Here is an 82,500-nt window from a genome sequence, read left to right as displayed (position 1 = left end):
AGCTGGGAGGACCATCTTCCAAGGCTAAGTACGGCTTGGTGACCGATAGTGAACAAGTACCGTGAGGGAAAGGTGAAAAGAACCCCTGCGAGGGGAGTGAAAAGAATCTGAAACCGTGTGTTTACAAGCAGTAGAAGCACTATGGCGAAAGCAACGTGCGACTGCGTACCTTTTGTATCATGAGCCAACGAGTTGTGGTCCGTGGCAAGGTTAACCCGGAAGGGGCAGCCGAAGCGAAAGCGAGTCTGATAAGGGCGTCAAGTCACGGGTTACAGACCCGAAACCTTAGCGATCTATCCATGAGCAGGCTGAAGCGCGGGTAAGACTGCGTGGAGGGCCGAACTCACCACAGTTGAAAATGTGGGGGATGACTTGTGGATAGGAGTGAAAGGCTAATCAAGCTGGGAGATAGCTGGTTCTCGCCGAAACATATTGAGGTATGGGGTCGATCGATTTGCGCGGGGGGTAGAGCACTGAATGGGCTAGGGGGACCACAATCTTACCGAACCCAATCAAACTCCGAATACCCGCGACAACAGGTCGGCACTCAGGCGCTGAGAGCTAAGTTTCAGCGCCGAGAGGGTAAGAACCCAGACCGGCAGCTAAGGTCCCCAATTCATCACTAAGTGGTAAAGGATGTGGGAGCACTTAAACAGCCAGGAGGTTGGCTTAGAAGCAGCCATCCTTTAAAGAAAGCGTAACAGCTCACTGGTCGAGTGAACCTGCGCCGAAAATTAAACGGGTCTAAGTGATGAACCGAAGCTCCGGGTCAGCGAAAGCTGGCGGTAGGCGAGTATTGTCTATGCGGTGAAGGCATACGGAAACGAGTGTTGGAGCGTAGACAAGAGCTGATGTTGGCATGAGTAGCGATAAACCGGGTGAAAAACCCGGTCGCCGTAAACCCAAGGGTTCCTGGGTAAAGATAATCTTCTCAGGGTTAGTCGGTCCCTAAGGCGAGGCAGAAATGCGTAGTCGATGGGAAGCAGGCGAATATTCCTGCACCAGCACGGTAGGTTTCACGAGGAGGGACGGAGGAGGATAGTCAAGCGACCTGATGGATGGTCGTTCAAGCCGGTAGGGAGGATGCGTAGGAGGCTTAGGCCGCAAACGCGCGTTCAATCCCGAGAGGTGATGAGGGTCGCCGCAAGGCGGACAACTTGATGATTCCAGGCTTCCAAGAAAAGCTTCGCGTGAGTGTACCGCTGTGCTGTCCGTACCGTAAACCGACACAGGTGGGTGGGGAGAACATCCCAAGGCGCTTGAGAGAACTCGGGTTAAGGAACTCGGCAAATTGACACCGTAACTTCGGGAGAAGGTGTGCCCTTGAGGGTGAGGAGCTTCGCGCTCGGAGCCTTTGGGGGTTGCAGAGAATCGGGGGTAGCGACTGTTTATCAAAAACACAGGACTCTGCGAAGTCGCAAGACGACGTATAGGGTCTGACGCCTGCCCGGTGCCGGAAGGTTAACAGGAGATGTCAGCGCAAGCAAAGCATCGAATCGAAGCCCCGGTAAACGGCGGCCGTAACTATAACGGTCCTAAGGTAGCGAAATTCCTTGGCGGGTAAGTTCCGTCCTGCACGAATGGCGTAACGACTTCCCCACTGTCTCGACCCGGGACTCAGCGAAATTGAATTCGGGGTGAAGATGCCCCGTACCCGCGGAAAGACGGAAAGACCCCGTGAACCTTTACTGCAGCTTGGCACTGGTTTTCGGATTTGTCTGTGTAGGATAGGTGGGAGGCTGTGAAGTGGGGCCGCTAGGTTTCACAGAGCCAACGTTGAAATACCACCCTGACAAATCTGAAAGCCTAACCGTGACCCGTAAGCCGGGTCCGGAACACTGCCTGGTGGGTAGTTTGACTGGGGCGGTCACCTCCGAAAGAGTAACGGAGGCGCGCAAAGGTTCCCTCAGGCTGATTGGAAACCAGCCGTAGAGTGTAAAAGCACAAGGGAGCTTGACTGCAACTCATACAAGAGGAGCAGGTACGAAAGTAGGCTTTAGTGATCCGGTGGTTCTGAATGGAAGGGCCATCGCTCAACGGATAAAAGGTACTCCGGGGATAACAGGCTTATCACGCCCAAGAGTTCACATCGACGGCGTGGTTTGGCACCTCGATGTCGGCTCATCGCATCCTGGGGCTGTAGTAGGTCCCAAGGGTTTGGCTGTTCGCCAATTAAAGCGGTACGCGAGCTGGGTTCAAAACGTCGTGAGACAGTTTGGTCCCTATCTTCCGTGGGCGCAGGAGTCTTGAAGTGGATCTGTCCCTAGTACGAGAGGACCGGGATGGACGAACCCCTGGTGTTCCGGTTGTTTTGCCAGAGGCATTGCCGGGTAGCTATGTTCGGAGAGGATAACCGCTGAAAGCATCTAAGCGGGAAACCAACCACAAGATGAGGACTCCCTGAAGGTCCGTCGTAGACCACGACGTTGATAGGTCGGGTGTGGAAGTGCGGCAACGCATGGAGCTAACCGATACTAATAGACCGCTTGGCTTGACCTTGGTGCCGATTTCCATGGGGAACGGTTTGAACCCGAGGTTCCGAGCGACAAACGCAGATTGTTCGCAGACACAGCATTCTTTGCTCGTCGAAGTCCTCCGGCCGCGCTGGCTGGAGGCACTTCTGGCCCACGGGTAACGTGGGCCATGAGACGGTTTTTCTGGTGGCTATGGCGGAAGGGTCACACCCGATCCCATCCCGAACTCGGTCGTTAAGCCTTCCAGCGCCGATGGTACTGCAGGGGAGACCCTGTGGGAGAGTAGGACGCCGCCAGATCTATGGCCCCCTCGGTGACGAGGGGGCCTTTTTTATTGGTTTGTGCAGGTGCCTCGTCGGCGGCGGCGCGGCGATCGAGATGCTGCACTCGCAGTGCATTCGCAACGAACAGGCGAGGCGACGCTACGCGGCCAACAAGGTCGGCATCGCAACCCCGTGGAGGCCTCAGGGCGCTTTTTGTTGCTTTGGGCGGCGGGCCCGTTGATGTCCACCCTGGAAGCGAGAAGCCCCGCGTCCAGGTATGGGCACGGGGCTGGCGATCGCCTGGAATGCCCGGCAGTGGGCTGTCGTGACGAGGTCAGTCGCGCCGGCGGGTGGCGAGGCCGGCGCCGAGGACCAGCAGGAAGAGGGCGCCATTCCAGGTCGAGCTGTCGCTGTCGATGGAGCAGCCCTTCTTTGCCTTGGGCTCCACAGGCGGAGGGGCCTCCTTGGGCTTCTCGTCGCCAGTGTCAGGCTCGTCGCCGGCGAGCGAGTCGTGGGCGTCCTGGTCGGGATCGACCTCTTCCTCCTCGTTGGGGTCCTTCGCGGGCTTCTTGCCGCTCTTGATCAGCTTGATCTTGCCAGTCGCGAGGGTGATGTCCTTGCCCTTGGCGCTGACCTGGACGGCCCTCACGTCGTAGGTGCGGTCCTTGTTGAAGCCCTTGCCGCCCAGCAGCTCCATGTCGGCGCTGAAGTACTTACCGCCCGGGTAGTCCGCCTCGTCGTAGCGCCACACGTCGGAGGTGGTGCCGTTGAGGTCCTGGGAGAATTGGAAGTACAGCGGGCCCGCGGCGGCGTTGTCGAGCTTGGCCCAGAGGTGGATCTCCCAGCGGTCCTCGGCGGGAACTTCGTCGACGGTGTCGACGGTGGCCTTGCGACCTGCGGGGGTCAGGTTGCCCTTGTCGTCCACCTCGAGCTTGGTGGTGCCGAACTTGATCTCCCCGGCCCATACGACCGAGGCGGTACACAGGGTCGCCATCGCCACGGCCGTGGGAAGGAACCAGCGGTGAGGTTGCATGCGCGGTGCTTTGGTCATGACTGTCATCTCGAGTCTTCGCGGTTCGAAGCGGTCGGAGAGTAACACAGGCGGTCCCGGGCACTCCCTACTCTCGCAGCGCCTCAGTGTACGTCCGACCCCCGTGTTCGTTGCAAGGTCACCGCCTGCGGTGCGCTGCGCGAACTGGAACCAAGCGAAGGCGCGCCCAGCGTTGCGTGTACACCTGTCCGCGTTCCGCGGCGAACTGCGGCGCTCAGCCAGCGAGCAGCGCGGCCAGCTTGCCGGCGCGCTCGAGTGCGGCGAGCTCGGTGTAGCCGCCGATGCTGTTGCCCTTGATGAAGATCTGCGGGACCGTGCGCTGCCCGCTGCGCTCCACCAGCCAGCTGCGTGCTTCGTCCGAGTTGGTGACATCGACGGCCTCGAAGGGGATGCCCTTGCGGCGCAACAGACCCTCGGCCATGCGACAGAAGCCGCAATACTCGGTGACGTAGAGGACGACGGCCGCGGCGAGCTCGTCGGGCCGCTTGAAGACGGTGTGCGCGCCCTGGCTGCCCATGGCTACTGCTCCTCGGCCAGCAACGCGAGGATCTCGTCGTCGAGCTGGTACTGGTGTTCGCTCGCGAATTTGCCGACGATGATGTCGCGTCGCTGGGCGATCGGTGTGCCCTCGGTGACGCCCTGGCCGCCGATGCCGCCGAGCATGCGTCGACCGACGCGGGCCGGGCCGCGGCTCGGTCGCGCGGGGCCCTTGCCAGCAGCGGCAGCGGCAGCCTGGGCCTGGGCTTCGGGCGAGGCGAACACGGGGTGGGTGAGGCCAGGGTCGATCGTCGGGCCCGGGATGCCGGCTTGCAGCGGTGGGCCCTGCGGCTCGACCTCTCGCGGGTCGGGCGGTGGGCGGCGGTCCGGGCGGGGCTTGCTGCGGTCAGGAGCTGCGGCAGCGGGCGCCTCGGGCTTGTTGGTGCCCTCCGGGTGCGCGCCGATGAAGCGGGCGATCTTCTCGTCGTAGGACCCGCTGCGTAGCTGGCGGATCATCGACTTGTGCGACTCCTGCATCAAGCCGATGATCACGGCGTCGAGGTTCTCGCTCTCGAGCTTGGGTTTGTAGTCGACGCGGTTCGAGGCGACGATCGTGCCGTCGTAGAAAACGTGCGTGAAGATGTGCGCGCGGGCTACCCCCGAATCCTCGGTCTGTACGTGATAGAGCCGCCCCCGGTGCGGGATGTTGTGGTTGTATCCGAGCTGCGGGGACTGATGGGAGGCCATGGGGGTGGGGGCAAGGCTAACACGGGAAGCTCGCTCGCCGAGAGCCCTCGTCGAACGATGGAGCGCAAAACCCTGGGCGCCGCGCGGGGCACACGCCCCATGAGCCCTGGTATGCTGCGCGACCCGACCGATCGCGGCCGGTGAAGTCACTGTGTCTGCTGCCCCCGTCTCCAACCTCCTCGAGCCTGGTGAATTGCTGGCTCCGCTGCTTCGTGCTGGCCAGTTTGGGGAGATCCCCGAGCCCGCGCTTACTGCGCAGATCGCCATACAGGCTGAGCGTGTGGCCCTGCTGTCGCCTCACGAGGTCTATGTGCAGCTGACCCCGGCGTTGTGTGGACACCATCCGGAGGTGGCGATGCAGTGGCTGCGCGACGCCGGCTTGCTGGTGCACTTGATGCCGGAGCTTGACGCGACGGTGGCTTTCTCGCAGGAGGGTGGTCGGCGGCACAAGGATGTCTGGGAGCACACGAAGGCGGTGGTACGGCAGGCGGTGCCGCGGCCAGCGGTGCGCTGGGCGGCGGTGTTGCACGACATCGGCAAGGTGCCGACGCGGCGCTTCGTGGGGCCGGGGAAGGTGACCTTTCACGGGCATGCGGAGGAGGGGGTGCGGATGTTTCGCCGCGGGCCGGCGAAGCGGATCGGCTTCCCGGAGGAGCTGCGGGAGCGCATCGAGCTGTTGATCCTGTATCACCTGCGTGGTGGGCAGTACGACGGTGGCTGGACCGACTCGGCGGTGCGGCGCTTCGCCCACGAGATGGGGCCGGTGCTCACCGATCTGCTCGACCTCTCGCGGGCCGACGTGACGAGCAAGCGGCCGGGCAAGCGGCAGCGTTGCCTGACCCTCATCAGCGAGTTGGCGCGGCGGATCCGTGAGATCGAGGAGCAGGACGCTCGTGTCCCGCCGTTGCCGCCCGGGCTCGGAAACCTGCTGATGACGGCGCTCGGGTTGCCGCCGGGCAAGCACATCGGCGCGTTGCGGGAGCAGCTCGAGCTGATGTGCAGCGCCGGGGAGATCGAGGCGCGCCAGGAGCCGGCGTACTACGTCGAGGTCGTGCGCTCGCGCCGGCTCGCCGAGGGCCTGCAGGTGGTCGCGCCTCGGGGGCTCGCGGGGGCGTCGGCGGCCGAGTGAGGCTGGCAGGTCGCGGCGTGCGGGGAGCTGTCGGCGGCCGAGTGAGGCTGGGGGGCGTGGGCCGCTGGGTTGCCGGGGCGCGCTGGGATACTGTCGCTGGATGCGGCGGATCTGCTTGTTGTTTGGGGTGCTAACGGGGTGTTCGAGCGCAGACACTGGGGCGCTGATCACCCTGTCTGAAGGGACAGGTTCGAGCGGGACGGTGCCGGCGCTGGACACGGGGGGGGTGTCGACGGCGGAGCCCACGGGTGGTGCGACCGAGGTGCTCACGACCGATGGCGGGGTGACGGGCGATGTGACGGCGGCCATGAGCGGAGCCGACGAGTCGGGTGGGGGCACGGACGCGACCACCGGGGCGATGAGCGGTGGCTGCGGGCAGGCGGCGCCGTTCGCCGGAGCGATGGCGCAGACGATCATGGTGGAGGGGGTGGAGCGCAGCTACATCCTCGCGCTCCCTGACGGCTACGATCCATCGCACGCGTACCCGCTGGTGTTCGCGTGGCACGGACGGGGTAGCAACGCTGACCAGGCGCGGCTCTACTTCAATGTGGAGCAGGCGTCGCAGGGGGCGGCGATTTTCGTGTATCCGAACGGGTTGCCGCTGGCGGACATGAACGATCAGACCGGGTGGGACCTGGACCCGAGCAACGAGGACTTCGCGTTGTTCGACGCGCTGATGGACGAGATGAGCGCGACGCTGTGCGTCGACACCGGCCGGGTGTTTAGCACCGGGCACAGCTTCGGCGGGTACATGTCGAACCAGCTGGGCTGCTTTCGCGGCGGCGTCGTGCGGGCGATCGGGCTGGTCGCCGGTGGTGGGCCCTACGGTGGTGGCTGCGTCGGGCAGGTGGCGGCGTGGCTGGCCCACGGGAGCGTCGACATGGTGGTGCCGTTCAGCGAGGGGGAGAACAGCCGCGACCACTGGGCGGCGGCGAATGGTTGCGACGCAGTGACAGAGCCGGTCGCCCCGCCGCCGTGCACGGCGTTCACGGGCTGCGACGACGGCTTCCCGGTGACCTGGTGCGCGCACGACATCCCGGACTTCCTCGGGCACACCTGGCCGAGCTGGGCCGGGCCGGCGATCTGGGGCTTCTTCAGCCAGTTCTGAGGGCCGGTGGTCACCTGTCCCCAGGGACAGGTGACCGCGGTGGCCGGCTAGATATTGAAGTACTTGGCGTCCGGGTGGTGGACGACGATCGCGCTGGTGGACTGCTCCGGGACCAGCTGGAAGCCCTCTTCCGTGAGGGTGACGCCAATGCGTTCGGTGCGGAGCAGCTTGACGAGGGGGACCTGGTCCTCGAGGCGGGGGCAGGCGGGGTAGCCGAAGCTGTAGCGCGAGCCCTGGTAGTGCTGCTTGAACAGGTCGCGGATGTCGGTGGCGTCGTCCTGGGCGATGTTGAGTTCGCGGCGGATACGTTTGTGCCACAGCTCGGCGAGGCCCTCGGCGGCCTCGACCCCGAGGCCGTAGAAGTGGAGGTAGTCGTCGTAGCGGTTGTCGGCGAACATCTCGCCGCAGAGGCGGGTGGCGATGTCCCCCATGGTGACGCAGGTGAGGCCGATGACGTCGCGCTCGCCGGAGCGGACGCTGCGGAAGAAGTCGGCGATGCAGTGGTGGCCCTTGTCGAGCTGACGGGGGAAGGCGATGCGCAGGGGGGGCGAGCGGTCTTCGGGGTCGTGGATGATGAGCGTGTTGTGGTCGCTCTGGCACGGGAAGTAGCCGTAGACGACGCGGGGGGCGAGCATCTTGTCGACGATGGCGCGCTCGCACCACATGCGAAACTTGGGCTCGACGGTGTCGTGGAGGATCTTGTTGTACTCGTCCTCGCTGAAGCGGCCGCGGCGGTACTGCCACTGGCCGACGAACAGCGCCTTCTTGTTGATGTAGCGGAAGATCTCGCCGAGCTGGAGCTCCTCGGGGCCGACCACGCGGGCGCCCCAGAAGGGCGGGGTGGGGATGCGGGTGGCGGGCTTCACCTCGCTCTTGACGAAGGTCTCGGTGGCCTTCTTGAGGTGCAGCTCCCACTCCTCTTGCGTGGTGTGGCGGTAGGTCTTGCGCGGGCGCGGGCCGGTGAGGGTGATCTTGTCGGGTGGGACGTGGCCGCAGAGCTCGTCCATGAGGGCCAGGCCCTCGAAGGCGTCCTTGGCGTAGAAGACGCGGGCGCGCGGGCGGGCCTCTTGCAGTCGCTGCGGGGAGGCCTCGTGCTCGGGGCCTTGCTCAGCGGTTTGCTCGGGGCTGCTGCGGGCGTCGTCGCGGCCGCTGTAAGCGTTTTGCAGGTTGTGGTCGACGTAGCCGCGGTTGAGCGCCGCGCCGCCGCAGATCACCGGCATGGCGACGCCGAGCTCGCGCATCGCCTCGAGGTTCTCCTTCATGATGACGGTCGACTTCACGAGCAGGCCGCTCATGCCGATGACGTCCGGGGTGTGGATCTTGGCGGCGGCGAGGATGGCGTCGAGGGGCTGTTTGATGCCGAGGTTGACGACCTGGTAGCCGTTGTTGCTGAGGATGATGTCGACCAGGTTCTTGCCGATGTCGTGGACGTCGCCCTTGACCGTGGCGAGGACCATGCAGCCCTTGCGCGGGCCGGCGGCGCGCGACAGGTGCGGCTCCAGGTGGCGGACGGCGGTCTTCATCGCCTCGGCGGACTGGAGGACGAAGGGGAGCTGCATCTTGCCGGAGCCGAACAGCTCGCCGACGACGCGCATGCCGTCGAGGAGGATGTTGTTGATGATGTCGAGGGCGCTGTGGGTCTGGAGGGCGGCGTCGAGGAGGACGTCGAAACCGATCTTGTTGCCGTCGATGATGCGGCGCTTGATCTTCTCCTCGAGGGTGAGGGTGGCCTCCTCCGTCTCGTTGAGCTCGACCTTCTTGGCGCCGGTGAAGCGGTCGATGAAGGCGAAGAGGGGGTCGTAGTCGTCGCTGCGGCGGTCGTAGATCAGGTCGCGGGTGATGCTGAGGTCGTCGTCGCTGAGCTTGTGGGTGGGGATGATCTTCTTGGCGTTGAGGATCGCGGCGTCGAGGCCGTGGGCGCGGGCCTCGGCGAGGTAGATCGAGTTCAAGATCTGCCGCGGGTAGGGCTTGAGGCCGAAGGAGATGTTGGAGAGGCCGAGGATCGTGCGCGCGGCGGGGAGCTCGGCGTCGATCAGCTTGATGCCCTTGAGCGTCTCCAGGCCGAGCTTGCGGCTGTCCTCCTCGCCCTGGGCGATGGTGAAGGTGAGCGGGTCGAAGACGATGTCGGACTCGAGCATGCCGTGGCGATCGACCAGGAGGTCGCGCATGCGCTTGGCGACGGCGAGCTTGGCGGCGGCGTCCTTGGCCATGCCGACCTCGTCGATGGTGAGGGCGACGAGGGCCGCGCCGTACTCGCGGGCGAGGTAGGCGATCTTGTCGAACTTGCCCTCGCCGTCCTCGAGGTTGATCGAGTTGATGATCGGCCGGCCGCCGATCAGCTTGAGGGCGGCCTCCAGCACGTCGAGCTGGGTGGTGTCGATCATGATCGGCAGCGAGACGGCTGGGACGATCTTGCGCAGGGCCTCGCTCATGTCGCGGACCTCGTCGCGGCCGACGTAGGCGACGCAGACGTCGAGCACGTGGGCGCCCTCGGCCTGCTGCTCCTTGGCGAGCTCGGCGATGCCGTCCCAGTCCTCCGCGAGCAGGAGCTCGCGGAACTTGAGGCTGCCGTTGGCGTTGGTGCGCTCGCCCACCAACAGCGGGCCGGAGTCCTGGTCGAGCGGGACGGGGCCGTAGAGGCTGGCGAGCTGGGGCGTGAAGCCGGCTGGGCGCGGGCCGGGGACCAGGCCGCGGACGGCCTCGGCGAGGGCGGCGATGTGGGCCGGCGTGGTGCCGCAACAGCCGCCGACCAACGAGACGCCGAACTCGCTGGCGAAGCGGTGCTGGGCCTTGGCGAGCTCGCCGGGGGTGAGGTGATAGACGGCGCGGCCGTCGACGTTCTGCGGCAGGCCGGCGTTGGGCTGGACGCTGACGAGGCGGGTGGCGTGGCGGCCGAGGTGGCGGACGTGCTCGACCATGAGGTCGGGGCCGGTGGCGCAGTTGAGGCCGATGACGTCGATGGGGAGCGACTCGATGACGACGAGGGCGGCGGCGATGTCGGTGCCGACGAGCAGGGTGCCGGTGGTCTCGACGGTGACCTGGACGATGATGGGGACCTGGACGCCGCGCTTGTGGGCGGCCCGGTTGGCGGCGATCGTGGCGCACTTGACCTGGAGGATGTCCTGGCAGGTCTCGATGAGGATGCCGTCGGCGCCGCCGTCGATGAGGCCGCCGATCTGCTCCTCGTAGTTGGCGAGCAGGTCGTCGAAGGTGATGTGGCCGAGCGAGACCAGGCGGGTGGTCGGGCCGACCGAGCCGAGCACGAAGCGCGGGCGCTCGGGGGTGGAGAACTCGGCCGCGACCTCGCGGGCCAGCGCGGCGGCGCTGCGGTTGAGGGCGTAGGCCTCCTCGCCGAGGTCGAACTCGTTGAGGACCAGGCGGGTGCCGCCGAAGGTGTTGGTCTCGACGCAGTCGGCCCCGGCGGCGAAGTAGGCGGCGTGGATGCTGCGGATGACGTCCGGACGGGTGCGCACGAGCAGCTCGTTGCAACCATCGGCGCCCTCGAAGTCCTCGAGGGTGAGGTTGGCGTTCTGGATCATCGTGCCCATCGCGCCGTCGCACACGAGCACGCGCTCTTGCATGGCCCGGAGCAGCGGCAGGCTGCGCCGGCGCTCTAGCAGGTCAAATCGCGGGTAAGCTGGCGATGAGGTCGCGGACATACGTAACCGCGGTTGGTAGCAGTGCCACGCCGCGGATGCAAACCCTGCGGAGCCTCGCGTGTGTCGCAGGCGCGGGCCCGGCGAGTGCGTGCAGTGGAGACCGCGGCCGTGGGGGTGCCTACTGGCAGAGGTCGCCGGCGACCAGGCCGCCGCCGTCGAGGGGCATGCCGCCGATCGGGCGCCCGAGCAGGGCGGCGTTGTGCAGCTCGATGCGCGTGTTCTGGGCCCGGCCCTCGGGGCTGCTGGCGTCGGCGATCGGCTTGTTGGGGCCGAAGCCGACGGGGAGCAGGCGCGTGCACTCGCTGCCGTGCGCGACGAGCCAGCGACCGACGGCCAGGGCGCGCCGCTCCGAGAGGGCCTGGTCGTCGGCGTGGCCCTCGATGCGGAGGGTGCTGACGGCGGACTTGGCGACGAGATAGCCGCGCACGTGCTCGAGGGCGGGATCGCTCGCGGGGTCGAGGATGTCGCTGCCGGTCTGGAAGACGATCGGGCCGGGCAGCTCGAGGCGGTGACCCTCGAGGCGGTACTCGGTGGGGCCCGAGGCTGGGCCAGTGGTCGGAGTTGAGGCCGAGGTGGGCTCGGTGGGCTCGGGAGCGGGCTCGGGCGTGGCCTCGGGCGCGGGCGGCGGGAGGTCGCGGGGGATCACGCCGACGTTGCAGGCGGCGAGCAGGAGCGGGGCGAACAGGGCGAGGAGACGGGACATGACGGGCCTCTGTGGTGCGGCGAGGCGTTCACTGGACGCGGCGCAGGATGATCGCGCTGATGTTGTCGGGGCCGCCGTGGTGGTTGGCGGCTTGCACGAGCTTGCGGACGGCCTCCTGGGCGTCGTGCTGGATGACGATGCCGTGCATCTCCTCGTTGGGGACGACGTCGCTGAGGCCGTCGCTGCACAGGAGGATGTTGTCGCCGTGCTCGATGATGCCGGCGTTGATGTCGGGGACGCCCTTGGATCGGCCGTGGCCGAGGCAGCGTGAGATGCGGCCGCGGTAGGGGTGGACGGCGGCCTGGTCCTTGGTGATGACGCCCTTGGTGACGAGCTCCTGGACCATGGTGTGGTCGAGGGTGATCGGGGTGGCGGCCTTCTTGTCGACCAGGTAGGCCCGACTGTCGCCCGAGTGGGCGACCCACATCTTGTCGCGCACGCCCATGACCATCACGCAGGTGCAGCCCATACCCTCGGTGTCGGGGTTCTTGGCGCTGTACTCGGAGATGGTGGTGCTGGCGAGGAGGAAGCCGTGGTAGAGGAGCTCGCGCGGGCCCTGCTTGCGGAAGTTGGCGTCGAGGTAGCTGCGGATCTTCTCGACGGCCATGGCGGAGGCGACCTCGCCGGCGTTGTGTCCGCCCATGCCGTCGCAGACGATGGCCATGTAGTAGCCGCGGCCGTCGTCCTCCTGAATGATGATCGCGTCCTCGTTGTGCTCGCGCGAGAGCCCTGGATCGCACGCACCGGCGATCTGCACCTCGAAGTGACCCGGGTAGTAGGTGCGTTTAAAGAGCTTGTACATGAAGCAAGCGGGCGCTGTGGAGCCGCGATCCTGACACCTGGGCCAGATTACGGCAAGATGGAAACCCGCCGGCCGGGAGCGCGCTCCGCCCGAGCGGCGTGACCCGCGATGACGATGAGGTCCGAGCTCGAAGGTCTCAGGCCGCGAATAGCCAGAAGCCCGGACCCCGCGTTGGCGGGAGATCCGGGCTCCGTGCTTCGATACCTGATTGTGGAGCAGAGGGGGATCGAACCCCTGACCTGTGCATTGCGAACGCACCGCTCTCCCAGCTGAGCTACTGCCCCAGGAGGAGGCGGGGAAGCTAACCGAAGTGCCCGCGCGGCGCAAGGCCAGAATTGGGGCGTGCAGCGGCGAATTGGGGCGATCGGCGGCTGGAGGGTGCATCCGAGATATCTGGATCAGGGGCGCCGGGTGGCGCGGCCGAGACCGAAGGCGAGCAGGACCAACGCGAGCAGCACGAGGATCGGGGGGTCGCGCGGGGCGGAGAGCCATGCGAGCCACTCGCCCCATGGCGGCGACCCGAACACGTGGGCGAGGCGGGTGGGGATGCTCAAGCCGGACAACACCGGCTCGAGAGGTAGCACCGGTCGGGGTCGCGGTATAGGGGATCGACCGCGGAGCGCATGGCGAGGGCACCCAAGACGCGGCTCGACGAGCTGCTCGTCGCACGCGAGCTGTGCGAGACGCCAGCGCTGGCGCGGGCGCTGATCGTGGCGGGCAAGGTGGTGGTCGGCGATCACACCGAGACCAAGCCTGGCACGGCGGTGGCCGTCGACGCGACGCTGCGAGTGCGCGGGCAAGAGCTGCAATTCGTGTCGCGCGGGGGACTCAAGCTGCGCGGGGCGCTCGACCACTTCGCGGAGCTCGATCCGCGGGGGCGGGTGGCGATGGACATCGGCGCGTCGACGGGGGGCTTCACCGACTGCCTGCTGCAGGCGGGGGCGCAGCGGGTCTACGCGGTGGATGTGGGGTACGGGCAGCTGGCGTGGAAGCTGGTCCAGGACCCGCGGGTGGTGGTGCTCGACCGCTGCAACATCCGCACGCTGACGCCGGCGCAGGTCGGTGAGCCGGTGTCGCTGGTGGTCGCAGACTGCTCGTTCATCTCGTTGACGCGGGTGCTGCCGTGCGTGCCAGCCTTCCTGACGCCGCGGGCCGATGTGGTGCTGCTGGTGAAGCCGCAGTTCGAGCTGGCACGATCAGAGGTTGGCGCGGGCGGGGTGGTGCGCGAGGCGGAGGCGCGAGCAGGGGCGCTGGCGACGGTGCTGGCGGCGGCGGAGCGGCTGGGCTTCGCGGTGATGGGCCACTGCGACGCGGCGGTGGCGGGGCAGGACGGGAACCTCGAGCTGCTGGCGTGGCTGCGCTGGGAGCGTGGTTGAGTCTGGTCGATGGGACAGGTCCGTGCGTGAAGTCGCTGGCGTGGCTGCGCTGGGAGCGTGGTTGAGTCTGGTCGATGGGACAGGTCCGTGCGTGAAGTCGCTTGCGCGGGGTGAGAGGGCCGCGGCGCGCGTGCTAAAGGTCGCCGTCCGATGTCGCAGCTCAGCGCCCGTGTCCGTGCTTACTTGAAGTCGCTGGCCCACGGGCTCGCGCCGCTGGTCCAGGTCGGTGCGGAGGGGGTGACACCCGCGGTGGGGCGGGCGGCGAGCGTGGCCCTCGAGCAGCACGAGCTGATCAAGATCCGCCTCGGGCAAGCTTATGAGGGGGAGCGCGACGACGCGGCGAAAGAGCTGGCGGAGCTGACGGGCGCTTCGCTGGTCCAGGTGATCGGGCGGATCGTCGTGCTGTACCGGCGACGCAGCAAGGACGACCCGAAGCGGGCCCGCATCGTGCTGCCGACGCCGGGCGGCAAGTCGCCTTCGAGTCTGGCGTGAGACCGGCCCGAGATCGCGCCCGAATTGGCGGCCCGGGGCGGCGCTCGCAAGGGTATGATGGAGCCATGTCCGCGATGCGGGGGGCTTTCCTGGCAGTTTCGCTGATGGCCGCGCTCGCGGCCTGCAAGCCGCGCGGGACGACGCAGCCGCACAACCCGGCGGTGTGGGGCGAGCCCGGCACGGGCGCGGGCAGCCGCATCGAGATCCAGCGCAGCGAGGCGCCGGTCGGGCCGGCCTCGCCGGTGCTCGAGCTGCTGGCCGGCGAGGTCGCTCGCAACCTCGGTCAGCTGCAGAGCGAGGAGCGCGAGGTGCCGGCGTACTTCCTCGCCTACGACCTGGTGGCGCGCGACCACCTGTGGCTCGAGGTGCAGCAAGGCGAGGTCGTGCGCCGCAGCATGGACCGCGACCGCACGGTCGACATCGACGTGCGAGTCGGCAGCCCGCAGCTCGACAACAGCCACTCGCAGGGCGGCAACTACGGGCCGGGCAACGGGCTCGGGCTCGGCCGCGGGGTGAGCGTGCAGGACGACCCGCTGGCGCTGGCGCAGGCGTTGTGGCTGCTGACGGAGGAGCAGTACCGCGACGCTCTGGTGGCGCTCAGCTCGGCGGAGAGCGGGGAGCAGCTGCGCAGTCAGGACGAGGCGAAGCCGACGAGCCCGGACTTCAGCGAGGAGAAGGCGGTGGTGCACCTCGAGCCGCGGGTGCAGCTGGACCTCGAGGGGCTGCGGCAGGCGTGGGAGCCGCGGCTGCGCGAGGTGTCGCTGGCGCTGAGCGACGACGACCGGGTGCTCGAGAGCACGGTGGTGCTGCTGATCAACGTGGACAACCGCAGCTTCGTCGACAGCGGCGGGAGCAAGATCCAGGCGGGCCACGTGCGCCTGCGGATCATGCTGAGCGCGACGGCCCAGGCGGACGACGGGATGCGCCTGTCTCGCATGGAGAACTTCGAGGTGCACACGCCGGAGCAGCTGCCGGCGCAGGCGCTGTTGCTGGCGACGGCGAAGCGGCTGCGCGAGGAGCTGGTGGCCCTGCGCGCGGCGCCGCTGGCCGAGCCCTACGCGGGGCCGGCGGTGCTGGCAGGGCGCGCGGCGGGGGTGTTCTTCCACGAGATCTTCGGCCACCGCCTCGAGGGGCACCGGCAGAAGGACGACCTCGAGGGGCAGACCTTCGCGACGATGGTGGGCAAGCGGGTGCTGCCGGTGTTCCTCGACATGGTCGACGACCCGACGGCGCAGCGGCTCGGCGGGGTGCCGCTCAGCGGGCACTACTATGTCGACGATGAGGCGGTCCCGGCTCGGCGCACCTTGCTGGTGGAGCGCGGGAAGCTGCGCGGGTTCTTGCTGGGGCGCTCGCCGGTGCTGCCGTTCAAGCACAGCAACGGGCACGGTCGGCGCGAGCGCGGGAACCAGGTGGTGGCGCGGCAGGGCAACCTGATCGTGACGAGCCGCAAGACGATCCCCGACGCGGAGCTGCGCAAGGCGCTCATCGACGAGGTGCAGCGGCAGAGCAAGCCGTACGGGCTGTGGTTCAGCGACATCCAGGGCGGCTACACGATCACCGAGCGCAGCGGGCCGCAGGCGTTCAAGGTGATGCCGCTGCTGGTGTATCGCGTCTGGGCCGACGGTCGGCCGGACGAGCTGGTGCGCGGGGTGGACATCGTCGGCACGCCGATCGCGGCGTTCGAGACGATCATCGCCACGGGCGACTCGCCGGGGATCTTTAATGGGATGTGCGGGGCGGAGTCGGGCGACGTGCCGGTGTCGGCGGTGAGCCCGTCGCTGCTGCTGCGCAGCCTGGAGATCGAGCGCGCGAGCCACTCGCGCGACAAGCCGCCGTTGATGCCGCCGCCGGTGAGCTCGGGGCGCGCGCCGGAGGTGAAGCCGTGAAGTCGCTGCTGGTGCTGCTCGCGCTGTTGCAGGCGCCGCCGTCGGTCGAGCCGGTGAAGCCCGCGGCGGCGAAGCCGGAGATCCGTGCGCTCGGCAAGAGCCCGCTGGACCTCGAGGTCGCGGCGATCGAACAGGAGCTGGCGCGGGGGGTGGCCGGGCTGCGCCTGCCGGACGCGCCGGCGCCGTACCACGCGCAGGTGCAGCTGGTGCGCGCGACGGTGCTGAGCATCGACGGGTCGTACGGGGGGATCATCACGGATGTGGTCGAGGAGCAGGCGGTGGCGGCGGTCGAGGTGCGGGTCGGCAGCGCGGCGCGGGACCAGAGCGGGACCTTCGGCTCGGACGGGGCCCAGCTGCGCTTCGTGGTGTCGCTCGAGCCGGCGCCGGAGCTGAGCCGCAACAAGCTGTGGCTGGCGCTCGACCAGGCGTTTCGTACGGCGACGGCGACCTTCTCGCAGAAGCAGTCGATCCTCGCGCGGCTGGCCGGCGATCCGCCGCCGCCAGACCTCGGCCCGCGCCCCGAGCCGATGCCGCGTCAACCTGCGCCGGAGGCCGGGAATGCGCCGGCGCTCGACCGCGAAGGGCTGCGGGCGCTGGTGATCCAGCTCAGCCGACGCTTCGCCGATCACCCGGCGATCGACAACGGCGACGTGTTCGTGCAGGTGCTGCGCACGCAGGTCACGACGGTCAGCTCGGAGGGGCTGGTGCTGCACGAGTCGCACCAGCGGGCGGTGCTGGCGGTGGTCGCCGACACGCGCGCGGCCGACGGCATGCACCTCGACGCCGGCGCGGCGATCCACCTGCAGGAGCTGCCACGCGCGAGCGAGGCGCTGCGCAAGCGCGGCGAGCAGATGATCGACGAGGTGCTGCGCGAGCTCGAGGCGCAGGTGCAGGCGCCGATGATGGAGGAGGACTACGACGGTCCTGTGCTGTTCCAGGCGAGCGCGGCGGCGCAGCTGCTGGCGTCGACGGTGGCGACGCAGGTCGGCGGCAATCCAGCGCCGCTGGGCGACGCGGGGCGGGTGCGGGACTTCGAGCCGCTGTGGCAGGAGGCGATCGGCGAGTCGGTGATGCCGAGCTTCATCGACCTCGAGGACGACCCGCGCGAGGGCTTCGGGCGCTACGCGATCGACGGGCAGGGTTTCGTGGCGCAGCCGCTGACGCTGGTGAAGGGGGGGGTGCTCAAGGAGCTGTTGATGACGCGGACGCCGAATTCGGCGCGGGCGGGCAGCAACGGGCGGGCGCGGGTGAGCCCGTTCTTGCGGGTCGGTCCGACGATCTCCAACCTCAGTCTCAAGACGAAGAAGCGCGGGCAGTCGCGGGCGCAGCTCGAGCGCGAGCTGCTGCGACGGGCCCGCGAGGACGGCTACGACTTCGCGTATGTGGTGGAGTCGCTGCGTGACAACAACATCCTCGGACCGGTCGAGCGCGAGGGGGCGACCGGCTACGGCGGCGGGCGCAAGGTGAGCTTGCCGCTGCCGGCCCGCATCGTGCGGATCGACGGGTCGGGCAAGCGCACGCTGGTGCGCGGGGCGATGTTCAGCCCGACCTCGATGCGCGTGCTGCGGAGGATCCGCGCGGTGGGCAACGCGGCGGTCGCGGTGCCGATGCGCGTCCCTCCGGGCTACAACGGCGGCTTCACGGCGGAGACCGGGATGGTGGGGATCCTCGCCGAGACGGTGGATGTGCAGGTGAGCACGCCCGATCTGCTGCTCGACGGGCTCGAGCTGCTGGTCGAGCGCAGCGAGAACGAACGCCTGCCGGTGCTCGCCCACCCGTTGCGGCCCGCGCCGCCGGTGGCGCCCGCCGAGGGTGACGACGAGGACGCGGAGTAGACGGTTTGGTCCCGCGCCATCGAGGGCGACGGCGAGGACGAAAGCCGAGGGCGACGACGAGGACGCGGAGTAATACGGCGAGAGCCGGATGAGCGTGGCTCACCCGGCTCCGTCATCGCGACGCGGCCTGGCTCAGAGGTTCGTCTTGGCGAACTCGATGGCCTGGACGATCGTGTACTGGTCGTCCTTGCCGGCGAAGGTGGCGTCGCCGGCGGGAGCGGGCTGGATCGCCTCGGAGTGCCAGCGGACGATGCCACCCTCGTCGAGCAGGATGATCGCTGGCGAGGCGCGCAGGTACTGGATGTACGTGGTGGCGCCCTCGAGGCCGAGCTCGCGGGCGGCGTTGTACTCGGTGGCGTTGGGGAAGCGGTACATCGGCAGCTGCGGCTTGCCCTTGACGCCGTAGTTGGTCTGGTAGGCGCGCAGGGCGGTGTCGTTCATCGGCGCCTGACGGGGGGTGCCGTCGCCGTTGTCGTTACCGGGGAAGCGGATCTGTGTGAACATGATATCGACGCCGGCGGCGGTGAGGTCGCCCTGCGCGAGCTGCAGCACCTGCATCATGTTGGCGGCCTGGGCCTGCTCCTCGCGGGTGGCGTAGTCCCAGAACAGGATGAGGCGCTTCTTGCCGAGGAACTGGCGGCCGTCGGTGGTGCCGCCCTCGGCGCTGACGAGCATGGTCATGGGGCTGGCGTGGCCGAACAGGCTGCGACGGGCCCACTGCGGCGCCTTGTCGAGGTCGGCGGCGCCGACGGTCCAGAACGGCGGGGCCTCCTTGATCGGCGGCAGGGTGTCGTTGGGCTTGGCGACGATCTCGAGGTCGATCACCTGGCCCGACTTCTTGTGCACCTTGAGCTTGACCGGGTTGCCGGTGGCGATGCGGCTGACACGGAAGTCCTTGGAGGAGGTGACGGGCTGGCCGTCGAGCTCGAGCAGCAGGTCGCCGCGCTGGAGCTGGTCGCAGCCCTTCTCGCAGCCGACGACGTGGGCGATGAACACACCGCCGGGCTTGAGCTGCTCGGTCGTCACCTCGATGGTGGGTGGCTTGCTGCTCGCGCTGTCGCAGGCGGACGCGCCAGCGAAGGCCAGCAGGGAGAGGAGACCAAGTGCGGGGATGAGGCTCTTCATCGTCAACAACTCCTGCCGCACAGACGCGGCCGCGCGGACTGTAGGACGGCACTCTGGCACCGTCAAACATCTGCGGGCTGCGCGCTGTGCGCGGTTGGATCGCTGCGGACGGCAGCGGTTGCGGGGCCCTAAAAGCGGAAGCGGAGGTTGACCGAGAACTTGCCGAAGTGCGGCAGGCCCTTGGTCAGGCTGGCGCCGGCGTTGACCGTGCTGCTCTCGATGATCGAGATGGGGGCGACCGCGGAGAGGTCGGGGTGGTTGACGCCGCCGAGGACGTACATGGCGAGGCTGTAGGTGAACTCGCCGGTGACGGCGATGTTCGGGTGGACATACGCGCCGCCGCCGACCTTGAAGGGGGCCGAGATGCCGTGGAAGTCGAGGCGGAGGTCGCCGCCAGCGGTGGTGTAGCGGTTGCGCCACAGCTGGTAGTGGATGCCGGTGCCGATATAGGCGAGCCCGCGGCCCTTGCGGATGAAGTGGATCCGCAGCGAGGGGCCGACGTTGAGGGCGCGCGACTTGGCGGTGTCGACGATGAGGGTGGAGAAGTCGACCTCGAGGTTGGCGACGCCCTGTTGCTGGGCGATCTCCTGTTGCAGCAGCACGGGGTCGAGGCCGTAGAGGGTCACGGCGTTGCGGCCGGTCACGTCGCGCGGGCGCAGGGTGTTCCATCCGGCCTCGAGGCCGAGCTCGAGGATGCCGAGCACGTTGCCGCCGAAGAAGCCGCCGAGGTGCACGCCGGGGGCGGCGTGGTGGCCGGTGTCGCTGCGGCAGAACTGGCGGAAGCACATGGCGGTGCCGATCTGCAGGTCGAACACGAGGCCGCCGTGGCGCCACTTTTTCGGGTTCTTGCGCTCCTCGGCGGCCCGCTTCTCGGCCAGGGCCTCGATGTCTTCGATGGTGATCGGCTTGGCGGCGGCGCTGGCGGGGGCCAGGTCGTCGCCGCCGATCGAGGGGGCGCGCAGGGCCGAATCAGCGACCGGGGGCGAGCTGGCCGGAGGGACAGGTGAGCTGGTCGGAGGGACAGGTGAGCCGGGCGCTGGCGGTGGGGCTTCGACGACCACGGGCGGCGGCGCGACCGGCACGGCGGGCTCGGGGATCGGCGTGCTCGTCGGCGGTGGCGCGGTGGGGCGGATCGGCGGCGGGGCGCTCGGGCGGACCGTGGGCGGCGGGGCGGGGCGCTGCGGGCTCGGGCCCGTGCTCGGCGTGGGGGCGAGGTCCGGGGTCGGGCTGGGGTCGGTCGACGGGAGGCTGGGTGGCGGGCCCAGGTCCGGGAGGCTGGGTGGCGGGCCGACGTCGGCGGGCGGGGCGACAGGGCGTGGGGTGGGCGTGGGGCGGGCGGCGGGCGTGGTGGGGCGGGCGGCGGGCGGTGTGGGACGGACGGCGGGCGGTGTGGCGGGGCGGGCGGCGGGTGGTGTGGCGGGGCGGGCGGCGGGTGGTGTGGCGGGGCGGGCGGCGGGTGGTGTGGCTGGACGCGAGACGGGCGGGGTCGCAGCTGTGGGTCGCAACGTGGGGGTCTGCGCGGAGGCTGTCCCGGAGGACAGGCCGAGCAACGCGAGGGCGCCGACCGTGCGCACACGCCACGAGCAGAGCAAGGGGTGAGCGGGCGGTCGCCGGGTCATCGCTCGAGTTTTCGTACTATGCGGGAGTCGCAGGAGACGCGCCAGATGCAGCCAAGGGCAAAGATCGGGCGAGTCCTGGGTGGGCGCGACGAGGGGGGATCCTGGTCTCCGAGACAGGTGAGGCGGGTGTGATGAGGCGTCGGCGTAGATGTGCGCTAACGCTCAGCTCTTGTGGAGCGGGGCGGCGGGGCGGGGCGGCGAATTCGATCGTCGCGGGCGGGCTCGGGTATGCTTCCCGAGCCCACGTATGAGCGTTTCGTCCGACACGTATGAGCCCTCGCCCGGCGAGTCCTCCGGGGTGATCCGGGTGCCGAGCATGGCCCCCGGCGAGGATGACCCGGCGGCGCTGAGCGGGGTCGACTACCCGGTCGCCGGGGAGGCGCCGAGCCCCGCGCCGGCCAACACCGAGGACAGCGGCCTCATCGGCCGCGAGATCGGCACCTATCGCCTGCTCAGCTTGCTCGGCGGCACCGGCATGTCGCGCGTGTACCTGGCCGAGCAGGCGGCCGGCAACAAGCGCTTCGCCGTGAAGTTGCTGCGCAACGCGAACTTCAACCAGGCGGCGCTCGACGTGGTGGTGCGGCGCTTCGTGCAGGAGGCGCGCACGGCCTCGCGGTTGCACCACCCGCACATCGTCGACGTGGTCGACTTCGGGGTGGCCGAGGGCATGGCCTACCTGGTGATGGAGCACCTCGACGGCGAGAGCCTGCGTGAGACCTTGAAGCGGCACGGGCCGCTGCCGTGGACGCGGGTGTTGCCGATGTTCCTGCACATCTGCGACGCGCTCGAGGCGGCGCACGCGAAGGGCGTGATCCACCGCGACCTGAAGCCGAGCAATTGCTTCCGGATCCGCCACGCGACGGGCGATGACTACATCAAGGTCTGCGACTTCGGCCTCGCGCGGATCGTCGACGAGGATCTGCCCGACGGGCTGCTCGCGGGCGGGGTGCTGCTGGCGACGCCGGAGTACATGGCGCCCGAGCTGATCCGCGGGGCCAAGCCGGATCCGCGGGTCGACATCTACGGCGTCGGCGTGCTGCTCTACGAGCTGCTCACCGGCACCTGTCCGTTCCACAGCGGCAAGCAGACCACGGTGCTGGCGATGCAGCTGCTTGACACGGCGATCCCGCCGCGTCGGGTCGCGCCGGAGGCCAACATCCCGAGCTCGGTCGAGCGGGTGATCATGCGGGCGCTCAGCAAGCAGCCCGAGGAGCGCTTCCAGACGATCGCCGACATGCGCGGCGCGCTGCTCGACGACACCCGCGTGTACAAGACGATCGCCGCCGACCCGTCGGGACGGCGGCGGGTCACGGGCCTCACCGCGACGCGTAGCCTCAGCGCGGTGCCGGTCGTGCCGGCGACGCGCGGCGGGCTCGGCATGACGATCGTCCTGGCCCTGATCGCCACCGGGCTGATCGCTTGGGTGCTGGCCGGGACCCCGGGCATCGGCGTCGCCGAGAGCCCGCCCGAGCCGAAGGCTGTCGCGCCCGAGGTGGCCAAGACGACGCCGCCGCCGGTGCCCGCCCTGCCGCCGCCGCCGGTGCGGACGCCCGAGGTCGCACCCGAGGTCGTGCCGGCGCCCGAGGTCGTGCCTGAGGTCGTGCCTGAGGTCGTGCCGCCGAGTGTGCCCGCGGTGTCGCCGGAGGCGCCGACGAAGAAGGTCGATGGCAAGAAGAAGGCCGTGGACCCGGAGGCGAACGAGCCGGTGAACTACGACATCGTCGACGATCCCGACGCGCCGACCGAGGTGTCAGGCGCCGAGATCGACGCGGTGCTGCGGCCGTTCCGGCCGGCGGCGTCCGAGTGTGGCAAGGCCAACGGGGTGCCGCTCGGCACGGACATCGGGGTCAAGATGCTGCTCGCGTCGGACGGCAAGCTCACCAATGTGCAGCCGACTGACCGTCCTGCGAGCGACCCGGCGGTGCAGTGCATCCTCGGGCTGGTGAAGGGCGCGAAGCTCGATGCGGCCGGGCGCAGCAAGTTCACGAGCGCGTTCTTCCACTACAGCTTCAAGGTCTACTGATCGGCCGCGCCTGTCAGGCCGCGGCTGACAGGGGTGTCGCGGTGGCGCCGCGGCGAAGCTCGACGATCGGGGCGCTGCGGGCTGGCGGAGCCGCCTGGGAGGCGTTGGCACCTGGCATGCACAGGGAGCGGGCGAGGACCACCGCCATGCTCCGCACCACCATCGTCACCCTCCTCGCCTTGACCCTGCTCCCCGCCTGCGAGGAGGACCGCGATCACGACGACGACGGCGTGGCGGACAGCGAGGGCGAAGACAGCGACGGCGCCAGTGAGACCGGCGTGCCCGAGGATGAGGACGAGGAGAGCCCCGACCCGGGCGATCCGTCGGACTCGGGTGTGGGATCGTCGAGCGTCACGCCGCTGGTGCTGGCGTTCCGTGGCGAGGCGGTGCAGTTCAACACGGCGGTGGCGGCGAGCTTCGACCTGACGGGCACGATGTCGGTGGTCACGGACTGGCCGACCTCGACGACGCCGTGGCTGGCGCTCGACCGCAACGGCAACGGCAAGATCGACGACGGCGGCGAGCTGTTCGGCTCGGCGACGCTGCTGCCGTCGGGTGAGCCGGCCAGCAACGGCTTCGTCGCGCTGCGCGAGCTCGACTCCAACCAGGACGGCCGCGTCGATGGCAGCGACGCCGAGTGGGGTCGTCTGCTCGTCTGGAGCGACGTGAACAGCGATCGGGTCGCCACCGCGAATGAGCTCAGCGCCGCCGGGGCGCGCGAGCTGGTGGCGATCGAGCTCGGGTACACGGTGGACCGCCGCTGCGATACGCGCGGCAACTGCGAGGTCGAGCGCGCCGGCTTCCGCTACCGCGACGGCCGCGGCCATGAGCTGCACGGCGCGGTGGTCGACGTGCACCTGCGTCTGCGCTGAGAGCCCTGGAGGCCCGGTCGAGGAGGGCAGGTGACTTCGCCCGTGGTCCTCCCGTAGAGTGGCTGACATGTCGCCGGAGCAATTCCTCGAGGCCGTGCTCCGCCACCGGGCGATCGCCATCTTTCGCGGCCAGCACCAGGGGCGGGCGGCGGCGGCGATGGACGCGGCCGTCGGGGCGGGCTTTCGCATCATCGAGTTCACGGTCAGCACGCCTGGCGCGTACGAGCTGATCGCCGAGTTCGCCCGCCGCCCCGGGGTGGTGGTCGGCGCCGGCACGGTGCTCGACCTCGCGGCGGTCGAGGCGGCGGTCGGGGCGGGCGCGAAGTTCCTGGTCTCGCCGGTGTTGGACCCGCAGATCATGGCGGCGGCGCGTGACCTCGACGTGGCGATCTTGCCGGGTTGCTTCACGCCGACCGAGCTGTTGCAGGCGCATCGCGGCGGCGCGGCCTGTCAGAAGCTGTTCCCGGGCCCGGATGACATCGCCAGCTACGTCCGCGCGGTGCTCGGGCCGATGCCCTTCCTGCGCATCATCCCGACCAACGGCGTGCACCACGAGAACGCCGCCGATGTGCTCGCGGCGGGCGCAGTCGGGGTTGGTTTCACGACCTCGCTGTTCGACCTCGCCGAGGTCGAGCACCGCCACCTCGACAAGGTCTCCGAGCGCGCGCGGCTGCTGCTCGCGGCGGTCCGGCACTTCACGATGGCCGGTCGGCGTCAGGCCTGAGGCGCGCGCTCACTGGTAGCCCTTGGCCTGCAACGTGAACAGGTGGGCGTAGCGGCCGCCCTGCTGCATGAGCTCGGCGTGGCTGCCCTCCTCGACGACCTTGCCGCCGTGCAGCACGACGATGCGGTCGGCCATGCGCACGGTGGAGAAGCGGTGCGAGATGACGATCGTCATGCGCTCGCTGCCGAGGTTGCGGACGTGGTCGAAGACCTGCGCCTCGGCCTCGGCGTCCATCGCCGCGGTGGGCTCGTCGAGCACGAGGATGTCGGCGCGGGCGCGCATGAAGGCCCGCGCCAGCGCGACCTTCTGCCACTGCCCGCCGGACAGCTCGCGGCCGTCCTTGAACAGCTTGCCGAGCTGGGTGTCGTAGCCTTGCGGCATGGCGTCGATGAACACGTCGGCCATGCCCTGGCGGGCGGCGTCTTGCCAGCGGTCGCGGGCGTCGAAGGCGTCGACGTCGCCGGCGCCGATGTTCTCGCCGACGCGCAGCTGGTAGCGGGCGAAGTCCTGGAAGATGACGCCGACGCGGCGGCGCAGGGCCAGCTCGTCCCACTCCTGCAGGTCGCGGCCGTCGAGGTAGATGTGGCCGGCGGTGGGGGTGTAGAGCCGGGTGAGCAGCTTGATGAGGGTGGTCTTGCCGGAGCCGTTCTCGCCGACGAGCGCGAGGGTCTCGCCGTGGCGCAGGGTGAAGGAGACGGCCTCGAGGGCGGGGGTCGTCGCGCCGGGGTAGGTGAAGGAGACGGCGTCGAAGCGGAGGCCGGCGCCCGGGTCGGGGCCGATCGCGGCGCTGCCGGGGCGGACGGCGACGTCCTGGGCGAGGTACTCGTAGAGCGTCGAGAGGTAGAGGTTGTCCTCGTACATCCCGCCGACGGCGCCGAGGCTGGCGGCGACGGCGGCCTGGCCCTGGCGGAACAGCATCAGGTACATCGTCATCTCGCCGAGGGTGATCGCGCCGCGCACCGCGGTGGCGGCGATCCATGCGTAGGCGCCATAGAAGGCGGCGGTGCCGACCAGGCCGAGGCCGTAGCCCCACAGGCCGCGGCGCAGGGTGAGCTTGCGGTCCTCGCCATAAAGGTCGGTGAAGATCTTGCGGTAGCGGCCGAGCAGCATGGGGCCGAGCTGGTAGAGCTTGACCTCCTTGGCGTAGTCCTCGCGGGTGATCGCGGTCTCGAGGTACATCTGCATGCGCGTCTCGGGCGAGCGCCAGCGGAACAGGCGGAAGGCGTCGCCCGAGAACTTGGCCTCGGCGATGAACGAGGGCAGGCCGGCGAGCGCGAGGATCAGCGCGGCCCACGGTGAGAACGCGGCCAGCAGGGCGGCGAAGCTGACCAGCGAGATGCCGTTCTGGACGAGCGAGAAGGTGCGGCCGACCAGGCTGAGCGGGCGGCTCGAGGCCTCGCGGCGGGCGCGGGTGAGCTTGTCGTAGAACTCGGCGTCCTCGAAGTGGCCGAGGTCGAGGGTCAGCGCCTTCTCGAGGATCATGACGTTGACGCGGTGGCCGAGCTGGGCGCGCAGCAGCGACTGGGCGACGCTGATGCCGCGCTGGGTCGCGAGCAGGACGATGACGAGGGCGGCCTCGGCGAGGACCAGGCGCAGCACGGGGCCGGAGTCCGGGCCAAGGTCGGAGCCAGTCGATTGCGAGGCGTGGACGACCGCGTCGACGATCAGCTGGCCGAGGTAGGCGACCGCGGCCGGGAGCACGCCGGCGATCAGCGTGAGACAGGCGAAGGCCAGCGTGAGCGGGCGGCTGGTCGACCACACCAGCTCGAGCGCGCGGCGGCTGTAGCGAAAAACGCCGAGGAAGCGGCGCAGGCCGGGCTCGTCCGATGGGTCTGCCACGCGGGCGAGGGTGCCTCGAAACGCCGCGATTCTGACAATTTCAGCGCGAGATGATGTCGGCGGTCTGGAGGCGCCTCGGCGGTGTGGTCGCGCTGGCCTCGGCGGGATGGATGGCCGAGCGCGGGATGATCTCTGCTGACTGCAGGGGCTTGAAGGCCGGCATGTCGAAGATGATGGGGTCGTAGCGCGGGAGGTTGAAGTGGATGCGCTCGAGCTGGCGCAGGGGGTCATCGTCGTCGTAGCCCCCACCGTTGCTGGCCTCGAGCCAGACCAGCAGGGCGAAGGCCGCGATGCCGACGATCAGCAGGAGCAGGCCCTGGAGCGCCTGCTGCCAGCGGGGCGTTGGCCGCGGGGCGCTGCTCCGGTGGGGTTGGCGTGCGCCGGGCGGTGGTCCGTAGATCGACTCCATCGCAGGCGCCACTCTAGACAAGGCGGTGCGGGCTGGCCAGAGAGCGCGGGCGCGCGCCGCCTCGCGCGGCGACTCATGTCGCGGCGAGGCCGTGCTCGCGGCAGTAAGTGACCGCGCGCGTGATGCCCTCGGCCATGCGGACCCGCGGGTTGTAGCCGAGCTCGCGGGTGGCGCGGGCGTGGCTGAAGTAGTGATGGCTGCAGATGTAGCGGATCGCGAAGCGCGACAGGCCCTCCTCGGCGTTGAGCGTGCCGCCGCGGACGTAGGTGTCGAAGGCCTCGCGCACGGCGGCGGCGGCGTAGGCGACGGCGCGCGGGATGGCGAGGCGTGGCGGCTGGAAGCCGAGCGGGTGGGAGCACCTGGGCGACGAAATCCCAGAAGGACATCGGTTCGCCGTTGGTGATGAAGTAGGCCTGGCCGGCGACGGGTGAGCCGGGCACGAGGTGTTCGTCGGCGGCGAGCATGGCGTCGACGACGTTGGTCACGTAGGTGAAGTCGGAGAGCTTCTTCTCGCCGAGGCCGACGCGGAACTTGAGCTTGCCCTCGCGGGCGCGGCTGAGGATCGCCGGCAGGAGGCGGGTGTCGCCGGGGCCGAACACGACGTGCGGACGGATGGCGCAGCTGAGCAGGCCCTTCTCGCCGTTGGCGGTGAGCACCTCCTCTTCGGCGATGCGCTTGGTCTCGGCGTAGGGGGCGGGGAAGCTGGTGGCGTAGGGCAGCGACTCGTCGCCGTTCTCGATGTCGTGGCCGTCGTAGACCACGCTGGCCGAGCTGACGTAGACCAGGCGCGCCACGGCGGCCTGCTGGCAGGCGCGGAGCACGTTGCGGGTGCCGTCGATGTTGACGGCGCGGACGGTCTCGAGGCGGTTGTGCTTGGTGTGCACGAGCGAGGCGCTGTGGAAGACGACGTCCTGGCCGGCGATCGCGTCCTCGACCACGCGCGGGTCGCAGATGTCGCCGCGGACGAACTGCACGTCGGAGCGCCACGGGTCGATGCGGTGGTCGAGCACGGTGACGACGTCGCCGCGCGCGGCGAGGGCGTCGACGACGGCGCGGCCGAGGAAGCCGCAGCCGCCGGTGACGAGGGACGAGCGGGGCTCAGGAGCGGAGCTGGAGGCGGTCACGGGCGGCCGAGGATAGACCAGGGTCGCCGCGAGTAGAAGTCGGGCGAGGCTCGGGCGGAGGTCGGGGTCTTGCGAGTCGTGGGCTCAGAGGGATGACTTGCACACGCGCTTCTTGAGGCCGCCGTTCTCGAAGCGGTCGGCGCAGGCGTCCGCGGAGTAGAGGTCGCCGAGGCTGTTGTCGTAGGCGTAGCAGCAGGGGTCCTGGCCGGGGCTGGGGCAGTCGCTGCCGGCGGGTAGGCAGCAGCGAGCGTCGTCCTCGGCGACGAAGCCGTCGCAGGTGTCGAGGCACTCGACGGCGCAGACCGAGTTAGGGCAGCCGCGGACATCCTTGCAGTAGCTGCTGAGGTCCTCGAGCTGGACGTCCTGGCCGTCGCAGGACTCGCGTTTGGACAGCCTGTCGGGGTAGTTGATGTCGAGGAGCTGCGGGTCGTCGGCTTCGTTGTCGCCGCAGAATCCGCAGGGTCCGCGGTACCACAGGCACTTATCGGTGCAGGTCGTCATGCGCCCCGAGGTGTAGGGCTTCGTCGGGTAGGTGGTCAGCTCGGAGCAGTCCTTGGGCTGCATGAAGCTGCCGGCCTTGGGGTCGCACTCTTCACCGGCCTCGACGTCGACGCGTCCGTTGCCGCATTGATCGCAGGTGCTCTCGTCGAGCTTGCAGTCCGGGGTGCAGCTGAGGAAGCCCTTGCCGCTCGGGCAGTCCTTGTTGCCGAACTCGGTGAGGTCGCACTGTTCACCGGGGTCGATGGTGGCGTTGCCACACTTCTCGAGGGTGATCTTGGTGCAGCTCTCGGGGTCGCAGAGAGGCTCGCTCGCGGCGGCTGGGTCGCACTCCTCGCCGCTCTCGATGTCGACGTGGCCGTCGCCGCATACGGAAGGAAGTGTCAGCAGACAGCCCGCGCTCGGGAGCAACGCGGCCGCGAGCAGCCCGGCTGCGAGTGCCGCGCTGACCGCGAGTCTTCCTGCCAATCGCATCGTCGCGTACGATATCCGTCCGTGCGAGACGACCGCAAGCGGCCCGCGCCGTGGCGGCCGGCATCGCATAACTGACGAAGCTGCGACAGTTGCCGAAGATGAACGACAGACATGACAGGCGGACGTCGCCAGCAGCCGCGAGGAACCGCGGGTTCATCGAGCAGGTGCTGGCCGCGGAGGTGGTGAACTTGCTGGCGCCTGGTGGGCACGTGCTCGAAATCGCCAGCGGCAGCGGAGAGCATGTGGTCGGCTTTGCGGCGGCGTTTCCGGAGCTTGTCTGGCAGCCCACGGACCCCGACGAGGAGAGCTTGCGCAGCATTCGTGCATGGGCTGCGTTGGCCGAGGACGCGGCGGGGTCCTCGGGGCGGGCCAACCTGCGCGCGGCGCTGCGGCTCGACGTGAGGGAGTGGCCGTGGCCGGTCCTGCGGGCCGACGCGATCGTGTGCATCAACATGATCCACATCGCGCCGTGGGAGGCCTGCCTCGGGCTCATGCGCGGGGCGGGCGAGCTGCTGCGGCCGGGCGCGCCGCTCTACCTGTACGGGCCGATGAAGGTCGACGGCCGCTGCACGACGGAGAGCAACGAGGCCTTTGATGCGTCGCTGCGGGCGCGCGACCCGAGCTGGGGCATCCGCGACATCGAAGACGTCGCGGCGGCCGGGCGGGCGCGGGGGCTCGAGCTATCGCGGGTGCTGGCGATGCCGGCCAACAACTTCTCGCTGGTGCTGCGCCGGAGCGGCTAGCCCTGGCCCGCCGGGCGTTCAGAGGCCTTGTTTCGAGGTGTCAGCACTGCGGGCAGCCGCAGCTGATCTGGTTGCCACCGTCGAAGTTGCAGACGTTGAACTGGCCGGTGCACGCGAAGGTGCCCGCGCACTCGCAGTCGATCTTGCCGCCGCAGTTGTCGGGGATCGGCTCGCAGGTCGGCAGGGTCGGGGGCTTGCCGATCTTCTGCACGCACATGCTGTCTGGCGGGCAGGCGCCGCAGTCGGGGACGACGTTGCAGCTGAGCGCAGGCACGCACATGCCCGACCAGCAGTTGCCCTGCACGCCGGGTACCTGGCCCTTGGGACAGTCGGGCGGGAGCGAGTCGCACAGGACCTTGCTGTCGTCGCAGTCGATCCGCTCGGTGCCGCAGACGCCGAAGCGACACACCGCCTGGTCGATGCCGAGGGCGTCGCAGATGGGCTGATCGCACAGCTTCTTGCAGATCGGGTCTGGGTCGCCGGCCAGGATGCCGAAGCAGTCGCAGCAGTCGTTGTGGAGGGCGCAGTCCTTGTCGGTCTTGCAAGATCCGCCGGGCATCACGCCGGTGTCCGTGCCGCCGCTGCTGCTCGCGTCGGTGGTGGTGCCGGGCTCGCTGGTGGCGGGGCCGCTGGTGGTGTCCGGGGCGGTGGTGCTGGTGGTGCCGGAGCCGGTGGGACCGCTGGTGTCGCTGGTGCTGACTGGCTCGCCGGAGCTGCTGGCAGGGCCGCCTGTGGTGGGGCTGGTGGTGCCGGTGCTCGGGGTGTCGGTGCTGCTGTTGCTGTTGCTGTTGCTGCTGGTTTGGCTGGTGCTGCTCTCGCCGCCGTTGTCACCGCAGGCGGGGAGGAGGAGGACGAGCGTCATGGGGAAAGTCAAGCGCATGCGCAGAGCATGGCTCAACTCTCGCCCCGGGTGAACCGGGTCGCGGGGACCGGCTCGCCCGGGGGAATAGCCGCGGAGACGAGCGGGTTGCGGTCCTGTGGCCGCGGCGCTCGCATCAGTTTGGCGGTCAGTTCTCGACGAAGGCCTTGAGCCGCTTGCTGCGCGACGGGTGGCGCAGCTTGCGGAGGGCCTTGGCCTCGATCTGGCGGATGCGCTCGCGGGTGACGGAGAAGTCCTGGCCGACCTCTTCGAGGGTGTGGTCGCTGGACTCGCCGATGCCGAAGCGCATGCGCAGGACCTTCTCCTCGCGCGGGGTGAGCGTGGCGAGGACGCGGCGGGTCTGGTCGGCGAGGTTCATGTTGATGACCGCGTCCGTGGGCGAGATCATGTTCTTGTCCTCGATGAAGTCGCCGAGGTGCGAGTCCTCCTCCTCGCCGATCGGTGTCTCGAGCGAGATGGGCTCCTTGGCGATCTTCAGGACCTTGCGGACCTTGTCGAGCGGGAGCTCCATCTTCTCGGCGATCTCCTCCGGGGTCGGCTCGCGGCCGAGCTCCTGGACCAGGCTGCGGCTGGTGCGGATGAGCTTGTTGATCGTCTCGATCATGTGCACGGGGATGCGGATCGTGCGGGCCTGATCGGCGATGGCGCGGGTGATCGCCTGACGGATCCACCAGGTCGCGTAGGTCGAGAACTTGTAGCCGCGCTTGTACTCGAACTTGTCCACGGCCTTCATCAGGCCGATGTTGCCCTCCTGGATGAGATCGAGGAATTGCAGGCCGCGGTTGGTGTACTTCTTGGCGATGGAGACGACGAGGCGGAGGTTGGCCTCGACCAGCTCGGCCTTGGCGCGCTCGGCCTGGCGGCGGGCCGACATCAGGCCCTCGTGGAGCTCGCGCAGCTGCGGCGCGCGCATGTTGGTCTCCTGCTCGACCTGACGGATGCGCTTGATGGCCAGCTTCATGCGGGCCTCGATCTCGTGCAGCTCGGAGGGGTGGAGGCCGAGGCGGCGACAGAGCTTGAACTCCTCCTCCTCGGAGAGGCGGACGTCCTTGAACAGCTTGCGCAGCTCCTTGAGGTCCATGCCGGCGCGGCGCTCACACTGGATGAGGTCGCGTTCGGCCCGGGACACGCGCTCGACGAGCATGCTGAGCTCGCCGACGATGCCGTCGATCGGCTTGCGCCCGAGCTTCATGTCCTGGATGGCCTCGAGGATCGACTTGCGGTGCTCGTCGAGGCCCTTGAGGTGGACCTCGCGGGTGGCGTCGTCGAGCGGGGCGGGGGCGTTGGCGGCGGGGGCGGGCACGGGGACGCCGTCGCTGGGGCCGACCTTGCGGTCGGCGACCAGGATCCCCTTGAGCTTGTCGACCTCCTTCTGGTGGCGGCGGATCTTCTCGACCTGCTTGTGCAGGTTGTCCATCGCCGCCTCTTGGTTGATCGACGGGATCTCGACGCCGGGGGGCATGCCGGGGCCGTTCTCGGCCGGATTGCTGATGTTCAGCACGTCCTTGACCCGCATCTGCCCGCGGCGAATGCGGTCGTACATGTCGAGGATGAAGGGCACGGCGACCGGCGAGGCGAGGGCCACGTCGAGCACCCGCATCTCACCCTGCTCGATGCGCTTGGCGATCTCGACCTCGCCCTCGCGGGTGAGCAGCGAGACGGAGCCCATCTTGCGCAGGTACATGCGCACCGGGTCGTTGGTGCGCGAGGGCTCGTCCTCGCCCTCCTCGTCGCGCTTCGGCATCACCTTGCGGGTGGCGAGCTTCGGCTTGGCGGCGTCCTTGGCCTCCTCGCGCGAGAGCACCTGCACGCCCTCGTCGACCAGGGTCTTCTCCCACTCGCCGAGCTCCTCGGGGTCGATGAGGTCCGGCGGGAGCAGCTCGTGCAGCTCGTCGTAGGTGACGTGGCCCTTCTTCTTGCCGAAGGCAATGAGCTGCTTCTTGAGCTTCTCGCGGTCGACGGTGCGCGTCTGAGTCGTCTTAGGGGTCATAGGGGTTCTCGGGTCAGGGCCGGACACTGGCGCTTTGCGGAAGTTGGGAGGGGGGCTGGCGCTCGAGCTCGGAGAGCAGGCGATTGACGCTGCTGCGCTCGAGCGATAGTTCGCGCGCCTGCTGCTGCTCGCCGCGCTCGATGGCGCGGGTGATGCGGTCGGCGAGGTCGCTGCGGCGGCGCTTGAGCTCGTCGCGTTGACAGTCGAAGAGGTGGCTGTGGAGGGCCTGGGCGGGGTCTTCGATGTCGCGGTAGTCGCCGGCGAAGAGGGCGTCGTGGAGCTGACGGTGGGCGCGCGCGTCGACGAGCTCGAGCAGGTCGCCCTCGCCGGGGCTCTCGCCGGCGAACGCGGCGTCGATCACGGCGCGCACGATCGGCGCGAGTCGGGGGTCGGTCACGAGGTCCTGCACCTTGTTCTGCTCGGCGAGCGAGGCAAGGTGTGGGTTGTCCACCAGCAGGGCGGCGAGTGCAACTTGACTGCGTGGAAGCTCGGGCAGGGGCCGGACAGGGCCAGATCTTGACGCGGCTTCCGGAGCTGCTCCGCGGTCGCCGGGGGGCGGCGAGTGCGGGCGCTGGGCTTCGTGGTGGCTGCCTGATTGGGCCCCTGAATGGGGGGCTGAATGGGCGGCTCTCTGGGCCGATTGCAGGGCCGACGAGATGCGTCCTGGGGGCAGCCCGAGCAGCTTGGCGGCGCGGTCGATGTAGAGCTCTCGGGCGCCGTCGCGCTTGACCCTGGCCAGCAGTGGGGCCAATGCGCTGAGGGCGCGGTCCTGGGCGTCGATGCTGTCGCGGGCGCCGGCGGCGACCATCCAGCGCATCAGCCACTCGAGGGCGGAGCCTGGTTGTTCGAGCAGGGCGGTGAGGCGGGTGGGGTCGGCGGTGTCGGGGTCCTCGCCCCCCTCGAGCGGGACGACGCGGGCGTCGATGCCGGCCTCGAGCAGCAGGGGGATGGCGGCGCGGGTGGCCTTGCGACCGGCGCTGTCGCCATCGAAGCAGAGCACGGCCGACTCGGCGAAGCGGCCGAGGAGGGCGACTTGCTGGGCGGTGAGGGCCGTGCCGAGGGGGGCGACGGTCTCGCGGTGGCCGCGTTGGTGCATGGTGACGACGTCGACGTTGCCCTCGACGATGATGGCCCGGCCGGCGCGGCGCATTGGTTGGCCGGCGAGGTGGAGGCCGAACAGGGTCTTGCCTTTGGTGTAGAGCAGGGACTCGGAGGAGTTGGTGTACTTGGGCGCTTCGCGGCCGTCGGAGTCGTGGGCGTACTCCGGGAGGATGCGGCCGGAGAAGGCGATGACGGCGCCGCCGGGTTGTACGACTGGGAACATCAGGCGGCCGCGGAACTTGTCATAGAAGTTGTCGGTACGCTCGGAGCGGGCGACGAGGCCGAGCTTTTCGGCGAGGGGGAGGCTGAGGCCCTTGCGCTGGAGGTGGCGGGTGAGGCGGTCCCAGCCGGCCTCGGCGGGCGCGGGCGCGTAGCCGAGTTGGAAGGCCTCGGCGGTGTCGGCGGTGATGCCTCGCTTCTCCTGGTAGAGGCGGCCGAGCTGGCCTTCTTCGCCGGTGAGGAGGATCTCGCGGTAGAGCTCGGCGGCGGCGCGGGTGATCGCGTAGGCCTCGTCGCGTTCGGCCTGCTGGGCGGAGCTGGTGGTGTCCTTGAGGCCGGCGGGGAGCTGGACGCCGTAGCGCTGGGCGAGCTGGCGGGCGGCCTCGAGGAAGCTCTTGCCCTCGACGCGCATGACGAACTCGAGGCCGTCGCCCCAGACGCCGCACCCGAAGCACTTGTAGCTGCGCCGTTCGGGGTTGACATAGAAGCTGGGGGTGCGCTCGCTGTGGAATGGACAGCAGGCGGAGAAGTTCTTGCCCGAGCGTTTGAGGCCGACGTAGTGGCCGACCAGATCGACGATGTCGATCCGATCCCGGAGCTCTTGAAGTTTTTCATCCGGGATTCCAGCCATGGCAGCGGCGGAGCGGCAGAGAGTAGGACAAGTCCCCGGTGGCGGCGGTCGGCGCTCTCGTAAGGATCCCCACGCCCCATGCCTCTCGCCGCAGTGGATGCGGCCTGGGCGTTGGCCGAAAAGTTGCGGCCGATCGGGCACACGTGCATGGATGCCGCATGCGCGAGCCCCATGACGTCGAAGCTGTACCTGGACAGGTGTCCACCCCGGGGTCCGAGCGACGTGGCAGTGGTGGCCGCGCGAGGGCCCGCGACCGCCTGATGGACCGGGCGACGCGGTCATATCCGGAGAGCGAGCCGATCCGTCAGCTCGCCGGGGCGCGAGGGGTCGAGAACCTGATGCTGTTCATCGACGACGACCTGCGCGAGACGGCGATGGCGCTGGGCAACGTGGAGAATTATCTGGTGGGGGTCCTGCGCCTGCTCGAGGCGCCGCGCCTGGGTCGTGAGGAGGTCCACGCCGTCGCTGCGGACACGCAGGTGCTCGACCACGTGGACATGCTGGTCGAGACGCTCGAGACGCTGCGTCGTCGGCTGGCCAAGCTGTCGGCGAGTCTGCGCTAGAGTCCGCGCTCCGTGGCTGAGCCCGACATCGAGATCCGGCGGCGGCGCGCGCGTCAGGCCGTGTTCGCCACGGCGATCGTGTACGCGGGGTACGGCCTGCTCGGGCTGGTGCCGGCGATCGGGGAGTACCGCGGGGTCGCGCTGGTCGCGGCGTTTTACTTTCTACCATCCTGGCTCTTGAGACATGTCCCGGAGGTCCAGTCCCGCTATCAGGTGGGGCCCGACTCGCCGGTGCCGCCGTGGCGCTGGCGCGGGGCCTGGGTCGCGCTGGTGGCGGCGCTGGTGGTGTTTCCGCCGTTCGTGCTCGGGTTCTGGTGGTTTTACCAGCAGGTCTGCGGCGGCGACCTGCGGGTGCTGTGGCCGGTGTTGTGGATCGAGGGGATGACGCCGTGGGCGGGCGGACTGGAGCGCTTCCTCGCGGGTCTGTGTCGCGCGCACGCGGAGGGCTTTTGGCCCGCGGGGTTGCACCTGCCCGCGAGCTGGAGCGCGTGGGGCGGGCTCGGCTTCGTGCGGCAGGTGGTCGAGGGGTTGTTCGCGGTGGCGCTGGCGGAGGAGGTGTTTCATCGCGGCTATGTGATGAGCGCGCTCGAGGATCTGTGGCCGCCGCGGCGGACGATCTTCGGGGCGAAGTTCGGGCTGGCGGCGGTGCTCTCGAGCCTGTTGTTTGCGATCGGGCACCTGGTCGGGATGGCCCAGGCGGCGCGGCTGGCGACATTTTTTCCGGCGCTCGTGTTCGCGTGGTTGTGGCGTCGCAGCGGCAGCCTGTGGGCTCCCGCACTGTTTCACACGGCGGCGAACTTGTTGATGGACCTGCTGCTGGCCAGTACATTCCCCGCGTGAACGCGGCGCAGGGCCAGGAGGGGCGGATCGCGGCGTTCTTCGACGTCGACCACACCTTGCTCGACGTGAACTCGGGCGCGAGCTGGTTGCGGCACGCGTGGCGGACCGGCAGGGTCAGGCCGCTGCGGGCCCTGCGGGCGATCGGCTGGCTGCTGCGCTACCGCCTGGCGCTGCTCGACCTCGAGGCGGTGTCGGCGCTGGTGGCCCGCGACTACGAGGGCGTGGTGGTGACCGAGCTCGACGCCGAGGTGCGCACCTGGTTTTATCGCGACGTCGTGCAGCACGTGTGCGTCGAGGGGCGCGCCCGCGTGGCGGATCACCTGCGCTGCGGCCACGTGGTGACGCTGCTGACCTCGGGCACGCGCTTCTCGGCGGCGCCGCTGGCCGAGATGTTGGGGGTGCCGCACGTGCTGTGCACCGACATCGAGGCGATCGACGGGGTGATGACGGGGCGTCACCTGGCGCCGGCTTGCGCCGGGCCGGGCAAGGTCGTGCACGCCGAGCGCTTCGCCGCGGCGCACGGGGTCGACCTGGCGCGCAGTTACTTCTACACGGACAGCTTCAGTGACCTGCCGATGCTCGAGCGGGTCGGCTGTCCGCGTGTCATCAACCCGGACCCGCGGCTGCGACGGCGCGCGCGGGCGCGGGGCTGGGAGATCGAGACATGGAGAGCACCCTGACCTTTAGCGAGATCGGGCCGGTCGACGGCATCATCAATGCGGCGCTGGCCGAGGACCTGGCCAGCGGCGACGTCACTGGTCGCGTCACCGTTTCGGCGCACACCCGCTGGAGCGCGCGGCTGATCGCCAAGCAGCGGCTGGTGGTCGCGGGCGGGGCGGTCGCGCGGGCGGTGTTCCATCGGGTCGACCCGACGGTCGAGGCGTCGATGCTGCTGCGCGACGGCGAGGTGGCGGCGGCAGGGACGGTGTTGCTGCAGCTGCAAGGCAACGCCCGGGCCCTGCTGGCGGCCGAGCGCACCGCGTTGAACCTGCTGCAGCGGATGTGCGGGGTGGCGACCTTGACCCGCGCCTACGTCGACGCGGCGGCCGGGCGCTGTCGCATCGTCGACACCCGCAAGACGATGCCCGGGCTGCGCGCGCTCGACCGCTACGCGGTGCGCTGCGGCGGCGGGCACAACCATCGCAACGACCTCGGGGCTGGCGTGCTGATCAAGGAGAACCATGTGCGGGCGGCGGGCGGGGTCGCGGAGGCGGTCGCGCGGGCCCGCGTGCACGCGCCGCACACCCTGCGCATCGAGTGCGAGGTGACAGATCTCGACGAGCTGCGCGAGGCGCTGAGGGCCGGGGCGGACGCGGTGTTGCTCGACAACATGGACGACGAGCAGGTCCGCGCGGCGGTGGCGATCGTCGATCGCAAGGCGGTGGTCGAGGTCAGCGGCGGGGTGAGCCTCGAGCGCATCAGCCAGCTCGCACACCTCGGCATCGACGTGATCTCGGTCGGCAAGCTGACCCACAGCGCGCCGGCCAGCGACATCTCGCTGCTGTTCCAGCGCGGCGACGGGAGCTGGGGCTAGCGCGTGGACGGGCTGGTGCTGGCGACCGAGGTGCTCGGGCAGCTGCGCGAGCACCACGTCAGCCTGGCCTCGACCAACGACCGGGCGCTGGCGTGGGCCCGCGCCGGGGCGCCGCACGGGGCGATGGTCACGGCCGACGAGCAGACGGCGGGGCGCGGGCGGCTCGGTCGGCGGTGGGTGTCGTCGGCGGGCGAGGGCTTGTACGTGAGCGTGGTGCTGCGGCCGGAGCGGGGCTGGTCGTCGCAGTGGGCGGCGCTGGGGCTGGCGGTCGGGCTCGGGCTGCGCGAGGGGCTGGCGGGGTGGTTGCCGGGGCTGCGGCTCAAGTGGCCCAACGACCTGCTGGTCGGGCCCTGCAAGCTCGCGGGGGTGCTGTGTGAGACGCGCTGGCAGGGGGCCGCGCCGGACGTGGTGGTGGGCTTCGGGATCAACGTGTTGCAGCGCGAGCTGGCGGCGGAGTTGCACGCGACCAGCCTGGCGATCGAGCTGGCCCCGGGGACATGTCCTTCGCGCCAGGTGGTCTTGGCGACGGTGCTGCTGGCGCTCGAGCGGGTGCTGGGAGAGTTCTTCGTGGGCGGGTTTCCGGCGATCCGGGCCGGGTACGAGCGGCACAGCGCGGTGCTCGGGCGGGCGTTGACGGTCGGCGGGGTGGCGGTGGAGGGGCTCGGCTTCGACGACGACGGGGCGCTTCGCGTGCGGGCGGCGGGCGGCGGGCCGAGCTGGCGGGTCGAGGCCGAGGACGTGTGGCTGCGCGGGCCGGGGTGACGATTCAGGTCTGCACTTGATCGCCAGCCGCAGAGCGCGGGTCGGGAGACGATTCAGGTGCCGCTGCGCCTCGCCAGGAGTCAAAGCGTGACGAGTCAGGTGCCGCTGCGCAGCGAGCCGGTGGGGGCGCGCGACGAGGGGAAGACGCGGCTGGTGCGGTCGCTGTGGCGGCGTTGCGGGCGGAGGGCGACCAGGACGCGGATGTCGTCGCCGGTGACGCCGAGGCGGGCGAGGGCCTCGTCGCCGACGCGCACCTGGGTCGGGTGGCCGAAGCTGTCGTCGGGGCCGAGGATGGCCTGGACGGGGGTCCAGACGGCGCGGAAGTGGGGCGAGCGTTCGCTGGTGACGGCGACGATGCCGGGCTGGGCGGTGTCGTCGGGTTCACCGGGGACGGCCTGGTAGCTGCGGGTGTCGCGGACGAAGGTGACCTGGTCGGTGTCGGCCTCGTAGTGGGGGCCGCCGTCGAAGGGGTCGACGCGGCCGCTGTACTGGAAGCCGATGCTCTCGAGCAGGCGCTGGGCGCCGACCGTGTTGGGTCCGACCTGGCCGATGATCTCCTGGACGTCGTCGGGGAGGAGGCTCGCGTGGACGGGCATGGTCGGGAACAGGCGCCAGATGAATTCTTTGTTGAAGCGGCTCAGGCGGTCGGCCTCGTCGTAGCTGAGGCCGGTGAACTTGTGGCCGAGGGCGTCCCACAGGGGGGAGCGGGTGCCGCTCGGGCCCTTGTAGAGGGGGGGCAGCAGCTCGGCGAGCAGGCGGTCACGAAACCAGCCCCGGTAACTTGCGATGAAGACGAAGCGGGCGAGCGAGAGGAGGCGGCCGAGCTTCTCCGGGTGGCGGCGGAGGTCGGGGTGGAGGACGAGGCCGCCGAGCTCGGTGGGGCCGTCGTAGGTGTGCCCGAGGTAGAGCATCGTGTGGGTCATGTGGACGTCGTGGAACTCGGCGTCCTCGGTGACGCGGAGGTCGGCGTAGCGCTCCTCCTGCATGACGCGGAAGAACACGTGGGGCTCGTCGTAGTCGCCGTGCTGGGCGTGGATCATCGAGGTGCCGACGACGCGGCCGGTCTCGTCCTCGAGCACGAAGAGGAAGCGACGGCCGGGGTCGAAGTCGGGGGTGCCGCGGAACGAGGTGAGCGAGCGCGCCAGCAGGTCGCTGATGAACTTGCGCTCGGGCGGCAGGTTGAGGCTGTTGAGGTGGCAGGCGAGGTCGAAGATCGCGTCCTCGTCGCTCGTGGCGGCCTCGCGGAACAGAAACATGGGAGCATCCTCCGCCGCCGCGGCCACGCGCCGTCCGATCGAGAACGGCGCCCAGGCTGCAGCAGACCGGGCCAGCATGACATCCAGGCCAGGCCAGGCCTACCCTCCGCAGGCGTGCGAAACCTGGCGTGGCGACCTGTGCAGGATCACGGGTAGATCACCCGTGTACCCGCCACAGGCGGAACCTGGCCTGGACCCCAGGGATTGGTGCGGACGTGGGCGTGGTCCTCGGCGCGGAGGGTGGGGGCGATCAGAAGGGGATGTCGTCGTCGCCCGGGTTGCCGCCGAAGTCGTTGAAGTCGGGCTCGGGTCCGCCACCGCCGCCGCCCTCGTCGAAGCCGCCGCCAGCCGCGGGACGGCCGGCATTCGGGCGCCCACCCGCGGCGGGACGGGCCGCGGCACCGCCGGCCGGGCGATTACTGCCGCCGGAGTAGCCACCACCAGCGCCACCACCACCTTCAGCGCGGCCGCCGGAGTAGCCACCGCCGCCGCCACCGCCTCCGCCTCCGCCGCCGCCACCCTCGCCGCCGCCTTCACCGCGGCCGCCGATGAACTGGACGGTGTCGGCGACGATCTCGGTGGTGTAGTGCTTCTGGCCGTCCTTGTCGTAGCTGCTGGTGCGCAGGCGGCCCTCGACGTAGACCTGCCGGCCCTTGGTCAGGTAGTTGTTGCAGTGCTCGGCCTGCTTGCCCCACACCGACACGCGGTGCCATTCGGTCTCCTCGACGGCCTCGTTGTTCTTGTTGGTGTAGCGGCGCGAGGTCGCGATGTTGAGCTTGCAGACGGGCTGGCCGCTCTGCAGATAGCGCAGTTCGGGGTCGCGACCGAGGTGTCCGAGGATGATGGCTTTGTTGACGCCGGCCATGGGAGCTCGCTGATCGAAGGCGGTTTGGGTTGCGTCGGGGGTCCGGCGCGAGGGCGCCGGATGATAGCGAAATTGCCCGGCGGCGCGAGGCGGCAGGTCGGCGTCGCGCGGGTCGGCGTTGCGCCGGTGGTGTTAGCGAAACCGTGACGATTCGCACGGGCTGGTGAGGTGCCTCGGCTTCACTCGGCCCATGTTGGGGGTCCCCCGTGACGCGGTGTGAAAAGGCGTGAGCTGTCTCCATACGCCGTTTGCTTGACCGTCGAGGCCGACCGGGCTTACCACGAAAGAAGCTGCGGGTTCTCTCTCCGACCGGTCTCCCATGATCGTCCAGCTCAGCGTCATCCTCCTGTTACGCGACCGTGAGCCGGCTGTGGCGGGCATGGTTCGGGAGGCGGCGGCGCTGGGGAGGAGCGTGGTGAGCGATGGCGGGCGCTTTGAGGTGCTCGCGCTCGATGAGCACTCGGGGGACAACACCCTCAGCCTGCTGAGCGTGCTGCACGGCAAGGTGCCCGAGCTGAGGACGATCCAGGAGGTGCGCGAGGGCACTGCGGTGGCCCAGGCGGCTCGCACTGCACGGGGTGAGCGGTGGTTGTTCGTCGACCGCGAGGTCGAGCCGGAGCTGGCGCGCTGGGGCGTGCGCCAGCTCGCGGCTGGGCAGCGGGCCGCGCTGGTGCCGGGGGAGATCCTCGCGGTCGAGGCCCGGCTGGGGGCGCACGTGCTCGCCGATCTGTATGGGGGTCTGGTGTCGGCGCAGCAGGCGGTCACCCGCGAGCTCACTGCGCGGGGCAGCCGGCCAGCGACGCGGCCGGCGCCCGACCGCGGGTTGACGGAGCGGGCGCTGTTGTTTCTGCGTGGCCGGCTGGGGATGGTGGGGCTCGGGCAGCTCGATCGTCCGCGCGGCACCTGAGGGCGCGGCTGGGTAGCGCGGGTCGCTCGACCGACCTGAAGGCCAGGCTGGGCGGTCGCGGCTGCTATAGTCGGCGCCGTGTTTTCCACCCTTTTCACGGTGCTCCTGGCGTTCCTCGGGGTGTCGCTCCTGATCGTGTTCCACGAGTTTGGCCACTTCCTGTGCGCGCGGGCGTCGGGGATGCGGGTCGACCGCTTCAGCGTGCTTGGGATCGGTCCGGTGGTGCTGAGGCTGGGGTGGTGGAAGGGCACCGAGTTCGTGATCAGCGCGATCCCCTTCGGGGCCTATGTGCACATCGTCGGGATGGAGGCGGGGGAGGATCCGGCGCAGGCGTTGCCGCCGTTGCAGGAGAAGGACGAGGACGGCGTGCGCACGCCGGCGCCGGTGGTGTACGACCCGAACGACCCGTACCTCTACCGCAACCGTCCGGTGTGGGCGCGGATGCTGGCGATCCTCGGCGGGCCCCTGGCGAACTATGTCGCCGCGACGGCGCTGTATGTCGGGTTGTTCGTGGTGGTGGGGCCGGAGGAGCCGGTCACGGTGCGTGCTGACTCGCAGAAGATGTCCGACACCGCGGTGGCGGCGGGGGTGAAGCCGCGGGACGAGTTTCTCCGCGCGGCCGGGCAGGACCTCGAGGGGGTCGGTCCGGCGGGGCGGCTGGCCGCGGTGACGGAGGCGCACAAGGGCGAGACGATCGAGCTGGTGGTCAGGCGTGACGGGGCGGAGGTGCCGCTGCAGATCCCCGTGAACGAGGCCGGGCGCATCGGTGTTGGTCTGCGGCCGGCCAAGGTGGTGCGGGTCCCGGTGACGGCCGGCGAGGGGGCGCTGCTCGGCTTGAAGGAGCCGTGGATCGTCTCGTGGAAGAACTTGCAGGGGCTCGGTCAGCTGTTCACGGGCAAGGCCGGCATCAGCCAGATGACGGGCCCGGTCGGCATCGTGCAGGGGGTGGCCCAGGCGGCCGAGGAGGGGCCGGCGTCGTACATCAAGTGGCTGGCGATGATCAGCGCGTTGCTCGGGCTGTTCAACCTGCTGCCGCTGCCGGCTCTCGATGGTGGGCGGATGATCTTCATGTTGATCGAGGCGACGCTGCGGCGGCCGATCAACCGGCACGTCGAGGAGATGATCCACGGCTACGGGATGCTGGCCCTGCTCGGGCTGATCCTGTACGTGACGCTGGCCAACGACTTCAAGCTGGCGCGCCTGTTCAACTAGCTCTGTTCGTCGCGCATGAGTCCTCGCCGTCGCAACGCTCCGCCGTCGGAGCCCAACACTGGTTCGCCCGCCGAGGGCGCGAAAACGCTCTATGCCATTCCGCGGCACCGCAAGCCGGCGCCGGAGCGACCTGGCGAGGCGGAGGTCGAGGCGGCGGCGGAGAACCTCGAGCTGGCCGATATGCTGGCGAAGGACCTGGACGAGCCGGGTCGCTTCGGCGAGGCGCAGGCGGCGGCGCTGTTCGCCCCGGTGGTGGACGCGGCGTGGCAGCCGCGGGCGCGCTCGTCGGAGGAGCTGCTCGCGCTGGTCGAGCGGTTGCCGGAGCTGCCGGGCGTGTACGTGATGCGCGATCGCAAGGGGACGATCGTGTACGTCGGCAAGGCGCGGCGGCTGCGGGCGCGCGTGCGGCAGTACTTCAACGGCACGGACACGCGGATGTTCGTGCCCTTCCTGGCCAACCTGCTGGGTGACATCGAGACGGTGGTGACCTCCAACGACAAGGAGGCGCTGCTGCTCGAGAACAACCTGATCAAGAAGCACAAGCCGCGCTTCAACGTGAAGCTGCGCGACGACAAGCAGTTCCTGGTGCTGCGCCTCGACCCGAGGGCACAGTGGCCGCGGCTCGAGCTGGTGCGGCGGATGCGGAAGGACGGGGCGCAGTACTTCGGGCCCTACCACTCGGCCAACAGCGCCCGCCACACGCTGCGGGTGGTGAACCGCTACTTCAAGCTGCGCACCTGCACGGACTACACGCTGAGGCACCGCAGTCGGCCGTGTCTGCAGCATCAGATCGGTCGCTGTCCGGCGCCCTGCGTGTACCCGGTGGACGCGGAGATGTACCGCGGGCAGGTGAAGCACGTCGGGCTGTTCCTCGACGGTCGCCACAAGGACCTGGTGACCGCGCTGAAGGGGCAGATGGAGGCGGCGGCGGAGGCGATGGAGTTCGAGTCGGCGGCGCGGCTGCGCGACCAGCTGACGGCGATCGAGACGACCCTCGAGCAGCAGCAGGTGGTCGACAGCAGCGTGGTCGACCAGGACGTGATCGGGATGTACCGCGAGGGCGGGCAGGTCGAGTTCGTGGTGTTGAACGTGCGCCAGGGCAAGCTGCTCGGGACGCGCAGCTTCTCGGTGCGGGGCATGGAGCTGCCGGACGCGGAGGTGCTGGGGAGCTTCCTGCTGGCCTATTATGACGACGCGCCGACGATCCCCGACGAGCTGATCTTGCCGTCGGCGCTGGTCGAGGACGACGAGGCGCCGCTCCAGGCGTGGCTGCGCGAGCAGACCGGGCGCAAGGTGGCGGTGCTGGTGCCCGAGCGCGGCGATCGCAAGAAGCTGGCCGGGCTGGCGCAGAAGAACGCGGCCTCGAGCTTCGCCAGCCGGCGCAATCGTCAGGAGGACAGCGACCAGGCGCTGCTGTCGCTGAAGCAGCGGCTCGGGCTCAGCCGCCTGCCGCGGACGATCGAGTGCTACGACATCAGCCACATCCAGGGCTCGGACACGGTGGCGTCGATGGTGGTGTTCGTCGACGGGGCGGCCGCCCGCAGGCGCTACCGGTCGTTCAAGATCCGCGGGCTCGATGGGTTGGCGCAGGGCAACCGCCAGAACGACGACTTCGCGAGCATGGCGGAGGTGCTCGGGCGACGGGTGAGGCGGGCGCTCGCGGGGGCGGCGGCCGAGACGGACCCGGCGGAGGAGGGCGAGGCTGGCGATGACGCGAGCTGGGCGCTGCCCGATCTGATGGTCATCGACGGCGGCAAGGGTCAGCTCGGCCGGGTGCTGACGATGCTGCGCGACCTCGGCGTGACGGTCGGGCCGGGCGGGGTCGACGTGGTGTCGCTGGCGAAGGAGCGCAAGGTGGAGATCGGGCGCGGCAAGGCGGCGCTGGGCAAGCTCCGCGAGCACCGCGAGCAGATGCGCAGCCGCGGCGCGGCGCTGCGGGCGGAGGAGCCCGTGAGCGCGGCGCCGGACTTCGCCGGGCAGCTCGCGGCCGAGGCGGCGGCGGCCGCGAGTGGGACGCAGGACGAGGTCGCGATGCGCGGGCCGGCGATGCCCGCGACTGCCATGCCACAGGTCGAGGCTGAAGCGGTACGCCCGGGCGAGACCTACCAGGACTATGTGTTGCACAGCGAGGAGGACGCCGGCGATGACGGCACCGAGATCCGGCCCGAGCGGGTGTTCGTGCCCGGGGCGAAGGAGGCGATCCGGCTGCGGCCGGGCAGCTCGGAGCTGTATCTGATGACGCAGCTGCGGGACGAGGCGCACCGCTTCGCGATCACGCACCACCGCAAGCGTCGCGGCAAGCGGGCGCTGCACAGCGTCCTCGACGATGTCGCGGGTGTGGGTCCGGCGCTCAAGAAGGCGCTGCTGCAGGCGTTCGGGTCGGTGGCGGCGATCGCCGCGGCGGACGAGGCGGCGTTGACGGCGATCAAGGGCGTGGGCCCGGCCCTGGCCCGCAAGATCCGCGAGGCGGTCGGCGGCGCATGAGCGTGCCGCCGATGCAGGGGGAGCGGTCCGTTCGCACGCTCGCGTGGCTCGGTGACGCGGAGTTCGAGCGCGAGGTCCGGCTGCGCCTGGCCCGGCGCGGCGACTTCCCGACCGACCGCCTGCACGCGATGAAGGCCCGGGTGGTCTGCGCCGAGGCGCAGGCCGAGCTGCTGGCGGCGATCGAGCCGATGCTCGACGAGGCCGAGGCCGGGGTGGTCCGGCGCGCGCGCAACCTCAGCCACAAGCCAGGCAGTCGCGGGGTCCGGAGCACGCGTGATTACCGGTCGTCGACCGCGCTCGAGGCGCTGGTGGCCCACTGGTGCCTGTGCACGTCGGGGCGGGGGCGCTTCGACGAGCTGGTGGTGCCGTGGCTCGAGGCGCGCATCGACGCGGCGCTGGCGATGGGCAAGCCGCCGCGGCGCGGGTGAGGCCGCGGTGGCTGTGCCCCAGGGACATGTTCGAGTGGACATGTCGCGGCGGGGCAGCTCCCTGCCAGCTGCGGGTGAGTCCCGTTGGACATGCCCTCCGGGACATGTCCCGTTGGACATGTCCCGGGGGTCAGCTCATTGCCAGCCGCAGGTGCGGCCCTTGTTCTGCTCCTCGAGCCACTTCAGGAGCGGCTCGAAGTACTCGATCATGGGCTGTGCGTCCATGGTGCGCTGACCGGTGACGGCCTCGAGGGCGTCGGGCCAGGGCTTGCTGCTGCCGAGCTCGAGCATGGCGCGGAGCTTGTCGCCGGCGGCGGTCTTGCCGTAGATGGAGCACTCGTAGAGCGGGCCGGTGTGGCCGGCGGCGGCGCACAGGGACTTGTGGAACTGGAATTGGAGGATGCGGGCGAGGAAGTAGCGGGTGTAGGGGACGTTGGCGGGGACGTGGTACTTGGCGCCGGCGTCGAAGAGCTCGGGGTCGGGGCGGTCGCCGGCGGGGGCGATGCCCTGGTATTTGGCGCGCAGGGCCCACCAGGCGGCGTTGTACTCGCTGGGCTTGGTCTTGCCGGAGAACACGTCCCAGCGCCATTGATCGATGAGCTTGCCGAAGGGCAGGAAGGCGATCTTGTCGAGGGCGTCTTGCATCTGCAGGTTGATGAGGCCCTTGTCGTCACTGGGGACGGTGTCGATGAGGCCGATCTGCTTGAGGTAGGCGGGCGTGACGGAGAGCGCGAGGGCGTCGCCGATCGCCTCGTGGAAGCCGTCGTGGGCGCCGTTCTGGTAGAGAACCGGGAGCTTGTAATAGTAGTGATAGTAGTAGTTGTGCCCGAGCTCGTGGTGGATCGTGATCAGGTCCTCCTGGTTGATCTTGATGCACATCTTGATGCGCAGGTCGTTGTTGAGGTCGACGTCCCAGGCGCTCGCGTGGCAGACCACCTCGCGGTCCTTGGGCTGGATGAACATCGAGCGCTCCCAGAAGGTGGCGGGCAGCGGGTCGAGGCCGAGCGAGGTGAAGAAGGACTCGCCGAGCTTGACCATCTTCAGCTCGTCGTACTTGGCGGCCTTGAGGGCCTTGGTGACGTCGATGCTGGCGGCGCCCTTGTAGGGCTCGATCAGCGGGTAGATGTTGCCCCACTCCTGGGCCCACATGTTGCCGAGCAGGTGGGCCGGGATGAGGCCGGTCTCGGGGACCTTGTCCTTGCCGTACTTCTCGACCAGCTTGGCGCGCACGTGGCAGTGCAGCTGGTCGTAGAGCGGCTTGACCTGCGTCCACAGGCGCTCGGTCTCCTGCTCGAACTCGGCGGGGCTCATGTCGTAGCCGGAGCGCCACAGCTCGCCGAGGTCCTTGTAGCCGATCTCTCGGGCGCCCTCGTTGGCGAGCTCGACGAAGCGGGTGTACAGCGGGCGCAGCTCGACGGCGGTGTGGTGCCAGCCTTGCCAGGCGCGAGCAGCTCGTCGTAGTTGCGGCTCTCGGCCATGATGTCGGAGAGCTGGCCGATGTCCTTGCAGGTCTTCGGCTTCTTGGGGTCCTTGCAGGCCTTGCCCTTGCCGTAGATGCCCTCCATCTTGGCGCCGAGGTCGGCGAGCTCCTTGCGCTTGGCGGCGTCGCTCGGCGCGGGCGGCGGGCTGGCGGTGGTCTTGATCAGGTGGAGCTTGCGGGCGGTGTCGGGGTCGAGGCCCTCGGTCTTGATGCCGGTGGCGGCCTTGATCGTGGTGCCCATGTACTCCATCAACTGCTCCTGAGCGGCGGCGGCGGCCTTCTCGGTGGCGTCGGTGATGTTGGTGTTCTTGTCCCACTCGGCCTTGCTCGAGGCGACGATGAGCTCGCGCAGGCGGACGTCGACGCCGTTGACGAAGTCCTTGGCGACGCCGTCCGGCTCGACCGAGGGCTTCTTGGTCGCGGGCTGCTTGGCGTCTTGCTTGGCCTCGACCTTGGTCTCGGTCTTCTTGGTCGCGGTCTTCTTGGCGTCGCCGGGCGGCTGGCAGCCGACGAGGAGCAGCAGTGCGGTCAGCGGAGCGAGGATCTGCGGGCGGATCATGCGCCCGAAGCTACGCCGAAGGCGCGCCGCTTGTCAGCCGCTTTTCCGCCGGTTGCGGGCCGCGTCTGGGCGACACCGGCGTGGGGACCGGGGTTTCAGCGGTCGCCCGACAGATCGCGGGATCGACGGTCACGCTCACGGGGCAGTGATCGGAGCCGAGGATCCTGGGATGGATCGCTGCATCGCGAACGAAGTTCGCCGCGGCCGGACAGGCCAGCACGTAGTCGATGCGCCAGCCGACGTTGCGCTCGCGGGCCCCGGCGCGCTGCGACCACCATGAGTAATGTCCGGGCCCGGGGTGAAACTTGCGGAAGGTGTCGACGTAGCCGCTGGCCAGCCAGCGCGACAGCTCGGCCCGCTCCTCGAGCAGGAAGCCGCTGGTCTTCGCGTTCTCCTTGGGGCGGGCCAGGTCGATCTCGGTGTGCGCCGTGTTGAAGTCGCCGAGTACCAGCACCCGCTTGCCCGCGGCCTGCAGCGCGGCGAGGCGGGCGTGCAGGTGGCGGTAGAACTCGAGCTTGTAGGGCACGCGCGAGTTGTCGCGCTCGAGCCCGTTGCCGTTCGGGAAGTAGATGTTGGCGACGACCAGCGCGCCGAAGTGGGCCAGCTGCACGCGGCCCTCGACGTCGAAGTGGGGCAGGCCGAGCGAGGTCTCGACGAGGTCGGGTGGTCGGCGGGAGAACAGGCCGACGCCGCTGTAGCCGGGGCGCTCGGCGGCGACGAAGTGGGTGCTCCAGCGGCGCGGTTGGGCGACGGTCGGCCCCAGCTGTTCGGGGCGGGCGCGGACCTCTTGCACGCCGAGGATGTCGGCCTTGGAGCGCTGCAGCCACGGCAGGAAGTGGCCCTTGCTGGCGCAGGCACGCAGGCCGTTGACGTTCCACGAGGCGACGCGCAGGAGCTCCGGCACGCCGGGGAAGGTGCGACGGTGGGGCGAGGGCTGTCAAACGGGCTCGCAAAATTCGTGGACATCCGTCCGCGGTCGAGTGGCGGGGTCACGGTGCTCGCGGTGCAGGTGGAGGTCGCTGATGCTGTGGCGGGCCGCCTGGCGTGGCTTTCGTTTGAGTTACCGGGGCCCTGGTGGCACGCGGCGATTAGATCGAATGCACATAATGCGATCTTCCTTACAAATGTATGTCCTGTCACCACGGCCCCTGGCAGTGGCTGTGGCCCTGGCCAGTGGCTGTCGCAGTGGCTGTCGCAGTGGCTGTGGCCGCGAGGAGTCGCGTGGAAAAGATCCCAACGCGGTGATGGTCTGGTAGCATGTGCTGCCTCTTGTGTCTGGGCAGTTGGAGCTGGTGCCGCTGTGACCCCCCCCGTCAGTCTTCGTCCCTACACGCATCTGATCAACCTCGTCGCGCAGCGCAGTAGCCTGTTGCTGGGTGGCACTTCCGCGGGTTCGCAGGAGTACATGCGCTGGGTGCATTCGCTCGAGCGAGACTTCGGCGTGAGCATCGAGGTGAACACGATCATGGGGCCCGACAACCGGCCCTCGGCGATCGGCGGGACGATCCGCAGCGGGACGATGCCGGCCGACTGTCAGCTCGCGTTCACGGTCGACGGCGATGAGACGCGCTGCGCCGTCCGCTACTGCTAGGCGGCGCGCGGCATGGCTCAAGGGACAGATGATCGTGTGCGCGCAGGCGCGCCTGCGACTTGCCAGTCGTGGGGACTTGGTCGCTGAGTTGATCGCGGCCCCGAAGATGATTTAGGCTGCTCGCGTCGGATCCGCCACGGGAGCGGGCGCAGACGCAAGATGCCCCGCAAGTCGTCCACGCCGCTCGCGCTGCACGAGGTCATCCGCATCGTCGGGGCCGAACACGCGTACCTGTTCCTCGGGGCCGAGAGCAGCGAGCGGCTGGTGCTCCGCTCCGCACGCGACGCCGAGGGGCGCGAGCTGGGCGATGTGACGGGGAGCTGCTCGGCGGTGGTCGAGCGGGTGCGGATGAGCCGGGAGCCGCTCGCGGTCAGCGGGGCGGCCGACGGCTCGGTGAGCATCGACGGCAGTCCGTTGCCGCCGCGGCGCGTGCTGGCGGCGCCGCTGCTGCTCGGGCATCGGTTGTTCGGGGTGCTCTACCTCGACCGTGGGCTGGCGCGACCGGCCTTCACGGAGGGCGACGTGGAGATCCTGACGGCGATCGCGGACCACCTGGCGCTCGCGCTCGAGACGGCGCACACCGAGCGTTTGGCTCGCTCGCAGGAGGCCGCCCTGCACGCGAATCGGGCCAAGAGCGCGTTCATCGCCCACATGAGCCACGAATTGCGGACGCCGTTGACGGCGATCCTCGGCTACAGCGAGCTGCTCGAGGAGGAATTTCAGGATCGCGGGGACACGATCTACATCCCCGATGTGCAGCGGGTGCAGTCGGCGGCCAAGCACCTGCTGGCGCTGATCAACAACATGCTCGACCTGTCCAAGATCGAGGCCGGCAAGATGGAGCTCTACCTCGAGGACTTCCCGCTGGCGGAGGTCGTCGAGGAGGCGGTGATGACGGTGTTGCCGATGCTCGAGCGGGGGGCGACCGGGTTTGTCCGCAACTACCCGGCCGAGCTCGGGGCGGTCCGGCTCGACCGGATGAAGGTCCGCCAGGTGCTGCTCAACTTGCTCGGCAACGCGGCCAAGTTCACGGCGGGGGGCCAGATCGAGCTCGCGGTGTGGCGCGAGGCCGAAGCCGGCGGCGAGCAGGTGGTGCTGCGGGTCTCGGACACCGGCATCGGCATGTCGCCGGAGCAGATCAAGCGCATCTTCGAGGAGTTCGCCCAGGGCAGCGCCGCGACCACCCGCCGCTACGGCGGCACCGGGCTCGGGCTGGCCATCTCGCGCAGCTTCTGCCAGCGGATGGGCGGTGACATCGAGGTCGCCAGCAGCCTCGGGGAGGGCTCGACCTTCACGGTCCGACTGCCAGCGGAGCTCGACGAGGCCGAGGCCGAGGACGGCGAGGCCGACGATCCGCGGGCAGCCGAGGCGCCGCTGGACCTCGACGATCCGCCGGATGATGCGGGCAGCTCGATGCGCTCGGGCATCTTCCCGTGGCCCGTGTGAGCCGCGCGAGCGGTGACGCGCACAGCGCGGCGGCCTGATCGCGAGGCGTGCTCGTCGCCGAAGATCTGCCCGAGAGCAAGTGCTCCGTGGCAAACTGTGGTGAAGGCGAAGGCCACTCTGCGAACCCGAGTGCGACCGCAAGGAGAAGCGATGGCGACCAGCAAACCCACCACGAAGAAGACTGCGGCGAAGGCCAAGACAGCGGTGAAGAAGACCGCCGCGAAGGCGAAGACGGCGGTGAAGAAGACCGCCGCGAAGGCGAAGACGGCGGTGAAGAAGACCGCCGCGAAGGCGAAGACGGCGGTGAAGAAGACCGCTGCGAAGGCCAAGAGCGCCGCCAAGAAGACGACGGCGAAGGCGAAGACGACGGCGAAGGCGGCGGCCAAGAAGGTCAGCGCGACCAAGAAGACCGTGGGCAAGCGGCTGGCGAAGGCCGCGACCGCGGCGGGCAACGTGGCCAAGCGGATCGGTCGCGCGGCGAAGGCGGCGGTCAACCAGATCGCCACGGCCGTCGAACACGCGACGGCTCCGGCGACTGCGGACGGACCGTCGATCACCGGCGGTGCGCCGGCTGCGAGCGAGACGATCTCCAGCGACGCGGGCGGTGACAGTGCCTCCGATCCGGAGGACGACCCAGCCCGACTCGGTCGCCTGCGGGCCACCCTCGACTCGGCGGAGGCCGAGGAAGAGGAGCGGCGGCGTCGCGAACTCGCTGACAGTCGGCGGCTGAGCGCCGTGCTCGACGCCGGCGACGACGACCTGGCGCTGCCGCGTGAGCCCGACGGGTTGCTCGAGCCGCGTGACAGCGGCGAGCTGGAAGACTGACAGCGACAGGTCCGGGCGGTCATCGCTTCTGCCAGTGGCAGGGCGGGGCCGCCCGGCGATAATTCTTGGTCGAAGACTTCTCGTGGGGCGGGCCGCGTGTTACATCAAGTTCTCATTGCTGTAACACTTGGCGAGGAGTTGCCCCGTGATCTTCGAAGAATTCGCGCCCACCACGGCGCAGCGGCTGGACGGTCTGAAGGCGCTTCGAGGTCGGGTTTTGACGCTGATCTCGGCGGCCGGCGGTGTTTGCGCGCTGATTCGCGTGGCGCTGATGGTGTGAAATCGCGCTCATCGAGTGACGGCTTCGCGACAGCGGCGTGACGCCTGATTGGGTCGTGTACAGGGGTTTGCCGACCTTCGTTGCATGTCGGTGATCCATCGCGGGTCCGGTGGACGCTAACGGTTCGAACATCGGTCGGCGTTCACGGCCGGCTGCTGCGAGGTCCGCGTCTTTTCGTCCAGGGTTTGGGGTGCGGGCCCCGTTGCAGCCGGTCGTTTCTATTGGTTCAGGGCAGCATCGTCGGGGTGACGCTGGCGTTGGTCATGGTCGTCATCGTCTGCGAGGCGTTGGCCTCGATGGGGTGGCGGAAGGCGTCGAAGAGGGCGATGGCGATGGCCAGGACCACCGGCCCGAGGACGATGCCGAGGAGGCCGAAGACCTGGAGGCCGCCGAGGACGGCGAAGAAGATGAAGAGCTCGTGGAGCTTGGCGCGCTCGCCGACCAGCTTGGGGCGGAGGAAGTTGTCGATGGTGCCGATGACGAAGGTGCCCCAGATAGCGAGGAGGATCGCGGAGATCCACGAGCCGTGGGTGGCGAGGTAGATCGCGGCGGGGATCCAGACCACGAAGGAGCCGGTCACGGGGATGAGCGACAGGAACATCATGGCGACGGCCCACAGCACCGCGGAGGGCAGGCCGAGGACCCAGAAGGCGAGGCCGCCGAGGGCGCCCTGGACCGCGGCGATGACGAGCACGCCGTAGACCGAGGCGCCGACCACCTCGCGGGTGCGCAGGAAGATCGCGTAGGTCTCGCGGTGGCGCAGCGGGATCACGCTCGACAGGGCGGCGCGCACCTGCTTGCCGTCGCGAAACAGATAGAACATCACGAACACGACGAAGAGGGACTCGACGAGGGTGCCGACGACGCTGCCGACGAAGGCCACGGTGCGGGCGGCGGTGCTAAAGCTGCCGAGCTGGGTGACGATCTCGGCGCGGGCCTTGGCGAGGTCGATGTATTTGCCGAGCCACTGGATCACCTCGCCGGTGTAGGGTGAGTCGGGGCTCAGGAGGTCGCTGACACCGCCCTCGAGGTGGGACACGGCGGGGACGATCTCGTGGAGGATCGCCCAGCTGATGAGGCCGGCGGGGACGCCGATCGTGAGGACCACGAGCAGGCAGCAGAGGATGGCGCTCAGGTTGGGGCGCCCGGTGCGGGCGACGATGCGGCGGTGCACAGGGTCGAAGCTCATCGTCAGCACGGCTGCCCACAGGAGCACGCCGATGAAGGGCTTGAGCATCAACCAGCACAGGTAGAGGGCGCCGGCCAGGGTGGCGAGGAGGATGAGCCAGCGGGCCTGGTCGCGTCGGTCGCGGGTCGTGTCGTCCATGAGGGCCCTCGGGGGATCTTCTTAGTCTGCGGATGCTTCGACTTCGAAGAGGGGGTCGCCAGCGGCCACGTCGGTCTCGTCCTTGACGAGGATCGCCTTGACTCGCGCCTGCGCGGGGAGGCCCTCGCCGCCGCGCTCGCCGCCGTTGTAGTGGAGGCGGCTGAAGGTCTTCATGACCTCGATGAGGCCGACGGCCTGGCCGGTGCGGAGCTCGGTGCCGGGGGCGATGAGGGCTGGTTTGCCGGGGCCGGGGCGGGTGTAGAAGCGGCCGGCGGTGGGGGCCCGGAACACGAGCTTGCCGGTCTGGCCAGAGCTGGTGCCGGCGACGGCGCTGGTGCTGGTGAGGGCAGCGGCGGTGGCGGTGGCGGCCTCGGGGTCGAGGGCGACGAGGAGGTCGCCGTGGGCGACGGGCCGGCGGGCGAGGTGGTGGGCGAGGTGGGGGGTGTCTGGTGGTGCGGGGAGGACGACGCCGGCGGCCTCGCTGGGGGCGAGGAGGTGGTGGAGGACGCCGAGGATCTCGAGCTGGCCGATGGGGGAGTCGGGGGTGACGAGGCTGCCGGGGCGCGGGGCCTCGCGGTAGAGGCCGACGGTGGGGGACTCGAGGCGGAGCTGGCCGTTTGGCAGGCGGACGAGCCGGGCCGTGAGGGTGGGCGGGTGGAGGCGGCTGTCTGGGGTCATCAGCGGATCCCCCCGGTGAGCACGGCGAGGTCGTGCATGGTCCAGATCCGGGGGTTCTTGATCCTGCGGTAGCCGGTGTTTTGGTAGCTCATCTCGACGAGGGCGGCGAGGTAGTCGCGGAGCTCGCCGAGCTCGACGATCTCGTCGGTGTCCATCTGGCGGGCCGAGACATACGGATCCATGTCGGCCTCGATGCGCTTCTCGACGGCCAGCATATCGGCCTCGATCTTGGCCCGCTCGGCGGGGTCCTTGCTGACGATGTTGAAGTCGTCGTCGAGCTTGGTGTTGTAGGTGGCGATCGCGAGGGTGCGGCCCTCCATCACGCTGAGGCGGGTGATGCAGGTGCTGAGCTGGACGACGGGATCGTAGGGGAGGCCGGCCATGGCGTAGTAGCCGGCGCCGGAGGCCTTGCGCAGCAGCACGGTGAACATCGGCACCGTGTTGGTGCTGTTGGTGTAGATGAGGTTGGAGCCGTAGGCGAGCAGGCCCTGGCGCTCGGCCTCGAGGCCGATGTCGAAGCCGCTGATGTCTTGCAGCCAGACGATCGGGATGCCGTCGCTGTCGCAGGCGCGGCTGAAGGCGGAGATCTTGGCGATGCCGGCGCGGTAGAGGGTGCCGCCTGGGCGCACGGCGCCGGGGCGCTCGGGGTCGCCGACGAGGCCCTGGCGGTTGATGATGAAGCCGGCGTAGAGGCCACCGATGCGGCCGACGCCGCACACCATCTCCTCGCCGGCGTCGGGCATGAGCTCCCAGAACAGGCTCTGGTCGCACAGGCGGGCGAGCACCTGCATGGCGTCGTAGCCCTCGCGGTGGTCGCGGGGGAGCAGGCCGCGCAGCTCGTGGCTGGGCTGGGCGGGTTCGATGTCGCCGGCGTCGCCGCGGTAGAACGGGGCGGCGCTGGAGGGGAGGCGGGCGACCTCGCGGCGGAGGCAGAGGAGCAGGGTGTCGTCGTCGGGGACGCGGTGGTCGGCGCAGCCGCTGAGGTGGACGTGGACCTCGGGGCCGCCGATGTCGAGGCTCGTCATCTTCTGCGACTTGGCGCCTTTGATGAGGGCGGCGCCGGCGATGACCATGTAGGCCTGCTCGGTCATGTAGACGCGGTCGCTGATGATCGGCATGTAGCCGCCGCCGGCGATGCAGTCGCCGAACACACCGGCGAGCTGGGGCACGCCGGCGGCCGAGAGCAGGGCGTTCTTCTTGAAGATGTGGCCGGCGCCGGTGGCCCCGGGGAAGGCCTTGCTCTGCTCGGGGAGGAACAGGCCGGAGCAGTCGACGAGGTAGATCGTGGGCAGGCGCAGGCGCAGGGCCATGGTCTGGGCGCGTTCGATCTTCTCCGGCGTGCGCGGCCACCACGAGCCCGAGGCGACGGTGTTGTCGTTGGCGATGACCATGCACCAGCGACCCTCGACGCGGGCGAAGGCGGTGACGACCCCGGCGGCGGGGGAGCGCAGGCCGTCGCCGAAGATGACGCCGTCGTTGACGAAGGTGCCGACCTCGAAGGCGCGGGTGCCGGGGTCCATGAGTTTGGCGAGGCGTTCGCGGGCGGTGAGCTTGCCCCTGGCCCGCACGCGTTCGGCGTACTTCTCACCCCAGCCGGCCTGGACGGCGGCGCGGCGCAGGCGGAGGGAGGCCTCGAGCTCGTCGAGGGTGGCGCGGTGCTCGAGGAAGGTGCGGTCGTCGGCGAGCTGCTCGCGGGGGCTGCCGATCGGTGTCAGCGGGACATGAGCCATGGGACAGGTCGTTTCAGGCGGGCGGCCAGCCGGGGATCGATCGGGTGTCGTAGTGGTGGTCGCGGAAGGCCGGCGAGCGGAGGATCGCCAGGTGGACCGGGACGGTGGTGGGCACGCCCTCGCAGACCAGGTCGGTGAGCGCGGCGATCATGCGTTCGATCGCCTGGTCGCGGGTGTCGCCGCTGGCGATCAGCTTGCACAGGAGGCTGTCGTAGTGGGGCGGGACCTCGTAGCCGCTCTGGACGTGGGTGTCGACGCGCAGGTGTTCGCTGGCGGGGGCGTGCCAGCGGGTGATGCGGCCGGGCGCGGGGCGGAAGTTCTGGGTCGTGTCCTCGGCGTTGATGCGGCACTCGATCGCGTGGCCGCGGAGGACGATGTCCTCCTGGCGCAGCGACAGTCGGTGGCCGGCGGCGACGCGGATCTGCTCGATCACGAGGTCGACGCCGGAGCGTTGCTCGCTGACGCAGTGCTCGACCTGCAGGCGGGTGTTCATCTCCATGAAGCGGAGGGTGCCGCCCTGGTCGAGCAGGAACTCCATGGTGCCGGCGCCGACGTAGCCGATGCTGGCGGCGGCCCGCACGGCGGCGGCGAGGGTGCGGCTGCGCTCGAGCTCGGGCAGCACCGGCGAGGGCGACTCCTCGATCAACTTCTGATGGTTGCGCTGGACGGTGCAGTCGCGCTCGCCGAGGTGGATCACGTGGCCGTAGCGGTCGGCGAGGATCTGGATCTCGATGTGGCGGCCGCCCTCGATGAGGCGCTCGAGGTAGAGGCGGCCGTCGGCGAAGGCGGCGCTGGCCTCGGCCTGGGCGTCGGCGTAGGCGCCGGCGACCTCGTCCGGGCCGCGGGCGATCCGCATGCCACGACCACCGCCGCCGCTCTCGGCCTTGAGCAGCACCGGATAGCCGACGCGGTCGGCGACGGCCTGGGCCTCCTCGACGCTGGTGAGGATGCCGTCGCTGCCGGGGATCAGCTGCAGGCCGGCGGCTCGCATCGCCGCCTTGGCCGGGGTCTTCTTGCCCATGCGGTGCATCGCGTGCGCGGGCGGGCCGATGAAGGTGACGCCGTGGGCCTCGCACAGGGCGGCGAACACCGGGTTCTCGGACAGGAAGCCCCAGCCCGGGTGGAGCGCGCTGCACTCGCTCTGGCGGGCGGCCTGGACGATGGCTCGCATGTCCAGGTAGCTCTGGGTGGAGCGGGGGCCGCCGAGGCACACGGTTTCGCGCCCCTGGGTATAGGCGGCGCCGCGGTCCGCCGCGGAGACGGCGAGCACGGGGGTGATGCCGAGAGCGTCGCAGGCGCGGGAGATCCGGACGGCGACCTCGCCGCGGTTGCCCACCATGAGGCGACGAAACAGCGGCGGCGCGGCGGGGAGTGAGCCTCTCGCAGTCATGGCGCGGGCGAGGCTATCACCGTTTTGCTGGACCCGCGCTCGATTCTGCCGCGTAGCGCGCAGGCGCTCCGGGCTGTCTGGTGGAAGTTGTTGCACCACCACAAAGATCGTCCGGCGTCCGCGCATGTGCGCGGCGCAGCTACCGTATACTCGCCCGGTCGAGAGGTTTCCCATGGCGGACGAAGGCTCGGAAGGCGACGAGCAGGGCGAGAAGAACAAGGGGCGAACCGTCTTCGGCATCGGCCTGCCCGCGTCGGTGCAGGCGGCGAGCAAGGCCGCAGCCCCGGTGATGCCGGTCGCTCGTCCGACCCCACCGATCGCCTCGGCCCGGCCGGCTCCCATGGTGGCTCCGATGCCTGCGCCGATGGTCACGCCGCGGGCGCGTCGGGAGCAGGACGATGAGGTGCTGCGCAAGCCCGGCGCCGCGATCGACACGAGCCACACGCTGCACGCCTTGCCGAGTCAGCTGGTGGGGGTCGCTGGTGGCCTTGCGGGTGGGCAGACGATGCCCGTGCGTGCACCGGAGCGCGATGATGCGGCGCTGCGGCGGCCGCAGACGGGCGACTTCTCGGCGACCACGCCGGACCTCGGGCTGCAGATGCGCGCGACCCGGGTGCAGAGTCTGGCCCCGGCTCCGGCCGAGAGCGGGCCCGTGGTGGAGCGGGCGCACATCCGTCTGATCGCCGGCAAGGCCATCCCGGGCACGCGCTATCGCCTGCTGCGCTGGCTCGGTGAGGGCGGGATGGGCGTGGTCTACGAGGCCGAGCACATCGACATCGAGCGGCGGGTGGCGCTGAAGATCTTGCGGGCCGAGCTCAGCGAGCGCAGCGACACGGCGCAGGTGTTTCGCGAGGAGGCGCGGGCGGCCGCGCGGGCGGGCTCGAAGAACAACGTCGAGATCTTCGACTTCGGCGAGCTGCCGGACGGGCGCCTGTTCTTCTGCATGGAGCTGCTGGCGGGCGTCGACCTGGCGGCGCTCACCGAGGGGGAGATCGAGGTCGGCCGGGTGTTCGCGATCCTGCGTCAGATCTGCAAGGGCCTCGGCGCGGCGCACAAGGCGGGCATCGTCCATCGCGACATCAAGCCGGAGAACATCATCCTCGTGCAGAGCGAGGGCCGGCGCGACATGGTGAAGATCGTCGACTTCGGCGTGGCGGCGATGCTGAGCCGGCAGAGCGACGGCGGCGGACCGATCGCCGGCACCCCGCAGTACATGCCGCCGGAGCAGATCTCGGGCGCCGAGTTCGACGGTCGCCTCGACATCTACGCGCTCGGCTGCGTGGCCTACGAGATGCTCGTGCACCACCCGCCCTTCGTGATGGAGAACCTCGCCGATGTCCTGCTGGCGCAGATCAACATCGTGCCGCCGCGGCCGAGCGTGGCCCGCCCGGGGGCCGGGCCGAAGGCGCTCGAGGACGTCATCATGGGCTGCCTCGAGAAGGACCCGAACCGGCGTCCGAAGGATATGGCGGAGCTCGAGGCGCTGCTGTGCGAGGCGCAGATCGCCGCGGGCGTGACCACCGAGTGGGACGACCTGCCGCTGCCCGACGTCGAGCCGGAGCGGCGCGCCAGCCTGATCTCCCGCATGCCGAGCCCGCACGCCGAGCCGGCCGGGCCGCGGCGGCGGTGGTTGCTGCCGGCGGTGGCGGTCGGCGCCGCGGCGCTCACCGGTGTGGCGCTGCTGCTGCTGCGCTCGCCCGAGGTGCCGCCCGAGGTGGTGGCGCAGATCGAGGCGCTGAGCCAGGAGGCCCGCGACGCGGCGGCGGTCGGTCAATACGTGTATGCGCCCGAGGAGGCCGACCCGGTCGCGCTCAAGAAGCTGGTCGAGCTCGAGGCGATCGCCGGGCCCGGCGAGGCGCTGGCGGACAAGGCCGGTGAGACGCTGCGCAAGGAGTTCAGCGCGCAGCTGCTCACCGTCGCCGACAAGTTCTGGAACATCGAGGCGACCAAGCCGCTGGCCTACGATTATTACGACTGGGTGCTCATCTTCGACGCGGACAACGCGTTGGCCCGCGAGCGAGCGATGCGCTCGGAGAAGGAGCGCGACGAGCTGCGCGACCGCATGGTAGCGGGCAAGCTGCGCGAGTCGGAGCTGGCCGGCGCACGGATCGCCAGCGCCGCGATGGCACCGGAGGCCGACAAGCAGGGCAAGTGGTCGAAGCAGCTGGCGATGAACCGGGTCCCGCTCAGCAAGTCGATCGAGGCCCAGGAGGCGATGCGCGGGGCCGGGCTGGTCGGTCCCAAGGCCGAGCCGGAGCCGGAGCCGAAGCCGCCGCCGGTGGAGAAGGACCCGGTGGTCGAGACGCCGCCGGTGGTCGAGACGCCGCCGGAGGAGCCGGGCAAGAAGCCGCGAGTGCCGGGCAAGAAGAAGGTCGAGACGGAGGTCGAGGCCGAGGTCGAGGCGGCGGTCAAGCGCGACCCGGCCAAGGCCAGTGAGCTGGCGGGGCAGGGCACGGCGGCGCTGAACGGCGGCCGTCGCAGCGAGGCCGAGGGCCTGTTCAACCAGGCGATCAGCTACGACCGCAAGTGCGCCGAGGCGTTGATCGGCCTCAGCGACATCTACTTCGACCGCGGCTCGTCGACCAAGGCCCAGCGCTACGCCGAGCAGGCGGTGGCGATCGCCCCGAACAACGGCAGCTACCGGATCAAGCTCGGCGACGCGTACTACAACGCGCTGCGCTACCGCGACGCGCTCACCCAGTACGAGAAGGCCCAGCAGCTCGGCGACGCCAAGGCCGGGCCGCGCATCGCCAAGGTCAAGGGCAAGCTCGGCGAGTGATCGACGCGCGACGGACCGGCATGATGTTGCGTGCATCCGTCGTGGCGCAGCTGCTGTGGCTCGCGGCCTGCGCTCGTAACCCCGCCTTCGACCTCGGCGGCGCCGACGGGCCCGCGACGACCAGCTCGGCGAGCGGCGCGCTCGAAACGAGCGGCGAGGCTGCTAGCGGCGAGGGGGTCACGAGCAGCGAGGGGGCCAGCGGTGATGGGGTGACCGGCGGCGTTGCGACGAGCACCGGCACGAGCGGCATCTCCGGGTGCGACGGCTGCGAGGGCACCTGCATCGCGGGCAGCTGCGTGCCGGTCGCGGCCTCGTGCCTGGCCTACCGCGACGAGCACGGGGTGCAGGTGAGCGGCGTCTACCCGATCGACCCGGACGGCGCGGGGCCGGGGGCGCCGTTCATGGTCCACTGCGAGATGGTCGCGGACGGCGGCGGCTGGACTCTGGTGGTCAAGGTCGACGGCCGCGCGAAGACCTTTCAGTACGCGCTGCCTGACGTCGAGCTCGACCACTGGGACGACCCGGACAGCTTCGGTGAGCCGGCCTACGACCACACGGAGGCCAAGCTACCGAGCTACGCCTCCGTGCCGCTGAGCGAGCTGCGCGTTGGGCTCGAGTACCCGGTGGTTGAGGCCGGCGCGCCGCAGCCGAACACGCTGGTGATGCCGGCGCAGGGGCCCTCGCTGCACGCGTTGATGGCCGCCGACCAGGCCCTCGAGGTCGCGCCGAGCACCGGCTCCTGGCAGGCGCTGGTGCCGGACGCGCTGCTGCAGGTCGGCTGTCTGCGCCAGGGGCTCAACATCCGCATGAAGGTCGACGACTATGGGTCGGCGCGGGTGCGGATCGGCGTGATCGCCGACAATCAGGGCGACCAGGTCTGCATCGATCCCGACTCGTACATCGGCGTCGGGGCGCGCGTGCACTGCAACAGCTTCAGCGGGTCAGCCGGCGGCGAGAGCTGCTGGGTCGGCCCGCAGATGGACTCCGGCCTGGCCGCGCGCCTGGCGTTCGGCTACGTGTGGGTGCGCTGATCGTCGGGTGTGGTGAGCAGCGGCGCCAGCAGGAACACGGCGGCCATCAGCGCGTAGCCGCCGGCGAAGCTCCACGCCGGTGTCAGCGAGAGCACCGTGTCGGCGGGGGTCCACGCGTAGCTGTGCATCAGGCCGGTGAGCGACAGCGCGGCCGCGACCAGGCACCACGCGGCGGCCTGCACGAAGCGGCGCTCGATCACCGCGACGGTCGCGGCCGAGAGCAGCATCGCGGTGAAGATGAAGCCCTGCTCGAGCGCGAAGGCGCCGTCGATCCACACGTCGGCCTGCTGGAACGCGGGCACCAGCGCCGGGCTCATGACCGTGCCGCCGGCGCGCAGGCCGGCCTTGGCCATCAGGGCGCCCCAGGCGGCCACGCCGGGCAGCATGCCGAGCACGACCGCGGGCGCGTGCTCGCGGGGCGTGGCCTGGAACGCCTGGGCCGTGATCACCAGGCCGATCCACAGGACGATCGCCATGCCGGCCTCGATCGGCACGGCCCAGGCGATGTAGGCCAGGCTGCCGGTGAGGCACACGATCGTGCTGAACACGCCGCTGAGGATCGAGTAGCCGGCGCGGGCGCCCATCGCCTTCCAGCCTGGGTGGCCGATGTAGATCGTGGTCGGGAAGCACGAGCCGAACGCGGCGGCCGCGAGCGTGCCGAGGCCGTTGACGACCAGCGAGGGCCGCGTCGGGTAGCTGTCGCCGGCGGCCTCGGCGGCCTCGATGTTCTGCAGCGAGCCGACCACGTTGAAGATCCCCATCGGCACGATGACCGCGAGGTAGCTCCACAGCAGGTCGCCCCGGATGGCCGCGAACAGCTCGCCGAGCACCGGCAGCGGCAGCTGCAGGCCCTGGCTCTGCGTCGGCATCGCGCCGACCGGGGCGACGCCGGTGATCCACGCGAGCAGGGTGCCGAGCGCGACGGCCACGAGTCCGCCCGGTACGCCGCCGCGGAAGCGGACCCGCCCGAAGTACACCAGCAGCAGCACGGCGAGGGTGGTGAGGCCGATGACCGGCCGGGCGAAGCTGCGAAACAGGAACCCGATCGAGATGAAGCCGAGCGCGACGCCAGCGAGGGTGGAGAGCAGCGCGGCTCTCGGCGTCGCCCGGCGCACGCGCTCGGCCACGAAGGATCCCGCTAGCTCGATCAGCCCGGAGCCGAGGCACGCGACCAGCCCGGCCTGCCACGCGACCCGCACCGGGTCCGCCGCGCCCGCGGCGGTCGCCGCCAGCTTGGCCGGCAACATGACCAAAAAGACATGTGCGAACACCGACACGGTGTTGATGCCGTAGGGCAGCGCGCACAGGTCGTCGCGGCCGGTGGCCCGCGCGAGCCGCCGCGCCTGCCATGCGTAGTAGAAGTTGCCGACCAGCAGCGACACCGCGGCGCCCGGCAGCACCTGACCGTAGAGCAGCGCGTCGGGGAAGCCGAGCACCAGCCGACACAGCGCGTCGATCAGGAGGAGCTGGACCAGGTTGTCGACCGCGAGGCCGAAGAACCCGTCGATGTCGCCGCGGACGAACCAGCGCATGCGCTCGCCGTGTACCAGGGGCGCGGCTCTGGACCAAGTTCTGGGCCCGTGCTACCCAGCCAGACATGCTTATCCGCGAGCGGCTGGCGCACAAGCGGCCGGTCTTCAGCTTCGAGTTCTTCCCGCCGAAGACCGAGAAGGGTGAGGAGGTGCTGTGGCGTAGCCTCGAGCAGCTCGCCCCGCTCGGCCCCGACTTCGTGTCGGTCACGTACGGCGCCGGCGGCAGCACCCGCGCCCGCACGATCGAGCTGGTCGGCAAGATCAAGAAGCAGCTCGGCGTCGAGCCGATGGCCCACCTCACCTGCGTCGGCGCGACCAAGGATGAGCTGGCCCGCGTCCTCGACCAGCTCGGTGAGCACGACATCCACAACATCCTGGCCCTGCGCGGCGACCCGCCGCAGGGCCAGAGCAAGTTCGAGGCGCCGCCCGGCGGCCTGCGCTTCGCCAGCGAGCTGGTCGCCTTCATCCGCGAGCGCGGCCCGTTCTGCGTCGGCGCGGCCTGCTACCCGGAGGTCCACCCGGAGGCCGAGGACGGCGCCAGCGACCTGCGCCACCTCAAGACCAAGGTCGACGCCGGCGTCGACTTCTTGATCTCCCAGCTCTTCTTCGACAACGCGACCTTCCACGCCTTCGAGCGCCGCGCCGTGGAGGCCGGCATCCGCGTGCCGATCCTCCCGGGCATCATGCCGGTCACGAACTTCGAGCAGATCCGCCGCTTCACCCAGATGTGCGGCGCGAGCCTGCCGCAGCCGCTGCAGCGCCGGCTCGAGAGCGTCGCCGACGACCCACAGGAGGTGTTCTGGGCCGGCGTCTCGTACGCCGCGCACCAGTGCCGCGCCCTGCTCCAGGCGCCCGCGCCGGACCCCTTCACCCACCCGCGGCCCGGCGTCCCGGGCATCCACTTCTATACGCTCAACCGCTCCCCGGCGACCCGCGCGATCTTCGAGATCCTCCAGCTCTCGCGCGCCTGCTACGGATGATAGGGTTGCCGGACATGTCGTCGCTGTGGCTGATATTGCTGTCGATGGTGGCTCCCGCGCTGCCCGCTGTACCTGTCCCTGAGGACAGCAAGGTCGACCTGGCCGCCTACGTGCGCGACACCCCGCGCTGCCTCGCCACTACGCACTGCTTCGGCGTGCACCTGCACATGGTCGTGACGCCGGAGGGCGCCACGCAGGACGTGGCCTGGGTGCGCGAGCAGATCGAGCAGGCCGACCGCCACTTCGCGCTCATCGATACCAGCTTCGAGATCGTCGCCGCCGACGCCGTGCCCGCGAGCGAGCTGGAGATCGACGACCGCGACGAGCGCGACGCGCTCGGCCACGACCGCTTCACCCGCGGCGTGGTCCACGTCTTCGTGGTCGGCCGCCTCGCCGACGTCGACATCGCCGGCAACGAGATCCGCGGGGTCCACTGGCGCGAGCGGGCCGACCGCAGCCACCGCTGGGTCATCCTCTCGCGCATCGCCGGCTCGCTGGTGCTGTCACACGAGCTCGGCCACTTCTTCGGCCTGCCGCACTCCACCTACGACATCAGCCTGATGAACAAGAGCGTGCGGCTCACGCCCATGGTCTCCGAGCTGACCTTCGCCGAGCCCGAGGTGCTGCGCATGCGCAAGCACCGGGACCGCATGCTCGCGTCGAAGATGTTGCTCGAGCGGGCGGTCAAGCCGACGCCGTCGACGCCGTCGTCGCCGTCAGCTGCTCGCTGATCTCCCACAGCCGCAGCGCGGCCCCGCGGTCCTGTGCGGCCCGGGTCGGGCGCGCCGGCTTGCAGCGCGCGAAGTAGCCGCCCGAGACCTCCGCCAGCTCCGGCGCGCTCGCCACGTAGACCGAGGTGCGGGCGCCCTGCTCCGGGCTCAGCAAGGCCCAGCGCGAGATTTTCCACAGGAAGCCGAACAGCACGCCGATGTCCTCGCTGGCGGCGAACTCGGAGGCGACCACCCCGGGGTGGACCGCGTTGACCGTGACACCGCTGCCGCGCAGGCGCTCGGCCAGCTCGAGCGTGAACAACAGGTTGGCCAGCTTGGAGCGGGAGTAGGCCTTCCATCCGCCGTACTTGCGGCGCAGCTGCAGGTCGTCGAAGTCGAGCCCGCCGCGCGCGCCGCGGTGGGCCTCGGACGCGAGCACCACGACCCGCGCCGGCGCGCTGCGCCGCAGCAGCGGCAACAATTCATGCGTGAGCACGAAGTGGCCGAGGTGATTGACGCCGAAGGTGGTCTCGAAGCCATCAACGGTCTCGCTGCGGTCCTTCAAGACCAGCCCGGCGTTGTTGATGAGCACGTCGAGGCGCGGGTGGCCGGCGGTGAAGTCGGCGGCGAAGTGGCGTACGCCCGCCAGCGAGGCGAGGTCGAGGCGCATGCACTGGACCGTGTCGCTGCCCGCCTGCCGACGGATGTCGGCGAGCGCGGCCTGGCCCTTGTCGGGGTCGCGCGAGGTGATCGTCACCCGGGCGCCCATGCGGGCCAGGGCCACGGCCGTCGCCTTGCCGATGCCCGTGTTGCCGCCCGTGATCAACACGACCTTGCCCTGCATGTCCGTCGTCATCGCGGCGCGTGGTACCAGCTTTGCCGCCGCCGGGCCAGCGTACCGCCGCTGCCGCCGTTGGGCGCGCGGGCGCGCTTGCCGCCGGGGCACGCCGATCTGCTAGCGTGGGGCCATCGCGTCACTGTCGCGTGACCGGGGAGCTTGCCTGTGCAGATCGACTTTCACCACGGAGCCACCTACGTCGTCGCGCGGCTCGCCGGCTTCGACCACCATCACGCGAACATCGTCGCCTACTGCGCGCAGTACGTCGACGACGCGACCAACCGGGGCGTGATCGAGTTCGACAACGGGGCGATGTACGAGCGCACCAGCTCGGCCCACAAGACCCTCGACTATCGCAACTTCGAGTCGCTCGCCAACCACCGCGTGTGGATCCCGTTCCACTTCCTGCCCGGCAACGGCGGGCTCCCGGCCGGCCAGGACCCGCCCGGCAAGTTCATCGACAAGCTGCGCTGCGTCCCCGACAGCCCCGTCGCGCGCGACATGCTGCGCGCCTGCATCCACAACCATCACTACGACCCCAACCACCCCACCGCCCCCAACGCAGCGCTGCACCGGCTCGGCATCACGATGCACGTCTACGCCGACACCTGGGCCCACCAGGGCTTCGCCGGCGTCAACCACCAGGTCAACGCCGCCTCGCACCTGCGCGGCCCGGACGGCGTCGTCGACCAGGGCACGATGAGCCGCCTCGTCGGCTACTTCCTCGGCGAAGCCCTGCCGCTCGGCCACGGCGCCGTGCTCAGCAACCCCGACAAGCCCTACCTCGTGTGGAGCTACACCAACGGCCGCGACGAGGTCATCCACCGCGACAACCCGATCGACTTCGTGCGCGCCGCCGAGGCGATGTGCGTGGCGATGCAGCGCTTCCGCGTCGGCTCCGAGACAGCCGCGGTGCCGGGCATGTCGGCGCAGGACCTCGGCGTGTTCGCCGAGCTCATCCGCGGCACCCGCGACCCCGACGGCGACGCCCGTCACCGCGTGTGGCTCGACGCGATCGCCAGCGGGGCGTTCAGCTTCGGGCCCGCGAGCCCGAGCTACGTGGCCAAGGGCGTCGGCTCGTGGAAGCACGCCGCTCTCGGCACTACCGCTGAGCACGACGGTGAGGAGGAGTTCCCCTACGCCCCCGAGTTCATGCACAGCGACTGGAAGCTGTTCCACGACGCGCTGCAGGAGCACCGCTACGTGGTGCTCCACCACATCCTCCCGCGCTACGGCATCTGCGCCGCGTGAGCAGGGTTTCACTCGCGCAGCAGCTCGTCCAGGTCGCTGCCCGGGGCCAGCTCGATCGCCGCCTGGCCGCGGCGGAACAGGCGGGCGCCGGCGGCTCCGCGCAGGCCGAGGTGGTCGCCCTCGCGGCGCAGCATCGTCGGCTCGCGCAGGGCCAGCACCGGCTGCGGGTTCAGCTCGTGGAACTCGAGGATGCGGGCGTCGCGGGTCTCGCCCTTGTGGGTCGAGGCCGGGTCGGGGTCGAGGTAGTGCGGGTTGAAGTTGAAGGGCAGCAGGCCGAGCCCGACGAAGCTCGGCGGGTGGACGATCGGCATGTCGTTGGTCGTACCGATCGTCTTGCCGGCGAGGTTGGTGCCGGCGCTCGAGCCGATGTAAGGGGTGCCCGCGACCACCCGCGCGCGCAGGGGCTCGATCAGGCCCAGGCGGTAGAGGTCGGCCAGCAGGCGGAAGCTGTTACCCCCGCCGACGAACACCGCCTCCGCGGCCTCGACCTGCGCGCGCGCCTCGGGCCCCGCGAGCAGCTGCTCCACCGTCAGCCCCAGCGGCGCCAGCCGCTCGCGCACCTTCTCCGTGTAGCCCGCGTGGTCGTGCAGCGCGAAGGGCACGAACAGCACGCGCCGCCGCGGGCCCAGGAAGTCCTGCAGCTCGGCGGCCGCGTGGTCGAGGTAGCCGTGGCCGTGCACGTTGGAGCTGCTGAGCAGGAGGAGGCGCGTCATGGGCCGCGAGCATAGCGGCCGCTGCAGAGCCTTGTCAGCAGCCGCTCGCCCGTGGAAGTCTCCCGCCATGGACGAGTCCACGTGGCCCTACGAGGTCGAGCCCTTCCAGTGCCACCGCTGCGGCAATTGTTGCCGCGGTGACGGCTTCGTCGTCATGAGCCCCGACGACATCGGTCGCGCCGCGGCGCTGCTCGGCCGCAGCGAGGCCGAGTTCCTGGCCGAGCGCTGCGTCGTGCGGCCGGACGGCAGCGTGCACCTCATCGACCAGGGCGACGCGCTGCGCTCCTGCGTGTTCCTCACGCCCGCCAACTTGTGCCAGATCCACGCCGCCAAGCCCGGCCAGTGCCAGGGCTTCCCGATGAAGTGGCGCCCGCCCGACGCGCTCGAGATCTGCGCCGGCCTGCGCCACGCCGCCGGCCTGCCGCCGCCGCGACGGCGCACGATCAGCGTGCTCAGCGGCTGAGCGACCCGCTAGAAAGCCTGTCCCTCAGGACAGGTTGAAGCTGTACGGCAGGGTCATGCTCTGGCCGTCGCGGGTCTTCGGGAACGACCAACCCTTGGCCTTGTCGCTGACGCAGGCGTTGACCCCGTCATCCTTGAGCGTGCTGGCCGGGTCGACCTTGACCTCGCTGACCTTGCCGGTGCCGTCGACGGTGAAGTCGAGCACCAGCTTGCCCGCGAGGTCGGCCTTGGCCTCCTTCGCGGTCGCGTAGCAGTCGCTCACGTCGCCCTTGTGCTTGTCGAGGACCTCCTCGAACACATCGACGGTGAGAAACTCCGGCGCCGCGTCGTCCCCGGGGCTCGCGTCGCCGCCGTTGTCACCGGCGTGGCTGACCTCGTCACCGCCGCCGCCGCCGTCCGGGGCCTTGGTGTCCGCCGACTTCTTGCAAGCGGTCATCGTCAGGGCGCTCACCGCCACGGCGAGCAGGGTCCACGAGTTGGAGGAGGCACGCGGGGTCGTCATGTTCGCCGTTCTATCACGCGGGGCCACGGGCCGATCTGCCGCCATCGGGGCCCTGCGGCGCGACATCGAGCGATCTGGCCCTCGCCAGCCAACTTTCGGGGGACTGAGAAACCGCAAAAACCCGCCGGGGCCCGCGCTTGTCGCCGGCCCTGCGGCTGAGGCATGCTCGCGGTCCCGCTGGCGCCAATCCCTCGGCGCCGGTCTGCGCCATCGGGCGCCGCCAGTGCGCCGTCCTCTGCCGTCACCTTGCCGAATTGGGAGCTCGCGATGGGCCTTGAACTCAGCCTCGATGACATCCGCCGCGCCTGGGACGCCCGCGATCCCGAACTGGCCAACCTCATCGTCGGCCTCGCCGGCGCCGCAGATCCGCGCCCGGCACAGCCGCCGCGGGAGGGCGCGCTGACCTATGCGAGCTTCACCGCCCAGCTCGGCACCGGCAAGTTTCGCCGCGAGCAGCCGCAGGCCCGCGCCCGCTACCGCATCGACACGATCAAGGCGCTCGAGGCCGCGAACGCCGAGGTCCCGCTGCCGCCGCGCTTGCAGCTGCACGGGCTGCTCGTCGAGCTGTGGCACAAGAACGGCGCCTACGAGCGGGCCGCGCTGCTCGAGGTGATCCGCAAGGTGCCGCTGTGCTGGGGCCCGTGGCGCGGCCTGAAGCAGATCTTCAAGGAGGCCGAGGCGAAGTCCGACAGCGAGATCTTCGGCGCCCTCGCGGCCCGCTTCGACGCCGCCTACGCGACCAAGGCCGGCAGCTACCGCGAGATCTCGCGCCGCACGATGGGCTACCTGGTCCGCCGCGCCTGGCGATACCTGCGGCACATCGGCCAGGGCCTCCCGCCCGCCTACGTCGACGCCGCGATCGACGTCCTCCGCGCCTACGACGACAGCACCGCCTTCGCGCGCACGTGGATCTACAACCACATCCTCCATCACGAGACCAAGAAGTACACCCGCCGCAACTTCAAGCTCAGCCGCTCCGGCGCGCCAGCCCTCAATGAGCGGGCCTACGCCGAGCTGTGGCGCCGCACCCCGCGGCCCGTGCTCGCCCTGCTCGAGCGCGCCAACTCGGAGCAGGTCCGCAAGTTCGCCGCCGCCGCCCTCAAGACCGACTTCCGCGCCAGCCTCCGCGAGGTCGAGGCCCCGTGGGTCGTCCGCCTCATCTCGGTGCAGTCGGCCACCGTCGACGAGTTCGTCATCTGGCTGCTGCAGAACGTCCCCAAGTTCGAGCAGGGTGGCTTTCGCGAGCTCGGCCTGCACGAGCCGGTGCTCCGCCTGCTCGACTCGAGCAGCGACCCGGCCCGCGTCTACGCGGCCGCCTACGCCCGCACGCACGCGCGAGACCTCGAGCTCGCGCAGCTGCTGCGCCTTGCCAACAACAACAACGCCGACGTGCGCAAGCTGGCCGCCGACCTGCTCGGCGACCGCGACCCCCGCAAGGACATCGGTCTCGACGCCTGGGGTCAGCTGCTCGGCACCCAGCACGCGCACGAGCTCGCCGCGACCGCGCTGCGCAAGCACTTCAGCGCCCGCGAGCTGACCCCCGCGTGGTTCGCCGACCGCCTGCTCGACGAGCGCGGCAAGGTCTTCGAGTTCGCCAGCGACCTGCTGGTCAAGGTGCACACCTACAAGTCGCTCGGCTCGGCGTTCTTCCGCGACCTCCTCGACGACCCTCGGATCTCCGGCCAGGCCGCGCGCTTCGCCCTCGACGCGCTGACCCGCTTCCCCGCCGAGGAGCTCGGCCGCGAGTTCCTCGCGCGCATGGTCCTGCACCCGCACGCCGGCAGCACGATCCTCGGCTGGATCTCCGAGGAGCGGCTCAAGGCCGAGGACATGGGCGCCGAGTTCTGGCGCGCCGTCGCCTTCCACCCCAGCTGGGACGCCGACCCGTGGATCCGCGAGCTCATCCACAGCGGCAAGCCGTGGGCCCGCGAGCTCAAGTTCAGCGAGGACCTCGCCCGCACCGCGCTCGGCTTCCTCAGCGACGTGCGCCGCTTCTCCCCGGGCGCGCTCGGCTTCGACTGGCTCATGCAGCTCGCGCTGCGCCCCGAGCCGCACTACCGCGAGTTCGCGCTCGAGTACATGACCAAGGCCCTGCTGCCCGCGGACTTCGCTCCGAAGCAAGTTGAGGCGCCGAAGAAGGCGGCCGCGGCCGCCAAGAAGATCGACCTCGGCGGCAAGGGCTTCCTGTTCACCGGCAAGCTGGCGACGATGGTCCGCGACGAGGCCGAGGCCAAGGTCACCAACGCGGGCGGCAAGAACGCGAGCAGCGTCAACGCCAAGCTCGACTACCTGGTGATCGGCGACGACGGCTCGCCGCTCTACGGCAACGGCCGCAAGGGCAGCAAGCAGCTCGCCGCCGAGAAGCTGGTCGAGAAGGGCGCCGGCATCAAGATCATCTCCGAGACCGCGTTCTTGCAGATGCTGGCCGGCGAGCAGCGCGAGTTCACGGCCGACGCCGTGACCGCCGGCTGCGACCGCCTGTGGGAGATGGCCACCGGACCCGGCCCCGCTGACGCGCCGCAGGCCGCGTTCGCCCGCCACTACATCCGCCGCCACCACCCCGACATCAGCCTCGCGCTGACCGACCGCCCGGTCGACCCCGGCGCCGAGGTGCCCGCGAGCTACCTGAGCTGGGCCCGCTTCAAGCCGCTGCTGGTCGACGCGCGCGCGCCGGTGCGGCAGTTCGCCCTCGACATCGGCCGCTGGGAGCTCGCCCGCTGGGCCCCGCCGATCAACGAGATCGTCGAGGTCACCGAGGCGCCCTACCCCGAGGTCCGCGAGTTCTTCGCCAAGGCCCTGCTCGCCGACGAGTCGGTCGAACACAAGCGCTACCGCGTCGACCCGGCCTCGCTCACCGCGACCGCGGTCTACGGCTTCTGCGAGAGCCTGGTCTCCGAGACCCGCGCGCTCGGCATGCAGCTGATCTACCGCTACCCCAAGCTGGCGATCCCCGAGGAGCTGTTCCGCCTCAGCGAGTCGCCCGATCGCCAGGTCACCGCGTTCGTGGTGCGAACGATCTGGTCGCTGTACCGCGATCGCGGCATCAGTGATGGTTGGAAGCCCACGCCCCGCGTCGCCAAGGACGCGAAGCCCGCGGCGAAGCCGGCGGCCAAGGCCGCGGTGCCGCCCGAGGGCATCGGCGCGCCGCCGCGACCCGCCAAGCCGCCGGCCAGCGGCGAGGCCCTGCAGGCCTTCATGCGAAGGATCTTGTTCTCGATCCCGCCGACCAAGCTGCCGGTCGAGGCGGCCAAGGCCGCCGAGGCGCAGGTCGACGCCGCCCCGCAGGCGGACGAGCCGAAGGCCAAGCGCCGCAACAAGCCCCTGCCGGCCCGCAAGGCCAAGCTGTCGCTGATCGAGGCGATGCGTGACCTGGCGATCGACGACCGCAGCTTCGCCGGCCTCGCCGGCTCGCTGCTGCACGAGTTCATGGGCTCGCGCGGCGCCAGCGAGCGCGCGAGCTGCATGGTGGCGCTGGCCCGCATCGGCCGCGCCCACCCGGATCTCAAGGTGCTGACGGAGGACGCTGCCTGATGTCGACCGCGACCACGAGCGACAAATTCACGAGCGACAAGTACACGCAGATCCGCGGCGAGCTGCGGGCCCTGCTCGGCCAGGGCGCCCACGTGCTCATCGCCACCGTCCACCCCGAGGGCCAGGCGACCGCGCTCTACCGCCTGAACCTCGACTCGGGCGAGCTGCAGTCGGCCCCGCTCGGCGGCGGCGCGACCGGCCTCGTCGCCGACGACAGCCACGTCTACGTCGCCGGCAGCGACGGCCACATCTACAAGGCCGGCCTCGACGCCAAGTCCGCGAAGCCGATCGGCGCCAAGTTCGACCCGGCCCCGACCGCGCTCGCGCTCGCCAGCAAGGACCGCCTCGCGGCGCTGTGCGGCAAGGAGCTGGTGATCGTCGCGCGCAAGGACGGCAAGGAGCTGCAGCGCCTCGCGCTCAACGAGATCGGCTCGGCGATCGCCAGCGACCCGAGCGGCGTGTGGCTGGCCGTCGGCGGCGACCGTGGCGCCCTCTCCGTGTTCGACTGCGAGGACAAGGACAAGTTCTTCGCCGCCGAGTCGAAGAAGCTGCACGAGGGCGCCATCACGGCGCTGCTCTTCGAGCCCGAGGAGCTGCGCGTGATGTCGGTCGGCCACGACAACCGCCTGCTGCTCACCCACGTCCGCGGCCCGCTCGAGGCCGAGGACCGCGGCGGCAAGAACGGCCACGGCGAACGCACCACCGCCCTTATCCCCGGCGTCGCCGACAAGTTCTACACCGCAGGTCGCGACGCCACGATCAAGACCTGGACCCGCGGCAGCGGTCAACGCCGACCCTCCACGCAGAAGGACGGCCTCGCCAAGGTCGCCGCCCTCACCCTCGCCGAGCTCAAGGGCCGACCCGCCCTCGTCGCCGCCTGCGAGGACGCCACCCTCCGCGTGTTCCCCGTCGACGCCGGCGGCAAGGTCAGCGACCGCGCCCAGCTGTTCCACGGCGCGATGACCTGGGCCGAGTACGAGCTCAAGCGTCGCGACCCCAAGCTGCGAGAGGTCTCCCTGCGCGCGCTCGCTGGCTGGAACGACGCCAAGTCGCTCGAGCTGCTCGCCGCCCGCGTCAGCCAGGACGAGGACCACGGCCTCAAGGTCCTCGCCACCGAATTGCTCGGCGCCTCCGGCAGCCCGCGCGCCGTCAAGCTGCTCGAGCCGCTGCTGCAGGCCGCCGAGGAGAACGTGCGCCTCGCGGCGCTCGCCGGCCTGCGCAAGCTCGAGGGCCAGGACTCGCTGCGCATCCTCGACCTCGCGCTCGCGGCCGCCAAGCGCGACGTCGGCGTGGTCGCGGTCGAGGCCCTCGCCGAGCTGGCGAAGAAGGACGACCTGGCGCTCAGCAAGCTGACCGGCGCGCTCGGCCTGAACCCCCGCGAGGTCCGCCTCGCCGCCCTCGTCGCGCTCGAGGCGCTGCACCCGGCCAAGTCGCCGGAGGCCGAATTGGTGGCCCTGCGCGCCAAGCAGGCCGACATCCGCCGCACCGCGCTGATCCGCTTCTACCAGCGCGACATGCTCGACAGCGCTGACGTCCAGGCCGCCCTGCGCCGCTTCAGCGCCGACGGCGACGCCGGCGTGCGTCAGGCCGCCTTCCTCGTGTCCTTGCTCGCGACCCCGAAGCTGGCCGCCGCGCTGCGCTTCCGCGACAAGCAGACCCACCGCCTCCTGCACGACATCGAGACGGCCCCCGACCCCACCGCCGAGGTCAAGGCCGCAGCAGCGGCGGCCGCCAGCGGCAAGCCCAAGAAGGAGGCCAAGCCCAGCGACGACGACCTGCCCAAGGCGAAGAAGGTCGAGCTCTCCGAGGTCAGCGAGGCCGACAAGCGCCCGCTGCTCGAGGCGATGGCCAGCCGCGCTCTCGACACCTGCCTCGCCGGCGCCACCGGCCTGGCCGCCCTGCAAGACCCGCGCGCCCTCGGCACGCTCCTTCAACTCAGTCGTGAGAGCACCGCCAGCGTCCGCGTCGACACCTGCAAGGCCCTCGCCGAGCTCGGCGACCCGCGCGGCGCGGCCCGCCTGCGCCTGATGCTGCGCGACAGCGACGCCAGCGTGCGCGACGCGGCCTTCACCGCGCTGACCCGCCTCGAGGACGCCGTGCCCTTGACGGTCGCCGCCGCGGGCCTCGGCGCCGACCACGAGGACGTGCGCCGCCGCGGCCTCGACCTGCTCGTCAAGCAGCTCAAGAAGCAGCGCACGCCCGAGGCGATCGCCCTGCTCGAGCGAGCCCTCGGCGACGCCGGCAAGACCGTGCGCAGCGAGGCCTTCAAGGCCGCGCTCAGCCTCGAGGTCGGGGGCCCAGGTGCCGGCAGCCTGCGCTTCGCCCTCAAGAGCCTGCACGCCGACGTGCGCCGCGAGGTGCTCAACGAGGTGCTCGGGCAGATCTCCCAGAGCTGGGCCTGGCCCCTGCTGCTCGAGCTGCTCGGCGACCCCGACCCCGGCGTCCGCAAGGAGGCCTTCGACTTCGCCCTCAAGCGCACCAAGGGCATCGGCCTCGAGCCTCTCAGCGCCGCGCTGTCCGGCAAGTACCCTGACCTCCGCGTCGAGGCCACCAAGGTGCTGGCCAAGCGCAAGGCCGCGGGCACCCACGAGCTGCTGGTCAAGGCCGTCGACGACGACGACGAGACCGTGCGCCAGCTGGCCGTCGACGCGCTGCTGGTCGCCGACGAGGGCGCCGCGGCGCTGACCGCCGCGATGGCCAGCAAGCACCCCGATGTGGTGGTGCGGGCCGCTGGCGCGCGCGCGCTGCACGGCGACAGCTCGGCCCGGGCCCCGCTGACCGCGATGATCGGTGAGCCCGAGCCCGAGGTCCCCGCGTTGCGCCCGAAGTGGCAGGCCCGCGTCGTGCTCGCGCTCGCCGGCCTCGCCGAGCTCGGCGACCCGGCGGCCAGCTCGGCCGTGCTGCCGCTGCTGCAACACAAGGAGGCCGCGATCCGCAAGGCCGCCGCCTCGGCGATGGCGTGGATGGCCCGCCCCGGCAACGCCAACGCGATCTTCGCCCTCCAGGCCGCGCTCCAGCACAGCGACCCCGCGGTCCAGGCCGAGGCCGCGCTCGGCCTCGCGGCGATCGGCGACCCCTCCGGCGCATCGATCATCTTCACCGCCGGCAAGACGGCGCCGGCGCCCGAGCTCGGCCTGCTCGCCGCCCTCGCGCTCGGGGCCGACGACGCCTTCATCGCCTACCTCGACCACAGCAAGGACCGCCTGCGCGACAAGGCCCTGCTGCTCGTGCTGATGCGCGAGCTGGTCGAGGGTGACGGCGTGCCCGACCGCTGCCTCGCCGCGCTCGCCTCGGCCCACCCGCGCGTGCGCCTGCTCGCCGCCCAGGCGCTCGAGCACTTCGGCGACGACGCCGGCTTCGCCCGCTTCGTCACCGAGCTGATCAACGACCGCGGTGAGGGCAAGACCAAGTGGACGATCTCCGGCGAGGTCGTGCGCAGCATCGCCGAGCTCGTCACCTTCGGCGACGCCAAGGCGAACCCGCAGCTCAAGGTCCGCGCCGCGCGTCTGCTCGACGCTCTCGCCGAGGACAAGCAGGAGACCTTCGACCGCCAGTGGTCGATCTTCTCGCGCCGCTTCGCCACCACGATCACCGCGGTCCACGAGCTCGCCAGCAAGCGCCCGGTCAGCAAGCCCGCCTACGCCCCCGAGGAGCTGCGCCAGGTGGTGTTTGGCGCCTACGCGGCGCTGTCGCGCCTGCCCGGCGGCAACAACGAGATGCGCATCCGCCAGACGGCGATCGCCCGCCTGCTCGCGGTCGTGACCGGACCCGGACCTGTCCCCAAGGACAGCAAGCCAGCCAAGCCGAAGAAGGACAGCTCCGACGCGCTCGCCGCGGTCCAGAGCGTGCTGGTCCTCGCCCTCGGCGACCCGCAGCAGCCGGTCCGCAAGCAGGCCTTCGACGGCCTCAAGGCGATCGGCATGGAGCCCGCGGCCCTCGCCGCCGAGGCCCTCGCCACCGGCCAGCGCGACACCGGCGCGCTCGGCCTGGCCCTGCTCGCCGCGCTCTCCGGCGCTGGCAAGGCCGACGCCAAGAATGACAAGGGCCTCAAGGTCCTCGAGGACGTCCTGCTCACCCGCGACGACGGCCTCGAGCAAGAGGCCGTCAAGCTGCTCGCCAACATGCTGGTCGCGCAGTCGGGCGCAGCAGCTCCCGCCACCAAGCCCAACGAGCCCGAGAGCGACGCCCTCATCGCCGCCCGCCGCGACGCCTGGATCCGCGTGCACACCCTGGCCCTCGGCGCCCGCTCGGAGGCGCTGCGTCAGGCGGCCGTCGGCGGCCTCGCCGGCCACTACGAGGCCGACGGTAAGGGCCCGGCCGCGAAGGCCCTGCGCGGCGCGCTGACCTCGAAGTACCGCGCCCAGCGCTTCGCCGCCGGCGAGCAGCTGGCGACCAAGAAGGACGGCGCCGCGTTCGAGGTGCTGGTCGAGAAGCTGCGCTCCGACCAGGCCAGCGAGCAGAGCGAGGCGATCCGCGCCCTGCAGCGCCTCGGCGATCCGCGGGCCACCGCGGCCTTCCTCGATCGCATCGACACCGACCCGGCCGGGAGCGCCCGCGTCGACGAGCTGCTCAAGGCCGTCGGCAGCTTCGCCCTCGTCGCCGACGCCGCCCGCGTGGCCGCCCACCTCGACAACCCGAAGCGCCGCGCCGCCGCCTTCGCCGCCCTCATGGCGATCTCCGGCCACGACCAGCGCATCGAGGATCCGGAGGACGAAGGCGCCCTCGCGCGCAGCGAGCCGATCGAGGACGAGGACGAGGACAACTTCAGCGCCGACGACGACGACGACGACGACGACGACGACGACGACGACGACGACGACGACGACGACGACGACGACGACGACGACGACGACGATGACAGCGCCCCCGCGAGCTTCCAGGCCGACTGGGAGAAGAAGCAGCGCCCGCGCCACGACGCGGTGCTCGTGCAGATCGCCGAGGCCGCCCGCCGCCTCTCGGACGACCGTCAGCTGCAGGCGATCGCCCTGCCGCTGCGCTGGGCTCGCAGCAAGGAGCTCGACGCGGCCCTCGCCCCGCTGCTGACCTACCCGAAGCCAGAGATCGCCCGCAAGGCGGCCGAGGCGATCGGCTGGCGCCTGCGCAAGCGCGGCGGCCCGCCCGAGCCGCTGCTCGCGTCGCTCAAGTCGCAGGACCCCGACCTCGCCTTCTACGCCGCCGAGGGCCTCGCGCTCGCGGGCCGCGGCGACGGCGTCAGCGTCCTGCTCACCAGCGTCGACCTGATGCCGGACCTGAACCTGCGCAAGCGCGCGGTCAAGGCCCTCGGCGCCCTCGCCGACCTCCGCGCCCTCGACACCCTGCTGCGCTTCGTCAACGAGGACGGCCACGCCCTGCAGGACGAGGCCGCCGAGGCGCTCGGCCACATGGGCAAGGTCAGCGAGCAGCAGCCCGGCCAGGCCGACAAGATCTTCAGCATCCTCGCCAAGCTGGCCGCAGGGACAGGTACCGCGGCGCAGCGCGCCCTGGTCGGCCTGCGCCACTTCGGCGGCGAGGCGGCGTGGAAGATCATCCGCGGCCGCGCGAAGGACGAGAACTGGAGCATCCGCCAGTCGGTCGCCCGCCTGCTCGAGTACGACAAGGACCCGCACACCCCCGCGCTCATCGGCGAACGCCTGCGCGAGGAGGGCTACAGCGCGATCGCCAGCGCCCTCGCCCACAGCCTGCGCAAGCTCCACGGCGCCGACTCGCTCGAGCCCGACTACGTGTTCTTGCAGGCGCAACAGGCCAACCTCGAGAAGGACACGCTCGAGCGCCTCAAGAAGCGCGGCGACCCGGCCCGCCTGCTCGAGCTGCTGCCGCAGATCAAGCGCAACGAGCTGCGCAGCTCGGTCGTGCAGATCCTCCTGTCGCGCACGCCGCTGCCGGTCGACGCCGCCGTGCCACACCTCGCCTCGGTCCACCCGCGCGTCGCCGCCGTCGCCGCGGAGATCGTCGGGCGCGCCGGACCAGCCGCCGCCAAGGCCCACGGCAAGAAGCTCGCCGAGGTCCTCCGCGCCGCCCGCGAGGCCTGGCTCACCGAGTACGCCCGCCTCTCGGAGGGCAAGCCGAACCGCATCGACGAGCTCGAGCCCGCCTACCGCAGCGCGCTGTGGGCCGCGGGTCGCCTCGACGTCGCCAGCGATGAGCTGGTCGCCGCGCTCACCCTCGCCGAGGGCACCGCCTTCCCGGCCCGCGCCCGCGCGCTGCGCCGCCAGGCCGCACAGAGCCTCGCCGCCGGCGCCGGCGGCAAGCCGGGGCTCGAGGCGCTCAAGGCTGTCCTCAAGGACAGCCACGACGCCGAGCAGCGCAGCGCGGCAGCAGCAGGTCTCGCCGCGCTCGATCCGAAGGGCGCGGCGAAGCTGGTCGCGCTGGTGCTCGACGATGGCCCGAGCCTCGCGCGCCTGGTCGGCCCCGACTCGGCCAGCGCGCTGCGTCCGGGCGCCGGCGACAGCCACCGCCAGGGCACCGTGCTCGCGCATCTGGTCGCCCTCGGCGACAGCGCCGGCCTGATCAAGGCGCTGGCCGACACGCAGCACGAGACGGCCCGCCTCGGCCTGGTCGAGGCGCTCGGCAAGATCGCCGATGAGCCGGCGATGGCGGCCCTGCGCAAGCTCGGCGCCGCCGAGGCCGAGGACGAGGAGCTGCGCAAGGCCGCGTGGCGGGCCCTGCGGCGGGCCAAACGGGTCGCCGCCGATCGTTCGAGCCCACGCGAGCGGCACGGCCGCTGGGAGGTGCAACCGTGAGCGAAGAGACCGACAAGCCCGAAGCCGGGTCCGAGCCGGAGTCGACCAAGCCCGAGGAGCAGCTCTCCGACCCCCGCACGCCGATCACCCTGACCTACGCCGGCGCCAGCCAGCTGGTCGCCGGCGACGCGAGCTCGACCCTCGCCCTGTTCACCAACACCCGCCGCGCCGACGTGCGCGCCGAGCTCAAGGCGAAGGACCCGCTGACCCTGCGCGAGGCGCTGTCCTGCCTCTACGAGGTCGTCAGCTCGGACTTCCGCTACGTGCCGCGCGACAAGACCGCGTACCTCGCGTACATGCGGCTGCGCAAGTCGATGGCGGGCCAGAGCGCGTGGCAGGCCCAGCAGGCCTACTTCGAGTGGCTGGCGCGCAACGACCCGACGGCCTGGCTGGTGCTCGACCCGATCGTCACGGTCCACCCCGACCGCCTGCTGCTCGAGGTCTTCTCCAAGGACGAGGGGGCCTACGCGCAGCTCGGGGTCGACTGGTCGGCCTTCGAGGTCAGCGGCGCGCTGCGCCACGGCACCACCAACATCGACTACAGCAAGGGCCTGTTCGACGGCGTGCAGCGCATGCGCAGCTACCGGCCGACCCAGATCAGCATCGGCCAGGACGCCGTCAGCGTGCACACCGAGGGCAAGGCCCCGGTGATCGAGAAGACGATCCAGGTCCCCGACGCGTGGCTGCGCGGCTTCTTGCAGGTGCAGTCGGCCGCGACCCTGCCGAGCACCGTCGTCACGATCGCCGCGATCGACCTCTACAACCTGCTCCGGCAGCTGCGCCTCAACGCCGACCGCAAGAAGGGCGGCCGCGGCGTCCGCATCGAGCTGGTCCCGGGCGAGGCCCCGCGCCTGGTGCTCGAGCCGTGGGAGATCGTGTTGACCTCCGCCGCGGGACCGTACAAGGGCCGCAGCCCCGCGCTCGTGCGCATCTGGGGCCGCCGCCGCCTGAGCCTGCTGCGCCGCCTGCTGCCCTTCGTCGACACCGTCGACATCCACCTGCTCGGCAGCGGCCTGCCCAGCTTCTACGTCCTGCGCGCCGGCCCGATCACCCTGACCCTCGGCCTGTCCGGCTTCACCAGCGCCAACTGGTCGCAGTCGGTCGGCTTCGATCAGCTGCTCCCGCGCGACCGCCACGAGGACATCAAGGTCACCCTCGCCGCGGTGCTCAAGCAGCTCGGCGAGGTCTGGGTCAGCAGCGCCGAAGATCTGGCCAAGGTCACCAAGCGGCCCGCCACCGAGGTCTACACCGCGCTGCAGATCGCCTGTCAGAACGGACAGGTCAGCTACGACCTGGCCCGCGCGGTCTACCGCCTGCGCCCGATCAGCGACGCCCCGATCGATCTGACCCGCCTGCAGTACCGCAACGTCCGCGAGCGGGTCGCCCACGACCTGGTCGCCCGCGGCGCGGCGAAGATCGTCAGCGAGAACCGCATCTACGGCACCGGCCTCGAGATCACCGGCAAGGTCGCCGTCGAGGCCGACCGCCGCGAGTACCGGCCGCAGCTGGTCCTCGACGACGACGGCCGCGTCAAGTCGGCCGAGTGCACCTGCACCTTCTTCCGCAAGCACAAGCTCAAGGAGGGCCCCTGCGCCCACCTCATCGCCCTCCGCGTGGCCCAGGCCCAGGAGGAGGAGCGCCGCCGTCAGGCCCGCGGCAAGGCCCGCGGCACGATCACCGTCGAGACCCGGACCTACGCCAAACGGCAGGGCGACGCCGAGGAGGTCTGTCAGGTCTCCCTCGACCGCCAGCGCCTCAAGCTGCGCTGGGGCCCGCGCGACCAGGGCCTCCGCGTGCAGAGCCTGGTCTTCAATTCGGTCGCCGAGGCGAGGGCGGCCTACTTCGAGCGCGTCGATGACCTCGAGGCGCGCGGCTACCTGGACGGCACCGCGGGGTGAAGCATGGCGACGACTTTCCGCATCGACTACACGCGACTCCTCGACCTCTGGCGCGCCATCGAGACGGCCGGCGGGCGTGACAAGTACATCTCGGCCCAGCTCAAGGAGAAGGGCTACCTCATCGAGCGCAAGCCGACCGACAGCATGAGCAAGGCGGAGCTCGACCGCTACAAGAAGACGCTCAAGGAGGAGGCCGCCGAGCGCCGCAAGCTGGCGAAGGAGGCCTGGCAGGCCTACAAGGCGGCGCACCTGGTCCACCTCGGCGAGGGCGTGTTCTGGAACGACGACCTCGACCACGACAAGTGGGACCTGCCGGACGCCGAGGAGCGCCAGGCGGAGAACGAGCTGCCGAAGCTGGACAAGCCGAAGCAGCTGGCCGAGGCGCTGAAGGTCAGCATGGCCGAGCTGCGGGTGCTCGCGTACCACCGCGACGCCGCCACGAAGCTGAACTACTACCGCTTCACGATCCCCAAGCGCGACGGCTCGAAGCGGGCGATCTGGGCCCCGCACCGCCGGCTCAAGGCGGCGCAGCGGTGGATCTTGCGCGAGGTGGTCGAGCGCCTGCCGGTGCACGGCGCGGCCCACGGCTTCATGCACGGGCGATCGATCGCCAGCAACGCCGCGGCGCACACCAACGCATCGACGGTGCTCAAGGTCGACCTCAAGGACTTCTTCCCGACGGTCACGTTGACCCGAGTGAAGGGCGTGTTCCGCAAGGCCGGCTACCGCGAGCAGATAGCGACCCTGCTCGCGCTGCTGTGCACCGAGGCGCCGCGCCAGGTCAGCGAGGTCGACGGCAAGATCTACTACCTCGCCCTCGGCCCGCGCTGCCTGCCCCAGGGCGCGCCGACCAGCCCCGGCCTCACCAACACCCTGTGCATGCGCCTCGACCGGCGCCTGCAGGGCGCGGCGCACAAGCTCGGCTGGCGTTACACCCGCTACGCCGACGACCTCACCTTCAGCCTGCCCGTCGGTCACAAGGGCAAGCCGCTGCTCGGCAAGCTGCTCGGCTGCATCAGCGCGATCGCCGTCGGTGAGGGCTTCGTCGTTCACCCTGACAAGACCAAGGTCTCGCGCTCGGGCGGACGCCAGCGCGTCACTGGCCTGGTCGTCAACGGCCAGGGCGCGCCGCGGGTCCCGCGAGAGCTCAAGCGCGAGGTCCGGGCCGCCCTGCACAACCTGAGCAAGGGCAAGCCGCTGCGCGACGGCGAGACCCTGAGCAGGCTCGCCGGCATGGTCGCCTTCATCACCATGACCGACCGCAAGCTCGGTCAGAAGCTGCGCGCCGAGCTCGACAAGCTCGGCGCGTAGGCTCGGGGCCTGGGCTCGGGGTTTGGCCCTGGGCTCGGGTTAGGGCCGGAGCCTGGGCTGTCCCTGGGGACAGATGAGCCTGTCCTCGGGGTTTGGCCCTGGGCTCGGATTAGGGCCGGAGCCTGGGCTGTCCCTGGGGACAGATGAGCCTGTCCTCGGGGACAGGCTCAGCGTTGTGACGCCTGGCTGGCGAGCCAGGCGTCGATCGCCGCGGCCTCGCTCGTGAACGCCGAGCTCAGCGCCTCGCGGGCCTGGCGGGCGGTGGTGATGGCGGCGTCGGCCTTGCCAGCCCCGGCGAGGGCGCGGGCGAGGGCGAAGCGGGTCGCGGACAGCTCGGGCGCCTCGGCCTCGCCGGCGACGAGGATCGTGACGGCGCGCCCGAGCAGATCGGCGGCCTCGCTGGCCTCGTTGGCGGCCTCGCTGGCCTCGCCGAGGTAGCGCAGCGAGCGGGCGACCTCGAGGCTGGTCGGCGGCAGCGCGGCCTGACGGATCTGCAGGGCGCGCTCGAGCGAGATGCGGGCGGCAGCGAGGTCCCCGAGCGCGAGCTCGGCGCGGCCGATCAGCTCGACGTTCTCGGCGATCGCGGGGCTGCCGGCGGGGAGGGCCTTCTCGCGGATCGCCAGCGCGGCGCGCAGCTCCACGAGGGCCTCGTCGGCCTGACCCGCGCGCAGCAGCATCGCGCCGTAGCGCAGGCGGGTGTACGCGACGTCGAGGTGCTCGGCGCCCAGGGCTTCGCTGCGCAGCGCCAGCGACTGACCGTACTCGCCGCGGGCCCTGGCGAGGTCCCCTGGGCCTGCGCGAGGTCGCCGTACGCCTCGTGCAAGTAGGCCTCGGTGAGCTTGTCGCCGCCCCTCGCGGCCGTGAGCGCGGCGGCCGTGGCGAAGTGCTGGGCCGCTTGCATCGGGTCGTGGAGGGCGAGGGCCGAGAAGCCGAGGTCGAAGTGAACGTATTCGCGGCCCCCCTGGGTGCTATTCGCTGCGAAGAGCTCCAGTGCGTGCTCCAGTCGCTGCCGTGCCAGGCTGGGCTTGCCGCTCTTGCGCAGCGCCGAGCCCAGTGTGTACTCGATCACGCCAGCCGTCGGGTGCGTGGGGCCTAGGCTGCGTTGGGTGAGCGTGAGGGCGCGTTCGCTGGTCGCGGCCGCCTCCTCATAGCGGTACTCTGCCATTTTGAGATAGCCAATATTGGCGAGCGTGTACGCGACCTCTGGGTGATCCTCGCCGAGCGCGTCCTGCTTGATCGCAAGCGATGCGCTAAGGGACTCGAGCGCTTGGGCATACTTGCCAGCGTCGATCTGGGCGACGCCCAGGTTGTTGAGGAATTCGGCCCGCAGCGGCTGCTCGCCAGGGACGCGCTCGACCATGGCTTGCGCCATCCCGGCGTCCTCCAGGGCCGCGGCAGCAGCGTGCAGCAGTGCGGCGCGGACGAAGAGGTCGCGCGACAGAGACTGCGCCGCGACCGTGTCGTGGCCCGCGGTGATGGCCACACGCGCGGCTTGTTCGAGGTCGGCATGGGCTGCGTTCGCGTCGCCGGTGTTCATCTCGAGGCTGCCGCGGCGCAGCAGAGCCTCGGCGTGGAGCGGCTTGTAGGCCGTGAGCTCCGCGTCCGCGAGCACCGGTGCGAGCACGGTGAGGCCCTGCGCGTACTGGCCGGCGTCCTCGTGCGCCTTGGTCCGGGCCAGCACCGTGCGAGCCGCGGCGACCTTCGATCGCAGCTTCGGGTCGTCGGGCGGTGGGACGCTCTGGGTGAGCGCCTCGGTGTCGCCGCAGCTGGCGATCGGTGGCAGCGCGGCGAC

At 70.4% G+C, this 82,500-nt stretch carries 62 protein-coding genes, 1 tRNA gene, 2 rRNA genes and 2 pseudogenes (1 of these 67 only partly in view); 35 read left to right on the top strand and 32 right to left on the bottom strand.

The features are described from left to right. Together IPJ59_RS04565 and rrf are read left to right on the top strand one after the other, a co-directional pair. A 23S ribosomal RNA gene (locus IPJ59_RS04565) occupies positions 1–2,499 on the top strand (it extends 438 nt beyond the left edge of the window). Positions 2,500–2,656: 157 nt separating this feature from the next. After that, a 5S ribosomal RNA gene (gene rrf / locus IPJ59_RS04560) occupies positions 2,657–2,773 on the top strand. A gap of 298 nt (positions 2,774–3,071) precedes the next feature. Here the strand turns inward: rrf and IPJ59_RS04555 are convergent. The 3 genes from IPJ59_RS04555 to IPJ59_RS04545 all read right to left on the bottom strand — a co-directional run bounded on the left by IPJ59_RS04555 (position 3,072) and on the right by IPJ59_RS04545 (position 5,012). Beyond that, positions 3,072–3,731: a hypothetical protein gene (locus IPJ59_RS04555; protein ID WP_293269919.1), complete on the bottom strand. Its 660-nt coding sequence runs from the start codon at positions 3,729–3,731 to the stop codon at positions 3,072–3,074. A gap of 271 nt (positions 3,732–4,002) precedes the next feature. Continuing rightward, a complete protein-coding gene (gene grxC / locus IPJ59_RS04550) occupies positions 4,003–4,305 on the bottom strand; it encodes a glutaredoxin 3 (protein ID WP_293249875.1) in 303 nt (100 codons plus the stop codon). Between the two features lie 2 nt (positions 4,306–4,307). Beyond that, positions 4,308–5,012, bottom strand: coding sequence for a hypothetical protein (locus IPJ59_RS04545; protein ID WP_293249878.1), 705 nt, complete (start codon positions 5,010–5,012; stop codon positions 4,308–4,310). 280 nt (positions 5,013–5,292) lie between these two features. On the opposite strand from IPJ59_RS04545, the gene IPJ59_RS04540 reads away from it, so the two are divergent. Both IPJ59_RS04540 and IPJ59_RS04535 read left to right on the top strand, forming a co-directional pair. Continuing rightward, a complete protein-coding gene (locus tag IPJ59_RS04540; protein WP_293249881.1) occupies positions 5,293–6,141 on the top strand; it encodes an HDIG domain-containing metalloprotein in 849 nt (282 codons plus the stop codon). A gap of 100 nt (positions 6,142–6,241) precedes the next feature. After that, positions 6,242–7,249, top strand: a complete 1,008-nt coding sequence (locus IPJ59_RS04535) for a CE1 family esterase (protein ID WP_293249884.1) — start codon at positions 6,242–6,244, stop codon at positions 7,247–7,249. Positions 7,250–7,296: 47 nt separating this feature from the next. Here the strand turns inward: IPJ59_RS04535 and metH are convergent, their stop codons facing one another. The 5 genes from metH to IPJ59_RS04510 all read right to left on the bottom strand — a co-directional run bounded on the left by metH (position 7,297) and on the right by IPJ59_RS04510 (position 12,979). Continuing rightward, positions 7,297–10,830: a methionine synthase gene (metH, locus tag IPJ59_RS04530; protein ID WP_293269918.1), complete on the bottom strand. Its 3,534-nt coding sequence runs from the start codon at positions 10,828–10,830 to the stop codon at positions 7,297–7,299. Positions 10,831–11,026: 196 nt separating this feature from the next. Continuing rightward, complete coding sequence (locus IPJ59_RS04525) at positions 11,027–11,611, bottom strand: OmpA family protein (protein ID WP_293269916.1); 585 nt, start codon at positions 11,609–11,611, stop codon at positions 11,027–11,029. Positions 11,612–11,639: 28 nt separating this feature from the next. Then, complete coding sequence (locus tag IPJ59_RS04520) at positions 11,640–12,413, bottom strand: PP2C family protein-serine/threonine phosphatase (RefSeq protein WP_293269915.1); 774 nt, start codon at positions 12,411–12,413, stop codon at positions 11,640–11,642. Between the two features lie 211 nt (positions 12,414–12,624). Beyond that, positions 12,625–12,697: transfer RNA gene (locus IPJ59_RS04515), tRNA-Ala, on the bottom strand. Between the two features lie 114 nt (positions 12,698–12,811). Continuing rightward, on the bottom strand, positions 12,812–12,979 hold the full coding sequence (locus tag IPJ59_RS04510) for a hypothetical protein (protein WP_293249896.1): 168 nt from the start codon (positions 12,977–12,979) through the stop codon (positions 12,812–12,814). Positions 12,980–13,036: 57 nt separating this feature from the next. Between IPJ59_RS04510 and IPJ59_RS04505 the strand changes: the two genes are divergently transcribed. From IPJ59_RS04505 to IPJ59_RS04490, 4 genes are all read left to right on the top strand, one after another. Beyond that, on the top strand, positions 13,037–13,789 hold the full coding sequence (locus IPJ59_RS04505) for a TlyA family RNA methyltransferase (RefSeq protein WP_293269914.1): 753 nt from the start codon (positions 13,037–13,039) through the stop codon (positions 13,787–13,789). 150 nt (positions 13,790–13,939) lie between these two features. Beyond that, positions 13,940–14,281, top strand: coding sequence for a YhbY family RNA-binding protein (locus tag IPJ59_RS04500; protein ID WP_293249902.1), 342 nt, complete (start codon positions 13,940–13,942; stop codon positions 14,279–14,281). 65 nt (positions 14,282–14,346) lie between these two features. Continuing rightward, positions 14,347–16,167, top strand: a complete 1,821-nt coding sequence (locus IPJ59_RS04495) for a metallopeptidase TldD-related protein (RefSeq protein WP_293249905.1) — start codon at positions 14,347–14,349, stop codon at positions 16,165–16,167. Beyond that, complete coding sequence (locus tag IPJ59_RS04490) at positions 16,164–18,002, top strand: metallopeptidase TldD-related protein (protein WP_293269913.1); 1,839 nt, start codon at positions 16,164–16,166, stop codon at positions 18,000–18,002. Before IPJ59_RS04495 ends, IPJ59_RS04490 begins: the two co-directional genes overlap by 4 nt. A 132-nt stretch (positions 18,003–18,134) precedes the next feature. Here IPJ59_RS04490 and IPJ59_RS04485 read toward each other — a convergent pair whose 3' ends face one another. Continuing rightward, complete coding sequence (locus tag IPJ59_RS04485) at positions 18,135–19,127, bottom strand: PDZ domain-containing protein (RefSeq protein WP_293269912.1); 993 nt, start codon at positions 19,125–19,127, stop codon at positions 18,135–18,137. A gap of 128 nt (positions 19,128–19,255) precedes the next feature. Continuing rightward, positions 19,256–20,701, bottom strand: coding sequence for a hypothetical protein (locus IPJ59_RS04480; RefSeq protein WP_293269911.1), 1,446 nt, complete (start codon positions 20,699–20,701; stop codon positions 19,256–19,258). A 292-nt stretch (positions 20,702–20,993) separates the two neighbouring features. Here IPJ59_RS04480 and IPJ59_RS04475 point away from each other — a divergent pair, with 292 nt between their 5' ends. The 3 genes from IPJ59_RS04475 (at position 20,994) to IPJ59_RS04465 (ending at position 24,365) form a co-directional block, all read left to right on the top strand. After that, positions 20,994–22,769 carry a serine/threonine-protein kinase gene (locus IPJ59_RS04475; protein ID WP_293269910.1) on the top strand — a complete coding sequence of 592 codons (1,776 nt, stop codon included), beginning with the start codon at positions 20,994–20,996 and terminating at the stop codon, positions 22,767–22,769. 146 nt (positions 22,770–22,915) lie between these two features. After that, on the top strand, positions 22,916–23,641 hold the full coding sequence (locus IPJ59_RS04470) for a hypothetical protein (RefSeq protein WP_293249920.1): 726 nt from the start codon (positions 22,916–22,918) through the stop codon (positions 23,639–23,641). A gap of 67 nt (positions 23,642–23,708) precedes the next feature. After that, positions 23,709–24,365 carry a bifunctional 4-hydroxy-2-oxoglutarate aldolase/2-dehydro-3-deoxy-phosphogluconate aldolase gene (locus IPJ59_RS04465; RefSeq protein WP_293249923.1) on the top strand — a complete coding sequence of 219 codons (657 nt, stop codon included), beginning with the start codon at positions 23,709–23,711 and terminating at the stop codon, positions 24,363–24,365. A gap of 9 nt (positions 24,366–24,374) precedes the next feature. Here IPJ59_RS04465 and IPJ59_RS04460 read toward each other — a convergent pair whose 3' ends face one another. From IPJ59_RS04460 to IPJ59_RS04440, 5 genes and pseudogenes are all read right to left on the bottom strand, one after another. After that, a complete protein-coding gene (locus tag IPJ59_RS04460) occupies positions 24,375–26,204 on the bottom strand; it encodes an ABC transporter ATP-binding protein (RefSeq protein WP_293249926.1) in 1,830 nt (609 codons plus the stop codon). A 40-nt stretch (positions 26,205–26,244) separates the two neighbouring features. Beyond that, positions 26,245–26,613 carry a hypothetical protein gene (locus tag IPJ59_RS04455; RefSeq protein ID WP_293249929.1) on the bottom strand — a complete coding sequence of 123 codons (369 nt, stop codon included), beginning with the start codon at positions 26,611–26,613 and terminating at the stop codon, positions 26,245–26,247. A 73-nt stretch (positions 26,614–26,686) separates the two neighbouring features. Continuing rightward, a complete protein-coding gene (locus tag IPJ59_RS04450; protein WP_293269909.1) occupies positions 26,687–26,899 on the bottom strand; it encodes a hypothetical protein in 213 nt (70 codons plus the stop codon). Between the two features lie 112 nt (positions 26,900–27,011). Next, positions 27,012–27,737 (bottom strand): annotated as a pseudogene (locus IPJ59_RS37540) (NAD-dependent epimerase/dehydratase family protein); the annotation flags it as partial. 84 nt (positions 27,738–27,821) lie between these two features. After that, positions 27,822–28,709, bottom strand: coding sequence for a hypothetical protein (locus tag IPJ59_RS04440; protein WP_293249935.1), 888 nt, complete (start codon positions 28,707–28,709; stop codon positions 27,822–27,824). Between the two features lie 98 nt (positions 28,710–28,807). On the opposite strand from IPJ59_RS04440, the gene IPJ59_RS04435 reads away from it, so the two are divergent. Further along, positions 28,808–29,452, top strand: coding sequence for a DUF938 domain-containing protein (locus IPJ59_RS04435; protein ID WP_293249937.1), 645 nt, complete (start codon positions 28,808–28,810; stop codon positions 29,450–29,452). Positions 29,453–29,492: 40 nt separating this feature from the next. Here the strand turns inward: IPJ59_RS04435 and IPJ59_RS04430 are convergent, their stop codons facing one another. The 3 genes from IPJ59_RS04430 to dnaG all read right to left on the bottom strand — a co-directional run bounded on the left by IPJ59_RS04430 (position 29,493) and on the right by dnaG (position 34,273). Next, entirely contained in the window at positions 29,493–30,314 is an 822-nt protein-coding gene (locus IPJ59_RS04430; RefSeq protein WP_293249941.1) for a hypothetical protein, read from the bottom strand. Between the two features lie 145 nt (positions 30,315–30,459). Further along, complete coding sequence (rpoD, locus tag IPJ59_RS04425; RefSeq protein WP_293269906.1) at positions 30,460–32,322, bottom strand: RNA polymerase sigma factor RpoD; 1,863 nt, start codon at positions 32,320–32,322, stop codon at positions 30,460–30,462. Between the two features lie 13 nt (positions 32,323–32,335). Continuing rightward, positions 32,336–34,273, bottom strand: a complete 1,938-nt coding sequence (dnaG, locus tag IPJ59_RS04420) for a DNA primase (protein ID WP_293269905.1) — start codon at positions 34,271–34,273, stop codon at positions 32,336–32,338. 158 nt (positions 34,274–34,431) lie between these two features. Here dnaG and IPJ59_RS04415 point away from each other — a divergent pair, with 158 nt between their 5' ends. The 5 genes from IPJ59_RS04415 to IPJ59_RS04395 are packed head-to-tail and all read left to right on the top strand — an operon-like array spanning position 34,432 to position 37,972. Then, the gene (locus IPJ59_RS04415) at positions 34,432–34,836 is read left to right on the top strand and encodes a hypothetical protein (RefSeq protein ID WP_293249950.1); all 405 of its coding nucleotides are present in this window, start codon (positions 34,432–34,434) and stop codon (positions 34,834–34,836) included. A 27-nt stretch (positions 34,837–34,863) separates the two neighbouring features. Further along, entirely contained in the window at positions 34,864–35,676 is an 813-nt protein-coding gene (gene mrtZ, locus IPJ59_RS04410; protein WP_293270569.1) for a myxosortase MrtZ, read from the top strand. Further along, positions 35,673–36,356: an HAD family hydrolase gene (locus IPJ59_RS04405; protein WP_293269904.1), complete on the top strand. Its 684-nt coding sequence runs from the start codon at positions 35,673–35,675 to the stop codon at positions 36,354–36,356. Before mrtZ ends, IPJ59_RS04405 begins: the two co-directional genes overlap by 4 nt. After that, a complete protein-coding gene (gene nadC, locus IPJ59_RS04400; protein WP_293249956.1) occupies positions 36,341–37,210 on the top strand; it encodes a carboxylating nicotinate-nucleotide diphosphorylase in 870 nt (289 codons plus the stop codon). Before IPJ59_RS04405 ends, nadC begins: the two co-directional genes overlap by 16 nt. A gap of 15 nt (positions 37,211–37,225) precedes the next feature. Further along, on the top strand, positions 37,226–37,972 hold the full coding sequence (locus IPJ59_RS04395) for a biotin--[acetyl-CoA-carboxylase] ligase (RefSeq protein ID WP_293269903.1): 747 nt from the start codon (positions 37,226–37,228) through the stop codon (positions 37,970–37,972). Between the two features lie 95 nt (positions 37,973–38,067). Here IPJ59_RS04395 and IPJ59_RS04390 read toward each other — a convergent pair whose 3' ends face one another. Both IPJ59_RS04390 and IPJ59_RS04385 read right to left on the bottom strand, forming a co-directional pair. Further along, the gene (locus IPJ59_RS04390; protein ID WP_293249962.1) at positions 38,068–39,228 is read right to left on the bottom strand and encodes an arginine N-succinyltransferase; all 1,161 of its coding nucleotides are present in this window, start codon (positions 39,226–39,228) and stop codon (positions 38,068–38,070) included. 250 nt (positions 39,229–39,478) lie between these two features. Then, complete coding sequence (locus tag IPJ59_RS04385; RefSeq protein ID WP_293269902.1) at positions 39,479–40,093, bottom strand: single-stranded DNA-binding protein; 615 nt, start codon at positions 40,091–40,093, stop codon at positions 39,479–39,481. A 319-nt stretch (positions 40,094–40,412) separates the two neighbouring features. On the opposite strand from IPJ59_RS04385, the gene IPJ59_RS04380 reads away from it, so the two are divergent. The 4 genes from IPJ59_RS04380 to IPJ59_RS04365 all read left to right on the top strand — a co-directional run bounded on the left by IPJ59_RS04380 (position 40,413) and on the right by IPJ59_RS04365 (position 45,124). After that, positions 40,413–41,000 (top strand): glycosyltransferase family 2 protein, encoded by a 588-nt coding sequence (locus IPJ59_RS04380; RefSeq protein ID WP_293249968.1) that lies wholly within the window; start codon positions 40,413–40,415, stop codon positions 40,998–41,000. A 78-nt stretch (positions 41,001–41,078) separates the two neighbouring features. After that, positions 41,079–42,212: a M50 family metallopeptidase gene (locus IPJ59_RS04375; protein WP_293249971.1), complete on the top strand. Its 1,134-nt coding sequence runs from the start codon at positions 41,079–41,081 to the stop codon at positions 42,210–42,212. 15 nt (positions 42,213–42,227) lie between these two features. Then, positions 42,228–44,696 carry an excinuclease ABC subunit UvrC gene (gene uvrC, locus IPJ59_RS04370; RefSeq protein ID WP_293269901.1) on the top strand — a complete coding sequence of 823 codons (2,469 nt, stop codon included), beginning with the start codon at positions 42,228–42,230 and terminating at the stop codon, positions 44,694–44,696. Further along, entirely contained in the window at positions 44,693–45,124 is a 432-nt protein-coding gene (locus IPJ59_RS04365) for a ribonuclease III domain-containing protein (RefSeq protein WP_293249977.1), read from the top strand. The genes uvrC and IPJ59_RS04365 overlap by 4 nt, the downstream gene beginning before the upstream one ends. A gap of 135 nt (positions 45,125–45,259) precedes the next feature. Here the strand turns inward: IPJ59_RS04365 and IPJ59_RS04360 are convergent. Beyond that, positions 45,260–47,163 (bottom strand): annotated as a pseudogene (locus IPJ59_RS04360) (M2 family metallopeptidase). A gap of 10 nt (positions 47,164–47,173) precedes the next feature. After that, positions 47,174–48,055 carry an exodeoxyribonuclease III gene (locus IPJ59_RS04355; protein ID WP_366524554.1) on the bottom strand — a complete coding sequence of 294 codons (882 nt, stop codon included), beginning with the start codon at positions 48,053–48,055 and terminating at the stop codon, positions 47,174–47,176. A 408-nt stretch (positions 48,056–48,463) separates the two neighbouring features. Here IPJ59_RS04355 and IPJ59_RS04350 point away from each other — a divergent pair, with 408 nt between their 5' ends. The 4 genes from IPJ59_RS04350 (at position 48,464) to IPJ59_RS04335 (ending at position 51,305) form a co-directional block, all read left to right on the top strand. After that, the gene (locus IPJ59_RS04350; protein ID WP_293249985.1) at positions 48,464–48,754 is read left to right on the top strand and encodes a hypothetical protein; all 291 of its coding nucleotides are present in this window, start codon (positions 48,464–48,466) and stop codon (positions 48,752–48,754) included. Positions 48,755–48,913: 159 nt separating this feature from the next. After that, on the top strand, positions 48,914–50,200 hold the full coding sequence (locus tag IPJ59_RS04345; RefSeq protein WP_293249987.1) for a sensor histidine kinase: 1,287 nt from the start codon (positions 48,914–48,916) through the stop codon (positions 50,198–50,200). Between the two features lie 150 nt (positions 50,201–50,350). Beyond that, positions 50,351–51,025 carry a hypothetical protein gene (locus IPJ59_RS04340; protein WP_293249989.1) on the top strand — a complete coding sequence of 225 codons (675 nt, stop codon included), beginning with the start codon at positions 50,351–50,353 and terminating at the stop codon, positions 51,023–51,025. A gap of 145 nt (positions 51,026–51,170) precedes the next feature. Continuing rightward, positions 51,171–51,305, top strand: a complete 135-nt coding sequence (locus tag IPJ59_RS04335; protein WP_293249991.1) for a hypothetical protein — start codon at positions 51,171–51,173, stop codon at positions 51,303–51,305. Between the two features lie 226 nt (positions 51,306–51,531). On the opposite strand, the gene IPJ59_RS04330 is transcribed toward IPJ59_RS04335, so the two are convergent. From IPJ59_RS04330 to IPJ59_RS04315, 4 genes are read right to left on the bottom strand one after another with little or no spacing between them, the layout of a single operon-like run. Further along, positions 51,532–52,632 carry an AI-2E family transporter gene (locus IPJ59_RS04330; RefSeq protein WP_293269897.1) on the bottom strand — a complete coding sequence of 367 codons (1,101 nt, stop codon included), beginning with the start codon at positions 52,630–52,632 and terminating at the stop codon, positions 51,532–51,534. Positions 52,633–52,653: 21 nt separating this feature from the next. Then, positions 52,654–53,310 (bottom strand): acetyl-CoA carboxylase biotin carboxyl carrier protein, encoded by a 657-nt coding sequence (locus IPJ59_RS04325; RefSeq protein ID WP_293249995.1) that lies wholly within the window; start codon positions 53,308–53,310, stop codon positions 52,654–52,656. Further along, a complete protein-coding gene (locus tag IPJ59_RS04320; protein WP_293269895.1) occupies positions 53,310–55,040 on the bottom strand; it encodes an acyl-CoA carboxylase subunit beta in 1,731 nt (576 codons plus the stop codon). Before IPJ59_RS04320 ends, IPJ59_RS04325 begins: the two co-directional genes overlap by 1 nt. A gap of 13 nt (positions 55,041–55,053) precedes the next feature. Further along, the gene (locus IPJ59_RS04315) at positions 55,054–56,430 is read right to left on the bottom strand and encodes an acetyl-CoA carboxylase biotin carboxylase subunit (RefSeq protein ID WP_293269893.1); all 1,377 of its coding nucleotides are present in this window, start codon (positions 56,428–56,430) and stop codon (positions 55,054–55,056) included. A gap of 172 nt (positions 56,431–56,602) precedes the next feature. Between IPJ59_RS04315 and IPJ59_RS04310 the strand changes: the two genes are divergently transcribed. Both IPJ59_RS04310 and IPJ59_RS04305 read left to right on the top strand, forming a co-directional pair. Further along, positions 56,603–59,209: a protein kinase domain-containing protein gene (locus IPJ59_RS04310; RefSeq protein ID WP_293269891.1), complete on the top strand. Its 2,607-nt coding sequence runs from the start codon at positions 56,603–56,605 to the stop codon at positions 59,207–59,209. 23 nt (positions 59,210–59,232) lie between these two features. Then, positions 59,233–60,240 (top strand): fibrinogen-like YCDxxxxGGGW domain-containing protein, encoded by a 1,008-nt coding sequence (locus IPJ59_RS04305; protein ID WP_293250004.1) that lies wholly within the window; start codon positions 59,233–59,235, stop codon positions 60,238–60,240. On the opposite strand, the gene IPJ59_RS04300 is transcribed toward IPJ59_RS04305, so the two are convergent. After that, entirely contained in the window at positions 60,222–61,772 is a 1,551-nt protein-coding gene (locus IPJ59_RS04300) for an NCS2 family permease (RefSeq protein ID WP_293269890.1), read from the bottom strand. The genes IPJ59_RS04305 and IPJ59_RS04300 overlap by 19 nt on opposite strands. Before the next feature lie 65 nt (positions 61,773–61,837). On the opposite strand from IPJ59_RS04300, the gene metF reads away from it, so the two are divergent. Beyond that, on the top strand, positions 61,838–62,752 hold the full coding sequence (gene metF, locus IPJ59_RS04295; RefSeq protein ID WP_293250008.1) for a methylenetetrahydrofolate reductase [NAD(P)H]: 915 nt from the start codon (positions 61,838–61,840) through the stop codon (positions 62,750–62,752). Positions 62,753–62,766: 14 nt separating this feature from the next. Beyond that, positions 62,767–63,483: a matrixin family metalloprotease gene (locus IPJ59_RS04290; RefSeq protein ID WP_293269888.1), complete on the top strand. Its 717-nt coding sequence runs from the start codon at positions 62,767–62,769 to the stop codon at positions 63,481–63,483. Here IPJ59_RS04290 and IPJ59_RS04285 read toward each other — a convergent pair. Then, positions 63,437–64,318: an SDR family oxidoreductase gene (locus IPJ59_RS04285; protein WP_293269887.1), complete on the bottom strand. Its 882-nt coding sequence runs from the start codon at positions 64,316–64,318 to the stop codon at positions 63,437–63,439. The genes IPJ59_RS04290 and IPJ59_RS04285 overlap by 47 nt on opposite strands. 147 nt (positions 64,319–64,465) lie before the next feature. On the opposite strand from IPJ59_RS04285, the gene IPJ59_RS04280 reads away from it, so the two are divergent. Next, positions 64,466–65,551 carry a DUF6765 family protein gene (locus tag IPJ59_RS04280; protein ID WP_293269886.1) on the top strand — a complete coding sequence of 362 codons (1,086 nt, stop codon included), beginning with the start codon at positions 64,466–64,468 and terminating at the stop codon, positions 65,549–65,551. Between the two features lie 8 nt (positions 65,552–65,559). Here IPJ59_RS04280 and pepE read toward each other — a convergent pair whose 3' ends face one another. After that, a complete protein-coding gene (pepE, locus tag IPJ59_RS04275) occupies positions 65,560–66,264 on the bottom strand; it encodes a dipeptidase PepE (RefSeq protein WP_293250017.1) in 705 nt (234 codons plus the stop codon). Positions 66,265–66,331: 67 nt separating this feature from the next. Here pepE and IPJ59_RS04270 point away from each other — a divergent pair, with 67 nt between their 5' ends. Continuing rightward, positions 66,332–66,727 (top strand): YkgJ family cysteine cluster protein, encoded by a 396-nt coding sequence (locus IPJ59_RS04270; RefSeq protein WP_293250019.1) that lies wholly within the window; start codon positions 66,332–66,334, stop codon positions 66,725–66,727. 24 nt (positions 66,728–66,751) lie between these two features. Here IPJ59_RS04270 and IPJ59_RS04265 read toward each other — a convergent pair whose 3' ends face one another. Then, entirely contained in the window at positions 66,752–67,228 is a 477-nt protein-coding gene (locus IPJ59_RS04265) for an AgmX/PglI C-terminal domain-containing protein (RefSeq protein ID WP_293250021.1), read from the bottom strand. A 267-nt stretch (positions 67,229–67,495) separates the two neighbouring features. Here IPJ59_RS04265 and IPJ59_RS04260 point away from each other — a divergent pair, with 267 nt between their 5' ends. Genes IPJ59_RS04260 through IPJ59_RS04245 form a run of 4 tightly spaced genes read left to right on the top strand, consistent with a single transcriptional unit; the run spans position 67,496 to position 80,708 of the window. Then, entirely contained in the window at positions 67,496–70,759 is a 3,264-nt protein-coding gene (locus tag IPJ59_RS04260; RefSeq protein ID WP_293269885.1) for a BRCT domain-containing protein, read from the top strand. After that, positions 70,759–77,499 (top strand): HEAT repeat domain-containing protein, encoded by a 6,741-nt coding sequence (locus IPJ59_RS04255; protein WP_293269884.1) that lies wholly within the window; start codon positions 70,759–70,761, stop codon positions 77,497–77,499. Before IPJ59_RS04260 ends, IPJ59_RS04255 begins: the two co-directional genes overlap by 1 nt. Further along, complete coding sequence (locus IPJ59_RS04250) at positions 77,496–79,397, top strand: hypothetical protein (RefSeq protein WP_293269883.1); 1,902 nt, start codon at positions 77,496–77,498, stop codon at positions 79,395–79,397. Before IPJ59_RS04255 ends, IPJ59_RS04250 begins: the two co-directional genes overlap by 4 nt. Positions 79,398–79,400: 3 nt before the next feature. Further along, entirely contained in the window at positions 79,401–80,708 is a 1,308-nt protein-coding gene (locus IPJ59_RS04245) for a reverse transcriptase family protein (RefSeq protein WP_293269882.1), read from the top strand. Between the two features lie 167 nt (positions 80,709–80,875). On the opposite strand, the gene IPJ59_RS04240 is transcribed toward IPJ59_RS04245, so the two are convergent. Both IPJ59_RS04240 and IPJ59_RS04235 read right to left on the bottom strand, forming a co-directional pair. Beyond that, a complete protein-coding gene (locus IPJ59_RS04240; RefSeq protein ID WP_293269881.1) occupies positions 80,876–81,349 on the bottom strand; it encodes a tetratricopeptide repeat protein in 474 nt (157 codons plus the stop codon). Next, positions 81,268–82,389, bottom strand: a complete 1,122-nt coding sequence (locus IPJ59_RS04235; RefSeq protein WP_293269879.1) for a tetratricopeptide repeat protein — start codon at positions 82,387–82,389, stop codon at positions 81,268–81,270. The genes IPJ59_RS04240 and IPJ59_RS04235 overlap by 82 nt, the downstream gene beginning before the upstream one ends. Positions 82,390–82,500: the final 111 nt, after the last annotated feature.

Origin of the sequence: Nannocystis sp. (assembly GCF_016714285.1) — a bacterium.
In the GTDB taxonomy this organism is placed as follows: Bacteria; Myxococcota_A; Polyangia; order Nannocystales; family Nannocystaceae; genus Nannocystis.
The sequence above is the reverse complement of the archived record's forward strand: the minus strand, read 5'-3'. Positions and strand labels throughout refer to the sequence as shown.

Excerpts from the sequence above, each read along its gene's own strand:
- IPJ59_RS04555 (WP_293269919.1), bottom strand. The coding sequence starts at position 3,731 with ATGGCGACCCTGTGTACCGCCTCGGTCGTATGGGCCGGGGAGATCAAG.
- grxC (WP_293249875.1), bottom strand. The coding sequence starts at position 4,305 with ATGGGCAGCCAGGGCGCGCACACCGTCTTCAAGCGGCCCGACGAGCTC.
- IPJ59_RS04545 (WP_293249878.1), bottom strand. The coding sequence starts at position 5,012 with ATGGCCTCCCATCAGTCCCCGCAGCTCGGATACAACCACAACATCCCG.
- IPJ59_RS04535 (WP_293249884.1), top strand. The coding sequence starts at position 6,242 with ATGCGGCGGATCTGCTTGTTGTTTGGGGTGCTAACGGGGTGTTCGAGC.
- metH (WP_293269918.1), bottom strand. The coding sequence starts at position 10,830 with ATGCAAGAGCGCGTGCTCGTGTGCGACGGCGCGATGGGCACGATGATC.
- IPJ59_RS04525 (WP_293269916.1), bottom strand. The coding sequence starts at position 11,611 with ATGTCCCGTCTCCTCGCCCTGTTCGCCCCGCTCCTGCTCGCCGCCTGC.
- IPJ59_RS04520 (WP_293269915.1), bottom strand. The coding sequence starts at position 12,413 with ATGTACAAGCTCTTTAAACGCACCTACTACCCGGGTCACTTCGAGGTG.
- IPJ59_RS04505 (WP_293269914.1), top strand. The coding sequence starts at position 13,037 with ATGGCGAGGGCACCCAAGACGCGGCTCGACGAGCTGCTCGTCGCACGC.
- IPJ59_RS04500 (WP_293249902.1), top strand. The coding sequence starts at position 13,940 with ATGTCGCAGCTCAGCGCCCGTGTCCGTGCTTACTTGAAGTCGCTGGCC.
- IPJ59_RS04495 (WP_293249905.1), top strand. The coding sequence starts at position 14,347 with ATGTCCGCGATGCGGGGGGCTTTCCTGGCAGTTTCGCTGATGGCCGCG.
- IPJ59_RS04485 (WP_293269912.1), bottom strand. The coding sequence starts at position 19,127 with ATGAAGAGCCTCATCCCCGCACTTGGTCTCCTCTCCCTGCTGGCCTTC.
- IPJ59_RS04475 (WP_293269910.1), top strand. The coding sequence starts at position 20,994 with ATGAGCGTTTCGTCCGACACGTATGAGCCCTCGCCCGGCGAGTCCTCC.
- IPJ59_RS04470 (WP_293249920.1), top strand. The coding sequence starts at position 22,916 with ATGCTCCGCACCACCATCGTCACCCTCCTCGCCTTGACCCTGCTCCCC.
- IPJ59_RS04465 (WP_293249923.1), top strand. The coding sequence starts at position 23,709 with ATGTCGCCGGAGCAATTCCTCGAGGCCGTGCTCCGCCACCGGGCGATC.
- IPJ59_RS04455 (WP_293249929.1), bottom strand. The coding sequence starts at position 26,613 with ATGGAGTCGATCTACGGACCACCGCCCGGCGCACGCCAACCCCACCGG.
- IPJ59_RS04440 (WP_293249935.1), bottom strand. The coding sequence starts at position 28,709 with ATGCGATTGGCAGGAAGACTCGCGGTCAGCGCGGCACTCGCAGCCGGG.
- IPJ59_RS04435 (WP_293249937.1), top strand. The coding sequence starts at position 28,808 with ATGAACGACAGACATGACAGGCGGACGTCGCCAGCAGCCGCGAGGAAC.
- IPJ59_RS04430 (WP_293249941.1), bottom strand. The coding sequence starts at position 30,314 with ATGACGCTCGTCCTCCTCCTCCCCGCCTGCGGTGACAACGGCGGCGAG.
- rpoD (WP_293269906.1), bottom strand. The coding sequence starts at position 32,322 with ATGACCCCTAAGACGACTCAGACGCGCACCGTCGACCGCGAGAAGCTC.
- dnaG (WP_293269905.1), bottom strand. The coding sequence starts at position 34,273 with ATGGCTGGAATCCCGGATGAAAAACTTCAAGAGCTCCGGGATCGGATC.
- IPJ59_RS04415 (WP_293249950.1), top strand. The coding sequence starts at position 34,432 with ATGCGCGAGCCCCATGACGTCGAAGCTGTACCTGGACAGGTGTCCACC.
- nadC (WP_293249956.1), top strand. The coding sequence starts at position 36,341 with ATGGAGAGCACCCTGACCTTTAGCGAGATCGGGCCGGTCGACGGCATC.
- IPJ59_RS04390 (WP_293249962.1), bottom strand. The coding sequence starts at position 39,228 with ATGTTTCTGTTCCGCGAGGCCGCCACGAGCGACGAGGACGCGATCTTC.
- IPJ59_RS04385 (WP_293269902.1), bottom strand. The coding sequence starts at position 40,093 with ATGGCCGGCGTCAACAAAGCCATCATCCTCGGACACCTCGGTCGCGAC.
- IPJ59_RS04380 (WP_293249968.1), top strand. The coding sequence starts at position 40,413 with ATGATCGTCCAGCTCAGCGTCATCCTCCTGTTACGCGACCGTGAGCCG.
- uvrC (WP_293269901.1), top strand. The coding sequence starts at position 42,228 with ATGAGTCCTCGCCGTCGCAACGCTCCGCCGTCGGAGCCCAACACTGGT.
- IPJ59_RS04365 (WP_293249977.1), top strand. The coding sequence starts at position 44,693 with ATGAGCGTGCCGCCGATGCAGGGGGAGCGGTCCGTTCGCACGCTCGCG.
- IPJ59_RS04345 (WP_293249987.1), top strand. The coding sequence starts at position 48,914 with ATGCCCCGCAAGTCGTCCACGCCGCTCGCGCTGCACGAGGTCATCCGC.
- IPJ59_RS04340 (WP_293249989.1), top strand. The coding sequence starts at position 50,351 with ATGGCGACCAGCAAACCCACCACGAAGAAGACTGCGGCGAAGGCCAAG.
- IPJ59_RS04330 (WP_293269897.1), bottom strand. The coding sequence starts at position 52,632 with ATGGACGACACGACCCGCGACCGACGCGACCAGGCCCGCTGGCTCATC.
- IPJ59_RS04325 (WP_293249995.1), bottom strand. The coding sequence starts at position 53,310 with ATGACCCCAGACAGCCGCCTCCACCCGCCCACCCTCACGGCCCGGCTC.
- IPJ59_RS04320 (WP_293269895.1), bottom strand. The coding sequence starts at position 55,040 with ATGGCTCATGTCCCGCTGACACCGATCGGCAGCCCCCGCGAGCAGCTC.
- IPJ59_RS04315 (WP_293269893.1), bottom strand. The coding sequence starts at position 56,430 with ATGACTGCGAGAGGCTCACTCCCCGCCGCGCCGCCGCTGTTTCGTCGC.
- IPJ59_RS04310 (WP_293269891.1), top strand. The coding sequence starts at position 56,603 with ATGGCGGACGAAGGCTCGGAAGGCGACGAGCAGGGCGAGAAGAACAAG.
- IPJ59_RS04305 (WP_293250004.1), top strand. The coding sequence starts at position 59,233 with ATGTTGCGTGCATCCGTCGTGGCGCAGCTGCTGTGGCTCGCGGCCTGC.
- IPJ59_RS04300 (WP_293269890.1), bottom strand. The coding sequence starts at position 61,772 with ATGCGCTGGTTCGTCCGCGGCGACATCGACGGGTTCTTCGGCCTCGCG.
- metF (WP_293250008.1), top strand. The coding sequence starts at position 61,838 with ATGCTTATCCGCGAGCGGCTGGCGCACAAGCGGCCGGTCTTCAGCTTC.
- IPJ59_RS04290 (WP_293269888.1), top strand. The coding sequence starts at position 62,767 with ATGTCGTCGCTGTGGCTGATATTGCTGTCGATGGTGGCTCCCGCGCTG.
- IPJ59_RS04285 (WP_293269887.1), bottom strand. The coding sequence starts at position 64,318 with ATGACGACGGACATGCAGGGCAAGGTCGTGTTGATCACGGGCGGCAAC.
- pepE (WP_293250017.1), bottom strand. The coding sequence starts at position 66,264 with ATGACGCGCCTCCTCCTGCTCAGCAGCTCCAACGTGCACGGCCACGGC.
- IPJ59_RS04270 (WP_293250019.1), top strand. The coding sequence starts at position 66,332 with ATGGACGAGTCCACGTGGCCCTACGAGGTCGAGCCCTTCCAGTGCCAC.
- IPJ59_RS04265 (WP_293250021.1), bottom strand. The coding sequence starts at position 67,228 with ATGACGACCCCGCGTGCCTCCTCCAACTCGTGGACCCTGCTCGCCGTG.
- IPJ59_RS04260 (WP_293269885.1), top strand. The coding sequence starts at position 67,496 with ATGGGCCTTGAACTCAGCCTCGATGACATCCGCCGCGCCTGGGACGCC.
- IPJ59_RS04255 (WP_293269884.1), top strand. The coding sequence starts at position 70,759 with ATGTCGACCGCGACCACGAGCGACAAATTCACGAGCGACAAGTACACG.
- IPJ59_RS04245 (WP_293269882.1), top strand. The coding sequence starts at position 79,401 with ATGGCGACGACTTTCCGCATCGACTACACGCGACTCCTCGACCTCTGG.